This is a genomic window from Archangium sp., from assembly GCF_045802675.1.
Lineage (GTDB): Bacteria > Myxococcota > Myxococcia > Myxococcales > Myxococcaceae > Archangium.
This window is the reverse complement of record NZ_JBJMQO010000080.1, coordinates 112,547-209,100: the sequence shown is the minus strand read 5'-3', so window position 1 is coordinate 209,100 and position 96,554 is coordinate 112,547. Positions and strand designations below refer to the sequence as shown.

Here is a 96,554-nt window from a genome sequence, read left to right as displayed (position 1 = left end):
GCTTCTCCACTGCCGCCGCTACCAGTCGCACCGGGTGCTCGGCCCCTACCAATCCCTCCGGCGTCTGCCGAAACAGCCACCCCTGCGCCCTCTGCGGCTCTCGCGTCCTCACCAGCTTCTGGCCGATGCGCTTTTCGTTTTCCACCCCTCCGCCCTACCTCAACCCTCTCTCCTTTTCCCGGACCGCACAGGTGGGCTCACCCTCGGCCCACCTGCTCTCCATCCCACTGCCGATTTATCGAACGCTCTTGAGCCGGGGGCCCCGGGACGACCGCTCCCCCGCGGGTTGCGACCGCTCGGCCGCCCGGCTGCCCATGTCAGGGGCGGACGAGACACTCTCCGGATGACCTCCCCCACCCCGGAGCAACCCATGGCCTCGCCCCGCCGTGCCCTGCTCGTCCCCCTGGCCGTCCTCCTCTTCCCCTTCGTCCTGCTGGGCGCGCTGGTGCTCGGCATGACGCGGGGCCGGGAAGCCCACCCGTGAGCCCCACCGCCTGGGCCCGGCCCGGGTGGTATGCTCGCCCCCGGTCCGCCATGAACGAAGGTTCCATCGTCCGCGCCACCCTCAAGGCGCTCTTCGTGCCCAGGCGGCTGCTCCCCATCCTCCTCGTCAGCCTCCCGCTGGTGGCCGCGCAGACGCGCTTCAGCCCCTACGAGCCGATGGCCGCGCCCCTGGGCATCCTCCTGTGCGCCCTGTGCGTGGCCGTGGCCCCGGTGTCCTACCGCGTCATCTTCCCCGAGGGCCTCGACCTCAGCCACGGCGGCATCCGCCTGCTCCTCTACGGCACCGTGGGCGTGGGCGTGGTGCTCTCCGCGGGCCTCGTGCTGCCCAAGCTGCTCTACCTGGGCCCCACCTTCCTCACCGACCGCTACACCCTCGCGGTGTGCGCCGCCCTCTTCCTCGTGGGCGGCTGGGGCCTCGGGCGGGACATCGGCTTCGAGGAGAGCCTCGCGCTCGAGCGCGCCCGCGGCGCCCGTCTGGCCCTGGAGGCAGAACAGGCGCAACTGCTCGCCCTGCGCAGCCACCTGGACCCGCACTTCCTCTTCAACACGCTCAACGCCATCGCCGAGTGGTGCCAGACGGACGGCGCCGTGGCCGAGGCCGCCGTGCTGCGGCTGTCCGCCATGCTGCGCAGCGTGCTCGCCGGCGTGCGCGCCGCCACCTGGCCCCTGGAGCGCGAGCTGGAATTGGTGCGCACCCTCTTCGAGCTGCACCTGCTCCGCGACCCGGAGCTCTTCCAGCTCTCCGTGCAGGTGGACCCGGGCCTGGAGGCCTTCCCCGTGCCGCCGCTCGTGCTGCTGCCGCTGGCGGAGAACGCGGTGAAGCACGGGCCCGCCTCCGGCCACCGCGGCCCCATCTCCCTGTCCGTCCAGTCCCGGGGCGGCGCGCTCGTCTTCACCCTGGAGAACCCCGGCGCTTCCAAGGGCCCTCGCGAGGGCAGCAGCGGCCTGCCCACCGTGGAGCGCCGGCTCGCCCTGGCCTACGCCGGTGGCGCCAGCCTCGCCCTGAGCACCCAGGACGCTCGCACCCGCGTCACCGTCTCCCTGCCCCGCGGCGGCCCCGTCCCCGGCGTCATCACCTGAAGTCCCCGCCATCGGGCGTCATGTCATAGGCCGTCCCTTGTCTCTACGCCGCCCGGGGAAGGGACGACAAGACGGAGTTGCCTTTCAGGTGCGTTCCAACTGCTGCAGCTCGTTCAGCTGGCGCTGGTAGCCGCTCTGGAGCTGCACGAGCTTTCCAATGTTGGTGGCGAAGAGGAACGCCGACAGCAGGGCGATGACCACGAACATCAGCGTGCGCAGCCAGCGCATCGCCGTGTCCGAGTGCTCGCGCGACAGCTGGCCGAGGATGGGCTCCAGGTCTCCCGTGCGCTCCCCCGTGGCGAGGCGCTGGAGCGACTCCCCATCGAACACGCCGAGCCACTCCACCACGTCCGTCAACGTGGCGCCGGAGCGCAGGCGATGCTCGGCCAGGTTGGCGCGCCCGCGCAGCAGCACGCTGCCGGTGGCCTCGAGCGCCATGCGCAGGCTCGCGCCCGCCTCCAGCCCCGCGCCCAGTGCCGCGCCGAGCACGAGGCTGAAGCGGCTCGCCTGGAGCTCGCGGTGGACGCGGCCCAGCAGGGGCACGCGCATGCGCAGCTCCGCCCAGAGGGGGGCAATCGCGGGCACCGCCAGCACCAGCGGCAGCAGGAAGAGCGCGAGCGCGGCCGAGGACACCTGCAACACGTTGTGCCCGAAGTGCGAGAGGAACACCCCGAGGATGTCATCCGTGCGCCCCGAGGCCATCAGGCTGGCCGCGGTCTGCAGCAGGGCGCCACCGAAGACGAACGCGGCGAGCAGGTAGCCGGGGTAGGCGCACAGCATGACGACGCGCCAGCGCATGCGCTGCGCCTCCTCCAGCTGCTCGACGATGCGCGCCAGGGCCGACTCCATCGTCCCCGAGGCCTCCGCCGCGCCCAGCAGTTCCACCGTCTGCGACTCGAACCAGCGCGGGTGCCGCCGCATCGCCTCGGCGAGACCCGAGCCCCCGGCCACGGCCTCGCCCACCTGGGCCACGGCGCGGCGGAAAGCATCCTTCGCCGCTCCCCGCGACAGCTCCGAGAAGGCGATGGGCAGCGCCAGCCCCGCGCGAATCATGCTGTGCAGCCCCTGGAAGAACGTGAGGCGCGGCCGGTGCCGGGCCATCGCCACGAGCGGATGCCGGGCCCACGCCCGGGCCAGCCACTCATTGCCCTCGGAGACCGGGACGGGACGCCGCGCCGGGCGCACGGCGTTGCGAACCGCAGCGCCGGACTGGAGCCCATCCGAGGAGGGAGCAGGCACCGTCCGAGGGGGCTGGGGCTTATTCATGGGATTGCCTTCTCTCTCAGACACCCCATCAGGTTAGCCCAACACGGGCCGACCGGGTCGTGCGGTGCCGAAGTGGCCAAGAAGCCCCCTCCCGTCCCTCGGGCGCGGGACTTGTCCGCTCGCATACGGCGGCGGGAGGGAGCCGTTGCCGCACAGGCGGCGCTCCCTACACTGGCGCTCCACTGCTGGAGGAACGATGTCACCCGCCGCCGCCCCCAAGCCGTCGCCGCGAAAGAAGACGCCCCGGGAGGCCGCCGCCCCCGGTCCCCGTACGTTGGCCATCGACATCGGAGGCACGGGCCTCAAGGCGCTCATCCTCGGGCCGGATGGAAAGGCCCTCACCGAGCGCAAGCGCGTGCCCACCCCCAAGCCCGCTACCCACCAGGCGGTGATGCGCGAGCTGAAGAAGCTCATCAAGGCCCTCGGCGACTTCGACCGGGTGTCCGTGGGCTTTCCCGGCGTGGTCGATGAGGGGGTGACGAAGACGGCCCACAACCTCCACGAGAGCTGGGAGGGCTTCCACTTCGCCGACGCTCTCTCCAAGGCCACGGGCCGCCCGGTGCGCGTGCTCAACGACGCGGGCGTGCAGGGCTTCGGCGTCATCGAGGGGCGCGGGGTGGAGATGGTCCTCACCCTGGGCACCGGCATGGGCTGCGCGCTGTACGTGGACGGCAAGTACGTGCCCAACCTGGAGCTGGCCCACCACCCCTTCCGGAACGGGAAGACCTATGAGGAATACGTGGGCGAGGCCGCGCTACAGCGCGTGGGCAAGAAGAAGTGGAACAAGCACGTGCAGCGCGTGCTCGAGCAGGTCCAACCCATCTGGAACCCGCACAAGCTCTACCTCGGCGGCGGCAACGCCCGGCTCATCGACTTCCCGCTGCCCAAGAACGTGATCATCACCGAGAACATCGCCGGACTGCTCGGCGGGTTCGCGCTCTGGAAGGAAGAGCCGCTCCCCCAGTAACTCAGCTCCCGGTGGACATGGAGCGGGCCTCGCAGAGCACACGTGCCCGCACGAGCGTCTCCTCGACCGCGTGGATCCACGAGGTGGGAAAGCGCGAGGGCTCGCACACCCACGCGACGAGGCTTGGGACGGCCTGGGCGAGGCCCGCGCACTCGTCCGCCACGGAGGCCCCCAGCAGCTCGCCCGTCCCCCGCAGCCGGCGGCTCCACTCCGGCCCCACGCGCGCATCGAAGTCCACCCCGAGCGCGCGCAACTCCGCGTCCTCGAGGTGACGGCGCCGCTCCCCGGCCATGCGCTCGGCCACCCGCAGCAGCACGCCCGGATCCTCCGGGTGCGCGGGCCTCGCACGGACGAGCTCCTGGTGCAGCACGCGCAGATGACGCTCGAGCATGAGACGCGGCATGCCCCGAGCGGCCAGCAGCCGGCCCAGCCAGGAGACATGCCGCCACACCTCCTCCTCGGCCTGCGCGCCCAACGTCACCAGCCACGCGCTGTCGCTCCAGGAGAAATGACGGCCGTGCTCGCCAAAGCGCCACGCGTAGTAGGGGAACTCCTCCCACGAGGCCTCGGCGGCGCGCAGGGCGGCCCGCAGCGCGTCCGGGTCCGTGGTGATGGGGTGGCCTCCGGCATCCCGGTTGAGCCAGTGGGCCGCGGGAAGCTCGCGCGGAGGATGGAGCGCATCGAGGAGGCGCTGGAGCTCGGAGAAGGTCTCGGAGGCCGCGCGAACGAGCTCCTCTTCCCGCTCGGCCTCGAGGGCCACGCCGTCGAGCAGGCGCGCGAAGCCGTCCCAGGGTGATGTGCCCGGAAGAGGAAACAGGGCCAGGCGCAGCGCGTAGTGGTAACCGAAGAGGGACAGCGGCTCCCGGTGGGCCGCCGAGCGCATCCGCTCCCCGAGCGCGATGGCGCCAATGAGGACAGGGCTCTCGAGCGTGCCCGGGCCCGGCTCTCGGACGAGGCCGGGCGCGAGGAACGCGGGGAGGGGCGGGGACTCGGCCCGGGCCGCGGCGAGCACGGGAGGAGACGCGGCGGCGAGCGCCCCCTCCAGGTCCCGGTACAGCGAGCCGAGCAGCTGGCCCAGGGCCCGGAGGCGCTCGGGGGGAAGGGTCCCCGACGCGAGGGCCTGGAAACAGGGAAGCGTCTCGAGGCGGGCGTGGTGCGCGAGCGTCTCGTCCCGCAGGCGTTCAGCGAGTGGCATTCGTATCTCCCCTCCAGAGAGCGAAGGCTCGCCTCCATGCCCGCCCACCGTCCATCCCCCGGAGCCCCGGATGTCGCGATGCACACGATGAAGGGACAACACGCGCCCCTCCCGGCACGCGTCACGCAGGCACTCACGGATGGAGCGACACCATGGACGAGAAGGAATATCTGCGGAAACCCATGGGCATCCCCCTGGATCCCGAGAAGCAGAAGGACCCCGACGACGCCGGTGAGCACGTCCCCGCCGAGGGCCGCGCCGACTTCCTCAACGACGTGACCGAGCAGAACGGGGGCCAGCGCTCCGAGGTCGGCGTGCCCTATAACGACAGGAGCCTGGAGCGGGGCATGTCCGGCGAATACGACAAGCACGGCGGCCGCGGCGTACCGAAGCGGAAAGAGACGAAGGACAAATAACCCCGGCCCCCCAGCAGGCAGGAGAGGAGGCACTGGCCGTCGGGCCCGGCCCGTAGCCGCGCCGTCCCATGGCCGTTATCCCAGAGGGCCGGATGAACGTCTCCGCCTCGCCCGAAAGACAGCCGCTCGTGACGGTGACTCCCGATGGGCTCTACTGCCCGGCGGGGGGCTTCCACATCGACCCCTGGCGGCCCGTGGCCCGCGCCCTCATCACCCATGCGCATGGCGACCACGCCCGCTGGGGCAGCCAGCACTATCTCGGCGCGAGCCCCTCCGTGGGCCTGCTGCGCAAGCGCCTGGGCGCGGACGCGAACATCGCCACGCTCCACTATGGCGAGCGTCTGTCATTGGGCGACGTGACGGTCAGCTTCCACCCCGCGGGCCACATCCTGGGCAGCGCTCAAATCCGCATCGAGCACCGCGGCGAGGTGTGGGTCGTCTCCGGCGACTACAAGCGGGACCCGGATCCCACCTGCGAGCCCTTCGAGCCCGTCCGCTGCGACACCTTCATCACCGAGGCCACCTTCGGCCTGCCCATCTACCGCTGGGACGACACGCGGCTCGTCGCCCAGGACGTGCTGCGCTGGTGGGACGGCAACCGCGAGGCGGGCCGGGCCTCGGTGCTCTTCTGCTATGCGCTGGGCAAGGCGCAGCGGCTGCTCGCGGAGCTGGCCCGGCTCACGGACCGCGAGGTACTCGTGCACGGCGCCACGCACGCGCTCGTGGAGGCCTACCGCGAGGCCGGCGTCCCCATGCTCCCCACGCGCCCCGTGGCCGAAATGGAGAAGGGCACCTCCTACGCCGGAGCGCTCGTGCTGGCCCCACCCAGCGCCGCCGGCTCCACGTGGATGCGCCGCTTCGGCGTGTACGAGACGGGCTTCGCCTCGGGGTGGATGCGCGTGCGCGGCAACCGGCGCCGCCGCGGCTATGACCGGGGCTTCGTCCTCTCCGACCACGCGGACTGGCCGGGACTCTTGCGCACCGCGAAGGAGACGGGCGCCTCGCGCATCCTCGTCACCCATGGCTCCAGCGACACGCTCGCGCGCTACCTGCGCGAGAACCTGGGCCTCGACGCCGCCCCCCTCTCCACCCCCTTCGAGGGCGAGACGGAGGACTGACCCGTGCGACGGCTCGCCGACCTCTACGACACGCTCGACGCCACCACCTCCACCAACGCCAAGGTGGAGGCGCTCGTGCGCTACTTCCGCGACACGCCTCCCGAGGACTCCGCGTGGGGGCTCTTCTTCCTCACCGGCCGCCGCCTCAAGCGGCTCGTGGCCCCCAAGGCCCTGCGCCAGTGGATTCGCGAGCTGACCGCTACCCCCGAGTGGCTCTTCGACGAGACGTACGCCGTCGTGGGCGACCTCGCCGAGGTCATCGCCCTGCTGCTCGACCAGAACGAGCGGCCCCCCGAGACCGAGGAGCTGCCGCTGTCCCGCTGGTTGGAGGAGCGTCTGCTGCCGCTCGCCGGGCTCTCGCTCCCCGAGCAGCGCGAGCGCGTCACCGGCTGGTGGCACGTGCTCCCCCGCCGCGAGCTGTTCCTCTTCAACAAGATGCTCACCGGAGAGCTGCGCGTCGGCGTTTCGGACACGCTCGTGGTGCGCGCGCTCGCGCAGTACGCGGGGCTGCCTCCGGCCTCCGTGTCCCACCGCCTCATGGGCACCTGGGCTCCGTCGCGCGCCTTCTTCGAGCAGCTCATCGCCCCCGACGTCTCCGATGGCGACCGCTCGCGCCCGTATCCGTTCTACCTGGCCAGCCCGCTGGAGCAGCCCCCGGAGCAGCTCGGCGAGCGCGAGGACTGGCTCGTCGAGTGGAAGTGGGATGGCATCCGCGGCCAGCTCATCCGCCGCCAAGGCGGCGTCTTCCTGTGGAGCCGCGGCGAGGAGCTCATCACCGAGCGCTTCCCCGAAATCGCCGAGGCCGCCGCCAGCCTCCCCGATGGCACCGTGCTCGATGGCGAGGTGCTCGCCTACGCCGAGGGACAGCCCCTCCCCTTCGCCCTGCTCCAGCGCCGCATCGGACGGCAGAAGCTCACCGCCAAGGTGCTCGCCGAGGCCCCCGCCGCCTTCATGGTGTACGACCTGCTCGAGCAGGACGGGCAGGACTTGCGAGGGATTCCGCTCCGCGAGCGCAGGGCCCGGTTGGAGGCATTGCTTCGCGACCAGCCGATGTTCCCCGTGTCTCCCGCCATTGACGCTCCTTCCTGGGAGGCCCTCGCCGAGGTCCGTCATGAGTCGCGCTCGCGCAATGTCGAGGGCTTCATGATCAAGCGCCTCGAGTCCGTGTATCAGCACGGCCGCAAGCGCGGGGATTGGTGGAAGTGGAAGATCGATCCCTTCACCGTCGATGCCATTCTGCTCTACGCGCACCCCGGACATGGGCGCCGCGCCTCGCTGTACACGGACTACACCTTCGCTGTCTGGAATGGCGAGGAGCTGCTGCCCATCGCGAAGGCGTACTCGGGGCTTACCGACGAGGAGATCGCGAAGCTCGACCGGTGGATTCGCGCGCATACCAAGGAGAAGTTCGGGCCGGTGCGCTCCGTGGACCCCGTTCAGGTCTTCGAGCTTCATTTCGAGGGCATTGCTTCGTCCCCCCGGCACAAGTCGGGGATTGCCCTGCGGTTTCCTCGCATCGCGCGGTGGCGCTCGGACAAGACGCCTCGTGACGCGGATTCGCTCGAGCGGTTGAAGGAGCTGCTGCATGCCCCCGCGTAAGCGCCCTTCCGCGGTGCATTCGTGGTTCCGCTCCCAAGGGTGGGAACCGTTTCCCTTTCAAGTGCGGGCCTGGGAGGCGTACTCGCGCGGCGAGAGTGGACTGCTTCATGTCCCCACCGGCGCCGGGAAGACCTATGCCGCCTATATGGAGCCCCTCGCCGAGGTCGCCCTTCATCGTCAGAAGGGGCTGCAAGTCCTCTACATCACCCCTCTGCGTGCGGTGTCTCGTGACATCGAGCTCGCGCTGAACGCTCCCCTGGCCGCGTTCGATGCCGATATCACCGTGGAGAGCCGCACCGGGGATACGTCCTCCTCCGTGCGCCGCAAGCAGCGGGAGCGGCTCCCCGAGGTCCTCATCACCACCCCCGAGTCCCTGTCGCTGCTGCTCTGCAACGAGCGCGCACAGGAGCTCTTCTCCTCTCTGCGCTGCGTCATCGTCGACGAGTGGCACGAGCTGCTCGGCTCCAAGCGCGGTACCCAGGTGGAGCTCGCGCTCGCCCGGCTGCGCCGCTTCGCCCCCGGCGTGCGCACCTGGGCCCTCTCCGCCACCCTCGGCAACCTCGACGAGGCCGCTCGCGCCGCCGTGGGCCCCCGCTCCACCCCCACCTTCATCCGCGCCGAGCTCGCGCGGCCCGTCCGCATCGAGACGCTCCTGCCAGACGCCGTGGATGCCTTTCCGTGGGCCGGGCACCTCGGCTTCTCCATGCTGCGCAAGGTGGCCGGCTGGCTCGACCCCGCGCGCTCCACCCTCCTCTTCACCAACACCCGCTCCCAGGCCGAGCGCTGGTACGAGGGCCTCCGCTTCCTCCACCCCGAGTGGGAAGACGTCCTCGCCCTCCACCACGGCTCCATCGACCGCGCGGCCCGGGAGCGCGTGGAAGGCGGCCTCAAGGACGGCAGCGTGCGGCTCGTCGTCTGCACCTCGTCGCTGGACCTCGGGGTGGACTTCGGCCCCGTGGAGCGCGTGGTGCAGGTGGGCAGCCCCAAGGGCATTGCCCGGACGCTCCAGCGCGCCGGACGCAGCGCCCACCGCCCCGGCGCCACCGCGCACCTCCTCTTCGTCCCCACCCACGCCCTCGAGCTGGTGGAGATGACCGCCGCCCGCGAGGCGCTCGCCCACGGAGAGGTGGAGCCCCGCGCGCCCCTGCGCCAACCGCTCGACGTGCTCGCCCAGCACCTCGTCACCTGCGCGCTCGGCGGCGGCTTCACCCGCGAGGCCCTGCTCGCCGAGGTCCGAGACACGCTCGCCTACAGTGCGCTCTCCGAGGAGGACTTCGACCGCACCCTCGTGCTCGTGACGGAGGGCGGCCCCACCCTGCGCGCCTATCCGCAGTTCCGCCGCGTCCAGCGGCTCGAGGACCGGTACGTGGTGGCGGATGCGCGCGTGGCCCGGCTCCACCGCCTCAACGTGGGCACCATCGCCTCGGACGCCAGCGTGGAGCTGCGCTTCCTCAAGGGCGGCCGGCTCGGCACCGTGGAGGAGTCCTTCGTGAGCCGCCTGCGCCCCGGCGACACCTTCCTCTTCGCGGGCAAGCGGCTCGAGTTCCGCCTCATGAAGGACCTCACGGCCTACGTGAAGCTCGCGAAGGAGCGCGCCTCGGCCACGCCCCGCTGGAGCGGTGGACGTCTGCCTTTGTCCGGCTCGCTCGCCGCCGCCGTGCGCCGCGCCTTCCACGCCGTGCGCGAGGGACACCTGGACACCGCGGAGCTCACGGCGGCCCGCCCCGTGTTGGAGGCCCAGGCCCGCCTGTCCCGGCTGCCCTCGCGCGACGCGTGCCTCGCCGAGCTGTGCGACACCCGAGAGGGCCACCACCTCTTCCTCTACCCCTTCGAGGGCCGGCTGGTGCACGAGGGCCTCGCCGCGCTGCTCGCCCTGCGCCTCACTCGGCTGCGGAAGGCCACCTTCAGCCTCGCGGTGAATGACTACGGGCTGGAGCTGCTCACGGCCTCGCCCTTCCCCTTCGAGGAGGCGCTGCGCCCCGCGCTCTTCACCCGCGAGCGGCTGGTGGAGGACATCCTCGAGAGCGTCAACCTCGGCGAATTGGCCCGGCGCCAGTTCCGAGACGTGGCGCGCGTGGCGGGGCTGGTGCTGCCGGGGCTGCCCGGGGCGCGCAAGTCCACGCGTCAGGTGCAGGCCAGCGCGGGGCTCCTCTATGACGTCTTCGCCCGCTACGAGCCGGACCACCTGCTGCTCGCCCAGGCGCGGCGCGAGGTGCTGGAGCAACACTTCGAGCAGGTGCGGCTCGTGAGCACGCTGGAGCGCCTGGAGCGCTCGCCGCTGGAGCTCATCCACGTCCCACGGCCCACGCCGCTGGGCTTTCCGCTCGTCGTCGAGCGCATTGGCGCCACCCTCTCCAACGAATCCCTGGCGGACCGGGTGGAGCGCATGAAGGAGAAATGGCTGCGCGAGGACTCCCTGTCCGCCTAGGCGGCACCGAGCTGGAATTGCGTCCCGAGCGCGCCCTCCACTGGCCGGGAGGTGGCGTGCTCGCGGTGGCGGATCTGCACTGGGGCAAGCCGGAGAGCTTCCACCAGCACGGCATTCCCCTGCCGCCCGAGGTACTGGAAGACGACCTCGCCCGCCTCTCCGAGGCCCTGCGCGCCACTGGGGCTCGGCGCCTGCTGCTGGTGGGGGACCTGGTGCACTCGCGACGGGGACTCACGCGGGAGGTGGTGGAGCGCGTGGCCGCCTGGCGCACGGGCCATGACGTGGAGATGGTGCTGGTGCGCGGCAACCACGACCGGCACCTGGACGCGCTGCCCGCCGCGTGGCGCATGTCCCTGGTGGAGCCGAACCTCGACGAGGGCCCCTTCCGCTTCTCCCACCACCCGGAGCCCGCCGAGGGCCACTACGTCTGGGCCGGCCACCTGCACCCCACGGTGCGGCTGAGCGACGGAGCGGACCGGCTGCGCCTGCCTTGCTTCCACCTGGGCACGGCCGTGGGCGTGCTGCCCGCCTTCAGCGCCTTCACCGGAGGCATGGACCTCCGCCCGCGCCCGGGCGAGCGCCTCTTCGCTGTCGCCGGAGACTCCGTCATCGAAGTGCCCGCTCCGCGCTCGTCCCGCGGCGCACGGAATCGCTGAGCTTCCCTGACGTACTCCCACCGCTGCTCACGCTAAGCCAGATTGGGTAAGTCCTGTCAGGGGGGAGGCTCCGGGCGCGTTTTCCCGCAACTGGTCCGATGGTCGTACCAGTCGGGACGAAACGCGACCGGAAGGTGCCTCGTTCTTTGCGCCGAGAGCACCCTGACAGGACTTTCCCCACTTGGCTTAGCGTGGGCCCTCCAGTTCCTGCCTCGAGGGGCGGAAGGGAGAGAGCCATGCGAGTCGTGGAGGTGCGGGCCTTGGGTGGCGTGGAGCGCCTGGAGGATGCGGAGCGGCCGCTGCCTGTCCCCGGACAGGGCGAGGTGCGCATCCGCATCCGGGCGGCGGGCTTCAACCCGGTGGACTACAAGTGGCGCCAGGGGCACGGCGGCCCGCCGCTGCCCGTGGTGCTGGGGCGCGAGGTGTCGGGGGTGGTGGACGCGGTAGGCGAAGGAGTCACCGCGTTCCGCGAGGGCGACGCCGTCTTCGCGTACCTGGGCGCCCAGGCGAGCAACGGCGGCTATGCCGAGGCCCTGTGCGTGCGGGAGGTGATGGTGGCGCACAAGCCCGCGAGTCTGTCCTTCGCCGAGGCCGCCGCGATTCCCGTCGCGAGCCTCACGGCCTACGAGTCGGTGGTGGAGAAGGCGCGGGTGGAGCGGGGAGAGGCAGTGCTCGTCGCGGGCGCGGCGGGGGGCGTCGGGAGCTCGGCCGTCGGGCTGCTGCGCCATCTGGGCGCCACTCCGCTCCTGGTGACCGCGGGCAGCGACGCGAGCGCCGCGTACCTGGTGAAGGAGCTGGGAGTACGGCCCGAGGACGTGGTGCGCTACGCGGGACGGGACGCGGGGGCGCTCGCCGCCGAGGTACGCGAACGCACCGGGGGCTGGGGAGTGGCGGCGGCCTTCGACTTCGTGGGAGGGGCCATGAAGCGGCTGTGCTTCGACACGGTCGCGGCGGACGGCCGGGTGGTGTCCATCGTGGAGGAGCCCGCCGACTATCCCCTCAACCTGTGGGACGAGAACACCAGCCCACTGATGGTCCGCTCGGTGTCCTTCCACTTCGTCCAGCTGGGCGCGCGTGCCCGTCTGGGTCCTCCATCGGGCTGGGCCGCCTACGGGCAGCGGCTGACGAAGCTCGCCGCCCTGTACGAGACGGGGGCCCTGCCGCGCCCGCGTGTGGAGCGAGTGGGCTCCTTGTCCGCGGCCACCGCGCGGCGGGCCCATACGCTGCTCGAGGAGGGGCACGTGCGCGGCAAGCTGGTCATGGAGGGAGATGCCTGAGACGACCCATGGATGTCCCCCGCTTGGAGGAGGACCGGGCGGTCAGGTGCCCGGGCCTCTCGAGCGCGCGAGTCTAACGTGCCACGCGCCCCCATGGAGCATGACGCCGCCCTCGCCTAGACTGCGCCCCGTGAACCCTTCCCTGCGCGTCCTCATCGCCGATGACGAGCTCGTCGCCCGCAAGCGCCTCACGCGCCTGCTGGCGGCCTTCCCCGATGTCACCGTGTGCGGCGAGGCCGCGGATGGCGAGGCCGTGCTCAACGCGGTGCGCGCCGGCGGCGTGGACGTGGTGCTGCTCGACATCCACATGCCCGGGCTCAGTGGCATGGACGCGCTCGCGCTGCTGCCCGCCGGTGGCCCCCACGTCATCTTCGCCACCGCCCACGCGGACCATGCGGTGGAGGCCTTCGAGCACGGCGCCGTGGACTATGTCCTCAAGCCCGTGGAGGCCTCGCGCCTGCAGAAGGCGCTGGAGCGGGTGCGCGCCCGCGTCGCGGCCAGGGCCCCGGAGCCGGGGAAGGTCTCGGCCGTCGAGCAGCTCGCGCGTCCGCTGGCCCGGCTCCCCATCCCCACGCGGCAGGGCATCGTCCTGGTGGACCCGGGCACCATCTCCCACGCCACGCTCGAGGACGAGCTCGTCACCGTCTTCACCTCGCAGGGCGACTACCTCACCGACTTCACGCTGCAGGAGCTGGTGGACCGGCTGCCTCCCGAGGGCTTCTACCGGGTGCACCGGCGCGCCCTGCTCAACCTCGCCCACGTCACGCGGTTGGAGCCGCTGGAGACGGGCGGCTACCTGGCGCGCACCGCTCGCGGACACACGGTGGAGGTGAGCCGCCAGTCCGCCCGGGAGCTGCGCCGGATGCTCGGCCTGCGCCGGGGCACCGAGGACGAGTCCGGGGCGTGAGCCCTTGAGGACCTGGGGGCCGGGCTGCCAACATGGGGCCATGTACCAGACGGATCCCAATCCCACCCGCAGCGGGGGCGCCTTCTGCGCCGACCACGTCGAGCGCGCCGCCGTCACCATCTGCAACCGGTGCGGCGGCTACGCCTGTGACGCGTGCCTCCGGGTGGGGCTCGATCGCCTGGACTACTGCTTTCACTGCGTGCCCCTGACGCAGCAACTGGCGGAGCCGGGCACCCGCTTCCTGGCCGTCCTCATGGACCTGTTCGCGCCCCTGGTGCCCTTGTTCATCGGGGCCGTCCTCGGCGGCCTGCTCGAGAAGACCGTGGGTGCCGCCGCCGGCACTGTCTTCGCGATGCTCGGGGTGCTGGGCGTGCTCGGGGTGTTCGGCTACCAGCTCTACCTGCTCGCGACGACGGGCCAGAGCCTCGGCAAGCGCACCCTGGGCATCAAGGTGGTCCGCGCCGATGGGAGCCCGGTCGACCTCGGACGGCTCATCTTCCTGCGCAACATCGTGCCGGCCGTCATCGGGATGGTCACCTGCAACCTCTTCTCCCTCGCCGACCCGCTCTTCATCTTCAGCAATGACCACCGGTGCCTCCACGATCACCTCGCGGACACCAAGGTCATCAAGGTGGACCCGCCCAGGCGCTGAAGGGGAGGAAGAGCCCGGGCCCACCCCTCCATGGAGGGGCCAGGGAGGGGACCGGCGCACCGCCGCTCCACCGTTTCCCCTGTCCGCCCGGAGGCCACCGGGCGGGAAGCGACGCCCTACCGGGTGGCGAGCACCACGCGGTTGGGGCCGCCCGCCTTGGAGGTGCGCAGCGCCTTCTCCGCGGTGGAGATGAGCTCCTGCTCGTTGCGGGCCTGATCCGGGAAGACGGCCACCGACACGGTCACCGTCACCTCGCCCGCCATGCCGTCCTCTTCCGGGAAGGCCATCTCCTCCACGGCCTTACGGACCTTGTCCGCGTAGGTGCGCGCGCGCTCCACGTCGGCGTTGCACAGCACGACGCCGAACACGTCCCAGTCGTACCGGGCGGCGATCTCCGAGGAGTTGTCGCTCCGGGTGTGGGTGACGGGGTCCTCCATCATCTCCGTCACCACCTGGGACACGCGGCGCAGCAGCTTGTCGCCCTCGGCGTAGCCGCGCGAGAGGTTGAAGCGGCGGAAGCCGTCGATGTCCACCAGCACCAGGGCCAGCTTCTGCTCGCGGCGCCGGGCGCTCAGCAGGCCCGCGCTCAGGGCCTCCTGGAAGTAGCGGTGGTTGTAGAGGCCCGTGAGGCCATCGCGGAACGCCAGCCGCTCGCTCTCGGGGATGAGCGACGGGGTGGCGGCGCCCTTGGACTCGGGCTTCTGCGGCTCCACCGTCTTGACGCGCGTGCTCGGCGGAGAGCCCGCCTTGGCGCCAGGGACAGCGCCCGCCGCCGGCTTGGCCGCGGGACGCAGTCCGAGCTGATCCTTGAGCTCCTGCACCATCTTGTCGCGGATGGCGACAAGGGCGGCATTGTGGACCGCCTGGCCCACGGTGTTCTTCAACTCCTGCTCGGTGAACGGCTTCGTGAGGAAGTGGTTCACCCGCGCTTCATTGATGGCCTTCTGGGCGTCCTCCAGCTTCTGGGAGGCCGTCACCAGGATGCGCGCGGCATGGGGTTGGAGCTCGGCGACGCGCTTGAGGAGATCCACCCCCATGAGCCCGTCCCCGAGGTTTTGATCCGATACGACCGCGTGCAGTTGTTCCCGCTGAAGCACTTCGAGCGCTTCTTCAGCGGACCGGGCAAGGAAGACCGTGAAGTCCTTGCTCAGGTAGTACTGCATCAAGGCCAGCATCGTCCGGTTGTCCTCGACGACGAGGACCTTCGCAGCAACAGGCTCACTCACCAGGGCAGACCAACGCAACGAGGGGGCATGAAGATGGATGAAGCGTCGCGCAGGTGAGGCCCCGGGGGCAAGTCCTCGCCGCACGTTCCCGTTGGGTTCAGTCCAGTGGCCACTCGTGGACCGGCCTGCCAGACGCCGCATGCGTCATGTACCGCTCCAACAGAGCGGCCAGTGCATCCGGCCGGGGCATGTGGGCTTCCAACCGGGCCAACATCTTCCGCTGCCACCGTGCCCCCGTACACCCCGCCCGCAATCGTGCCTCGATAACGGAGAGGAGCGCGTCCGCCTCCTCGGCGACCACGCCAGCGCCGACGAGGCCCTCCCGGGCCACGGGCAGCAGCCGCTCCACCAGGGCGGTGGCGGGCACGGCGCGGGGCGAGGGAGCGGTGCGCTCGGGCCACAGCAGCATGGCGTCCAGGCCCTCCTTGGCGGCACGCAGGAAGTTGCCCTGGGCACAGGCGAAGGGCAGCCCCGGCAGCAGCGCCTCCATCTCGCCGGCCAGCCCCAGCGTGAGGCCCAGCAGCAGCGCGCCGTTGGCCAGCATGTCCACCACCGTGGGGCCCGCGGGCAGCGCGCGCAGCTCGATGCGCACGTGGCCCTCGCCACTGGGATCATAGATGGCGCGGTTCCAGCTCCACACGGTGCCCTGGTGCAGCCGCAGCTCGTCGAGGCGGGGCAGGCCGCCCGCGGCCAGACGCTCCAGCGGCGCCTCCGGCCCGAGCACCGGCAGCAGCGGCGGGTAGAGCGCCACCGACTCGGCGAACAGCTCCAGCGGGCCCTGACGCGCCCAGCCATGGCCGAAGGTGACGCGCCCGTGCTGGGGCGCCTCCGTCTGGGCCTCGCCCCGGTCGTCCACCGCCTGACGGAAGAGCGCCACGCGCGTCTCGTCCCACAGCCGCTTGCCCAGCAGGAAGGGCGAGTTGCTGCTCACCGCCAGCACGGGTGCCGTGGCCAGCTGCGCCGCGTTGTACATGCGCGCGAAGTCCGCCGGGTCCACGCGCAGGTGGTACTGCAGCGAGGTGTTGGCGCCCTCCAGGGTCACGTCGTCCCACGTCAGCGTGAGCGAGTCCTCTCCGCCGATGACGACGCGCAGCGGCTCCTCCTGGCGCCGGCGGCGGATGGCGGCCGAGAGCGCCCGGTAGCGAGGCAGCGCCGTCAGCGCCCCGCTGCCCAGGTCCGCCACGCGCAGCGTGGGGAGGATGCCCGTCACCGCCACGCGCGCCCCCTGCGTGGCCGCCGCGCGCCGCACCTCCGCCAGCGCGCTCTCGAACTCGGCGCGCATCGCCGTGAAGGGACGCCCCTCCAGGGGCGCCGGCCGCAGGTTCACCTCGAGGTTGAAGCGGTCGATCTCCACCGTCACCCGCGGGTCCACCGTCTGGCCCAGCACCTGCCGGTTCACCGGCAGCGGGAAGCCCGCGGCGTCCACGAGGAACATCTCCAGCTCGGCGCCGATGGTGCGCGGGCCCACCCCGAAGCCCGGCCGCTCCAGCACCGTGCGCAGCGCCTCCAGGCTCTCGGCGAGCCGCCGGGCGAACCCGTCGTACTCCTCGACCTCGAACAACTCTTTCTGGATTTGAAGTCCCATGGGCCTCGAGCGGTACGCCCCTCTAAGGAAGGGGCGGCGGAGGAGAAACGGTGGACTCGGGCGCGGGGGGGCGGGAGGCGAGCTGCGCCAACAGCCGCCGCGACAGGGCGAGCGCCTGGCCGCGGATCTCCGGAATGGCCGTGCTCTCCCACAGGTCGCCCCGGCGCAGGGGCCCCAGGGTGAAGAGCACCTCCGAGGCCCGGCCCTGCGCGTCGAGCAGCGCGCCCTCGGCGTCCGTGGCCAGGCCGAGCGCGAGCGCATCCGACTGGACGAGCCCGGACTCCAGCAGCCCGCGCAGCAGCGGGTGCCCCCGGCCGATGCAGGCGTCCGGGCCGGTGCAGTTGATGACGTGTTTGACGCGGAAGGTGGCCTCGCGCGAGGTGCCCCGGGGACGCACGCGCGCCATCACCCACCCCTCGTCCGTCACCTGGAAGCCGCGCACGCGCGCCGCATGGACGCGCAGCACGCCGATGCCCTGGAGCTGCTGGAGGACGTCGTGCACCCCGGGCGCCATCCGGTGGCGGTGCACGTCCCAGAAGGCGCGCAGGTGCCGGAGGAAGCGGCGGCGCTCGGACAGCGGCAGGCCGTGCCACAGGGAGACCGTCTGGGGCCGCAGGGCGTCCATCACCCCGCGCCAGTCCGCGCCCTCGCGCAAGCTCCGGGCCTCGTGGCGCAGCGCCCGCAGGACGGAGCGGACCCGGTGCGGCTCGGGGATGTGCACGCGCGGGCCCACCGCCACGCCGGGGCGGTGCACGTGCGGCAGCAGCCCGTGCCGGGAGATGGCGTGGATGCGCCCCTCGTGGTTGCGCTCGGCCAGGGAGAGCACCGTGTCCACCATCGTCAGGCCCGTGCCGATGAGCAGCACCGGGTGGTGGGGCTGGACGCGGTGCAGCGCGCCCTCCATCCATGGAGAGCGGATGTAGCGGGGGCTCGCGTACAGGCCCCCATCCTCCACGGCGATGTCGGCGGGGAGCGCGTTGCCCACCGCCAACGCCACCGTCCACGCCTCGAGCACCGCGCCGTCGGCGAGCACCACCCGGGCGCCCTCCCCCACCCGGGACAGGGACACGGCCTCGCCCGGGATGATGTCCAGGCCCACGCCCGGTGCCGCGGCGGCGCGGGCCTCGCGCAGCACCGCCTCCAGGTACTGGCCATAGCGCTGGCGCTGGACGAAGTCGCCCGGCTGGGTGCCCGGCTCGAGGCGGTGGAGCCACCGCAGGAAGTGCTCGGGGTCGTCCGGGAAGGCGCTCATCCGCCCGGCGGGGACGTTGAGCAGGTGGCTCTCATTCTGGGTGGAGTAGGCCAGGCCAGGGCCCACCCGCTCCGAGCGCTCCAGCAGGGCCACGCGCAGGGGGGAGGGGGCGTTCCGAAGGAGCTGGGCCGCCAGCAACGTTCCACTGGCCCCACCCCCCACCACCAGTACGTCCCACCGCTGCTCGTGTCTCACGCTGGCACTCTAATTCTTCAGGGCGGGTCCTACATCCCCCCTTGACTGTCCAGTCTCCAGGCGGGCGTGTACGAATCCCGAGAGTACCTCTGGCAGGCGGCCGGGCGAGCCCTCCCCGGGGCTCCTGGGCCTCCAGTCCCTCGGGAAAGCCTTCCAGCACGGAGGGGTCCGCCGCGACGGAAGCGGCCCCTGGCCCGTCCGCCCGCCGGCATCCCATGAGTCGGGCGCCGGGGTGTGTTATCGCTCGATGACGATGGAGCCCACGCCCGCCACTCCCCTGGTCAACCTGTACGACCTGCCGCGAGCCGCCCTCGGCGAGCTGCTCGCCGGTTGGGGCTACAGCGCCTACTACCGAGACCTCCTCTGGGAGGCGCTCTACCGCCAGCAGGTGGAGTCCTTCGACGCCATCTCCGGGCTGCGGCCAGACCTCGTCCAGGCGCTGCGCGAGCGCACCCGGCTGGAGCGGCCCGCCCCCCACCACGAGGCCCACAGCACCGACGGCTTCACCCGCAAGCTGCTGCTGCGGCTGCGCGATGGGCAGACGGTGGAGACGGTCCTCATGCGTTTCAAGGGCCGGGCCACGGTGTGCCTGAGCACGCAGGCCGGGTGCGCCATGGGGTGCGTCTTCTGCGCCACCGGGCAGATGGGCTTCGTGCGCCACCTGACGCCCGGGGAAATCATCGGCCAGGTGCTGCACGTCACCCGCCTCCTGCGCGAGACGGGCGAGTCGCTGCGCAACGTGGTGCTGATGGGCATGGGCGAGCCCCTGCACAACTACGACGCCACGCTGGCGGCGGTGGACACGATGGTGGACGCGCGGGGGCTGGCGCTGGGGCCGCGCTTCATCACCCTGAGCACCGTGGGCGTGGTGCCCGGCATCCGGCGGCTCGCGGACGAGGACCGGCCGGTGCAGCTCGCCGTCAGCCTGCACGGGGCCACGGACGCCGAGCGTGGCGCGCTGGTGCCCGCGGCGCGCAAGTGGCCGCTCGCCGAGTTGATGGAGGCCTGCCGCTACTACGTGGAGAAGCGCAAGCGGCACATCTTCTATGAGTGGGCGCTCATCTCCGGGCAGAACGACACGCCCGGGCAGGCACACGCCCTGGGCCAGCTGCTGAAGGGAATGGAGGCGCACGTCAACCTCATCCCCCTCAACCCCACGGTGGGCTATGGCGAGCGCCCCAGCGGCCCGGACGCCGTGCGCGCCTTCCAGGACATCCTCGCCGGCTACGGCCTGCCGAGCACCGTGCGTCAGCGCCGCGGCATCGACATCGACGCCGGCTGCGGCCAGCTCAAGGCCGCGGTGGAGCGGCAGCGGCCCTCGCGCCAGCCCACGGCCTCCTGAGGCACCCCGCCCCGGCACGAGCTTCCATGCGGGACACCGCTTCCCGAGGCGCCCGCTCAGGGTGCCTTGCGGCGGCCCGTCCGCGTCCCAAGGGTTTCCACGAGCCACCAGAGGACGTGGAACCGTGCGAAGCCGCGTGGGGATGTTCGGTCTGCTGCTGTTCCTGCTCGTGTCGGCCTGTGCCGCCCGCGAGCACGAGCAGCCCCTGCGCCTCGGCACCCAGCTCTGGCCGGGGACCGAGCCCCTCTTCCTCGCGCGGGAGCTCGGCTACCTCGACGAAGGCTCGGTGCGGCTGGTCGAGTACTCCTCCCTGTCCGAGGCCAACCGCGACTTCCGCAACGGAATGATTGACGCGGCGAACGTCACGCTCGACATGGCGCTGCTGCTCCAGCAACAGGGCTATGAGCCCCGGGTGGTGCTCGTCGTGGACGCCTCGAATGGGGCGGATGCCATCCTCGCCCGGCCCGGAGTGCGGCGGCTCCAGGAGCTCCGGGGCAAGCGGATAGCGGTGGAGGACCTGGCGGTGAGCACGTACCTGCTCAGCCGGGCCCTGGAGCAGGCGGGGCTCCAGCCCTCGGACGTGCGCATCATCCGGCTCCCCGCCGACCAGCACTTCCGGGCCTACGCGTCGGGACAGGTGGATGCCGCGGTCTCCTACCAGCCCTTCGCGGAGCAGCTGCTGTCCGCCGGCGCCCACGAGCTCTTCAACAGCAGTCAAATCCCCGGGGAAATCATCGACGTGGTGGTGGTGCGCGCGGAGGTGCTCGACCGGCACCCCGAGCAGGTGCGACACCTGCTCCAGGGGTGGTTCCAGGCCCTGGGCTACCTGGAGACGCATCCCGAGGACGCCGCGGCCCGGATGAGCCCCCGCCTCGACACGAGCCCCACCGGCTTCACCGCCCTCCTGAAGGGCCTGCGGCTGTACTCCCGCGAGGAGAACCTCTTCCTGCTGCGCGCGCCCGACTCGCCCCTCGTCGCGATGGCGCTGGAGCTGCGGCGCTTCTTGGTGGAGGAGGGGCTGATGCACGAGACGGTGGGGCCCGAGCGCATGTTGGACGCGCGGCCCCTCGAGTCCCTCCGGGAGGGCGGGCCGTGAAACGGCTGCCCCCGCTGCCTCCGCTGCGCATCACCATTCCCCTGGTGCTGCTCGTCTTCGCCATCACGCTGGGCCTGCACGACCTGCAGCAGAACTCGCGCCTCGCCGCGCTCCGGGTGGAGGCGTACACCCTCCAGGAGCTCAGCCAGCGCCTGGGCGAGCAGCAGGACCACCTGGAGCTCCTGCTGCGGTTGCAGGAGCTCGAGCGGGTCCGGGAGGAGGTGGCCGGCCTCGCCACGGATCCGCACGTGAAGGCCGCGCTGCTCGTCGACGACACCGGCCAGGTGGTCGCCTCGACCCGGCGCGTGGAGATTGGCCAGCGGGCCCGGGCGCTCCATCCCGAGCTGTTCGACGCGGCGTCGGAGCCCGGGATGCGGCGGGTCCGGGAGAACCTCGGCTCGACGCTCCAGGTCACCCCGGATCGCCAGGCCCTCGTGGCCGTCTATGCCGTGCTGGCGCCCTCGAGCCCCTCGGAGTTCACCCCCAAGACGGTCTGGCTGCTCGTCGTCGAGAGGGACCTCTCGGCCCTCAAGGCCGAGGCCCGCCACCAGGTGTGGAAGAGCGTGGTGCAGCGCAGTGCCCTGCTCGGCGTGCTCGCGGGGCTGCTCTGGCTCTTCTTCCACTTCGTGATCACCCGGCGGGTGGACCGGCTCGTCACCACGGCCCACCGCTTCGCCGCGCGCGACTGGGACGCCCGCAGCGGGCTCTCGGGGAGCGACGAGCTGGCCGTGGTGGGGCGCGCCTTCGACGAGATGGCCGAGCACCTGCGCGACACCCAGTCCCAGCTCGAGCGCAGCGAGTCGCAGATCCGGCTGCTGCTCGACTCGGCGGCGGAGGGCATCTTCGGGTTGGACCTCGAGGGGCGCAGCATCTTCGTCAACCGCTCCGCGGCCCGGATGCTCGGCTATTCGGACGCGGCCGAGCTGCTGGGCCGGGACGCGCACGCGCTGTGGCATCACTCGCGCGAGGATGGCACGGCCTATCCCCGGAGCGAGTGCCCCATCCTCCAGGCGATGGACACCGGCACCGAGAACCACATCGAGGGGGACGTCCTCTGGCGCAAGGACGGCACGGGCCTCCCGGTGGAGCGCTGGTCCTACCCCATGTGGCAGGGGGGCAAGATGGTGGGGGCCGTGTCGACGTTCGTGGACATCACCGCGCGCAAGCGCGCCGAGGAGACCCAGCGCTTCCTCATCGAGGCCAGCACGCAGCTGGCGGAGCTGCTCGACGAGAAGGGCACACTGGAGCGCGTGGCGCGGCTGGCGGTGCCCCAACTGGGCCAGTGGTGCATCGTCGACCGGGTGGACGACGCGGGCCAGCCGCACCGCGCGGCCGAGGTGCACCAGGACCCGGCCCGGCAGCAGGTGCTGCGCGAGCTGGCGGAGCACCTGCCCCCGGACCTGGACACGCCCCAGCCCACCGTGCACGTGCTGCGCACCGGCAGGCCGCTGCTCGCGCACGAGGCCACCCCGGCCCTGCTGCACGCGGGCGACCCGGACGCGGCCTGGCCGGAGCTGCTGCGGCGGCTCGGGACGCGGACGGCCATCGCCCTGCCCCTGTCGGTGCGGGGACAGACGCTGGCGGCCATGCTGCTGGGGACGGAGGCACCGGGCTTCCAGTACGGCCCGCATGAGCTGGCACTCGCCGAGGAGCTCGCCCGGCGCGCCTCGGTCGCCATGGACAACGCCCGGCTCTACCGCCAGTCCCAGGAGGCGGTGCGCCTGCGCGAGGACTTCCTGTCCGTGGCCTCGCACGAGCTGCACACGCCCCTCACGCCCCTGCGCCTGCACCTGCAGACGCTCCAACGTACGTTGGCCGCCAGCGCGGACGGTGTGGCCACGAACCTGCTGCCCAAGGTGGACAAGGCGCTGCGGCAGGTGAAGCGCCTGTCCCAGCTCGTCGATGACTTGCTGGATGTCTCGCGCCTCACCTCGGGCCGGCTCCGCCTGCAACTGGAGGACGTGGACCTGCTGGAGCTGACGCGGGACCTGGCCGAGCGCTTCGCCGAGCAGGCCCGTGCCGCGGACTGCCCGCTGCGCATCACCACCGAGGGCGCCCCCATCGGCCACTGGGACCGGATGCGCCTGGAGCAGGTGCTCACCAACCTCATCACCAACGCGCTCAAATACGGCGTGGGCCAACCGGTGGAGCTCCACGTCGCCGCCGCGGGAGGACGGGCGTACTGGAGCATCCGGGACCACGGCATCGGCATCGCGGCACAGGACTTCGACCGCATCTTCGGGCGCTTCGAGCGGGCGGTCTCCACCCGGCAGTACGGAGGGCTGGGACTGGGCCTCTACATCTCGCGGGAGATCGTCCGCACGCTCGGTGGAGACATCCAGGTGGAGAGCCAACCGGGGACAGGGTCCCGCTTCACGGTGGAGCTGCCGCTCGAGCCCGCCCTGGACGCCCGGGAGCCGCCGCCCTCCGCGCGGGACACGCTGGGAGGACAGGGCCCGTCGCCCCCCGGCCCCTGAGAGGGGCACGTGGCCTCGACGATGCGCGGTTCCCTCGCCTCCCCCCACGTTCCTGTTCGCTTTCCGCGCCGGTGCCGTGGCTCGGAGGCTTCTTCGTCACTGACAGCGCGAATCAGCGTAGAAGGGGCCCATCGTGAGCACCGCCACGCGCGCCAGTTCTCGTCCCGCCTCCTCCCTCCACGTCGCCATCGTCGGCGCCGGGCCCGCGGGCTCGTCCGCGGCCACGTTCCTCGCCCAGCAGGGCGCGCGGGTGACGCTGCTCGAGCGCAACCGCTTCCCCCGGGACAAAATCTGCGGGGACGGTTGCACGCCCCGCACGCTGTGGATGCTGGAGCGGTTGGGAGTCGGCGCCCTGCCCGGCAGCGAGGCCGCGCCGGTGGACGCCATCTACGCCATCTCCCCGGGCGGCGTGGAGTTGGACGTGCCCATCCCGCCCCGCCTCTTCGGCGGCAAGGCCTGCGTCATCCCCCGCCAGATGCTCGACGAGCGGCTCGTCCAGCGCGCCGTCCAGGCCGGTGCCGAGCTGCGCGAGGGCGTGCGGGTGGAAGGACTCGAGCGCGGCGCCCATGGCGTCATCCTGCGCTGCCGCGACGGCGAGTCCCTGCGCGCCGACCTCGTGCTGGGGTGTGATGGCTCGCCCTCGGTGGTGCGGCGCGCGCTCGGGGCCCCCGACTTCCCGGAGCACGAGGGTGCCTTCGCGGTCCGCGCCTACTACGAGGGCGTGCGCCTCTCGCGCCCCCGCAGCATGGCCTTCTACTGGGAGAAGGAGCTGCTGCCCGCCTACGGGTGGATCTTCCCCCTGCCGGATGGCCGGGCCAACGTGGGGCTCGGCCTGCGGGCGGACCAGCTCGCCGCGTCCAAGGCGAAGCTGCCCGAGTTGATGGAGCGCTTCTGCGCCAGCCCGCATGTGGCGGCGGAGCTGGCCGGAGCCCGGCGCGTGGGCAAGGTGAAGGGCCACCACCTGCCCTTCGGCTCCTTCGCCCAGCACACCATCTTCCCCCGGGCGCTGCTGCTCGGAGACGCGGCGGGCTTCGTCAACCCGCTCACCGGCGAGGGCATCGAGTTCGCCCTCGAGTCGGGTGCCTTCGCCGCCGAGGCGGTGGCCGAGGCCGTGGCCGCGGGAGACCTGTCCGAGCAGGGGCTCGCCGGCTACGCGCGGCGCTGGCAGGCGCGCTTCCGCACCGCCTTCCAGCTCAACCGCAAGCTGATGTTCGCCTTCGAGCGGCCCCGGTTGTTGGACCGCACCTTCCGCGCGGCGCTGCGCAACGAGCGCGTGCGCGAGGAGCTCTCCGACGTCATCGCGGGCGAGGCCTCGCGCATCTCCTGGCGCTTCCTCGCGGCGGTGGCGCTCGGACGCTGAGCGCGGGGAATGTTCACCAGCGGGCGCCCACCCCGCGCGACCGCGTACCACACCGCTCTGACGCGTGGAGGACGTCTCCCGGCAACCCCCCCACGCCCCCTTGCACGCTGTTGGCGCGTGGGCACATTCTTCCTCGCGGACGGCCACACAGGGAGCTGGGCATGCTTTCCATCCACGAGCACGCAACTCTGGAAGAAGCGAGCGCGGAGTTGCTCGAGTTCGCCCTCACGCCATCCAACTGGCTGTCGGCCCCGCCGGCCGAGCAGGCGCCCGCCTCGGTGCCCGGAGATGATGTGCAGTACCAGCGGCGCGTGGGCTCGCTGCGCATCTACACCGTCGTCGAGGTGGCCAGCTCGCTCGAGGTCTTCCTGCGCGTGGCCTTCCGCGCCCCGGGCCTCACGCCGGTGAAGGCCGCGGACCACCTGGAGTCCTTCCTCCAGCAGCGCCTGCCCCTCACGCCCAACAGCGAGTGGCAGGTGGAGGTGGACGAGCGCCGGTGGATCCACTTCGTGCGGCGCTACTCGGCCCCGCGCCTTCAGGCCTGAGCACGGGCGGGCGCGCGCTCCCCCCCGGGGACGTGCTTGTGCCCGCCCACCACCTGGCCGTCCTTCACCTCGATGAGCCAGTAGCCCTCGCGCCCCGCCTGGGTGGACGAGCCCGCGCTGAAGATGTGCGGGCGCTCGGCGGTGGCCGGGTGGTGGTAGCGGTGGTGGATGTGGCCGTGCAGCACCGCGTAGCGCGGCCCGGGAATCACCCGGAAGAGCGCCTCGGCGTCCCTCAAGCCGTGGAAGAAGTTGTCGGCCCGGCCGTGATGCGTGAGCGGCGCGTGGTGCACCGCCACCAGCACGGCCCGGCCCGAGAGCCGCGGATCCTTCACCAGCGCCGCGAGTCCCTCCAACTGCGCCGCGCCGATGTGGCCATGGGCGATGCCGGGCACCAAGGGCACGCGCGCGGAGAGCAGGCCCACCACCGCGGCCTCCGAGCCCACCAGCCGCACGAAGGGAAAGGCCCCCTCGCGCCGGTACTCGGGGAGGTCGCTCTCCAGCAGGTGGCCGAAGTAGCGCGCGAAGCGGCCCGCGCGGTGGCTGCCCGGGGTGAAGACGTCGTGGTTGCCGGGGATGACGGTGCATCGGCCCGGGTCCTCGCCCAGGGCCCCGAGCGCCGCGCGCGCGACCTGGAACTCCGGCTCCAGCGCGTACGCGGTGACGTCCCCGGAGAGGATGAAATGGTCCACCCCCTGCTGCTGTGCGTCACGGGCGATGGTGGCGAGCGTCTCGGGAGCGCGCGCGTAGGCCTTGGTGCGCCCGCCCATGGACAGCTCGGCCATGGCGATCCACCTGCGCCAGCCGAGCTTCAGGAGGGGCAACGAGAAGTAGTCGGCGGTGATGTGGACATCGGAGCAGTGGAGGAAGCGCATCGAGGTCATCCAGGGCACACCGGGCAGCGCGGGCACGTCCCCTCGCCTGGCCCCTCTCGAAGGAATCCCCGGTGGCCATGGAAAGCTTGCGCACGTCCGGCCCCGGGGCCAAGGAGGAAGCGGCGGGAGGGCCCCGGGCGGGTTAGTCTGCCGTCCACCCCATGAGCTTCCGCGGACGCTTCGCGCCCAGCCCCACCGGGCGCATCCACCTCGGCAATGCCCGCAGCGCGCTGCTCGGCTGGCTCCAGGCCCGCGCGGCCGGAGGCCAGTTCCTGCTGCGCATCGAGGACCTCGACCAGGCACGCTGCAAGCCGCGATTCCTCGAGGACCTGTACCGGGATTTGGAGTGGCTGGGCCTGGACTGGGACGAGCCGCCCCTGTTCCAGAGCCAGCGAGCTGACGTCTACCGGGAGGCGCTGGAGCAACTGGAGCGCGAGGGCCGTGTCTACGCCTGCTTCTGCACGCGCGCGGAGATTGCCCGGGCGGCGAGCGCGCCCCACGGCCTGAGCGACGAAGGGCCGCGCTACCCCGGCACGTGCTCACCCCTCACGAAGGAACTGCTCGCCGAGCGGGCCCGGGCACGAGTCCCCGCCCTGCGCTTCCGGGCGGCGCCGGGCGAGTGGTGCTTCGAGGATGGGCTGCATGGCCGCTACTGCCAGGACGTGGCCACGGTGGTGGGGGACTTCGTGGTGCGCCGCAACGACGGGGTGGCCAGCTACCAGCTCGCCGTGGTGGTGGACGACGCGGCCAGCGGCATCAGCGATGTGCTCCGGGGAGATGACCTGCTGTCCTCCACCCCGAGGCAGCTGCAAATCCACGAAGCGCTCGGCCGCACGCCCCCCCGCTTCTGGCATGTGCCCCTGGTGCTCGGGGAGGACGGCAAGCGGCTGGCCAAGCGAGAGGGTGCCTTCGCGGTGGCCGAGCTGCGCGAGCGGGGCATCATGGTCGAGCGGGTGCTCGGCCTGCTGGCGGCCTGGAGCGGACTGGGAGACGGGACCCCGGTGAAGCGGGAGGAGCTGGTGCGGCGCTTCCGTCCCGAGCTGCTTCCCCGCTCGCCCGTGGTCGCCCGGGAGGCGCTGTTGAAGGAGGCCCTGGGCCTCGACTGAGGGAACGAAGAGGCCCCGTGGGGACGCGCGCCGCCGGGGCCGGGGTTGAAGGTGGACATGTCGGGCCGAGCCGTCTTCCTCTGGGTGGTCATCCCCTTCGTGGCCCTGAGCGCGCTGGCGCTCTGGCTCACGAGGGACACGCCGGCGCATGCCGTGGCCCACGAGGCCCCCGCCATGGCCGTGCCCGCCCCGTCCGAGCCGTCCCGCGCCCCACCCGAGCCAACCCACGCGCCCGTGGAGCGCACGCCCCCCGCAGTACCGCCCCCCGAGGACGAGCCGCTGGAGGACCCGCCTCCGGGCACCTGGAGCAAGGAAGAGGTGCGCGTGGCGCTCCGGGCCGTCCAACCGCTGGTGCGCGAGTGCCTCGGCGATGCCTCGGTGCGCCACCCCGGTGCACAAGCAGTGAAGTTGCGCTTCACGCTCGAGGCGAACGGGGAGCGCGGCCATTTCGAGCGCGCCGAGGTGGTGGAGAGCACCCTGGGAGATCCCTTCGTGCACGCCTGCCTGCTCGATGCTCTCGCCGACACACAATTTTCCGCTCCGCCTGGGAAAGCGCCGCTCACGCTGACGCATCCGTTCCACTTCCGGCCCCGGAAGGGCGGAGGCCCTTGAAAGCCCTGGCGGGGGCTGTGGTGTACTCAGGCGCCCCCCATGCCGGTCACCGTCCAACAACTCACCACCCGGGACAGCGATGCGCTGAGGGCGCTGCTCGCCAAGGATCCGGCGCACAACCTCTATCTGCTGGGGCTGCTACAGGAGTTCGGCATCGCCTCGGCCGACAGCCGCAGCAGCATGGCCTATTGGGGGCGCTTCGACGGGAAGACGCTCACCGCGGCCGTGTTCGTGGGAGGCGGGGGCGGACTGGTGGTGCCCTCGGCGAGTGACGGCTCGGTGACGGGTGTCATCGCGGATGCGCTGGCCGAGCGCGTGAGGCTCAAGGCGAGCGTGGGCGAGAAGCCGGCGGTGGACGCGCTGGTCCGCAGCCTGTGCACGGGCAAGCCCCGGACGTCGAAGACGTACCGGCTCTTCTCGGTGTCGGCGGATGACCTGGGGCCCTTCACCAACCCGCTGCTGCGGCTGGCGCGCGAGGAGGACCTGCCGCGTCTGATGCCACTGGCGGCCGGAGCGGTGCGGGAGCTCTACGACAGGGATCCGCTGGCGGAGGATCCGCACTTCGAGGCGCGGGTGGCGCAGCGCGTGAGGGCGCAGCGCACCTACGTGCTGGAGGAGAACGGCGAGCTGGTGTTCAAGGTGGACATCGGCAGCCGCTCGCAATTCGGAGCGGAGCTGGAGGCGCTGTACACGGTGCCCTCGCAGCGGGGGAAGGGGCACGCCACGCTGTGCCTGGGACAGATTTCGCGCTTCCTGCTCTCCTCGCTGCCGAGGCTCACCCTGCGGGTGGAGGAGAAGCACGACTCGCTGGCGCGGATCGCTCGCAAGGTGGGCTACCTGGCCGGCCGCACCCAGCGCCTGGTGCTGGCGGAGTAGCACTTGGGAGCGGGGCGGTTACACTCCGCGCCCCCTCCGGAGTGCACCATGTCCCGTCCCACGCCTGAACGCCGTCCCCTCTCGGGAGAGGGCCCCGTCATCCTCCGCGCCCCCAGTGATCCACGCTGGCTGCCCCTCGCGCTCGAGCGCTTCGACGAGGTGCTCGTGGACCATGCCCACTGCGAGAAGAAGGCCGCGGCCAATGCCCTCTCGCTGCTCCAGGTCTACCCGGACCTGCCCGGCCTGCCGGCGCAGATGGCCCGGCTGGCGCGCGAGGAGAGCGCGCACCTGGCGCGCGTGCTCGACTTGATGGAGGCCCGGGGCCTCACACTGGGGCGCGACACGGGCGACCCGTACGCCCAGGGGCTGCAGAAGGCCGTCCGCACCTCCGCCGAGGGCCGCAAGGTGGACCGGTTGCTGGTGGCCGCCGTCATCGAGGCCCGCTCCTGCGAGCGCCTCTCGCTGCTGGCCGAGGGACTCCAGGAGCCCATGCTGCGCCGCTTCTACGGGGAGCTGGCCCAGTCCGAGGATGGCCACCAGGCGCTCTTCTTCCGGCTGGCCGTCACCGCGGCGAACGGCGACGAGGCCTCGGTGCGCGCCCGGTTGGACGAGCTGCTCGACCACGAGGCCGCGGTGCTCGAGCAGGTGGGCCTGCGCGCCGCCATCCACTGAGGGGCCCGCCTACGCCGCCGACCGCTCCGTGCGCAGCTCGGGGGCCAGCGGCAACTCCAGCGTGAAGGTGGCGCCCTTCCCCGGCCCGTCACTGTGCGCGACCAGCGAGCCGCCCAGCTCCTGGGCCGCCAGCGCGCTGGAGTGCAGGCCGAAGCCGTGCCCCTCCTCGCGGGTGGTGAACCCGTATTGGAAGATGCGCGTGCGCATCTCCGGCGCGATGCCCACGCCGTTGTCGCGCACCTCGAGGTGGATGAGGCCCGCGGAGGGCTGCCCCAGGCGCACGCTCAGGCGCCGCTCCTCCCGGGGCAACGCGTCCATGGCGTACTTCGCGTTGCTGATGAGGTTGACGAGGATCATCAGCACCTTGTGCTTCTCCGTCAGGACGGGAGGCACCTCCACCAGGTTGCGCTCCACCTGGACGGAGTGGCGGCCGAGCGCGGCCTGGTTGATGCGCAGGGCGTCCTCCAGCAACTCCCCCAGCTGCACCGGCTCGAGGAGCTGCTGGGGCGTGCGGGCGTAGCGCTGCTGCATCTTGACGATGGCGCCGATGTGATCGGTGTGCCGGCTCACGTCACCGAGCAGTGTCTGGAGCTCCTGACGCTCGCCCTGCATGTGCTTGCCCAGCTGGCGCAGGTAGGGGAGCACGTTGCGCCCGCGCCCATCCTCGAGGAGGAAGGGCCCGAGCTCCGCCCGGTGCTCCTCGAGCAGGTCCGCCAGGCGCTCCACGCTCTCGAGCTTCAGCGCGGCCAGCCGCTCCCGCGCCAGCAGCGCCGAGGTGAGCACGCTGTTGAGCACGTTGCCCACGTTGTGCAGCACGTTGGTGGCGATCTCCGCCCGGCCCACCTGCCGCGCCGTCTCCACGAGCTTCCGGTGCACGTCCGTGAGCTCCTGGGTGCGCTCGGCCACGCGATGCTCCAGCCCTTCGTTGGCCTGCCGCAGGGCCTCCTCGCGCCGCTGGACCTCGCGGGCCATGCGCTGGAAGGCGTGCGCCAGCTGGCCCAGCTCGTCCTCGCGCGAGGTCTCCAGCCCGACCTCGAAGTCCCCGGCCTCCAACCGGGTGGTGGCCTGGGTGAAGTCCCGCAGCGGGCGGGCGATCTGCTGCCGCAGCACCCAGTACATGATGCCCAGCTCCATCAGCAGCGACACCACGCCGAACACCAGCACGTAGCGCGCCGCCCGGAAGGCGGTCGCGGACACCCTGCTCTCGGGCAGCACCGTGACGAAGCTCCACTCCGGGCCCGCCAGCCGCTGCACGGCGAGGTACTCGTCATACTCCGGCAGCTCCAGCACGACCTGGCCGGGTGAGCGCGCCTCCACCCGCTCGAAGATGGCGCGCAGGTGGGCGCGCTGCGCCTCGGTGCTCGCCTGCTCGAAGATGGCCTCCGGCGGCCGCGAGTCCTTCAGGATGTTGTAGGCCTCCGCCCCGCTCTTCACCCGCAGCTCGGGGTGGGCGATGAGCAGGCCATCGTCGCGGAAGAGGAGGTTGTACCCCCCGGGCAGATGGTTGCCGAGCGTGCGGTCCATCAGCTCGTTGAGGAGCACGTCATGGGACATCGTCGCCACATGGCGGCCGTCCATGTCCAGCGGGGTGGTGGCTGTCACCATCCACGTCTTGCTGGGCGCGTCCTCGAAGACGCCGGTCCACGCCGTCTCCCGCCGCGGGTTGTTCTGGGGCAGGGCGAGGGTGGAGTACTCCAGCTCGAGGATGGAGAAGTCGGGCGCGAGGTCCTGGAAGTAGGTGGCCCCCTCGGGCCAGTACCCCACCACCACGCCCTCCGGCAGCATGACGCCGGTGTCCATGAAGCGGGCATGGAAGGCGGGCCCGTACTGGGCGACCACGTCGTACGCGGCCAGGAGCCGGCGGCGGAAGTCGTCATCCACCTTCACCCCTCGGGGCACGAAGACGCCCGGCATCCGCGTCCCATCGAAACCCTGGGGCTGGTTGCGAAGCGTCCCATCCGGCAGGGTCGCGAACACGCTGTCGAAGCGGCGCTGGAGCTCCTCGTCGCTCACGGCCCGGTACCGCTCCGCGAAGGCCTTACCCAGAAGCGCGTGGTTGTCCTCCGCCAGCAGGAAGATGGCCTGCTCGCGTGCACCGCGCTCCGAGACACTCTGCTCCATCCGCACGAGGGCCTCGTCGCGGAAGGAGTTGAAGATGTGCAGGTAGCTGAAGAAGGTGGTCAGGACGATGATTACCGCGATGCGCACGCCCATCTTGATGAGCGTCGAGCGGGCCAGGGAGGACGAAGCAGAGGTGGGGGTCGTGGCCTGCATGAGTCTGGCTCCGCGGGTGGGAGAATCGGCAGGAAGAGAGCTGCCACCGGGAAGCCGGGCCCGACCCTCGCGCGAAGGACCGGGCCGGCTCCCCAGGGTGGATCAGGGGGTGCTGTGCGGATCCGCCGGATTGCTCCCCGCGGCCCGCTCGTCACCGTCGGGGAAGCCATCGAGGTCGCGATCGATGCCGATGCGCTGGCCCGAGCCCGGAGGCGCGCAGGTATAGGTCAGCGTGCCCCCGTGCGTGGCGATGCGCTGGCGCAGGGCCGCGTCGGCGACGGGGAGCTGGGACTGCCGGTCGGCCTTGAACTGCCCGCCCTGGTAGACGAAGCCCACCTCGGTGAGGGCGATGCGTCCCTTGGCCACCAGGTCACACTCCCCGGCGTTCGCACGGGCCACCAGCAGGTTGATGCGCGGGCCGGCCATGGACGCGTTGCTCGGCGTGAGCGTCACCTGCTGTCCGACGATGGGCGCCAGGTTGCTGTCGAAGGCCAGCAGGTACTGCTCCATGTCCTTCTTGAGCTGCCGGCCCTCGGGCGAGTCCGGGATGCCCACCGAGTTGAAGATGGGATGGAAGTCGAAGCCGGCGTTGAAGCGCAGCAGCGTGTCGATGGAGCCGTCGCTGTTGAAGCCGAAGCCACGGACCTGGTCTCCGAGGAAGGAATCGGGCTCCTGGAAGCCGAAGGGGAAGGCCACGCCGAACATGCCCACCTTCTGGTACAGGTTCCGCAGGTGCGGCGTCTTGGGGAAGATGGCCGTGCCGACGAAGGCGGACTTGCTGTCCGTGCCGAAGAGGCCCTTGAAGGAGCCCGCACCCGGGTTGGCGTTGGGGTCCAGGCGGTGGCAGGAGTTGCAGGGCCCGTGGAAGAAGCTCACGGTGTTGAAGAAGAAGTCCTTGCCCGCCTGCTGCGCCGGAGTGAGCGAGTTGTCGAGGTTGCGCACCGGGTTGGGCGGGTAGACGACCTGGAGCATGAAGTCGGAGAACTGCTGCATCTCCGCGGGCGACAGCTGCGAGTTGCGCCCGAGCAGGTCCATGAACGCGGGGTTGAACTGCTTGAAGGCCGCGGACTCGTCGAAGGCGCCGCTGTCGGGCTGGGAGCTCGGGGCGTCGTTGCCGCCAGTGCGGTCTCCGCGCCAGTGCATGGGGCCGTGGTTCGCCATGCCGCGCAGGCTCTGCGTGGCCAGCGGGCCCTTCACCGGGTGGAAGTTGGGATCCTGGCCGAAGGTCGGATCATCCCCAAACTCGGGTGGCACCTGGGCGATGGGGTTCTTGTTCTGCTTGTAGGTGCCGTCCGGGTTGCCGAGGTTCCAATCCAGGCTGTCGAAGTCGCCGAAGATGTGGCAGCTCGCGCAGGACGAGTCACCGTGGCTCGAGCTCTTGCGCGCGTCGTAGAGCAACGGGCGCCCCGCCACCACGCTCGGCGGCTCGGGGTTGTACATGGGCACGTGGGCGAGCTCCTGGCGCGTGCCGGTGTGGATGACGGAGATGGCGTTGTCGAAGCGCGTCAGCACGTACAGGCGCCCGCGCAGCTCGTCCAGCACCAGCCCCGTGGGGCCGCCGCCGCTCACGGGAATCTGGTTCGACGTGCCCGGCACGAAGGTGTCGGACTCGAGCGCGGCGGTGGAGTAGACGCCCACCTTCGAGGAGCCGAACGCGGCCACGTACAGGGTGGCGCCGTTGGAGGTCACCGCCATGCCGAGCGGCTGCGCCAGGCTCTTCTCGTTCTCGGCGTTGGGGAGGGGGGCGCAGCAGGCCGCGTAGTTGATGTGCTTGTTGAGGTGCCGCGGCGCGACGCCCGAGGAGTCCAGCACGGTGATGCGGCTCTCGTGCAGGTGCCCGCGCAGACTGCTGCCGGCGAAGGTGCCCGGGCCCTCGAAGCGCAAGTCGTTCCGGGCCTCGGTGTTGCTGACGTACACCTTCCCGTTCACCGGGTTGACGGCCATGTTGAAGAGGATGGTGCCGACGCCCGAGTAGAAGCCGGCCGGGCCCGACAGCTGCGCGGGCGGATTGGCCGTGGCGTCGATGACGAACACGTCCTTGTCCGGCAGCGAGAAGCGCACCAGGTCATTCCACGGACGGCCCAGCGAGTCCACCCAGTCCTGGCCGTTGTACTTCACCAGCACGCCCGTCTCCGGCGCGGGAATGCCCTCGAAGTTGGTGTTCGGGCCCGGCACGCCTCCGGCCGCCTCGCCCCCGTTGGGAACGATCGACTCGGCGATGATGGTGGTGCGGTTGCCCGAGTGGAAACCGGCGGCGTAGACGCGCGAGCCATCCGGCGTCACCGCGAGCGAGCGCGGCGTGTCGCTGAAGAGGTTGACGAGGGTGAGCGGGTTGCCCGCCAGCGAGGTGCCCAGGTTGTCCGCGTCGAAGACCCAGACGTCGGCCCGGCCGATGCCCGGCGTGGTGAACTGCGGATCAAACGGCACGTTCTGCCCGCGGTGGGCGGCGGTGATGAAGGCGCGGCACCGGTCCGGCCCGGCGAAGACGATGTCCCGCGGCTCGTCACCCACCAGCAGCGTGCGCACCACCGCGCCAGCGCGGCCTCCCGGCGTGAGCCGCACCACGCTCACGCTGTCGGACAGGTGGTTGACGACCCAGACCTCCTCGTCGCTGCGTGCCGAGACCGCGACGGGCTCGAGCCCCACCGGCACCGAGGACACATGGGTGAGGCCGCCGGAGGTGACCTGGAAGACCTCCAACCGGTTGTCCGGCGTGTTGACGGCGTAGAGGAACGCGCCACTCGGAGAGAGCGCGAGCGGCCGCACCTGTCCGCTCTCGAAGAGGGTGAACGGCCCCGCGACGGCCTCCTGCCCCGCCACCAGCACCACGCACCACATCACCGCGAGCACTCCGCGCCAGAGCTCCCGGCGGAACGCCCTGCTCCTGGAAACCATGCACCCCTCCACGGCGCGAAAGTCGAAAGCCGCGCCGGTATTGAAAAAAGAGGATTCTACTGTATCGAACGCCCACACGCGGTGTGCCGCGTAGGCCCACAGCGGGCCACCCTCAGGCCGTCCCGCTTCGCCTCGGACGCAGCGACCCGACGAAGGCCAGCAGCTCGTCGAACTCGATGGGCTTCACGAAATGGCGGTGGAAGCCCGCGGCGGCACTGCGGGTGTGATCTCCGTCCTGGCTGAAGCCCGTGAGCGCGGCGAGGACGGGGCTCGACTCGCCCAGCCGTTCACGGAGGCGCGTGGCGACCTCGTACCCATCCATCCCTCCGGGCAGGCCGATGTCGAGCAGCACCACCTCCGGGCGGAACGACTCGACCCGGCTCAGTGCCTGCACACCATCGTGTGCCACGGCCACCTCGTACCCGCTCATGTCCAGCAGCTCGGCCAGGGTCTCGGCGGCATCGACGTTGTCGTCGACGACCAGCACACGCAGCGCCTGCGCCGGCCTGGCCTCGGCCTCGGCCTCGGCCTCGGAGGGAACAGGCTCCTCCCGCCGCGCCTCCAGCGACGGAGGGGCCTCGGCCTGGACGTGTGCGGGCAGCCAGACCGTGAAGGTGCTGCCGCGGCCGGGGCCCTCGCTGCGCGCCTCGACCCGGCCACCGTGCGCCTCGACGAGGCTGCGCACCAGCGCCAGACCGAGGCCCAGTCCCCCCACGCTCCGGTCGAGCGTGCGAGGCCCCTGCACGAAGGGCTCGAAGAGCCTGGGCACGAGGTCCGGCGGCAGGCCCTGGCCATCGTCCTCGACGGCGAGCGCGATGCCACCGTCGCGCTCCCGGGCGCGCAGCTGGATGTGGCCGCCGGGGGGCGTGTACTTCGCCGCGTTCGTGAGCAGGTTGGCGACCACCTGCGTGAGCCGATCCGCATCCGCCAGCACCGGGAGGCCCGAGGGGGGCACCTCGACCTCGAGCACGTGCCCACGCTGCCCGATGAGCGGGGCCGCCGCCTCCACGGCGTGGGCGACCACGGACGAGAGCTCCAGCGGCTCGCGGTGCAGCGACATCTGCCCGCGGGTGATGCGCGCCATGTCGAGCAGGTCATCCACGAGGCGCACGACGTGCCGCAGCTGCCGGGAGATGACCTCGTGCTCGGGCGTCCCCGCGAGGCCCCGCCGGCGCAGCAGCTCCATCGAGGTCACGATGGGGGCGAGCGGGTTGCGCAGCTCGTGTCCGAGCGTGGCGAGGAACAGGTCCTTGGCCCGGGTGGCCTCGACGGCTTCGGCGCGTGCCGTCTCGGCGGCGGCGAGGTGCGCGTCCCGCTCGCGCTCGCGCTCGCGCAGCAGTTGGCCGGAGCGCTCCAAGGCCTCGCCCAGCTGCGCCAGCTCGCGCACGCTCGAGGGCTCCATGAGGAGGGGCTTGCCCAGCGCGAGGGCCGCCGCGGCGTCCGAGGCCCGCGAGATGGAGCGCTCGATGCGCCGGGAGAGGACCCAGGCCCCGCCCGCGCTCGCGAGCAGCAGCACGAGCCCCAGCCCTCCGACGGCCAGCATCGAATCGCGCACGGGCGCATCCAGCAGCTGCCGGGGGCTGGCGACCACCGCGATCCACTCCGAGGGCTGCGAGCGGCTGAACGCCACGTAGGTCGGCTCGCCCTCCATGGACACGCTGGGGAACACGCCCTCGAGCGCGGCGCGGGTCTGCTCCAGGAACGCGGGCGTCGCCGGCTTCCCGACGAAGCGCTCGGGATCGCGGGTGCGGGCGGCCACCAGGCCCTGCGGGTCGACGAGCGCGCGCGTCCACTCCTCCGTCCCCGAGGCCGTGGCCACCACGTCGGTGAGCGCCTCCGGCGTGATGACGGCCGTGAGCACGTACCGCAGCTCGCCGCCGCGCAACACCGGCACCCGGACGGGAAAGGCGAGCACCCGCGACGGACCCCGGCCCACGGCGATGTCACCGACCACGGGCTGGTGCGTCTGGACGACGCGCGCGAAGCTCGCCGGCTCGGCGAGGGGCGGCAGCGGGGCCCCCATCGGGGAGGCCGTGCTCACCAGCGGCTGGCCGTCCGGCGAGAACAGGAGCACATGCTTCCAGGCCGGTTGCGTGTGGAGCACCCGCTCGCACTCGGTGCGGAAGGCCTCCAGCTCACCCGAGTCGAGACGATCGGACTCGGCCAGCACCCGGAGCGACCGGATGGAGCCGGACATCTCCCGCTCGAAGGCTCCCGCGAGCGCGCGCGCCGACTGGACCGCGCGCCGCTCGACGGCCTTGCGCTCCAATCGCGCCAGCTGGAACACCACGACCGCGGCGAAGACGACGGCGGGGAGGAGCGTTCCGACCGCGAGCCGGACGAGATGCCAGCGGAGTGGGAGGCAGGAGGCCTGGGGCGAGGACACGGGGGAGACTCGCGGGAACCGTAACGAAGCACCGCGAGCCGCGCAAACGGACCCGGGTCCAATGGGGCGGGAGCATCCAGCCGCGCTTCAAGGTTTCACGAGGCGCTCACTCACCGGCTCTCGCGTGCGGACGGGCTCGGGGCCGGCCTTCTGGAAGGGCCACACCAGGGGCACCACCGCCACGAGGAAGGCGAGCAGCAGGGCCGTCAGCGGGGTGCCGAGCCGGAAGAAGTCGGTGAAGCGGTAGTGGCCGGGGCCGTACACCAGCACGCAGCTCGGCTCGAGCGGGGTGATGAAGGAGCAGCTCGCCGCCAGCGTCACACCGATGGCGAAGGGCCGCGCGTCCACGCCCAGCTTCGCGGCGGCGCCGATGGCCACCGGCAGCATCACCAGGGCCGCGGCCTGGTTGCTCATGGGCGCCGACAGCAGGATGGTGAGCGTCATCATCACCAGCAGCACCATGCGCGGGCCTCCGTACTCGCCCAGCCGCGCCGCGAAGTCGCCCAGGAATTGGCCCGTCCCGCTCTCCTCCATGGCCACGCCGAGCGCCAGCATGGAGCCGATGAGCAGCACCACGCGCCAGTCCACGCGGAAGGCCCGCCGCGCGTCCACGCACCCGGTGGCGATCATCGCCAGCATGCCCGCCAGTCCCGCCACCGACAGCGGCACCACCTTGAAGGTGCCCAGCGCGAGCGCGCCCAGGAAGAGCACCACCGCCAGCAGCGACTTGCCGTAGCGCGGCGGCTGGTACTCCACGTCCCCCAGCACGAGCAGGTTGACGCCGTCCGACAGCTCCTGGACCTTCTCCCGGGGCCCGCGCAGCAGCAGCACGTCACCCACCGACAGCGGCAGCGCGGACAGGGACTGCCCGCCGAAGAGCCGCCCCAGCAGTTGCAACTTCGTGAGGCGTTGAATGGCGGGCTTGCGATGCAGCGCCAGCGCCACCAGGCCGTAGCGCTCCAGGAAGAGTGTCTCCTTGAGGCTGCGGCCGATGAGCGGGCTGCCCGTGGGCACCGTCGCCTCCACCAGCAGCGTGTCCTGGGGCCGCAGGTCCGTGTCCGACAGCCGCATGTCCGGACGGATTTCAATGCCCCTCAGGTCCTTCACCCGGAGGATGTCCTCGCGGTTGCCCTCGACGATGATGCGCTCGTCGCCCACCAGCCGGTACGTGGGCACCGCCGGCATCGACTGTCCCTCGCGCACCAGCCCGATGACGCGCAGCCCCAGGCCCTCGGTGATTTCCGCCAGCGCCTTGCCCACGTAGCGCGAGTCGGACGGCAGCATGGCCTCGGTGAGGTAGTCGCGCAGGGCCCAGTCCCCCACCGCGCCCTTGCCCACGCGCGCCGGCAGCAGCAGCGGGCCCAGGAACACCACGACGAGGATGCCCAGCACCGCCACCGGCAGGCCCACCGGCGACAGCTCCGTCACCCCGATGGGCGCCAGCCCGAAGCGCACGAAGGCCGCCGAGGCCACCAGGTTGGTGGAGGTACCGAACAGCAGCACCATGCCCCCCAGCATGGAGGCGTACGCCAGCGGCAGCAGCACCTTGCTCTTGGGCACCTTGGCGCGGTTCGCCGCTCCAATGGCCACCGGCAGGAAGGCCGCCGTCGTCACCGTGTTGGAGACGGCCGAGGAGAACACCGCCACCACCACCATCATCGCCAGCACGAACGTCTGGTGTCCGAAGCGCGCGAAGAAGGCGAGCCTCTGTCCGATCAGATGCACCACTCCGGTGCTGGCGAGCCCCTCCGTCATCGCCAGCAGGGTGAAGATGAAGATGACCGTGTCGTTGCTGAAGCCCTCGAAGGCCTGCTCCGGCGTGAGCACCCGGGTGACGGCCAGCAGACACACCACCACCAGCGAGCTCACCTCGATGGGCACCACGTCGATGGAGAAGAGCACCAGGGCAACGAGCACGATGCCCAGGACGATTGCGATGGCCATGAACGCCCCGAACCTGTGACCCGGTGCGCCAGAAGGTGAGACCCCCACCTCCAACGAACGTCGCCTTCTGGATAGTGACGGTTCAATAAGTGAAATTGAAGGGTGATGGGAGGTGCGGGACGGGGTCGACGGGGGGCCGGTGTTGCTTTTACAGGGGGCAGCCTGGAAGGTTGCCGCCCACCTTTTTTGAGGAGACTCGCGAATGGCCTCGACCCAATCCGCGGCGCTCCAGGGCAACGCTCCCACGAAGAACGCGGAGCTGCTGGCCTGGGTAGCCAAGATGGCGCAGATGACGCAGCCGGACAACATCGTCTGGTGTGACGGCTCCGAGGAGGAGAAGAAGCGCTTCACCGACCTGGCGGTGAAGGAGGGCATCCTCATCCCCCTCAACCAGCAGAAGCGCCCCGGCTGCTACCTGCACCGCTCCAATCCCAATGACGTGGCGCGCGTGGAGCACCTCACGTTCATCTGCACCACGAACAAGGAGGACGCCGGCCCCACCAACAACTGGATGGAGCCCGAGTCCGCCTACACCAAGCTCACCCACCTGTTCACCGGCTGCATGAAGGGCCGCACCCTGTACGTGGTGCCCTACGTCATGGGCCCGCTGGGCAGCCCCTACGCGAAGATTGGCGTGGAGCTCACCGACAGCGTCTACGTCGCCCTCAACATGCGGATCATGACCCGCATGGGGAAGGCCGCCCTGGACATGCTCGGCGACTCCAACGACTTCAACCGCGGCCTGCACAGCACGGGCGACCTCAACCCGGACCGCCGCTACATCTGCCACTTCCCCCAGGACAACACCATCTGGAGCTTCGGCAGCGGATATGGCGGCAACGTGCTGCTGGGCAAGAAATGCCTCGCGCTGCGCATCGGCAGCTTCCTCGGCCAGCACGAGGGTTGGCTCGCCGAGCACATGCTCATCCTCGGTGTCACCAGCCCCAAGGGTGAGACCACCTATGTGGCGGCCGCCTTCCCGTCCGCGTGCGGCAAGACGAACTTCGCCATGATGATCCCGCCCAAGGACTACGCGGGCTGGAAGATCGAGACCGTGGGCGACGACATCGCCTGGATGCGCGTGGGTCCGGACGGGCGTCTGTGGGCCATCAACCCCGAGGCCGGCTACTTCGGCGTGGCCCCCGGCACCAACCACAAGAGCAACCCCAACGCCATGGCCAGCGTGGCCAGGGACACCATCTTCACCAACGTGGCCATGACGGCCGACGGTGACGTGTGGTGGGAGGGCATGGACGGCGAGGTCCCCGACGAGCTCACCGACTGGCAGGGCCGTCCCTGGAAGAAGGGCAGCACCGAGAAGGCCGCGCACCCCAACAGCCGCTTCACCGCGCCGGCCTCCAACAACCCGGTCCTCAGCCCCAAGGCGAACGACCCCATGGGCGTGCCCATCTCCGCGCTCATCTTCGGCGGCCGCCGCTCCAACACCGTCCCGCTCGTCATCCAGGCCTTCAACTGGACCCACGGCGTGTTCCTGGGCGCCACCATGGGCAGCGAGACCACCGCCGCCGCCACCGGCAAGGTGGGCGTGGTGCGCCGCGACCCCATGGCCATGCTGCCCTTCTGCGGCTACCACATGGGGGACTACCTCCAGCACTGGCTGGACATGCAGAAGTCCATCGCCCACCCGCCCAAGATCTTCCAGGTCAACTGGTTCCGTCAGGACAAGAACGGCAAGTTCATCTGGCCGGGCTTCGGCGACAACATGCGCGTGCTCGAGTGGATCGTGAACCGCGTCCACGGCCGCGTCCCCACCGAGGAGACGCTGCTGGGCTGGGTGCCGCGCGCCGACCAGGGCCTCAACCTCAAGGGCCTGGATCTCTCCCCGGAGGCGGTGGCCGAGGTCACCTCCATCAAGGAGGACGAGTGGAAGGCCGAGCTCAAGAACCAGGAGCCCTTCTTCGAGTCGCTGGGCCTCAAGGCCCCCGAGGCGCTCACCCTGCAGCGCAAGCTGCTCATCTCGCGCCTGGGCACCTGAGGGATTCCCACGACCGTCCTCCAGGACGCGCCGTGAAGAGGTGACGAGGGGCCGTCCCACCGGCCGGTGGGAGGGCCCCTTCCCTTTGCGGGCCCCTTCGCCCGGCGGGGAATTCGGGAGTAGGCTCCGCCCCCATGCGATTGGTCCTGGTTTTGTTGGCGGCCCTGTTGCTCGCCCCCGGCCTGGCGAGCGCCCAGCGGGGTGGCCCCCGCACCGCGAAGGAGCTCACCAAGCAGGCCGAGAAGCTGTACGACCAGAAGAAGTACCTGGAGGCGGCCGAGCTGCTGGAGCAGGCGAACGAGCTCAAGCCCGACACGCGGCTCATCTACAACATCGCCCGCGCGTACGATCAGGCCGGCAAGGCGAAGGAGGCCGTCTCCTACTACGAGAAGTACCTCACGGACGGAGAGGACGCGCAGCTGCGCAAGCGCTCGCGGGTGTCCATCGACCGGCTGAGGCTGCAACAGGAGAAGGAGGAGAAGACGGCGGCGGCGGCGGAGACCGAGCGCCGGCGGCTGAAGGAGGAGGCGGACGCGACGCGGCGGCGCATGGAGGCCGAGCGGGAGTCGGCCCGGCGCTCCGAGGCGGCCAGCCAGCTGAACCTCAAGGCCGCGTATAACGACGCGCTGGTCTCGCGCAAGCGCATGCAGGTGACCTCCATCGCCCTGGGTGGCGTGGCCCTGGCGGGCGTGGGCATGGGCACCGTCTTCGGGCTGAAGGCCCGGAGCGCGCGCTCGGACTTCGACAGCGCCAGGGAGCTGGACACCAAGCTGGCGGCGAAGAAGCTCACCCGCGACAACTCGGCGCTGGCGGACATTGGCTTCGGGGTGGGACTGGTGAGCGCGGTGGCCGCCATCCTGCTCTACCCCAAGGAACCCGTGCCCCAGCCCGGCAAGGCCCGGTTGACCTCGGCACCCCAGGGCGCCGGGGCGGGCGTGGAGGTGAGCTTCTGATGCGCGCGCTGATCTGGACGGGAGTGTTCTGCGTGCTGGCCACCGGGTGCAGCCTCACCACGGCGGCCGGGCTCGACCAGTGCGAGACGAGCGCCGACTGCGACAGCGACCAGGTGTGTACCCAGGGCGTGTGCCTGCCGCTGCCCCTGGGCTGCGGCACGCTGTATGGCTCCACCGACCCGGGCGCCATCCAGATGGGCGCCCTGGTGCCCCTGCACACCAGCACCGACGCGGACGCGAGCGTGGACCAGTCCGATGAGCAGGCGCTCAACGCCGCGCTGCTCGCGCTGGACGAGGTCAACCAACGGGGCATCGGCGGCAAGCAGATCGCCCTGCACTTCTGCGACACCTCGAACGACGCGGAGCGCACCCGCAAGCAGGCCGAGTGGCTGGTGGGCGACAAGAAGGTGACGGCGGTGCTGACGGCCGGCAGCAGCCAGACGCTCGAGGCGGCGAAGGTGACCGTGCCCAGGGGCGTGCTCACCCTGTCCTATAGCGCCTCGTCGCCGGAGCTCACCTCGCTGCCGGACACCAACGGGGGCACCACGGGCCTGGTGTGGCGCACCTCGCCCTCGGACGCCATCCAGGGCAGCGTCATCGCCGACCTGCTGAAGGACACCACGCGCTTTGGCACCCTGTCGCGCGTGGGCATCCTCTACGTGGACGACCCGTACGGGCAGGGCCTCTACAACATCATCTCCGAGCGGCTCAACACCGGCTCCAACCGGATCGCCAACCGCGGCTTCTTCTATTCGCGGCATGGCGACGTGAAGGAGGCCCTGGCGCAGCTCAACATGTACGACCCGGACGTCACCGTGCTGATGGCCTTCGCCGACGACGCCACGCCCATCCTCGTCAACGCGGCCGGCCTGGAGAACCTCAAGCGCGCCAACGGCCACAAGTGGTTCTTCTCCGACAGCGTGAAGGACGCGGCCGTGCTCGCCAACCCGGACTCCGCGCGCGAGGCGCAGGGCTTCTATGGCACCGCCCCGGCGCAGGGCACCGGCCAGGCCTTCAACACCTTCAGCTCGCGCTTCAGCGACAAGTACAAGAAGAACCCGGGCGAGTACGCCTACACCTCCAACGCCTATGACGCCCTGTACCTGATGGCGCTGAGCGCGTCCTATTCCCAGGGCACGGCCAATAGCGTGACGGGCGTGAAGATGGCCGAGGGGCTGACGAAGGTGTCCAGCGGCACCAGCGGCACCAACACCCAGCTCACCAACTCCAACTTCACCTACCTGTCGGCGGAGCTCGCCGCGGGCCGGAGCGTCAACGTGGACGGCGCCAGCGGCGCGCTCGACTTCGATGCCACGGGCGAGGCGCCCGCGCCCGTGGAGCTGTGGCAGGTGCAGGACACCAACTTCGCCTACGTCTCCACCCTCAACCCGCCGCCCAATTGAGACGCGGACGCCCTCGCCCGCGTCTCGAGGGGAAGGCTTTCAGGGTCCGGGCGCCGGCTGCTCACCGCCGACGCTCGACTCCAGCAGGACCGAGGCCGGCAGGCCCGGCTGGCGCTCGAAGAAGATGAGCGTCTTGCCGTTGTCCCCGTCCTCGATGGCGATGCAGTCGATGTTCCCCGAGTCGTCCACGCTGAGGAACACGCGCGCCGGATCCTCGATGTGGTGCATGAAGTTCTGGCCGGCCTCGCCCACGGTGATTTCGAGGTCGCCGATCTCCGAGCCCTTCGTCTCCAGGTCGATGCCCACCAGGGGGAGCTTCCGGACCATCTCCTGGTCGCCGATGTCCCGGTTCTCCACCTCGATGCGCACCGGATAGGTCTGCGCCTGCCTGCCCAGACGCTCGAAGCAGACGGACCAGTTGTCTCGTGGAATCTCGATCGTGTTCGCCATGGCCACCTCCGCAAAGGAAGGTAGGTCCGAGCGCGGACGCGCGGCGCCCTCGCCCGCCCCCGAGGGCGAGAGCGTCTCCCTTCCGGCCGGAATCCAACCAGGGTGCCTTCCGGTGCGCCCCCTTCCCTGACCGACCCGGCGGGACGAGGCGGCCGGCTTCCTTTATCGGCGCCAACGGCACGTTCGGGCCCAGAAGACCCTCCTGCCATGGTTGCCGTTCTGATGGGCTGGCTGGGGCTGGAGACGGTGTACGGGCTGATGGATGGCTGGGCCCGCATGGCGAACGCGGCCCACGAGGCCACCACCTTCGAGGAGTTACGCGCGGCGGGCGAGGAGTTCGGCAAGGCGCTGGGCGAGGACGCGGCACGGGCGCTGATTCTGGCGGTGTCCACGCTGGCCGGGCGCACGCTGGGCGAGGTGGCGGCGAAGGTGAAGTCACTGCCGGGCTACAGCCTGGCCGGAATGCAGTGGGAGGCCCAGGGCGGGGCCGCTGCCCTGGCCCCCGAAATGGTGGAGGAGACGGCCCTGGCGCAGGAGACAGCTCTGGCCCGGGCGGTGGCGGCGGCGGAGACGGTAGCAACGTCTCCCCAGGGCCCCCTGGCCGTGGTGATGCTCAAGAAGCGGCCGGGCAGTGCTGCGCAGGCCCCGGGAGGCCGCTCCGCCCGGACCGTCCTCCGCCACCGGGGCGGCAACCAGCAGGTGGAGCTCAGCGATGGTCAGCGCTGGCACCTGCGCCGGGGCCAATCGCTGGCGGACATCCCCGCCGAGGATAAGGTCGGCGACATGCTGCAAGAGGCGGTGACCCAGGCCGCCCAGGAATGGGGGCCCGACAAGCTTTCCTTCGCGGAAGAGGACGCCATCAACAAGGCCCTGAAGAAGGGCGAGTACTGGCTGGCGCGACTGTTGGAGCGCGAGGCCCGGGGGCGTTACGTACAACTGAAGGTGAAAGCGCAGTTCGAGCACCTCTACGACTTCAGCCTGAGCAAGGGCGTCGACGTGGTTGACCCTGCGAACGGCCGCAAGTACGAGATTCTCTCCGGAACGGCGTCGAATCTGGCGCGGCATGGCAGGCGCATGGCGGGCGAGTTCTTCCGGATGCTCACCTTCTGAAAGGGGCGGCGATGGATTGGCTCGGGAACATCGTCTTCGCGGACCGGGAAATCGAAAACGAGCGGCTGGAGCTGACGGACACGAAGGCCAACTACATCCTCGGCCCCAACCTGACGCTGAAGAACTGTACCCTTGTGCTGAAGGTGCCCGCCCGGCGCCTGAGCCTCAAGCAGCCCCGCTTCATCGACTGCACCTTCGAGGTGAAGCAGGAACTCAAGAACCATCAGAGCTGGGTGGCCGCGTCCCTGAAGGGCTGCCGCTTCAAGGGGCGCCTGTCGGGGTGCGACTTCGGGTACTGGCCTGAATACATGAGCCTGCCGTGGTATGAGTCCGGCTCCATCGAGGACTGCGACTTCTCCGAGGCCCGCCTGGACGGCTGCCGCATCATGGGGTGCGACCCCGCCACCCTGCGCTTTCCCAAGTGGCCCTGCTTCACCATCCTGGACCCCATCCGCCGAGCCCCCGAGTTGCGACGCGTCAAGTGGCCGGGCAGTTTTGGTGATGTCACGGTGGAAAACCTCCACAAGCAACCGTCCCGCGCCACGGCCTTGACGTTGTTCGCCCCCGCCATGGCCATGCGCCATGAGACCACCGAGGATGAACTGCGAGCCGTCATCGAGCAATTCGACTTCATCCTCTACTAAGAGAGGCGAGCTTCCCTCCGGCACGCCGCTCAGCGGGAACCCTTCTCGAGTGAAAAAGGGTTCATGCGCAGCTCGAGCCCGTGCCGGAGGACGATCGCGTCCAGGGCACGCCCCCGTACCCGCTTCGTGCGCAGGAGGAGGAGGTCGCGCCCTTGCAGCGGACCCTGCTCCAAGGCCTTCAGCAGGGCCGGCTTCCGGCTACCGGTTCGCCACCTTCTCCTTCTGGAGATCGCGCGAGGAGATGTCCGCGTCGATGCCCTCGCCGCCGGGCGCTCCATCCCCCCCGTAGCTGGTGACGACGGGCTTGCCGCTCTCGTACATGTACACGTACTCGTTGCCCCACGGGTCCTTGGGCATCGTCTCCAGGGCCTGCGTCTCCACCAGTGCGCGCAGGCCGCTGGCCGTGTCCGGGTAGTGCCCCGCGCCTGCCCACGAAAGGCGCACGACTCCAAGGGGAAAGGGGCGCTGAGGCGTGCGTCCGCCGGTGCCACCGCGCCAGCCTGTCCTCGCGCCGCCGGGCGGGCGTGACAGCCCGTCACAGACGGCTGCACTCCCCGGGGCTCCATGCCAGTACGCGCTCGGGTGATCGTCCACCAGACAGGCAGCCAACAGGTCCGCCCACCCTGGGAACACCCCCCTCACGCAACCTCCGCCCCCCCGCGACTCCCGTGGTAGGCTCCAACCGCCCTCCGAGCTCTTTGCCTACATCTCCCTCCCCTGGGTTCGACCCGGCCAACAGAGAGACCCTGAATGGATGCCATCGCCGTGGTGGGACTCGGTTGCGTCCTGCCCAATGCCCTCCGCGTCACCGACTTCTGGGCCAGCATCTCGACCGGCAAGGTTTCCCTCTCGAAGGTTCCCGCCCGTGCCTGGGAGCACTCGCTGTACTACCACCCGGATCGCACCATGCCGGACCGGGCGCACGCGGAGCTGGGCGGCTTCATCCACGACTTCGTCTTCGACTGGCGCAAGTACAAGGTCACGCCCGCTGACGCCCAGCAGGTCAACCCCTTCCAGTGGATGATTCTGGAGGCGGGTGACCAGGCGCTCTCCGGGGTGCGCGTGCTGCCCCGGGACACCACGGGCATCATCCTCGGGGCCACGAGCCTGGGCTGGCAGCGCGACAGCGGGCTGCACATCCGCCTGGAGGACATGCTGGACGCGGTGCGCACCACGGACGAGTTCCGCGCGCTGCCCGTCACCCGGCAGCAGGAGGTGCTCGAGGCCACCGCCCAGCGGCTGCGCACGCGCCTCAAGGAGTGCAGTGACGACAACGTGGTGGGCTCCTCGGCCAGCGTGGCCGCGGGGCGCATCAACATGCACTTCGACCTCAAGGGGCTGCACTACTCGGTGGACGCGGGGTACGCGTCCTCGCTGGCGGCCCTGGACCTCGCGGTGCGCGGGCTGCGCGACGGGGAGTTCGACCTGGCGGTGGCCGGCGGCGTGAGCGAGATGCTCACGCCCCTGGAGTTCATCGCCTTCTCCAAGCTGGGCGGGCTGTCGGTGAAGGGGGCCGTGCGGCCCTTCTCGGACGAGTGCGACGGCACCCTCCTGGGCGAGGGCGTGACGCTCTTCGCCCTCAAGCGGCTGGAGGACGCGGAGCGCGACCGAGAAACCATCTACGCGGTGCTGCGCGGGGTGGGAGGCTCGTCGGACGGCCGGGGCAAGTCGCTGGTGGCGCCGCGGCGCGAGGGCCAGGCGCTCGCCATGAGCCGCGCGCTCGAGGACGCGGGCGTGGCGGCGGACTCGGTGCAGTACGTGGAGTGCCATGCCACGGGCACCCCGGTGGGCGACGTGAGCGAGGTGCAGGCGCTGGCCAGCGTGTACAGCGGGGCGCCGGGCTCCATCGCGCTCGGCTCGGTGAAGGCCAACCTCGGCCACCTGCGCGCGGGCGCCGGAGGGGCGGGCCTGCTCAAGGCCGTGCTCTCGCTGCACCACGGGCAGATTCCCCCGCAGCCGGGCGTGGAGCGCATCAACCCCAAGCTGGAGCTGGAGCGCACGCCCTTCTACGTGCCGCGCGCGGCGCAGCCCTTCCGCCCCGGCACCACGCCCCGCGCGGCCGTCAGCGCCTTCAGCTTCGCCGGCAACAACTACCACGCGGTGCTCGAGGCGTACCGGCCCGCCAGTGAGCCGCGCAAGGCCGCCCCCCGCCGCCGCGAGCACGAGCCGCTGGCCATCATCGGCATGGGCGGCATGTTCCCCGGCGCCACCAACGTCGAGGCGCTCTGGAAGAAGCTGCTCGCGGGCCACGACGCCACCGCCGAGGTGCCCCGCGACCGCTGGAAGGCCGACCGCTACTTCCACCCGGAGCGCAAGGACAAGACGTACACGAGGATTGGCTGCTGGCTGGACTCGCTCCCCTCTCCGACGATGGAGATGCGCATTCCTCCGGCGGCCTGGGCGTCCCTGGACCCTTCGCACGTGGTGACGTTGTTGAGCGCGGAGCAGGCCCTCAAGGACGCGGGCTACGTGCCCGACAAGTGGAACCGGGACCGGGTGGCGCTGGCGCTCGGCTTCCTGCCGTACCAGGGCATCAAGTTCCTCGCGGACTCGCGCGTGCGCTGGGCCGAGTTCTCCAAGGAGCTGCGCGAGACGCTGGAGAAGTCCGGACTGCCGGAGGGGCCGCGCACCGCCATCCTCGACAACGCCGAGGAGCGCTACAAGTCGGGCCTGCCCCCCATCAGCGAGGACAGCCTCACCGGCTACCTGGGCAGCCTCAACGCCGGCCGCATCTGCTCGCTCTACGACTTCCACGGGCCGCACATGGTGATGGACTCGGCCTGCGCCAGCTCGCACGCCGCGCTCCACGCCTCCTGGAAGCTGCTGCAGCACCGCGAGGCCGACGTCGTCCTCACCGGCGGCGTGTGGGCCGACATGTCGCCCGAGTTCTTCATCGCCGGCTGCCGCTTCAACGCGCTGTCCGCCAAGGGCAGCAGGCCCTTCTCCGCCGGCGCCGATGGCTTCGTCCCCGGCGAGGGCTGCGGCATCCTCGTGCTCAAGCGGCTCTCCGACGCCGAGCGGGATGGAGACCGCATCCACTCCGTCATCCGCTCCATCGCCGGCTCCAGCGACGGCAAGGGCCGCTCCGTGCTGCCCCCGAGCGAGCTGGGCGAGACGCTCGCCATGCGCCGCGCCCTCACCGCCGCCAACGTGCACCCCACCAGCGTGGACTACGTGGAGTGCCACGGCACCGGCACCGCCCTGGGCGACGTGGTGGAGACGAAGTCCACCCACAACACCTACTGCGTCGAGGGCCGCCACCGCCCCATCCTCATCGGCTCGGTGAAGTCCAACATCGGCCACCTCAACGCCGCGGCCGGTGTGGCCGGGATGATCAAGGTGACGCGGGCGATGCAGGAGGGCCTCCTGCCCCGCTCGCTCAAGAGCGAGCCGCGCAACCCGAAGATTCCCGACGGCGTCGAGGTGGTGACGGACAACCGCCCGTGGCCCGCTCCCGCCAGTGGGGCCCCGCGCCGCGCGGGCGTGAGCTCCTTTGGCGTCGGTGGCTCCAACTTCCACGCCATCCTCGAGGAGTACAAGGGGCCGTCCTCCTCGCCTCCGGAGAAGAAGGAGCGGGAGAACGAGCCGGCGGACGGGGACCCGAAGCTCGTCGCCGTGGCCGGGGCGGATGCGCGCGCGTGCCTGGCGCGGCTCGACGCCCTGTGCGAGCAGCCGGGGCCGCTCGAGGACACGCTGCGCACGCCCGAGGGCCCCTGGCGCGTGGCCATGACGGCGCGCACCCGCGAGGAGCTGCGCAAGAAGCGCGACTTCCTGCGCAAGGGGGTGGAGGCGGGCGGAGACCTGGAGCCGCTCGGCCAGTCCGGCATCTTCGCGGCGGGCCCGGACGCGCCCCTGCGCGGCGCCCCGGTGGCCATCACCTTCCCCGGCCAGGGCGGCCAGTACGCCAACATGCTGCGCCCGCTCGCCCGCGCCTACCCGGTGGTGGCGCGCACGCTCGAGGAAGCGGACCACCTCTACCTGCGCCTCACCGGCCGCACGCTGACGGGCAGCTTCTACACCGAGGACCCCAAGGGCTACCGGCAGAACGACGAGGACATCCACGCCGCCGTCCTGCTCGTCAACGTGGCGCTCTACCGCCTGCTGGTGGCCCACGGCATCCGCGCGGACGTGCTCATCGGCCAGAGCGCGGGCGAGCTCGCGGCGCTGGTGGCCGCGGGCAGCCTCACCCTGGAAGAGGGCCTGCGCGCCATCCACTCGCGCACCGTGGCCGTGCTGGAGATGCCCACCGAGGATCCCGGCCACATGGTGGCGCTCGCGTGCCCCTCCGAGCGGGTGTCGAACCTCCTCGAGGGCCTGCCCGGCTACGCCACGCTCGCCGCCGACAACGGGCCGCGCGCCTGCATCGTGTCCGCGGACCAGCACGCCCTGCACGGCCTGGTGGCGCGCTGCGAGGCCCAGGGGATTGAAGCCACCGTGCTCGCCGTCTCGCACGGCTACCACTCGCAGCTCATCGGCGCGGCGCGTCCCGCCTACCAGCGCGTGTTGGAGGGGCTGACGTTCCGCGCGCCCACCGTGCGGCTCATCTCCACCATCGACGGGGCGGACTACGGCGCCCGGCCGCCGCGCGAGTACCCCGCCTTCCTCACCCGCCAGTTCGTCGAGCCCGTCCTGCTGCGGCAGGCCATCGCCGAGGCGCACCGGCGGGGCGCCCGTATCTTCATCGAGGCCGGACCCAAGTGGTCCCTCACCCAGTTCACCCGGGAAATCCTCAAGGGGCAGCCGCACGGAGCCATCGCCTCGATTCATCCCAAGGTAGGAGACATGGAACAATTCAAGCGCGTGCTGGGACATTCATTCGTGAATGGCGTGGGCCAGCTCTCGGCGGATGCGGCCAGCGCGGAGGACGTGGTGGAGCAGGTGCTGCTCCAGCTACCGCTCGATGGGGTGCTCGAGCCGGCCACCGCCTTGAAGGTGGCCATCTCCCTGGGACGCGAGTTCGGCGTGGACGCCTCCATGGCGCAGCCGGAGAACCTGCGGACGTTCGACGCCATCATCGCCCTGGTGGAGCAGCTGCGCACGGGCGAGGCCGCCACCGTCACCGCTCCCGCCCCCGCGAAGGCGGCCCCCGTCGAGCCTCCCAGGCCTCCGCCGAGAGTTCCCGAGCCGCCGCCGCCAGCACCGGCCCCGCTGCCCGCGCACGTCGCGCAGGCCGAGACGATGGTGCAGAAGAGCATCGCGCTGCACGAGGAGGTCCGGCGCGTGCTGATGGACACCGTGGTGGCCAAGACGGGCTACCCGGAGGACATGCTGGCGCTGGACCTCGATCTCGAGGCGGACCTCGGCATCGACACCGTCAAGCAGGTGGACATCTTCGCGCGCACCCGCGAGGCCTTCGGCGTCACGCGAGACCCCAACCGCGCCCTGCGCGACTTCAACACCCTGCGCAAGGTCATCGACCACATCGTCGAGCGCGTACTCGCCCTCAATGGTGCCTCGGCTCCGGCGCAGGCTCCCGCTCCGGCCCCCGCGTCCCGGCCCGCTCCGGCGGCTCCGGCCCCCGCCCCCGCCGTCGCGCAGGCTCCGGTGGTGCCCGCCGCGCCGGTGTTCCCCGTCACCTCGTCCCCCGGGGTGCCCTCCGCCATCGCCGCCTCGCTGAACCTCACGGCCCAGGTGCGCGAGGTCCTCATGCGCACCGTGGTGGAGAAGACGGGCTACCCGGAGGACATGCTGCAGCTGGACCTCGATCTCGAGGCGGACCTCGGCATCGACACCGTCAAGCAGGTGGACATCTTCGCGCGCACCCGCGAGGCCTTCGGCGTCACGCGAGACCCCAACCGCGCCCTGCGTGACTTCAACACCCTGCGCAAGGTCATCGACCACATCGTCGAGCGCATCCAGCAGGCCGGGGCCGCGGCTGCCTCACCCGCCGCCGCCGCGCTGGCCTCCGCCGCCGCCACCGTGGCGCCCACCGCGCCCCTGCCCCCCGCCGCCGAGGAGGCCGTCCAGCGCTCCGCGGGTGGCGGCCCGCGCTCCGTGCGGGAGGCCCTGCTCGCGATGGACCTGCGGCAGGTGGGCGCCAGGGGCGAGGAGCTGCGCAAGCTGGGCGAGGCACTGGCCTCGAGCGTGGGAGTCGCCGCGCCCGACACGGGGAAGGTCCGCACGCTGGGCGAGCTCGTCCAGCAGCTCCTCAAGGAGCGCTAGGCCGTGCAGCCCGACACCTCGCAATACCCCCTGCTGGAGGACGTGGCCGAGGTCTTCCGCGGGGAGAGCGCCGTCGCCAAGCGCGACGTGCACCTCCCCACGGAGCTCGACACCGAGACCCGGCCGCTGTCCGCGTCGCTGGAGCTGGAGTTCCTGGCCGAGGTGGGCGCGCTGGTGTACCCGGACCGGGTGCTGGTGGGGATGCGGGATGTGCGCTGGTTCCTGCGGGCCTCGGAGCCCTCGGCCACCGCGAGGTTGGTGGGGCGCGCCCGCCGCGAGGGCGACGGCGCGGTGTCCGTCTTCCTGTCGGTGGAGGCCACCTCCAGCACGGGGCTCGAGGAGGGCACCGAGGAGCCCATTCCCGTCTGCCGCGCCGTGCTCCAGTTCGGCCAGATGTACGGGCCCGCGCCCTGGACGCAGCCGCAGCAGTTGCTGGCGCCCAAAGCGGAGAACCCGCAGAACGGCCGGCTGCTCTACACCTCCGTGGGAGGCCAGGGCGACCGCGTCCCCGAGTCGCTCCAGGTCGTCTCCTGGGCCCGGCTGTGCGAGCTGGGCCGCATCCAGGGCGGGCTCCTCCACCCCCGCGCGCTCTCCAAGGTGCTGCCCGCCAGCCGCATCCAGGTGGCTCCCGCCGCGCTCGAGGGCGCGCTGCATCTGGTGAAGTGGCTCTGGTACGCCTTCTCCGGCGAGGGCTCGCGCGAGATGGCCATCTCCGAGGTCACCTGGTTCCGCATGCCCCGGCGCGACGAGCGCCTCATCTGTGATGCCCGCCTGTGCGGCGCCAGCGGCGGGCTGGCCTCCTTCGACGCCCAGCTCCTCGGCCAGGACGGCATTCCCGTCCTCGAATTGCGCGGCATCGGCATGGCCTCCCTGCCCTCCGAGGAGCTCGTCCCCTCCCTGCCCCGTCTGGCCTGGCAATCGTTCGTCAAGAGTCTCTCACCACGATGACCTCTTCCACGCACATCCCCCTCGCCATCATCGGGCTCGGGTGCCGCCTGCCCGGAGCCGACTCGCCGTCGCGCTTCATGAACCAGTCCCTGGAGGGGGTGCGTGCCCTGACGCGGGCCCCCGAGGACTGGCGGGCCGGGCTCAACGTGAGCCACCCGCTCCTGGGCGGCTTCGTCCCCGAGGAGGGCAAGGACTGGAAGCAGTTCCGCCTGCCGCCCGCGCACGTGGAGAAGATGCACCGCATGGAGCGGGTGCTCCACCTCACGCTGCTGCAGGCGGCGCTGGATGCCGGCTATGGCCCCGAGAAGAGCCCGGGCGGCCGGTGCGCCATCTACCTGGGTGCCACCGGCCTGGGCGTGGACGTGAAGGTCGACCACACCCTGCGCGTGCGCACGCCGGAGTTCCGCGAGCACCTGGCGGCCATCCTCGAGGGACACGCCGACGGTCCCCGGCTGCTGGAGTCGGTGGACCAGCTCGTCAACGAGCTGGCCCCGCCCATCATCACCGAGTCGGTGCCCATGACGGCCACCATGGTGGCCAACCGCCTCTCGAGCCTGCTGGACACGCGCGGCGGGCACCTGGCGGTGGACGCGGGCACGGCCTCGTCGATGGCGGCGCTCCGGCTGGCCTCGCTCTCGCTGCAGCTGGGCAACTGTGACGTGGCGGTGGTGGGCGCGCTGGCGCCCCTGGTGAGCTCCTCCTCCTTCGGACTGCTGGCGGCGCGCGGCTGGCTGGCCGCGGAGGAGCTGCTCTCGTTGGATGGACGCTCCTCGGGCACGCTGCCCGGCGAGGGCGCCGTGGCGCTCGTGCTGTGCCGGCTGGATGACGCGCTCGCGGACAAGCAGCGCATCTACGCCGTGCTCCACGGCGTCTCCGCGGAGGTGAACCTCAAGCAGGGCATCTCGCGGCTGTCGCGCATGGTGGACAGGGCCGCGCGCACCTGTCTGGACATGGCCGGCGTGGAGGCCGAGCAGGTGCGGCACGTGGAGCTGCAGGCCTGCGGCGTCCCGAGCCTGGAGGACCAGGAAATCATCGGCCTGAAGGCCGCGTTCGCCGCCTCGCGCGCCGAGCCCCTCACCTTCTCCACCGCGACGCCCCAGGTGGGCTTCCAGCAGGCGGCCAGCGGGCTGGTGTCGCTGATGCGCGCGGCGCTGTCGCTGCATGGCGGCGTGCGCGCGCCCGTCGCCGGCCTCACCTCGCCGCGGCACGGGGCCGTGGGGGTGATGGAGTGCCTCACCCGCCCGGAGAAGCTGCCGCCGCGCAGCTACGTGGGCGTCAGCTCGCTGGGCTGGAACAACATCGCCTACCACGCGCTGCTCGGCCCGGCGCCCGCTCGCGAGGCCTGGGCGGACATCCGCCCGGTGCGCCCGCCCACCCAGAAGTTCGCCATCATCGGCATGGGCGCCATCGCCCCGGAAGCGCCGGACGCACAGGCGCTCTGGACGAACATCACCTCCAAAGCGGACGCCATCGGCGACCTGCCGCCCTCGCGCTTCGACGTCAACCGCACCATGGGCGCGTTGATGGCCAAGAACGAGGTGGTGCCCCGGCTGGCCGGCACGGTGAAACTGCCGACGCCGGACGCGCGCTGGCTCAAGCTGCCGCCCGCCCAGGCCATGGCGCTCGACTCGTCCGTGCCCCTCTTCGTCAAGGCGGCCGAGGAGGCGCTCGGGCATGCGGGCTACGAGCCCGGCATGTGGAACGGGCGGCGCGTGCAGGTGGTGGTGGGCCAACTGCCCGTGCGCGCCAAGGAGTTCGAGACCGAGCTGCGCTTCGTCTGCGAGCGCTACCTGAAGCTGGCGTCGCAGGCGATGCAGGCGAAGGGACTGACGGCCGCGCAGGTGGAGCCGCTGCTCGACGCGGTCCGCCAGCGCATCCTCGTCACCGTGCCCCCGCTGGACGAGAACTCCTTCCAGTACTACTCCGGCCTGTCGTGCGCGTCGCGGCTGGCCGCCCTGCATGACTTCACCGGCGGCGTGATGGCCATCGACGCGGCCTGCGCCAGCTCCCTGGCGGCGGTGCACGCCGGCATGCTCGCGCTGGCCAACCGCGACGCCGACGTGGTGGTGGCCGGAGGCGTGGCCTTCAACCTCGTGCCCGAGTACGCCGCCGCCCTGGCCGTGCTCGGCATCCTCTCCCCGCGAGGGACCTTCCCCTTCGATGACCGTGCGGACGGCTTCGTCCCCGCCGAGGGCGCGGGCGCCGTCGTCATCAAGCGGCTGGAGGACGCGGAGGCGCAGAAGGATCGCATCATCGCCGTCATCTCCGGCATCGGCTTCTCCAGCGACGGGCGGGGCACCTCGATGTTCGCCCCCAACCCCAAGGGCCAGGCCCGCGCGGTGGAGCGCGCGCTGGAGGACGCGAAGATCAGCGCGGGCCAACTGGGCCTGCTCGAGGCGCACGGCACGGGCACGCGCCTGGGCGACAAGGTGGAGGCGGATGCCTACGGCGAGGCCTTCCAATCGCGCGGCCGCGACAACCCGGTGCCCATGGGCACGCTCAAGTCGCAGATCGGCCACACCTCGGCGGCCTCGGGCGCGCTGGGCCTCATCAAGACGGCCTTCGCGGTGAGCGAGGCCATCCTGCCGCCCATGAATGGCGGTGAGTTCCCCAAGGCGGAGATTCCCTTCGACCGGCTGCCCATCGCCCTGTCGATGGAGAGCCGCCCGTGGCCCGCGCCCCGCGAGGGACGGCGCTGCGCCGGGGTGAGCTCGTTCGGCATCGGCGGCACCAACTACCACCTCATCCTGGAGGAGCACGACAACGCCCACCGCAAGCAGCAGCAGCAGGGAGATCCGCTGAGCTCCACCTCCAGCTACCCCATCCCCAGCCGCGGGCTCACCGCACAGCGCTGGCGCGTGGACCTGGTGCCGCTGTCGCTGTCCTCGGAGAAGCGCTACCCGCTGCCGGGCAAGAAGCTGCTGCTGGTGGGAGACGAGCCGGGCCTGGTGGCCGCCTTCAGCCGCCTGCTGGTGGGCAAGGGCGTACGCATCGCCACGGTGCCGGTGGCGGGCCTCACCGACGCCCTGGAGGTGGAGAAGCGGGTGCGCCGCGCCAGCGAGGAGCTGGGAGGCGCGGATGGCGTCATCGACCTGGGTGCCTTCGGCCCGGTCGAGTATTTCCTCACCCTGGGCAGTGCCCGCTTCGCGCGCCGCATGGCGGAGACCACCGCGCGCTGGCATGGCACCGGGCGCGCCATGTACGAGCGCATGCGGGACGCCCGGGGGCGCTCGGCCTGCTACGTGGCCGTCACCTCCATGGGCGGCGACTTCGGCTTCGTGGGCGATGGCGGCAACGTCATGGGCGGCTCCATCACCGGCTTCCTCAAGAGCCTGAAGCAGGAGCTGCCGGGCGTCGTGGTCAAGACGATCGACTTCGAGCCGCGCGCCTCGCACTGGGTGGTGGCGGAGACAGTGGCCCGGGAAATCGAGGAGGGCAGCGACCGGACGGAGATTGGCTACATGGCCAACCGCCGCTTCGTGGTGGGCCTGCGCCGGGCGGACTTCCCCAAGGAGGGCAGCCAGGTGCTGCGCCGGGTGGACCCGAGCTGGGTGCTGCTCTTCTCCGGCGGCGGGCGCGGCGCCGTCTTCGAGGTGGCCAAGACCGTGGCGCGGCTGGGCCCCAAGGTCATCGTCACCGGGCGCACCCCCGCGCCCACCGGCGACGAGTCCTACCTCGCGTTGGATGACGAGGACTTCAGGGCCTTCGAGAAGGAGGAGATGGTCCGCCGCAAGAAGGCGGACCCGACCCTCACGCCGGTGAGGTTCAAGGAGGCCTTCGAGCCCTACGAGCGCACGCGCGAGCTGTGGCGCAACCTCCAGGAGGTCTACGCCCAGGGCCTGTCCATCGAGTACGAGACGTGCGACTTCCGCAACGCCGCGGACGTGCGCTCCATGGTGGACCGGGTGCGCGAGTACCACGGCCACATCGACGGCATCGTCCACGGGGCGATGATCGAGGCCTCCAAGAGCCTGCCGGACAAGACGCCGGGCATCGTCGCCGCCACCATGGAAGTGAAGGTGCTCGGGCTGATGAACCTGCTGGAGGCCACGCGGCGCGATGATCTCAAGCTGATGATGTGCTTCGGCTCGGGCGCGGGCCGCTTCGGCAACAAGGGCCAGACGGACTACAGCGCCGCCAATGACCTGATGAGCAAGTGCGCCATGGCGTACGCGCACCGGGCGCGGCCCCACATGCGCTGCGTCACCATCGACTGGACGGCCTGGGACAGCGTGGGGGCCGCGGCGCGCAACAAGGAAGTGGTCCAGAACACCGGCGTCTCGTACATCACCCCGGCCGAGGGCGCGTACTGGTTCATCAACGAGCTGCTGCTCGGCCGCACCGAGCGCGAGGTGGCCATCTTCGAGGAGCGGCTCTTCCGCGAGTGGCCCTTCCTGGGTGCCTCCGCCGACGGCCCGGATGCCCGCACCGTCTACGATGACCGCGGCTTCATGCTCGTGCCCTCGGACTACCCGATGGTGGACTGCGTGGAGCGGCACGACGAGGAGGGCCTGGTCGCCACGCGCACCTTCGACGTGAAGACGGACCCGTTCGTGCTCCAGCACAAGCTGGACTCGGTGCCCATCATGCCGGGCACCTTTGGCTTCGAGATGCTGGGCGAGGCCGCGGCCATCTTCCGTCCGGACCTCGCCGTGCTGCGCGCGGAGAACCTGCGGATCGAAACCCCGCTCAAGTTCTTCGAGGCCCCCAAGGGCGCCAAGGACAAGCCCGTCCACGTCACCCTCACCGCCAAGGTCGTCAAACAGGAGGGCGACGAGGTCACGCTCCACATCGAGTCCAGCAGCGACCTGGTGCTCGGGGGCCGCACCGACCAGACGCAGCGGCGCATCCACCAGCACGGCTACTACGTGCTCGGGCCGGCGCCTGTCGTGGAGCCGGGGACGGGCAAGCTGCCGGATGCCCTGCCGGGCTCGCGCGCGCGCTCCTTCTTCCACCTGGCCAAGGAGCCGCTGTACCTCGGCCCGCTCTTCTGCCGCGCCGAATGGGTCTACGTGGGCGAGACCGAGGTGGAGGGCATCATCCGCGCCCCGCGCCAGCGTGAAATCTTCACCCACGTGGCGCGGCCGCACTTCCAGTTGGATCCGCTCCTGCTCGACGCGGCCTTCCAGGTGGCGGCCAACTGGGACGGCCACCACAACAACCTGGTGTCGGTGCCCATGGGCGTGGAGCAGCTCATCCGCGGGCGGCAGCGGCGCCTGGGCGAGTCGGGACACGTGAAGGCGAGGATGACGAAGGTGGAGGGCGACGACGTCCTCTACGACTTCGAGGTCCGCGGCGAGGACGGAGCGCTGCTGCTGGGAGGCACGGGGCTGTGGTTCCGGAGGTTGCGCCGGGGTGAGCGCCGAAGCGTGGATGTCTGAGCGGCTGCACCTGCCCGGCGGGCGCGAGGTGGTGCTCGGCTGGGCCGAGGTGCGGCCGGAGCCGGTGGAGGACTCCTCCTTCTCGGCGCTGGAGAGAGAGGGGCTCGCCCGGTGCCGCACGGACAAGCGGCGGCGGGAGTTCGTGGCGGGCCGGCTCGCCGCGCACCGGGCCCTGGCGCTGCTGGAGCCGGGGCTGCGCGCGGAGGTGACGGCGCGCCAGGACGGGCCGGACGCCGGGCGTCCCCTCTTCTGCCCCGAGCGGGGGCTCGCGCTCTCCATCTCGCACTCCGCGGGGCTGGCGGTGGCGGGCGTGGCGCGCGGCGGGGCGCTGGGCGTGGACCTGGAGCAGCGGGTGGAGGCCAGCGCGGCCTTCCTGGAAGAGGCCTTCGCTCCGGGCGAGCACGAGGGCTACCTCGCCGTGTGCGAGGGGCGGATGGACGCGGTCACCGCCGCCTGGACCCTGAAGGAAGCGGTGCTCAAGGTGTGGGGCGTGGGGCTGCGCGCGCCCCTGCAGAAGGTGGCGGTGCGGCCGGTGCTGCTCCACGCGGACGGGGGACGGCTGTCGCTGCGGGTGACGCTGGAAACGGCGGAGGGGCTCCCCCCGGGACTGGGAGAGCCCCCCTCGATGCTGGCCGCGCTCCTGGTGGCGGGGCCCGGGCGGGTGCTGGCGATCGCGGGTCAGGCGCCGCCCTAAGCCAAGTGGGGAAAGTCCTGGCAGGGTGCTCTCGGCGCAAAGAACGAGGCACCTTCCGGTCGCGTTTCGTCCCGACTGGTACGACCATCGGACCAGTTGCGGGAAAACGCGCCCGGAGCCTCCCCCCTGACAGGACTTACCCCATCTGGCTTAGGTGCCGCTCTTCTTCTCCTGCTGCGTCTGCCAGTCGTACTCGCTCACGAAGACGCTCACGCGCTCGGCCACCGCGCGCATCTGCTCGGCGGCCTCGTCGTTGGTGTGCAGGCTGGCCATCGTCTGGTCCATGTTCTTCGTCAGGTCGTTCACCGCCCCGAAGATCTGCCCGATGCCCTGGTTCTGCTGGGTGACGGCGGCGGAGATCTGCCGCACCGCGTTCACGTTGTCGCGCACGATGCTGGAGAGCTGCTTGATGGTGTCTCCGAAGGACTGTAGCTCCTGCACGCTGCCCTGCACCTTCGCGGTGCCGCTCTCGCTCATCTCGGCCGTGTTGCGGATGGCCTCGCTCAGCTCCTGGAGGATGTTCTGCACGTTGAAGGTGGCCTTGATGGACTGGTCCGCCAGGCTGCGGATTTCGCGGGCCACCACGCCGAAGCCCTTGCCATGCTCGCCCGAGCGCACCGCCTCGATGGCGGCGTTGAGCGCCAGCATGGTGGAGCGGTCCGCCAGGCCCTTCACCGTGGTGGTGATGTGGGCGATCTGCTTCGCGCGCTCGTCCAGGGCGCGGATGCTCTCCGCCATGTCGCGCACCTGCCGCTGGATGCCGTGCATGCCCTGCACGCTCTTCTCGAGCGCGACCTCACCGGCGCGGCCAATCTGATCGGCGCGCTCGGCCTGCTGCAGCACGTCCTCCGCCTTCTGGGCGGCCACCATGGAGGTCTGCTTGATTTCCTGGGCGGTGACCTGCGTCTCCTGGAGCGCCGCGGCCTGGACGGAGAGCGACTCCGTCTGCTGCCGGTGGGAGCTGCCGAGCCGCTCGGCGGACTGGCCCAGCATCTGCGCCGAGTCCCCCAGCGAGGAGGAGAACGTGCGCAGCCGCTCGAAGGCCGCCGCGGTGGAGAAGGACAGGTCCCCCACCTCGTCCGTGGCCACCCAGGCCGGCAGGGAGGGCTTGCCCGAGGCGATGGACTCGATGGACTTCTGCACGGCGCCCGCGCCCTGGCTCTGGTGCCGGGCGATCTCCCAGGCGCACCAGGCGGCCGCGAGGATCATGAAGCCACCGATGCAGACCACCGGCAGCACGATGGTGCCCAGGATGCTGGAGACCTCCGTGCGCAGCTGCTCCAGCACCGGGGCGGGGATCAGCGCCGCCACCCGCTCGAACAGGCCGCCGAAGCCCGTCTGCGTCTTCTTGAACACGATGGTGCCCGTCACCGTCAGCGTGGCGAGCACGACGAGGGCGAAGCAGTAGGGCAGGTACCAGCGCTGCTTGGGCCAGGTGTACCCGCTGTCCTCGACCCGCAGCTGCGGGTACTTGTGGAACTCCTCGAGCGCGTAGGGGCGCAGCATCCGCTCCAGCCGCAGCACCAGCCGGATGCCCACCACCGCCGCCAGCAGGCAGAACGAGGCCACCGTCAGCGGGATGTTCCAGGGATTCAGGCCGTAGACCACCGTGGGCCAGCCGGCCCACAAGGTGCACGACACGAAGTAGCCCAGCTCGAAGAAGGCCTCGAGCCGCCGCGGGGCCTTGAGGATGCGCTTGAGCTTGTCCCCGGGAACGTCCTCCGGCCGGTCCCTGAGGGCGTCCTCGAGCACGAAGCGGATCGCCGTCAGCGGCAGGATGACCCCGAACACCGGGACCAGCGTCATGAAGTCGATCAGCGTGGTGCGCCAGGCGAGCTCCGGGGGCAGACCCATGATCAACGTGATCATGTAGGCCACGGGACCCAGAGCGGTGAGCATCGCCACCTGCTGCTCGAGGAAACTCTTGAGGACGAGCCGGTTCACTTCGCCATTTCTCATGAGTGGGTGCCATCCTAGCGGCGGTCGTCTGTCTCATGGTTCGCGGCCCGCGACGCGCACCCACACCCGCGGCGTGAGGGCGCCCCGTCCGCCGTGCCTCGGGACATATCCGTTGCCCCGAGGCTCACATATCCTCCGGGGCCCCGGGGAAGAGCGACTCGGCCCAACACCAGGAGGTTGTCGTGCAGCCCACAGAGCGCGGACTCGGACACGCCATTGTCATTGGAAGCAGCATCGCGGGACTGTTGAGCGCTCGGGTGCTCGCGCCCCACTTCGACAAGGTGCTCGTCCTCGAGCGGGAGCAGCTCCCCGAGGGCCCGGAGGCGCGCAAGAGCGTGCCCCAGGGGCAGCACGTCCACGCGCTGCTCGAGGCCGGGATGCGGACGCTGGAAGGCCTGTTCCCCGGGCTGGTGCAGGAGCTGGTGGCCGGGGGAGCGGACCTCGTCGACCTGGCGCGCGACGCGGCCTGGCTCCAGTCCGGGAGCTGGAAGGTGCGCTACGAGAGCGGCCTCCAATCCATCCTCGCCTCCCGCCCCTTCCTGGAGTGGAAGGTGCGCAACCGGGTGGCAACCCTGCCCAACGTGGAGGTGCGGCAGGGCTACGGCGTGGTGGAGCTCGTGACGGACGCCTCGCGCCAGCGCGTCACCGGGGTGAAGGTGCAGGGCCCGGACGGCGAGCAGGTGCTGGAAGGCGCCCTGGTGGTGGACGCCAGCGGAAGGGGCTCGCGGGCGCCGCAGTGGCTGGAGGTGCTGGGCTACGGCCGTCCGGAAGAGGAGCAGATGGGCATCGACCTGGGCTACACCAGCCGCTTCTACGAGCGCCCCGCCGGCTTCGATGACTGGAAGATATTGGTCCTCAACGGCCGCGCGCCCGAGGCGAAGCGCTCCGGCTTCATCTCCAACGTGGAGGGCGGACGGTGGATCGTCAGCCTCAACGGGTACTTCGGCGACCACCCGCCCACGGACGAGGCGGGTTTCCTGGAGTTCGCGCGCGGGCTGCCCAGGCCAGACATCTACGAGTACATCCGGAACGCGAAGCCGCTGACGCAGCCCGTCACGCACAAGATTCCGTCGAGCCGGTGGCTGCACTACGAGAAGCTGGCGCGAATGCCCGAGGGCTTCGTGCTGCTGGGGGACTCGGTGTGCGCCCTCAATCCGGTGTTCGGCCAGGGCCTGACCGTGGTGAGCCTGGCGGCGAAGCTGCTCGGGGAGGCGGTGGCCCGGGCGCGCACCTCGCCGGGCGGGCTGCACCGGGGCCTGGCGCACGGCTACCAGAAGGAGCTGAGCAAGCTGGTGGGGCTGTGCTGGAGCCTGACGACGACCATGGACCTGGCGCACCCGGAGACGCGGGGCAAGCGGCCGCCCGGGTTGAAGGCCGTGCTGTGGACCCTGCAGAACATGGTGGACCTGACCTCACTGGACGCGAGGTCCTGCCATGCCTTCTACGAGGTGCTGCACATGCGCAAGGGGGCCGAGGGGCTGCTGCAACCGGCCTTCGCCGCGTCGCTGCTGCGCTACAGCCTCAAGAGCCTCTTCGTCCCGCGCGAGCAGCGGGCGAACCTGACCACCCTGCCGCGGGCGCCGGGCCAGGGGCGCTCCCCAGGGGGGGCCGGGCCGGTGGTGGACGCCGCATAGCGTCACGCCCGCCTGCCCGCTCACCGGCTCCCGGGGAGCCCATTTGGCGGAGCGCGGAGGGAGTTGTACAACTCCCCCCGACACGGCCGTCCCCCAAATTCCGGGAGCCCCCACACAATGCCCGAAGCAGCCAAGACCGAGGCGGCTCGGAACGATTCCGTTCCGACCGGCACCGCCCCGAGCGAAGTCTCCAAGCCAGCCACCGCCGAGTTCCAGCCGTATATCCCCGCCGAGCGCACGGACGTGGCCGAGTTCACGCCCAAGGCCATCAGCATCGGGGTGCTCTTCGGCATCATCTTCGGCGCCGCGACGGTGTACCTGGCCCTGAAGGCGGGCCTGACCGTTTCGGCCTCCATCCCCATCGCGGTGCTCGCCATCTCGCTGCTCAAGAAGCTGGGTGGCTCGACGATTCTCGAGAACAACGTGGTGCAGACCATCGGCTCGGCGGGCGAGTCGATCGCCGCGGGCGTGGTGTTCACCCTGCCGGGCTTCCTCTTCCTGAGCACCGACAGCAAGGGCTCGAGCTTCTTCGAGTACTGGACCATCTTCACGCTGGCGCTGCTGGGCGGCGTGCTGGGCACGCTGATGATGGTGCCGCTGCGCCGCTCGCTCATCGTGAAGGAGCACGGCAACCTGCCCTACCCCGAGGGCGCGGCGTGCGCCTCGGTGCTCATCGCCGGTGAGAAGGGCGGAGACCTGGCGAAGATCGCCTTCCAGGGCGTGGGCTTCGCCTTCGTGTACGCGCTGCTGCAGAAGATTGTCCGGCTCATCGCCGAGACGCCGGCGCTGGTGACGAAGCAGGCCAACAAGTTCTTCCCGTCGGCCACGCTCAACGGCGACATCACCCCCGAGTACCTGGGCGTGGGCTACATCGTGGGCCCGCGGATTGCCGGCGTGCTGGTGGCCGGTGGCGTGCTGGCATGGCTGGGGCTCATCCCGCTGCTGGCCTCGCTGGTGCCGGCGGACACCATCGCCTCGCAGCTGGTGAAGCTGGGCTACCTGGAGAGCCTGACGAAGGCCGGTGGCCCGGGCGGGTGGGATCCGGTGGCGCACACCTTCCGGGACACGGCGACGGCCATCTACCGCGCGTACGTGCGGCAGATTGGCGCGGGCGCGGTGGCGGCGGGCGGCTTCATCACGCTGCTCAAGACGCTGCCCACCATCGTGTCGGCGTTCCAGGAGAGCCTGGCGTCCTTCCGCGAGGGCGTGGGCGCGGCGGCGCAGAAGCGCACCGAGCGCGACCTGCCCATCACCTTCGTGCTGTTTGGCAGCGTGGGTCTCATCCTGGTGATGGCGGCCCTGCCCTTCCTGCCGGGCAGCGTGCTCGGCCGGCTGATGCTGGGCGTGCTCATCGTGGTGTTCGGGTTCTTCTTCGTGACGGTGGCCTCGCGCATCGTGGGCATCATCGGCTCGTCGTCCAACCCCATCTCGGGCATGACGATCGCCACGCTGATGGCCACCTGCCTCATCTTCATCGGCATTGGCTGGACGGGTGACATGTACCAGCCGATGGCGCTGTGCGTGGGCGGCATGGTGTGCATCGCCGCGGCGAACGCGGGCGCCACGTCGCAGGACCTGAAGACGGGCTACCTGGTGGGCGCCACCCCGCGCGCGCAGCAGATTGGCCTGATGATTGGCGCGGTGGCGGCGGCGATCGTCATCGGCCTGACCATGAAGCTGCTGGACACGCCGACGGCGGAGCTGCAGGCGCAGGGCGTGCAGCACATGATCGGCACGGACAAGTTCCCCGCGCCGCAGGGCACGCTGATGGCCACGCTCATCAAGGGCCTGCTGTCGGGCAACCTGGACTGGCAGTTCGTGCTGGTGGGCGCCTTCCTGGCGGTGACGATGGAGCTGTGCGGCATCAAGTCGCTGTCCTTCGCGGTGGGCGCCTACCTGCCGCTGTCCACCACCGCCCCCATCTTCGTGGGCGGCGCCATCAAGGGCCTGACGGAGTACATGGCGAAGCGCAAGGGTGAGCACGTGGAGGACTCGGAGCTCGGGCCCGGAAACCTCTTCTCCACGGGCCTGGTGGCCGGCGGCGCGCTGGCGGGCGTCGTGGTGGCCATGCTGTCGGTGAACGAGGGCGTCAACGCGGCCATCTCCAAGTTGTCCGTGGAGCAGGCCCTGCATCACGCGGTGGGCGAGAACGGCTACCAGCTCATCGGCGTGCTGGCCTTCGCCTTCATGGGCTTCGTGCTGTACCGCATCTCGCGCAGGCCCACGCAGGCGTAGCAACCCGCGGGCGTCATCGCTCGCGAACGCAGTCCCAGGAGCGCCCGGCGTGGATCTTCCGCCGGGCGCTTCCTTTTTCCGGCACGCCCGAAGCTGGAGCCTGAAGCCATTGCCCGGCTCGCACGGGGAGAGGAGACTGAGGGCCATGGGTCATTGGTTCCGGGTGCTCACCCTGATGGCACTGAGCCTCGTGCTCGGCGGCAGCCGGTGCGGTGAGGACGAGGACGTTGCCCTCGAGTTGGTGCGCCGGGACGTGGCGCCGCCCTTCGACTACGCCCTGTACTGCGATGCCCGGGGGGGGCTGACGGGCAGGTATTCCGATCTGCTGCTGGTGCACCGCTCCGAGCACCTGGAGCGCGTGTACGCGGACGCACAGCGGGGAGACGCTCGGGCCCGCGTGCTCTTGGGCCAATTGGAGACCCAGGTCGAGGCCACTGGTCACGTGCTGGCGGACCAGGCCCTGGGCATGGTGTGCACCGCGCTCCCCGCGTGCACGGTGCGCTGGCAATTCCTCGACGAGCTGATGCCCTCGCGCGGGGCGGGGGGCCTGCGGCTGCGGCACGTGCTCGCGACGAGCTTCGAACGGAGCGCCCGGCTCAAGGGCGTGGAGAACGCCGTCATCACCGCTGTGCTCAGCGTGTTGATGGTGGGCGCGGTGGTGGAGACGGCGGAGATGCGCGCGGCCGCGGTGGAAGCTCGCACGTTGACCCTGGGGGCGGGGTTGACGGAAGGGCTGTCCTTGGAGGAAGCAGCGGCGCTGGAAACCCATCTGGCCGAGGCCGAGGCCCTGGAGACGGGGGCCCGCCACCCGGCACAGCTGGAGTCACTGGCCCGCTACCGGCCCTCGCTGCACGAGCCGCCTCCCGGTGTGGCCGCCGACAACAGCAGGTGGGTGGACTACGTGGCGTACTGGGAGCAACGCTACGAGGAGCTCACGGGCACCCGGCAGCGGCCTCCTGGCGCGCCCCCCGCGAAGCCGCCGCTGGCATGGGACAGCTACAGGACGTTCCTCGGCCGCTTCCAGCGGGCCATGGAGTTCCAACGCGAGGTCGCGCGGGTGCTTCGGGAGCAGGCGAAGCTGGCGGAGACCCAGAGGCATTGGCTGCGCGGCCTGGAGAATCCCATCGTGACGGAGAACGTGGGACTGGTGCACGAGGGCAGGGCCACGCTCACCTACGTGGACCAGCTCGTCGTGGACGAGGCCTCCCTACGCCCGGGCCGCACGCCCACCGTCCACTGCTTCAGCAACAAGCAGCGCAGCTTCCAGTCCATGAGCCTGCAGGAGCTCCGCAGCCAGCTCAGGGCCGATGCGCGAGAAGCATTGACGAAGTATGGAGGTACGGTGGAGATACGCAGGCCCGGCCACCCCCTCTTTGGCCGCAAGGTCGAAGTCTCCCGCGTCCACCTCGTCTATGACGAAAAGGAATTGACGGTTGATGCCAAGAAGCTCCTCGTCACTGAAGCAAAAGACCTCGGCATCGAATTACATTTCCATGTCCAGAGATGAGTGGAACGCGAAGGACAGTCTCACCCTACACCTCTACAGCTCTGTCAATCCGCTAACCCGAGGTCCTGAAGGGGTCGATGAAGTCCTGGGCGTCATCGAGGCCATGGACGGGGAGCTGCGACCGGACCGCGTGTACCTCTCACGCAGTCGGAAATACTCTCGCGAACTGGTGCACGAGCGGTTTCAAGAATTCAGGTATGGCATCAAGTACGGCATCAATCTTCATCGTTCCCTGCCGCCAGAGGTGGACTGGTGGCTCGGACTTTACGACCAGAGCGCCGAGGATACCTTTTCCACCCTCGAGCTGACGCTCAAGCCCTTCGCCGTCGTCCGTGAGGAGGGCAGGACCGAGGAGCGTGCCAAACAACTCCTCGCGTTGGTGCGCTCCTTCGCCCAACGTTTTCCCCTCTCCTACGGTCTGGCCCACAGCTCCCTCGACTTCCACCTGGGAAGCGATCCGCACACGACCGACTCCCGCGCGCCCAAGGGCGTCCATGAGGCCTACTGGCTCAACGTGTACGGCCCTCGCCTCGTGGAGCAGCTCGGCCGCCAGCGCGTGCTGTCCACGCCCTGCACCCACCTGGAGGAATTGCCCGGCGGCGCCATCCTGTGGCTCACCCGCCCCACCCCCTCCGACTTCGACTCCGAGGAGGCCCGCCTCGCCCAGGCCCGCGCCCTCGTGCACCTGCGCCCCGAGCTGAACCTGGAGGACACCCTCGCCGCCCTCCGTCAGCGCTCGCTCGTCTTCACCCCCCTCCCCCTCCAGTTCGACGAGGACGTGGCCGACATCCTGCGCTGGGAGGTGGAAGACAGGGGACTCGACCGCAAGCGCCAGTTGGTGGAGCGCTTCAACGCCTATCACCCTCCTCCCGTCTCCGAGTGGCTCCCCTCCTCCCGGGCCCCGGCTCCCGACGTCGAGGACGTGCGGCGCGCCATCGACACCTACGAGGGGCACTTCGCCGAGCAGCTCATCGCCTTGCTGAACAAGGACATCCCCGACCTCATGAGCGGCTCGCGGGAAGCACTCCCGCGCGTGGACCACCACCTGTGGCACCACGGCTGGGGCAAGCGGCTACCAGACGAGGAAAAGGAGCTGCTCATCCCCGCCCTGGGTGCCTGGCTGGGCATGTTCCTCGTGCACTCGCTGGGGGGCCGCTGGGTGCCTCGCCGCAAGTTGGACGAAGCCGCGGTGGTGGTGGGCGACAGGGCCTGGCTCCCCTTCCTCCGCGCCCGCCATGCCCTCCAGGGCCCCGAAGCCCCTCTCGACTTCTCTTGCAGCCAGCTCTTCCGGGTCGCCTCGCGCCTCGCCCAGAGCCCCTCCGCTTGAGGCGGGGCAGCGCGGTCCTCTCCGGGCATGCCTACACGGGTGCACTTCACGGTCGGTGTGCGCTGCCCGTCACTCTCCGGCATTCCGGGCGAGCCATTGCGGGCTGGAGAACGCTCGCCTGCCCGCCAGCATGAAGATGGAGCGAGCCGTTCTTATTTCCCGTCAGGCGCATCACGAAGCTGCGTCAGGCGTCTCCAAATAATGGATGGAGACCGGGTCCATTTCGGGCCCCTGGGGAGGAGCCACATGAGCACAGCCCTGGCGAAACGAGCGTCGGTGCGCGCCGAGGAGGCGCGTGTCCTCGAAGCGCGGGAGCACCGTAACAAGGTGCGTCAAGAGCTCGCTCGGAACACGTCCGGCCGCTCGCTGGTGGAGCTCTCCCTGGACGTAGCCCGGGGCGCCGCCTCCAACGAGGACGCCGGGCACCTCTTCCTGGCCGGGCTGCAGCAGGTGGAGACGGAGCTGGGCGTGGCGCCCTCCGAGATGCTCGAGGACGCGGCCGGCTTCTACGGCCTCTTCGTCACCGAGCTGCCCGCCCTGCTCGCGCGCCGCCGGGCCAGCCGCATCGAGGGCCAGGCGGCGTGGGACCGCCACCTCGTCCTCGAGTGCTACGGCCTCGCCGGCACCCTCGGCACCACGGGCAAGGTGCCCCGCGAGGCGGTGGGCGCCTCCCGGTAGCGCGGGCCCCGCCCCTACCCGCTCGTGGCCAGCACGCGCACGAGCGGCTCCAGCGCGGCGGCGAAGACGTCCGGCGGTGGCAGCAGCGACAGCACCAGGAAGGCCCCGCCGATCAGATCGTAGAAGTACCCCGGTTGCACCACCACCCCCGCGTCCAGCAGCTCCAGGCACATGGCCTCCTCGCCGGGCTCCAGGGGGATGCGCAGCACGGTGCTCCACCCGCCATGCGCCGGGACCATGTCCCAGGGGGCGTTCCTCGGGCGGGCCTCACGCAGCAGCCGCCGGTTCTCCTTCACCCGTGCGAGCAGCGCCGCCTGGAAACGGCGGGTGTGGGCCAGCAGCCCGGGCAGGGCGAGCTGCACGGGCGTGTTCACCGACAGGTACGTGTCCGCCACCAGCTCCAACCGGGCCAGGGCCTCGTCCCGGAGCGCCTCGGGCCCGCCCACGTGCGTCCACCCCAGCTTGAGGCCGGGCAGCCCCACCACCTTCGACAGGCCCGACAGGGAGAACGTCAGCATGGGCGGCGCACGCCCGGCCACCGTCGCCACCCGGCCCGGCTCCTCGTCCCAGGCGAAGTCGGAGAACACCTCGTCCGAGACGAGCGCCAGCCCCTCCTGTGCGCACAGCGTGCTCAGCGCCTCCAGCTCGCCCTGGTGCAGATAGTGCCCGGTGGGGTTGCCGGGATTCACCACGAGCACCGCGCGGGTGCGCTCGTTCTTCGCGGCGGCCACCGCCTCCACGTCCAGGCCGAAGCCGTGCGCGCGCGGCAGCCGGTAGGGGCGCGTCTCCACGCCCTCCAGCCGCGTGAGGTACTCGAAGAGCGGGTAGCTGGGCGCGGGGACGAGCACGTTGTCCCCGGGCTCGCACAGCAGCTTGAAGAGCCAGCCGTAGGACTCGCTGGTGCTCGCCGAGAGGACGAGGTGCTCGGGCGAGACGCGGGCACCCCGGGTGGACAGGTGCGCGGCCACGGCCTCGCGGGCGGACAACATCCCCTGGGGCTCGGGCGCGTAGTCGAGGGCCCCCGGGTGCGCCAGCAGCTCCGGCCTGGGCGCGGGCAGGCCCACGCGGGTGGGGTTCGTCTCGGTGAGGTCCAGGACGGGGAGCCCACGCGCCCGGCGCTCGGCGAGAGCCCGCGCCAGGGGGTTCCACGTCCGGGGGAAGTCGGTGCGGGCGGAGAAGCGGCTCACAGTCCCGTCTGTAGCATCGCCGAGGCAACGAGGCGGATCAGCTCGCGGCGGATCTCCTTGCGGCAGTGATCCACGGCCTTGGGGTGGGGAGCGGGCAGCTCGTCGGGGCGCGAGCGGATGGCGGTACGGACCACGAGCTCGACCTTGGCCGGCTCGATGTGGAAGAGCCGGTGACCGTCCTTCTGCAGGAAGTAGGAGAGACCGCGCGCATCGTAGAGCTTGGAGAAGTAGCGCCTGGCATCGGCGAGGAGCGAGAGGTCGATGATGTCCGCCATTCGTGCCCGGCGTTCTCGCGCAGATCGAAACATGCGTCCATTTTCACGGCCGAGTGACACGAAAACTTGCACTCCCGTGCGCGGGACGATCGCGGCGGAGGCCGATTTATCGGCCTCGCGCGCGACTGGAGCGGCCTGTAGCGAGCCATGGCGCCACCAGCGGAGCGAGTGCCTTTCGGAATGCCGCGTGACGTCGGCGAGGGTCCTCCAGGTAGGGCACGGGACCGAGGACCGGGACGCGGTGGCGCTCGGAGATGAGGGCGGGGTTGTCGCGCTCGGAGGGATCGCGCGAGGGAGTGCCGCGGGAGAGGAGCACGGCGGCGACGGGGAGGTTGCGCGCGGCGAGGGCCTCGAGGGACAGGGCGGTGTGGTTGAGCGTGCCCAGGCCCGCGCGGGCGACGAGCAGCACGGGCAGGCCGAGGGTGGAGATGAGATCGATGACGTCGTGGGAGGAGTCGAGGGGGACGAAGAGGCCGCCGGCGCCCTCGACGACGACGGAGCCGTGCCGCAAACGCTCCCAGGCGGCGAGGGTGACGCGCCAGTCGGGCTCGCGGCCGAGGCGGCGGGCGGCGATGCCGGGAGCGAGCGGAGCGCGGAAGCGGTGGGGACAGACGAGCTCGAGGGGCAGCTCACTCCGGGCGGCCTCGCGCAGGGAGAGCGCATCGGCGGGGGCGGAGAGAGACGAGCACCCGCTCTCATAGGGCTTGAAGCCCTGGGGAGAGAGCCCCGCGTCGGCGAGCAGGGACAACAGGGCGCGGGAGACCTGCGTCTTGCCCACGCCGGTATCCGTACCCGTGACGAAGAACCGTGGCCATTTCCTGGTTGCCAAGGAGACCTCCCACTCGGGGCCCTGGGAGGACCCCATCAGTCACAGATTCAGCGAGCGCAGCCCCTGGAGGGCCAGGTCGACATGGCCCTCGGTGTGCGCGGCGGAGAGACAGAAGCGAAGCCGGCTGGTGCCCTCGGGGACGGTCGGAGGGCGAATGGCCTTCACGAGCAATCCACGGGCACGCAGCGCACGGGACGCGGCGACGGCACGCTCGGGCTCCCCCACGATGACGGGGAAGACAGCACTGCGGGGCTCGGCGAGGAAACCGAGCGAGCGCAGGCCCTCGGAGAAGCGCCGGATGTTGCGCCACAGGCGGGCGCGCAGGGCGTCATCGAGCTCGACCAGGTCCACGGCGGCCTCGGCGGCGGCGCACAGGGCGGCCGGGAGCGCGGTGGAGAACACGAGGGGCCGCGCACGATTGAGCACCAGCTCCACCACGGGGCGGGAGGCGCAGATGTACGCGCCCAGCCCGCCGAGCGCCTTGCTCAAGGTGCCCATGCGCACGTCGACGGCGTCACCCAGCCCCAGCTCCTCGCACAGCCCGGAGCCGCGAGCGCCGAGCACGCCAGTGGCATGGGCCTCGTCCACGAGGAGCGCGGCACCATGGGCCTGGCAGACGCGGACAATCTCCCGGAGGGGCGCGAGGTCCCCATCCATGGAGAACACGGTGTCGGTGACGACGAGCCGGCGGCGCGCGGGAGTGGAGGCCAGCGCCTGCTCGAGCGCCTCGACGTCGGCGTGCGGATAGACGACGACGCGGGCGCGCGACAGCCGGCAGCCGTCGATGAGGGAGGCGTGGTTGAGGGCGTCGGAGAAGACGGCGTCCTCGGGGCCGACGAGGGACTGGATGGTGCCGACGTTGGCGGCGTAGCCCGAGTTGAACAGGAGGGCGGCCTCGGAGCGCTCGAAGGAGGCGAGGCGGGCCTCCAGCCGGTGGTGGGCGGTGGTGTCCCCCACCACGAGCCGGCTGGCCCCGGAGCCCACGCCATGGGCCTCCAGGGCGGCGGCGGCGGCGGCGCGCACGGTGGGCGAGGCAGCGAGGCCCAGGTAGTCGTTGGAGGCGAAGTTGACGAGCGTCTCGCCCCCCACGCGGACGAGGGGACCCTGGGGAGAGTCGAGCGGCTCGAGGAAGCGCTTCAGCCCCCGGGCGGACAGCGCGTCCAGCTCCGCCCGGGCCCACTGCGTGGCCACGCTCACCGGGACGTGTCCGGCTCCAGGGGGCGGATGCCGGCCTTCTCGAGGAGGGCCATGTCCTGGGTGTACTCGGGGTTGCCGGTGGTGAGCAGCTTCTCGCCGAAGAAGAGCGAGTTGGCGCCCGCCATCATGCACAGCAGCTGGGCCTCCTCGTTCATCTGCATGCGGCCGGCGGACAGGCGCACCATGGCCAGGGGCATGAGGATGCGGGCGGTGGCGATGGTGCGCACCATGTCGATGCTCTGCACGGGCTTCTGGTCCTGCAGCGGCGTGCCCTTGACGGGGACGAGCGCGTTGATGGGCACCGACTCGGGATGGACCTCCTGGTTGGCGAGCGTGAGCAGGAGCTTGCAGCGGTCCTCGATGCTCTCCCCCATGCCGATGATGCCGCCGGAGCACACGGAGATGCCGGCCTGGCGCACGCGCTCGAGCGTGTCGAGCCGGTCCTGGTACGTGCGGGTGGAGATGATGTCGCCGTACTTCTCCTCGGAGGTGTCGAGGTTGTGGTTGTAGGCGGAGAGGCCGGCCTCGCGCAGGCGCTTCGCCTGGCCCTCGGTGAGCATGCCGAGCGTGGCGCAGGCCTCCATGCCGAGCGACTTCACCCCGCGCACCATCTCCAGGACGCTGTCGAACTGGGGACCGTCCTTCACCTCGCGCCAGGCGGCGCCCATGCAGAAGCGGGTGGCCCCGGCGGCGCGGGCCTTGGAGGCGGCGTCGAGCACCGAGGAGACGGCCATGAGCTTCTCGGCCTGCAGGCCCGTGTCCTTGTGGTAGCGCGCCGCCTGGGGGCAGTAGCCGCAGTCCTCGGGGCAGCCGCCCGTCTTGATGGACAGCAGCGAGCACAGCTGCACCTTGTTGTCCTGGAAGACGGCCCGGTGGACGGTCTGCGCCTTGTGGATGAGCTCCAGCAGGGGCAGCTCATAGAGGGCTCGCACCTCGGCGAGCGACCAGTCGTGGCGGACGGCGACGCCCGGAGGCGGAGCGGCGAAGTGGGCGTGACCGTGGAAGTCGTGGGCGGCGGAGTCGGACATGGGCTCCTCGAGCAGTTGGGAGCGCGCACGGTGCGTGGACGCAACGCCCTTGTCAACCACGCAGCGAGGCCGGGTTGACGACCCCCGGCCCCCGCAAACGACAGCGGGGCCCGGGGGCCGGAGCGCCACGCGGGCGCCCCTGCCCTACCGGGCCCCGGACATCAGGCGTGGATGCGACGGCCTCGGCCCGCCCAGCCCACCAGGAGTAGGACCACGATGGAGCCGACCACGGACATGATGATGCCCGAGGGATTCAGGTCGAAAACTCGGCGGTTGGGCGAGAAGAGAGCGCCGATGAAGCCACCGACGAACGAGCCCACGATACCCAGCAGCATCGTCGCCACCAGACCCATGGACTGACGGCCCGGCATGAGCGCACGCGCCAGCAGACCGGCGACCAGACCCACCACGATGAACCAGATGATGCTCATCTCCGTCTCCCTTTCATGGGTACCGCGACGCGCGGTCCCGTTTGCGACCAAACTGGGGAGCCGACCCGCTGGACACAACTTGGCGGGGACCATGGGTGAGAACCCCCGTTTGGCCGCTCGCCCTCCGGACGGGCACGGACGGGCGGGTGAGCAAAGGCGCGGGAAAGCGAGGGAAACGTGGGCCCCCTGAGCTAGACACCACCCTCTATGGCGAAGGCGAAGACGCACTACACGTGTCAGGCGTGCGGGTACCAGTCGGCGAAGTGGTTGGGGAAGTGCCCCGACTGCGGCGCGTGGAGCTCGCTGGTGGAGGAGACCGAGGCGAAGGTGGACGAGAAGCGCCCGGCGTGGGGGGCCTCGGGAGGAGCGTCCAAGCCGGTGCGGCTGCGCGAGGTGAGCGGCGAGCAGGAGCAGCGCCGGCGCACGGTCATCGCCGAGTTCGACCGGGTGCTGGGAGGCGGCGTGGTGGACGGCTCGCTGGTGCTGCTGGGAGGAGACCCGGGCATCGGCAAGTCCACGCTGCTCTTGGCGGCGCTGGACAGGCTGGGGCACGGGGGCCCGGTGCTCTATGTGTCGGGCGAGGAGTCGCTGCGGCAGACGAAGATGCGCGCCGAGCGGCTGCGGGTGGAGGGCGAGTCCATCCACCTCTTCGCGGAGACGGACGCGGACCGGGTGCTGACGGTGGCCGAGGGCCTCAAGCCGCGGGCGCTGGTGGTGGACTCGATTCAGACGATGTACCTGCCGGAGCTGGGCAGCGCGCCGGGGAGCATCTCGCAGGTGCGCGAGGTGGCGGGGCGCTTCATGGCGTTCGCCAAGCGCAGCGGGGTGCCCACGTTCCTGGTGGGGCACGTGACGAAGGAGGGCTCCATCGCGGGCCCGCGCGTGCTCGAGCACATGGTGGACACGGTGCTCTACTTCGAGGGCGAGCGCGGCCACCCGTTCCGGATTCTGCGGGCGCACAAGAACCGCTTCGGCTCGACGAACGAGATTGGCGTCTTCGAGATGAAGGGGGCGGGACTGGTGGAGGTGCCGGACCCCTCGGCGCTCTTCCTGGCCGAGCGCCCCGCGGGCAAGGCGGGCAGCGTGGTGACGTGCACGTTGAATGGAACGCGGCCGCTGCTGGTGGAGGTGCAGGCGCTGGTGGCGCCCACGGGCTACGGCACGGCAAGGCGCACGGCGATCGGCGTGGACGGCAACCGCGTGGCGCTGCTGGCTGCGGTGCTGGAGAAGAAGGAGGACATTCCGCTGGTGGGGTGCGACCTGTTCGTGAACGTGGCCGGAGGCATGCAGCTGTCCGAGCCGGCGTGCGACCTGGCGGTATGCGCGGCGCTGGTGAGCAGCCTGCAGAACCGGCCGCTGGAGGCGCACACGCTGATACTGGGCGAGGTGGGCCTGGCGGGCGAGGTGCGCGCGGTGGGCCAGGTGGAGCCGCGGCTGGCCGAGGCGGCGAAGATGGGCTTCCAGCGGGCCATCATCCCGAAGGGGAGCGCGCGGCGGCTGGAGGGCTCGAAGCTCGAGGTGGTGGGCGTCGAGACGCTCACCGAGGCGCTGGGAGCGATGTTCGATTGAGCGGGCCGCCTACTGCAACCCGAGCTCGTGGTCCCAGAGAGTGAGCAACCAGCTCAGATACCCCGGACACGCACCTGACACCCGGTCGAAGTCCAGGAGTCCAGCGTAGCGAAGCGCTCGCGCAGGTACGAGGGGTCGGCCAACACCTCGCGGTGCTTCCCGGGTGTCATGCTCATAGGTCCGCACCGGACCATGGAACTCCGATGTCTATGTCTACTGCAGCCCGAGTTCATGGTCCCAATTGACCAATAGCCAGATCAGCTCCGACGTACACGCACCGGACACCCGCTCGAAAAACCATGGATCCAGCGTGGCGAGGCGCTCGCGCTGGTAGGAGGGATCTGCCAACACCTGCCGGTGCTTCAACTTGCCCGCGTGCACGAGAGCCCGGGGCATCTGTCGGAAGATGGCCTCGATGCAGTCCTCCCGCGTCGCCCTCGCCATGCGCTCCGCCGCCACCTCCAGGCGCGAGCGCACCGAAGCCTCGCCCTCCGGGCACCACGCCTCCATGGCCCAGCCACAGGAGGCGACCAACACCTCCTCCAACGTCTGCGCCCCCCCCCAACTTCGTGAAGAGATAGCGCGCGGACTGGAGCGGCTCCCAGAAGCGCAGCACCGCTTGCAGGCGCCACGCCGTACGCTCCGCGCTCACCGGGGCCATGTACGTCGTCGTGAAGAAGAGCGCACCCCAGGCCGTCTCGCGGAAGAACGCCTCGTAGTCATCCCTTACGGGAAACGACTTCTGCCCTTCCAATGCCAAGTCAATCATGACATGCGACACCATATACAGCCGCCAGGCCGGACGCTCACACTGGAAGTCCACCACCTCGTGCGCAACCACTACCTCGCCCGGAGGCACCTCCACCATCTGACGGGGCGCGGGAAAGGTACCGTCCTTGCGGTACTGTTCACCACAACGCAAGCCCTCCCGCTTCGTCTTCTGCTGCACCGAGCGGAAGTTGCCATGCAGAAAGGACGGCAGTTGCAGCGCAGCAGAGTGTCCAGGTGCCATGCTCATGGGTCACCAACGAACCATTGAACTCCCATGCCTATTGCAGCCCGAGTTCGTGGTCCCAATCATATAACAGGCTGATGAGTTCCCCCGTGAGCGCGCCAGACACCCGCTCGAAAGAACGCGGATCGAGCGTGGCGAGGCGCTCGCGCTGGAAGGCGGGATCCGCCACCACCTCGCGGTGCTTCAATTTGCGCGCATACGCAAGAGCTCGCGGCATCTCCCGGAAGATGGCCTCGATGCAATCCTCCCGCGTCGCCTTCGCCATGCGCTCCGCCGCCACTTCCAGGCGCGAGCGCACCGAGTCCTCTCCCTCCGGGCACCATGCATCCATGGCCCAGTCACAGGAGGCCACCATCACCTCCTGCAGCGTCTGAGGCACCCCCAGTTTCTTGAAGAGGTAGCGCGCGGACTGGAGCGGATCCCAGAAGCGCAGCACCGCCTGGAGGCGCTTGGCCGTACGCTCCGCGCTCACCGCGCCCATGTGAGTCGTCGCGAAGAACAACGCCCCCCAGGCTGTCTCGCGGAAGAACGCCTCATAGTCATGCCTCACGGGGAACGATTTCTGTCCTTCCAGAGCCAGATCGCCCATGACATACGACACCATGTACAACCGCCAGGCCGGGCGCTCGCGCTGGAAGTCCACCACCTCATGCGCCACCACCACCTCGCCTGGGGGCAGTTCCACCATTTGCCGGGGGGCGGGAAAGGTGCCGTCCTTCCGGTACTGCTCGCCACACCGCAGGCTCTCTCGGTGCGTCTTCTGCTGCACTGAGCGTAAGGTGCCATGCAGGAAGGACGGCAGTTGCAGCGACGTGGACTGTCCAGGTGTCATGAAGTGCGTCCTAACAAAGCAGCCCCTCAACGAGGAAGGGACATGCCCGCAGCAGCCGGCACCTGCGCCGGGGGCACAGTGGGAGAGAGCCGCGCCGGGAAGGGAACGACCTGACCACCTCCCTGTGCTGGTGGCTGCCGCGCCCCAGGGCCCGTCCCCATCTGTCCCAGGATGGAACCCCACAAGACCGTCGCCGCAACCCCGCCGACGAGGTCGATGACCATTCCCACGGTCCCACTGATGGTGGTGAGGTTCTCACGCCGGTTCACCATTCCCTCCACAGCCTGACCTACCCAACCACCATACTGCCGCAACTCCTCCACGGTGAGGTCCACCCACTGGGCGGCCTCGTACGCCGCCGCCTCGGACTCGAAACGTTGCTGGCTGCGCGTCCACTTGTACTGGACAACTCCCGGCTCGGGGTTCTTCCATTCCAGGCGCCAAATGTATTGACCTCCCGCGAAGCGAACGAGGATTTCGCCCCGAAAGTCCGAGCCACCCGTGAACCGTCTGCCAGACAAGATGGTCCGATTGAGTGCTGCAAGGTATTTGCGAGCTTCCTCACGGCCTTCTCGCAGGGCCTGCTCATCCCAGGGTTTGATTTCGAAGAGTTCCCTGGAGGTGACATCGGTGATGTCCGGACGTAGCTCGCGCTCGTTCGGCAACAGAAGGGACGCGTCTCCAATTTCCGTGTCATCAACAATGAATTTGATCGATTTGGTATTGTAATAGGCTCTGCTGCCCGGGTGATTGACACCGTACATGAGAGCGATGAGCCGGTGTGAGGCATTGCCCATGAAGAGCTCCCAGCGCATCTGCGAATCCGGCTTGCGGCCGGGAACGTTGTAGCCCTGGAGGCCCGGACCGGTAGGCCCGCCTCCCACCGGCGGCCCATCGCTCATGGCCAACAGAGCTCCTGGCGATGGAACGGAACCCGGCGAACCGTACCGTGGCACCTCCTGGCGCCAGGCAGAGGAAGTCCCCCCACCAGAGGCCGTGGCGCAGGCGGCGAGCACCGGCACGAGAAATAGGGCCACGCACCGCGCGACCCGGAACGGGGATGGACAGCCGACGACGGCACTCACGTGGACCTCCCGCTCCGCTCACGCCCAAGGGCGCGGAGTCAGCCGGCAGTAGACGTGGGGAGCCGGGGGAAACCCAGGTCCTGCGCGGTCGAGTCAGTCGGGAAATCCCGCCCGCCACGGTCACTGTTACGAGGCAAGAGGCACCCAACCCACACGGGACTGGCCGCCCATCACCCGTTCTGTTAGGTTAAGTCTCATCATGCGCCACTTCCTACTTCCGCGGTTCACCCTCTTGCTGCTGCTCATGGCCTCCGTGGCCGTGGCCAGCGAGCCCGAGAAGCACGCGCCCAATGAAAGGACCCTCATCCTCTCGGAGCACCCGAGAACCGAAGCTTCCAAGCTGTACGTCGGCGGCGGCATCTCCACCGTGCTGCGCCTGGAGAGTTCCTGCGATCCCGAGCGGACGCGGCTGCTGGGGTGGGAAGGCCACTTCGAGCCCCTGGTCTGTGCCGGCAAGTCGGTGCTGCTGTATCCCCTCCGCGACCTCACGCCCGAAGACCGCTTCCTGCTGATGGTGACGCTCACGGATGGGACGGAAATCCCTTTCATCGTGACGGCACATCAGCAGACCTATTACGACCGGGAGATAGACCAACAGGTGAACGTGTTCGCGGACCGCGAGGGCTACAACGCGGTGCTCGCCTCCCTGTACCGCTCGCTCAAGACCGAGCGGGAACTGCGCGAGGAGAACGAGCGCTACCGCAAGGAAGAGAACTCGGTTGACCACGCCTACGCCACGCTCCTGGCCAATGGGGCCGAGAAGCAGGCGCCCTTCAAGTTGAAAAACACCATCGTCCTCAAGGACGGAGACGTGAAGATGGTCGTCAAAATCTTCTCTGGGAAAGGAAAGGCAGCGGTTGAAGTTCAGCTCACCAACAATGATCCCCAAACGCCTTGGGTATTCGGAGAGGCGCGCCTGACCTCCGACCCGACCTCCGGCACGGCAAAACCGTTCGCGTCTCGCATGAACCGGGCCGACATCGTCCCCGGCGCGTCAGGAACTCTCGCAGTCGTGGCGGACAAGAGCGCCTTTGTCTCGGAGCAGGGTCTTGTTGATTTGACCTTGGAGGTGTTCCGAAGCGATGGGCATCAGCAATTGATGGTTCTGCTAGATCACCGTCTCATTCGTGAGTAGGAGCGACGATCATGCCCATCACGAAGGCACTCTTCTTGTCCTCCGCAGCGCTATTGCTCACGTCCTTGGGATGCACCACGACCAGTGCAGGCGCGGTAGCACTGCGTCCAGATGGAACCCCCGGCCCCCAGGAATGCCCGGAAGAAGCACGCAAGGCCATGCGGTATGTCCGGCTGCACGTCGGGGATGCGGCACTGGTGGAACTCGATGCCAATCAGGTGGGAGCACAGCCCATCACGCTCTATGACGGGCCCGTGGAGAGCATGTTGACGGACGATCTCGGCATGCTTGAATCTCCAACCCGTTTGTACGGTTGGGTCTGGACGAGTGGCCCGCAGGTCGTCGTCCGGTATTACGAAGCCCATCCACCGGATGGAGACAAAATCCCCATCTGTGCGGTGGCCCGGCTCGGCAACGGCCAGCTCCGCAAGCGGCCCGAATCGAAGCCGGGGACCGCCATCCTCGACTTCTCCGTCGCCTCCGCGTTCATCGTCGATTCGTTCCGGTGATTCACCGGTTAGGGTGAGCATCCGTCTTCCATGTCCACCCCGCCTCCCCCCACCTCCCGCTTGAAGGACGCGCTGGGCTCGCTCCCGGCGCGTCTGCTGGTGGCGTTCCTGCTGCCCATGCTGCTCTTCCTCGCGCTCACGGGCACCGCCGTCTACGCCCTCGCGCGCTCCATCCTCGAGGACGAGCTGGGCAACAGCCTCTCCGCCATCGCCGCGGCCACCGCGAGCCAGGTCAACGGCGAGCGCATGCTCACCGTCGAGCCGGGAGACGACACCTCGGGCACGCGCACGTGGCGCAACCTCGTGCGCCTGCTCACCGAGTTGCGCGACGCCAGCGGCGTGCGGCGCGTCTACGTGGTGGACACGCAGGGCCGGGTGCGCGTGGACGTCGGCGGCGGCCTCCCGGTGGGCACCGAAGTGCCCGAGCTCGCGCGCGACAGGCTCGAGCTCTCCCGCGTCTTCTCCGGCCAGCGCGCCGCCAGCCAGGTGCTCTTCACCGGCTCGGACGGGCGCCTCTACAAGACGGGCTACGCCCCCGTGCGCCGCGACACCGAGGTGGTGGGCGCGGTGGCCGTCGAGGGCAGTGCCGCCTTCTTCGGTCCCCTCTCCCGTCTGTCCCGGAGCTTCGCGGCCGCGAGCGTGGTGGCGCTCGGGGTGCTCGGGTTGGTGGCCGTCCTCACCGCGCGGGGACTCGCGCGTCCGCTGCGGCGGCTGATGGACTCGGCGCTGCGCATCGGCCGCGGCGACCTCACGACGCCCGTGCCCCCCGAGCCCACGCGTGAAATCGGCGTGCTGGCGCGCGAGCTGGAGGTCATGCGCGGGGCGCTCGAGAGCCGGGACCGGCAGCTCAAGTTGATGCTGGCCGGCGTGGCCCACGAGGTGCGCAACCCCATCGGCGGCATCTCCCTCTTCTCGGGCCTGCTCGCCGAGGACCTCAACGCAGGAGCCCACCAGGACGCCGCCGGACACGTGGCGCGCATCCAGCGCGAGGTGGAGTACCTCCAGCGCATCGTCGAGGACTTCCTCGCCTTCGCCCGGGAGCAACCCCTCTCACGCGAGCCCGTGGCGGCGCCGGATCTCCTCCAGGAGGCCAGTGGCCTGCTCGCGGCGGACGCGGCGGCGCGCGAGGTGACGGTGGAGGTGGAGGCCGAGCCCGCGGTGCTGGAGGCCGACGGCAGCCTGCTCACGGCCGCGCTGGTGAACCTGGTGAAGAACGCGGTGCAGGCCTCGCCCCCGGGCGGCCGCGTGCGCGTGACGGGCCGGGGTGAGGGCCTGGGCTACACCATCCGCGTCCAGGACAGCGGCCCCGGCGTGCCCGAGGCCGAGCGCGAGCGCATCTTCGAGCCCTTCTTCACCACCCGCGAAAAGGGCACCGGCCTGGGCTTGCCGCTGTCGCGAAAAATTGCACGCGCCCACGGCGGAGAATTGCGGCTCGTCCCCTCCTCTCCGGGAGCCACCACGTTCGAGCTCACCCTCCCCCGGGGTACGACACCCGCCTCCTCCTGAACCAGCCCGCCAGACAGGCCCCGGGACGGCTTGCGGCGGCGAGGGGAAATGCACACCCTGCGATGACCTGTTGCGCGGACGACAGCCTGTCCGCTGTGCCGGACACGCGGTCGGGGGACGCAGTAAGAGGTGAGGGTGGGGGGTCCGGACAGGTCGCAGCACGGTGGTTGGCCAGCAGGTTCTTCCTCCTCTTCCCACGGAGGGTCACTCGACGTGTCCCGCCAGTCCGACGGCGATCTCACCGCGTACGAGAACCTGCCCTCCCTCTTCGGGAGCACGGGCTCGGAGCAGCGCGTCGACACCGAGCGCGAGCAGTTCCGCCTGCTCGCCGAGGCCCTGCCGCAGATCGTCTGGACGTCGCGGCCCGATGGCATCCAGGACTACCTCAACCGCCGCTGGTACGAGTTCACCGGGCTGAGCTACGAGCAGTCGCGGGGCGAGGGGTGGAAGCAGTCCTTCCACCCGGAAGACCTCCCCGAGGCCGAGAAGCGCTGGCGCCACAGCCTCACCACTGGCGAGCCCTTCGAGGTGGAGTACCGCTGCCGCCGGCTCGACGGGGTGTGGCGCTGGTTCCTCGGCCGCGCCATCCCGGTGCACGAGTCCCAGGGCCGCATCGTCCGCTGGTTCGGCACCTGCACGGACATCGACGACCAGAAGCGCACCTCGGACGTGCACAGCTTCCTCGCCGAGGCGAGCTCCCTGCTCGCGCTCACGTTGGATCCCGAGGAGACGGTGCGCAACTTCACCCGCCTGGCCGTGCCGCGGCTGGCGGACTGGTGCGCGGTGGACCTGGTGCGGCCGGATGAAACCGTCGAGCGCGTCTCGGTGAGCCACTGCGACCCGGCCCGGGAGACGCTCGCCTGGGAGCTGGCGCGGCACGAGCCGGTGGACCTCCATACGGACGCCCACGGCCCCGGCTACGTCATCCGCACCGGCCAGTCGGAGCTGCTGGAGGTCATCTCGGAGTCGACGCTGGAGACCCTCGCTCGGGACGCCGAGGGGCTGCGGCTGTGGCGGGAGCTGGCCCCGCGCTCCTCGCTCGTCGCGCCGCTGGTGGTGCACGGGCGGACGCTGGGCGCCATCACCCTCGCGCAGGCCGGGAGCACCCGGAGCTTCTCCGCCGCGGACCTCCCGCTCGTCGAGGAGCTCGCACGCCGCGCCGCGCTCGCCCTGGACAACGCGCGCCTGTACCGCGAGAGCCAGAACGCCGTGAGCCGGGCCCAGCACGAGCGCCACCTCGCCGAGCAGGCACGCGCCATGTTGGACACGCTCCTGGACGCGGCACCCGCGGGCATCGCCCTCTTCGACCGGACGCTGTGCTTCGTGCGCGTCAACCGCACCCTGGAAACCATCAACCGCATGCCCGCCGAGGACCACCTGGGCCACACCATGCCCGAGGTGCTCGCCACGCAGTCGCCCGGGGTGGACATCGTGGTGAAGTCCCTGCGGCGGGCGCTGGAGACGGGCGAGACGCAGACGGTGGAATCCACCACCCGGCTGCCCAACGGCGAGGAGCGGGCGTGGCTGGCGCGCTATGCGCCCGTGCGCTCGGCCGAGGGCGCCACCCTGGGCGTGGCCACGGTGGTGCTGGACATCACCGAGCGCAAGCGCGCCGAGGCCGAGCGCGAGCGCCTCATCGCCGCGCTGGAGCGCAGCAACCAGGACCTGGACCAGTTCGCCTACGTGGCCAGCCACGACTTGAAGGCCCCGCTGCGCGGCATCGCCAACCTGTCGCAGTGGATCGAGGACGACCTCCAGGACGTGATGACGGAGGAGACGCGCGAGCAGATGCGGCTGCTGCGCGGGCGCGTCCAGCGCATGGAGGCGCTCATCAACGGCATCCTCGACTACAGCCGCGCGGGGCGGATGCGCAGCCGGCCGGAGCGGGTGGACGTGGGCCGGCTGCTCACCGAGTGCGTGGAGCTGCTCGCCCCGCCGCCCGAGACGGTGGTGGAGGTGGAGCCGGGCATGCCCGTGCTGCGCACCGAGCGGGTGCCCCTGCAGCAGGTGTTCCTCAACCTGCTGGGCAACGCCTTCAAGCACGCGCGCAGCTCGGACATGCGGGTGAAGGTGGGCGTGCGGGCGGTGGACACCTTCTGGGAGTTCTCCGTGTCCGACAACGGCCCGGGCATCGCCCCCGAGTACCATGAGCGCATCTGGGGCATCTTCCAGACGCTCCGGGCGCGCGACGAGTTGGAGAGCACGGGCATCGGCCTGTCGGTGGTGAAGAAGAGCGTGGAGGCACGCGGGGGGCGTGCCTGGCTGGAGTCCTCCCCGGGCCAGGGGGCCACCTTCCGTTTCACCTGGCTGAAGCATGCCCCGGAAGAGGGGCGCTGAGTGTGTCCGTGAAGATGCTCAACATCCTCCTGGTGGATGACGACGCGGTGGACGTGATGAACGTGCAGCGCGCCTTCAAGAAGAGCAACGTCCACAACGCCCTCTACATCGCCAGCGACGGGCAGCGGGCGCTGGACATGCTGCGCGACGGCAGCGTGCCCTCGCTCAACCGGCTCATCCTGCTGGACCTGAACATGCCCCGGATGAATGGCCACGAGTTCCTGCGGGCCCTGCGCTCCGACCCGGAGCTGAGCACCACCCCCGTCGTGGTGCTCACCACGTCCAACGACGACCGGGACCGGGGGCAGAGTTACGCCCAGCACGTGGCCGGCTATCTCGTCAAGCCCGTGACTTCGCCCGCATTCGTGGAGTTGATGGCCGCACTCAACGCATACTGGACGCGAGTGGAGCTGCCGTGAGGGCCGAGGAGCACATGGGGGACCAACCGCTGCGCCTGCTGGTGGCGGATGATGATGAAGTGGACCGGCTCGCCGTGCGGCGCGCCCTGCTCAAGGCGGGGGTGAACGCACAGCTCGTCGAGGTGGGGGATGGAGCGTCCGCGCTCGCCGCCCTGCTGGAGCAGACGTTCGACTGCGCCCTGCTCGACTTCCAGATGCCGGGCCGGGACGGGCTCCAGGTGCTGCGCGAGGCGCGTGCCGCCCTGGTGGAGACGCCCATCATCATGCTCACCGGCCAGGGCGACGAGCACATCGCCGTGGAGCTGATGAAGGCGGGCGCCACCGACTACCTGGGCAAGGCGGCGCTCACCCCGGAGCGGCTGGAGCACCTGCTGCGGCAGACGTTGCGCCTGCACGAGGTGCAGCAGCAGTACCGCACGCTGGCCGAGGTGCTGCCGCACACCATCTGGACGAGCCGGCCCGACGGGGCGTTGGACTACATCAGCCGCCGCGGCTACCAGGACACGGGCATCACCCCGGGAGACCCCACGCAGTGGACCCGGGCCGTGCACCCGGAGGATCTGCCGCGGTTGATGGAGCGCTGGCAGCACAGCCTGCGCACCGGCGAGCCCTACGAGGTGGAGGCCCGTCTGTGGCGCGTGGGCGGCACCTGGCGCTGGCACCTCATGCGGGCCCTGCCCATGCGGGACGCGAGCGGCCGCGTCGTGCGCTGGTTCGGCACCAACGCGGACATCGACGATCAGCGGCGGGCCCAGGAGCGGATTTCACGCCTGCAGGCCGTCACCGCCGCGCTCTCCGAGGCCCCCACGCCCCGGCAGGTGATGGACGTCATCGTCACCCAGGGGGTGAGCGCACTGGATGGGCAGGCGGGAACGCTGTGGCTGGTGTCCGAGGACGGCCAGGCCCTGGAGCTGGCGGGCAGCACCTCGCAGCTGCGGGAGCTGATGCGGGGCCTCGAGCGGATTCCACTCGACGCGCCCCTGCCGATGGTGGAGGCGGTGCGCCACGACCGGCTCGTCACCTGTGACAACTTCCAGGAGAGCGCCCGGCGCTACCCCGCGCTCGCCGCGCTGAAGCTGCCCTTCGAGGCCTCGGCGGTGATGCCCCTGCGTGGCAGCCGGAGCGTGATGGGGGCCCTGGTGGTGCACTTCTCGGGGCCGCGCACCCTGCAGCCCGACGAGCAGGAGTTCTTCCTCGCCCTGGCCCGGCAGGGAGCACAGGCGCTCGAGCGCGCCCGGCTCTACGAGTCCGCGCAGCAGGCGCGCGCCGCCGCCGAGGAGAGCGAGACGCAGCTGCGCGACTTGCTGGTGGACCGCGAGCGGATGGAGGCCACGCTGCAGGAGCGCGACGAGCGGTTGCGCGCGGCCCTGTGGGCGAGCGGTACCGGCACCTTCCGGTGGGACCTGCGCACCGGCTCGCTGGAGTGGGACGAGAACCTGGACCAGCTCTACGGGCTGCCACCGGGGCGCACGGTGCAGACGATGGAGGACGTGCTGCCGCTGGTGCACCCGGAGGACCGGGCCGAGGTGGAGCGCCGCAACGAGGCCTGCGCGCGCGAGGGCGCGGACTTCGAGATGGACTTCCGGGTGGTGTGGCCGGACGGGCGCGTGCACTGGCTGAGCACCAAGGGCAAGACGTTCGTGGACGCGAACGGACGGCCGCTCTACATGACGGGCGCCTGCGTGGACATCACCGCGCAGAAGCAGCAGGAGGCCGAGGCGCGCCAGCTCGCCGACTTCGAGCGGCAGATCCTGGGCATCGTCAGCCACGATCTGCGCAACCCGCTGAGCGTCATCCGCATCTCGGCTTCCATGTTGCTGGCGCGCGAGGGCTTGGACGAGCGGCAGAGCAAGAGCCTCACGCGCATCATCTCCGCGGCGGACCGGGCCACGCGCCTCATCCGCGACCTGCTGGACTTCAGCCAGGCGCGGCTGGGCGGAGGCATCCCGGTGGACCGCAAGAAGATGGACCTCTTCGAGCTGGCGCGGGGCGTGGTGGAAGAGGTGGCCGCGAGCCACCCGGAGCGCGAGCTGACGATGACGCTGGAGGGCGAGGGCGGAGGCGAGTGGGATGGAGACCGGCTCGCACAGGTGCTCGGCAACCTGGTGGGCAACGCGCTCCAGCACAGCCCGCCGGACACGCAGGTGAGGGTGAGCTGCCGGGGCGAGGCGGGAGAGGTGTTGTTCGAGGTGCACAACGAGGGAGAGGCCATCGAGAACGCGGTGCTGCCCGGCCTCTTCGAGCCCTTCCGGCGAGGCCGGCACGCGGGGAGCGGAGCGGGCAGCGTGGGACTGGGGCTCTACATCACGAGGCAGCTGGTGCTGGCGCACGGAGGCGGCATCACGGTGTCGTCGCGAGCGGGAGAAGGCACGCGCTTCACGGTGCGGCTGCCGCGCCGGGCCCCTACCCCGCCCCCCCTCCCCAGCGCCTGAACCCGGGAAACACCGCCAGGCGAAGACACCTCCAAGCGGAGACAAATCCCCTCGCCCTCCGGGAGAGGGTCGGGGTGAGGGGACCGGAGCCAACAGGTTCTCCCCTGTGCCGTCCGGGAGAACTAGGGTGCTGGACATGACCACCCCTGCTCCCTTTCTCGGACTGCGCACCGCCCTCTACCCCGTCACGGACCTGGCGAAGGCCAAGGCCTGGTACACCCAGGTACTCGGCGTCGCGCCGTACTTCGACGAGCCCTTCTACGTGGGCTTCAACGTGGGGGGCTTCGAGCTGGGGCTCGATCCGGACACCTCGTCGGCGAAGCCGGGCGCGGGAGGCCCGGTGGCCTACTGGGGCGTGGAGAACGCGGACAAGGCCTGGGAGCGCCTGATGAAGCTGGGCGCCGAGCCCGCGAGCCCCGTGCACGACGTGGGCGGGGGCATCCGGGTGGCCGCCGTGAAGGATCCGTTCGGCAACGTGTTCGGGCTCATCGAGAACCCGCACTTCCCCAACACGGCGGCCTGAGAAACCACCTCGGAGGACCCAGCTCAGCGGTGGATGGCCTTCATGCCGGCCTCGGGGTAGCGGGTGCCGGCGGCCACGCCCTTGGGAGCGATGGCGTCGATCTCCTTCAAGTCCTCGGGGGAGAGGCGGACGTTGGCCGCGGCGATGTTCTCCTCGAGGTACTTCTGGTGCTTGGTGCCGGGGATGGGAACGATGTCCTGTCCGCGGGCCATGACCCAGGCGAGCGCGAGCTGCGAGGCCTTCACCTTCTTGCGGGCGGCCAGCTCGTTGATCTTCTCCACGAGCTGGAGGTTCTTGGTGAAGTTCTCGCCCTGGAAGCGCGGGTTGTTGCGGCGGTAGTCATTGGCCTCGAAGTCCTCGAAGCGGCGGTAGCGGCCGGTGAGGAAGCCGCGGCCCAGCGGGCTGTAGGCGACGAAGCCGATGCCCAGCTCGCGCACGGTGGGGAGCACGTCGTCCTCGGGATCCCTGCTCCAGAGCGAGTACTCGGACTGGAGGGCGGAGATGGGGTGCACCTCGTGGGCGCGGCGGATGGTGTCGGGGGCGGCCTCGGACAGGCCGAGGTAGCGGACCTTGCCCTGCTTGACGAGCTCGGCCATGGCGCCGACGGTGTCCTCGATGGGGACGGTGGTGTCCACGCGGTGCTGGTAATACAGGTCGATGTGCTCGACGCCGAGCCGCTTGAGCGAGGCCTCACACGCCTTGCGCACGTAGTCGGGCTTGCCGCTGATGCCGAGGAAGGAGCCGTCCTCGCCGCGCACGTTGCCGAACTTGGTGGCGAGGACGACCTTGTCGCGCCGGTCGGCGATGGCCTTGCCCACAAGCTTCTCGTTGGTGAAGGGCCCGTACATGTCCGCGGTGTCGAGGAAGTTCACCCCCAGCTCCAGCGCGCGGTGGATGACGGAGATGGACTCCTTCTCGTCACCGGCGCCGTAGAACTCGCTCATTCCCATGCAGCCCAGGCCCTGGGCGGAGACCTTCAGCCCCTGCTTTCCGAGTGACCTCTGCTCCATGACAGTCCTCCTGTGAATACGGACGCCGGATGGACCGGACGCCCGTGTGGCGCCGCCTTGTTAGCGGCCAGGACGAGCCGGGGCCAGGAGAAGAAGGGCCAGAGCGTGACTCTCGTCCCTCGGGGCAGGACGCGCCGTCCACATTCCGACGCGCTGGGGGCCCGTTTCCATCCACAGGGGAAGTCCGCTACACCGCTGGAATGCCGTCCCCGCCGTCCGGAGTCCTGTCGAGCCTGCCCGTCCTGGTGCTCGTGCTCGCCCTGACGGCACCGGCGTGGGCGGAGGCTCCGCGCGGTGAGGAGCCCACGGCACTGGAGCCGCTCGTCGAGCGCCTGGTTACCCGGCAGCTCGCGGAGCACCGGATTCCCGGAGCGACGGTGGCGGTGGTGCGGGACGGGCGCGTGGTGCTGGCCCGGGGCTACGGCGAGGCGGACGCGGAGCACTCCACGCCCGTGGTGGCGGACCAGACGCTGTTCCGCGTGGCCTCCGTGGGCAAGCTGTTCGTCTGGACGGCGGTGATGCAGCTCGCCGAGCGCGGACGGCTCGATCTGGACGCGGACGTCAACACGTACCTCGGGGACGAGCGAATCCCCATGACGCATACGAAGCCCCTCACGCTCGCGCACCTGATGGCACACGCGGGAGGCTTCGAGGTGCCCGAGCGCCTCTGGCCCGAGGGCCCACCGCCCGGCACACTGGCCGCGTACGTGAAGGAGCGCAGGCCCGTGCAGGTGCGGCCACCGGGCGAGCTCTCGGCGTACTCCGACTACGGGACGAGCCTCGCCGAGCACATCGTCGAGCGGGTCTCGGGCCGACCCTTCGAGCAGTACCTCCGGGAGAACGTGCTCGGGCCGCTGGGGATGAGCCGCAGCCTCTTCCGCAGGACGGTGCCGCCGGAGCTCGCGGCCGACGTGGCGCTCGGGCACTCGCTGGAGAACGGGAGCCCGCGCGCGAGGCCCCTGGCGCAGGTGATGGTGGCCTCCAGCGGCTCGATGCTCACGACGGCCACGGACGTGGCGAGGTTCATGCTCGCGCACCTCGAGGGCGGGCAGTACGAGGGCCACCGCATCCTGCGAGAGGAGACAGTGCGGCGGATGCATCGCCAGCACTTCACGCATGACGCCCGGCTGAGCGGGTGGGCCCACGGCTTCATGGAGCTCCACCTCAATGGCCAGCGGCTCATCGGGCACACGGGGGACGCGTATCTCTTCCACTCGCTGCTGGTGCTGCTGCCCGAGCGGGGACTGGGGCTGTTCGTCTCGTACAACGGCCCCGGGGAAAAGGACGGTGCGCAGCGGGCGCGGATGGAGCTGCTGCGCGCCGTGCTCGACCAGGTCTCCCCTGCCCCGCCGTCCAGCGTGCCCGCGCCCACGAAGGACTTCGCCGAAAGGGCGGCACGATTCGTGGGCGGCTACCAGACGACGTGGAGGGCCTACACCACGGCGGAGGCCTCGCTGGGTTGGCGACAGGAAGTCCGCGTGCGTGACGGACGAGATGGCACCCTGCTCATCCAGGAGCCCGGGAGTGCACCGCGGCACTGGGTGGAAGTGGAGCCGCTGCTGTTCCGTCCCGCCGAGGACCCGGCCTCACCGGAGCGCGTGGCCTTCCGCGAGGACGCACGGGGAAACATCACGCACCTGTTCCTCGAGAACAGGCCCACGGCGGCGTACGAGCGGGTGTCCTGGGACGAGACGTCTGTCTTTACCTACGGGCTGCTCGCCGTGTGCGCCGCGCTCTTCGCGCTGGCCGTGCTGGGAGGACTCGTCCATCGGAGCCCGGCCACGGGGTTGCTGGCGGTCATCGGCCTGCTGCACCTGCTCTTCCTCACCGGCTTCACCCTGCTGGTGCGCCACCGCGTCGAGCTCGACTACGGCGACACGCCCTGGCTGCTGAGGGCCTCGCTGGCGTGCGCGCTCGGAGCCTCGGTGCTCACCCCGGTGGCGTTCCTCGGAAGCGTGCGAGCGTGGTGGCAGGGCTCCGGAACACGCGCTCTACGCATGTTCCTCACCGGAATCACACTGGCCGCGGCACTCTTCGCCGCCTGGCTCCACCACTGGCACCTGCTCGGACTCGACCCCTGAGGCTCAGCCCGCGCGCGCCACGGCCCGGGCCTTCTGCAGCAGTCGGTACAGCGCCTTCTCGTCCGCCGCCTGTGCCAGCGCCTCGTCCCACGTCAGCCACCGCGCGCCCAGGGACTCGCCCGGGTCGTGCGCCAGCGCCTCCGGGTTCTCGGCCACCACCAGGTAGCGCACGTCCAGGTGCAGGTGCTCCCGGTCGCCCGCCTTGCGCGCTGGAATCGTGTGGACGTCCACGTCCAACGGCCTCGGCGCGCGCGCGTGCAGCCGCACCCGGCACCCCGTCTCCTCACGGGCCTCGCGCAGCGCCGTGGCCTCCATGCTGCCCGCGTCCGCCTCCTCCGCGTGCCCTCCCGGCTGCAACCACCGCCGCACCTTCGCGTGGTGCACCATCGCCACGCGCTCGCCTGACGGGTCCACCACCACCGCACTGCCGGTGAAGTGCGCCCGCTCCTGATTCCGGGAGAAGGGCTGCTCGAGCTCCGAGGCGAAGACCCGCATCCTCGCCACATCCTCGCGCTCCTTGTCGTCGGTGGGAACGTAGTGGGCCAGCAGCTCGTGCAGGGAGGTCGGGGAGGTGCTCATGGGCGCGCCATTGTGCCCACTTCGACGCGAGGTGCCAGGACGATATAGGGTGCGCCTCCATGGCCCGCATCCTCGTCATCGACGACCACGACACGCTCCGCGAGGGCATGGCTGTCACCCTCACGCGCTCCGGCCACACCGTCACCGCCGCGCGCTCCGGGACCGATGGCGTCGCCGCCTACAAGAAGACGCCCTTCGATCTCGTCGTCACCGACCTGAAGATGGACAACATGGACGGCCTGGCCGTCACGCGGACGCTCAAGTCCGTGGACCCGGCCGCCGTCGTCATGGTGGTGACGGCCTTCGGCACCATCGAGACGGCCGTGCAGGCCATGCAGCAGGGCGCCTACGACTTCATCACCAAGCCCTTCACCCCGGACGTGCTGCGCGCCAAGGTGGAGAAGGGCCTGGAGCTGTCCTCCACGCGCCGCCAGGTGGAGCGCCTGTCCGCCCGCACCGAGGCGCTCGAGTCCGATGCAGCCTCCGCGCACGGCAACCTGCTGGTGGGCGACAGCGAGCCCATGCAGAAGCTCGTCTCCATGGTGCGCAAGGCCGCCGCCAGCGACGCCACCGTCTTCGTGCGCGGCGAGTCCGGCACCGGCAAGGAGCTCGTGGCGCGCATGCTCCACCAGCTCTCCCCGCGCAAGGACGGGCCCTTCATCGTCGTGCACTGCGCGGCGCTCGCCGAGACGCTCCTGGAGAGCGAGCTCTTCGGCCACGAGCGCGGCGCCTTCACCGGGGCCATCAAGCGCAAGCTCGGCCGCTTCGAGCTCGCCGACGGGGGCACGCTCTTCCTCGACGAGATTGGGGAAATCCCCTCCTCCGTGCAGACGAAGCTGCTGCGCGTGCTGCAGGAGAAGGAGATTCAGCGCGTGGGCGGCGAGGAGACGCTCAAGGTGGACGTGCGCGTGGTGAGCGCCACCCACCGCGACCTCCAGGCCGAGGTGAAGGCCGGCCGCTTCCGCGAGGACCTCTACTACCGGCTGCACATCGTCCCCCTGCAGATTCCGCCCCTGCGCGAGCGCCCCGAGGACATCACCGCGCTGGCCCGTCACTTCGTGGCCAAGCACGCCCCGCGGGTGAACAAGCGCGTGAAGGGCATGGAGGAGGACACCCTGCGCGCGCTCGCCCGCTACGCGTGGCCCGGCAACGTGCGCGAGCTGGAGAACGTCATCGAGCAGTCGCTCGTCTTCGCCGAGGGCGAGACGCTCACCGCGACGGACCTGCCCGCGCACCTCACCGGCACCACGCCCCGCACCGACGCGGGCCTGCCCGTGCCCATGGGCGACAGGCCCCTGCCCGACATCCTCGAGGACCTCGAGCGCCAGCTCATCGCCCGCTCCTACGAAAAGGCCGGCGGGGTGAAGACGGAGACGGCACGGCTGCTCGGCATCAAGACGTCCGCGCTCTACTACAAGCTGGAGAAGTACGGCTTCATCTCCAAGGGCGAGCGTCCCGAGGACTCCTGAGCACAGCGGGCGCCGGGAGTTTCGCGGCCGACAACCCGCGCCGCTCCCACCCGCCACGCGTTTGACCCTCCCAGTCCGGGTCCTTCACAGTGTCTGGGAAGCCTGGACACAGGGGGAGCCCATGAATCGCAAGAGGAAGATGCTGTTCCACTGGCTGCTGGCCGCCGGGGTCGCGGGAGCCCTCGTCGGTGGGATTGCCTCCGCGCAGAGACCCGAGTGCTACAAGCTCTATCCCTGCGGCTGCGCTTCGGATGGCGGATACATGTACTGCGTCGCGGAAACCCCCTGTCAGTGACCCCGGCGTCGAGGAGGGCGCATGCGACGTCACGAGACACCCCGGGGATGGATGATGCTGGCCGCGTCCGGGGCAGCACTCGTTCTGCTCCTCTGGGGGCTCGCCCTCGTCGCGCAAGCGCCGAACGCTGACAGACCCCCTGCTCCCCGTGAGCATCCGGCGCCTTCGAGAAGTCCCGACCCCGCCTCCCTCTCCCACGACAGCCCTCCCCGCGATGAAGCCGGTGCTGGCACGGAGGATTCATCCCCAGCGGGTGCGACCCCATCACGAGCCCTGGTTCCTGACACCAGGCTTCAATCCCTTTCACAGCCAGACACGGTTCCCGCCAGCTTCTCCACCACCGCCAGGACTTCCCTGCCAGCCGCTCGCGACGACGTCGGCCCGGACGGGCTTCCCGCCTCTGCCCTGCGCTGCACCCGGGACGGTGGGGTCCTGAAATGCGGAAGCTGCTGGACCGACAGCGACTGCCCACGGGGACAGGGGTGCGTGCCCGATTGGAAGACGCGCCGCTTCGAGTGCATGGCCTCCGAGTGCGACGAAGACGTGCACTGCTTCCCCGGCTTCATCTGCCGCACCGTCTCCACCGGAATCACCGACACCGTCATCCGCCGCTGCGTGCCCGAGGGCGTGCAGCAAGAGGGAGAGGCGTGCACCGCGGTCACCAGTTCCCGTCGCGCCACCTGCCGCGAGGGCCTGCGGTGCGTGGACCAGACGTGTACCGCGCCCTGCCAGCTCGATGACCCCATGAGCTGTCCGAGTGGCTACACCTGCACGGAGGGCCATGACGGTCCGGGCTGCCTCGCGGATTGCCAGAAGCTCGGGTGCCCCCAGGGCCAGCAATGCAAGCGCCTCAATGATTCCAGTTACAAATGCCTGCGGCAGGTCTCCGGAACCTGTCCTCAAACCCCGTGCGCCGAAGGTGAGCGCTGCAACATGAACCTGTTCGGAGACCGCGCCACCTCCTGGTGTGCCCGGGTCTGCAACCCGCTTCGGCCGGACAGCTGTCCCTCCGGCCAGGTCTGCGGCAAGGCAAGCGGCACCGCCAGCACCTGCTACCGCCAATGCGACCCCAGGGACCTCGACTTCTGCGGTCCGGGATGGATGTGCGCCACCGTGACCGAGGATTTCTCGCAGTGGGGCTGCAGTCCGTCCGCTGTCCCCTAGCCAGTGGTGGCGAGCCGTTCCGCCCGGCTGTAAAAAGAAGCGGCAGTCTCGAAAATCCACCGCCCCCCCGCCCCCCTCGTGGTTTTCCGTCATCCCTCCCCTCCCCCCACTCGGCCCACGCACGGCCGAACCCCCCGGAACCGCTCGGGTTTTGCCGGCCACGGCGACGCCCGCCGTCACGCGGCCCTGGCATCCGGCTTGCTGCTGGGAGGGGATTCATGAAGCGCGTCCTGCTCGCCCTCCTGCTGTGCTTCGCCCTGGCCAGGCCCGCGTGGTCCGCCTCGGGGCTGGACGCGCTGCGGATCGAGGCCCAGGCGGGACGGGCCCAGGTGCGTGAGTTGCGCGAGCACCAGCAGTCGCTGCGCTCGGAGCTGAACACGCTGGCCGGCCGCATCGAGCAGCTCAAGTCCGAGCAGCAGGGCCGGCTGGTGGCGGGCCCGGAATTGGAGTCGGCGCTGCGGCGCTCGCAGGAGCTGTCCGGCCAGCTCACCGGGCTGGCGCAGTCGCTCGCCGTAGCCGAGACCGAGGTGGAGCGGCGCAACCTCGCGCTGCACGCGGCGCTCTCGGAAGAGCTGGCCCGGGTGCGCGCGGCCTGGGACGCCACGGGGGAGCGCGAGGCCCGCGCGCAGCTGATTGCCCGCATGCGCGACCTGCGCACCGAGCGCGACGCGGTGCGGGCCGCGCTGCCGCCCTCGCGGGTGCCGGCGTTGAATCCGGCTCGGGCGAGCGACGACCCGGAGGATTTGCTGGAGCAGGCGGACGCGCTGCGCGACTCCGAGGACAAGGTGCGCCAGCGCCTGCTGGCCCTGCGCGCCCGCATCACCGAGGTGCGCGAGGAGCGCGAGCTGGACCGGCGGATGAGCGACTTCCTCGGCGAGGAGTCCATGTTCGACGAGCAGGACCGGCACCTGCGCCTGCGCGTCGACTCCACCACGAAGTCCATCTCGGTGGACCCCGCCCCGCGCCGCGGCAGCCTGTTCCCCGCTCCGCAGGAGTCCTTCTCGAGTGCGGGGGACTCCGTGTCGCCGCCTCCCGCGTCCGGTGGCACGCCGGGAGGAGGCGGCGAGCCCCCGGCGCCCACGCCCGCGCCGGTTCCCGGGGACACCAAGGACTCCTCCTCCACCACCTACCGCGCCTCGGACAGCCGGCCGCAGGTGGGCACGGTGCGCGCGCAGGCGCTCGCCAGCGGGGACCCGGAGGACCTGCGGGGCCTGGAGCAGGAGGCGAAGCAGCTCGAGGCGCTCGCGCGCGAGCTGGACTCCCGTGCGGGCTCGCTGGAGCGCCGCGCGAAGGCGCTGCGCTAGTTCAGCCCCACCCGCACGTCCAGCTTCACGTCGGCCTGCAGGCGCACCTCCTTGGAAGGCAGGCGGCCCTTGCCGCGCACGGAGATGCTCATGGAGGGCGCGGTGAGGAAGGGCTGCAGCTCCACGTCCTCCAGCTCCATGTCCAGCACGGGGTTGGGCGCCTTGAGGCCCAGCGAGGAGATGTTGTGCTTGGAGGCCACCAGCACCTCGCGGTCCCCCGTCTTGGCGTAGAACTCGACGGTGTCCAGGAAGGAGAAGTCCTGGTCGGCCGGCGACAGGATTTTCAGCTGGAGGGAGTGGAGCTTCGCGGAGGACACCTGGTCCTTGCTGACGCCCTGGTTCTGGAAGTCCTGGTTCTGGTCGAAGTCCAGACTGGAGAAGCTGCCGATGGCGGGGAAGGCCTCGAGCAGGGTGAAGACGCCGGAGGGGGCGGCCTGGATGGTGGTCTCGCCCTTCACCTCGGCGAGGAAGGTGGGGGGAGCGCAGGCCACGAGTGACAGCAGGGCACACACGGGGAGCAGGGAGGGGGGACGCATGAGAGGGAATCTACCGGCCGCCCGGGCGCGCAGCCACCGCCCCGCCCGGCTGGCTGCCCTCTCGTGGACAGGGCATGCGGCCAGGGTAGGGAGTATGGTGCGCCCGTTGAAACGGCTCCTCTCCGCGCTCGTGGTGTCCAGCCTGGCGCTCGCCGGTGGCGCGCATGCCGCCGACGTGGAGGGACAGCTGCGCGTGACGGGCCGGATGATGGTGGACGGCAACGCCCCGCGCGACTTCACCAAGGGCAGCGCGGGCACGAACACCTCGGACCTCGTGTTCGGCCTGCTCGCGGCGGGCGAGGCGCGCTACACGGCGGACCGGTGGCAGCTGGTGGGCCGCTACGACGGAGGCGGCCGCAAGTACGTGGGCTTCACCGACGAGGACGTGCTGGTGCAGGCCGCGGCGCTGGAGGGCTCGCTGGCGCTGGGGGAGTCGCTGGGGGTGGGCGTGGAGGGGCGGGCCAAGGACAGGCGGGGCGGCACCCGCGCGTACACGGACCTGGCGGCCTCGGCCTTCGTCGAGTACGCCCCGGACGCGCGGCTGTCGCTGCGCGTGCGCGCCGGAGCGCACCGCTTCCTCTACCGCCGGGACTTCTCCGCCAGCTTCGGCAGCCCCGAGCTGGGCTTCCTCGCGCGCTACCGCCTCGAGCGCCGGCATGCCCTCAGCGTGTCGGGCGAGTACGGCTCGCGCCGCTACCCCGCGTCGGTGCGCTACCCGCCGGACACCGCGCCCGCGTGGACGGGGCGGCGCGAGGACGGCGCCCTCCTGGCGAGCGTGGGCTACAGCTACAAGGGCCCGCTGACGCTGGGGGTGGCGTACACGTACCAGGAGACGAGCTCCAACAGCTTCGGCGAGTCGGTGCAGCGCCACCGGCTGAGCGCCACCGCGGGGGTGCGCCTGCCGTGGAAGCTGACGCTGCTGGCGCAGGGGACGTTGGGGCTCAACCGCTACCCGGACGGCGTCTACCTCTCGCCGGAAATCATCCTGCTCGAGGACGACGAGGCGCAGAACACGCTGTCGCTGCGGCTGGCCCGTCCCGTGAGTGAGAAGGTGGACCTGGAGCTGTCGTACGCGATGTACGGCACCCGGCTGCCGAACAACGCGCTGTTCTACTTCCGCCAGGTGGCGGGCGTGGGCCTCACCTGGCGGCCGTAGCGGGGACACGGCCACGAGCGCACTTCATGTGCCCAGGGGCTCGGCTTTCGGGCGCGCGATGAGGCCCGCGCGGTCGAGCAGCTCGCGCACGCGCACGGTGAAGGCCACATGCTCGGGGTTGCTCGCCGTCATGGGCTCGGGGGAGAGAGTGAGGAGCCAGCCCAGTGCGCCCACGGGCTCGATGCGCACGGGCGCGGGCAGCGGCGGCAGCGTGCCCAGGCGGCGTGAGAGGTACGTCAACCAGCCCACCCGCACCTCGCCGCCCTCCTTCTCCACCTGGTCCACCATCTCCGAGGAGCTGGCCATGGCGTAGTCGGGGTCCCACGCGGTGGCCATGCTGGTGAGCACTTCGGTGAGCACCGGCTCGCACAGGAGTCGCTCCCTCACCGCGCCCTGCCTGGGCGGTTTGAGCAGGCAATAGTTGGGACTACTCCAGGGAGAGTAGGCACCGCAGAAAAGGTCGAGGTTGGTGGCCTCTTCCTTCGCATTCCACATCATCCGGCCGAAGCCCATGTCCTCGATGACCTTCTTGCCAACGTCCGTGCGGTGCCTGCCCTTCAGGAGGAGCTTCTCCAGTTCCGCCACCTCCGGGTGGACAGGCCAACCCGGCAGCTCGCGGGGGAAGCCACGACCCGCGTGGTACCACTGGGTGAAGGACGGGTCACACCGCGTCAGCATGTGGAGGAACAGCTCCGTGCGCCGGGCACACTCCAGTGCCGTCTCCTTCCGCGGGCCCCAGTACGCCCCCACGTAATAGTCCTCGGGCTCTTCCTGCATGCGTGCTCCTCCT

The 96,554-nt window shown here is 70.7% G+C and carries 73 protein-coding genes and 1 pseudogene; 48 read left to right on the top strand and 26 right to left on the bottom strand.

Annotated features, from left to right (window positions below; genetic code table 11):
• The first annotated feature begins 343 nt into the window (after positions 1–343).
• Together ACJ8AN_RS23395 and ACJ8AN_RS23390 are read left to right on the top strand one after the other, a co-directional pair.
• On the top strand, positions 344–484 hold the full coding sequence (locus ACJ8AN_RS23395; protein ID WP_407757660.1) for a hypothetical protein: 141 nt from the start codon (positions 344–346) through the stop codon (positions 482–484).
• A gap of 50 nt (positions 485–534) precedes the next feature.
• On the top strand, positions 535–1,584 hold the full coding sequence (locus ACJ8AN_RS23390) for a sensor histidine kinase (RefSeq protein ID WP_407757659.1): 1,050 nt from the start codon (positions 535–537) through the stop codon (positions 1,582–1,584).
• An 84-nt stretch (positions 1,585–1,668) separates the two neighbouring features.
• Here ACJ8AN_RS23390 and ACJ8AN_RS23385 read toward each other — a convergent pair whose 3' ends face one another.
• On the bottom strand, positions 1,669–2,850 hold the full coding sequence (locus tag ACJ8AN_RS23385; RefSeq protein WP_407757658.1) for a type II secretion system F family protein: 1,182 nt from the start codon (positions 2,848–2,850) through the stop codon (positions 1,669–1,671).
• Between the two features lie 196 nt (positions 2,851–3,046).
• Here ACJ8AN_RS23385 and ACJ8AN_RS23380 point away from each other — a divergent pair, with 196 nt between their 5' ends.
• Positions 3,047–3,817, top strand: a complete 771-nt coding sequence (locus ACJ8AN_RS23380) for an ROK family protein (RefSeq protein WP_407757657.1) — start codon at positions 3,047–3,049, stop codon at positions 3,815–3,817.
• Position 3,818: 1 nt separating this feature from the next.
• On the opposite strand, the gene ACJ8AN_RS23375 is transcribed toward ACJ8AN_RS23380, so the two are convergent.
• Positions 3,819–5,012 carry a hypothetical protein gene (locus ACJ8AN_RS23375; protein WP_407757656.1) on the bottom strand — a complete coding sequence of 398 codons (1,194 nt, stop codon included), beginning with the start codon at positions 5,010–5,012 and terminating at the stop codon, positions 3,819–3,821.
• 152 nt (positions 5,013–5,164) lie between these two features.
• Here ACJ8AN_RS23375 and ACJ8AN_RS23370 point away from each other — a divergent pair, with 152 nt between their 5' ends.
• The 8 genes from ACJ8AN_RS23370 (at position 5,165) to ACJ8AN_RS23335 (ending at position 14,065) form a co-directional block, all read left to right on the top strand.
• Positions 5,165–5,428: a hypothetical protein gene (locus tag ACJ8AN_RS23370; protein ID WP_407757655.1), complete on the top strand. Its 264-nt coding sequence runs from the start codon at positions 5,165–5,167 to the stop codon at positions 5,426–5,428.
• A 92-nt stretch (positions 5,429–5,520) separates the two neighbouring features.
• Positions 5,521–6,546 (top strand): ligase-associated DNA damage response exonuclease, encoded by a 1,026-nt coding sequence (locus ACJ8AN_RS23365; RefSeq protein WP_407757654.1) that lies wholly within the window; start codon positions 5,521–5,523, stop codon positions 6,544–6,546.
• A 3-nt stretch (positions 6,547–6,549) separates the two neighbouring features.
• Entirely contained in the window at positions 6,550–8,145 is a 1,596-nt protein-coding gene (locus ACJ8AN_RS23360; RefSeq protein WP_407757653.1) for an ATP-dependent DNA ligase, read from the top strand.
• Positions 8,132–10,573, top strand: coding sequence for a ligase-associated DNA damage response DEXH box helicase (locus ACJ8AN_RS23355; protein WP_407757652.1), 2,442 nt, complete (start codon positions 8,132–8,134; stop codon positions 10,571–10,573). The genes ACJ8AN_RS23360 and ACJ8AN_RS23355 overlap by 14 nt, the downstream gene beginning before the upstream one ends.
• Positions 10,543–11,229 (top strand): ligase-associated DNA damage response endonuclease PdeM, encoded by a 687-nt coding sequence (gene pdeM / locus ACJ8AN_RS23350; RefSeq protein ID WP_407757651.1) that lies wholly within the window; start codon positions 10,543–10,545, stop codon positions 11,227–11,229. Before ACJ8AN_RS23355 ends, pdeM begins: the two co-directional genes overlap by 31 nt.
• A gap of 236 nt (positions 11,230–11,465) precedes the next feature.
• Entirely contained in the window at positions 11,466–12,506 is a 1,041-nt protein-coding gene (locus ACJ8AN_RS23345) for a zinc-binding alcohol dehydrogenase family protein (protein ID WP_407757650.1), read from the top strand.
• A 130-nt stretch (positions 12,507–12,636) separates the two neighbouring features.
• On the top strand, positions 12,637–13,413 hold the full coding sequence (locus ACJ8AN_RS23340) for a LytR/AlgR family response regulator transcription factor (protein WP_407757649.1): 777 nt from the start codon (positions 12,637–12,639) through the stop codon (positions 13,411–13,413).
• Between the two features lie 40 nt (positions 13,414–13,453).
• Positions 13,454–14,065, top strand: a complete 612-nt coding sequence (locus ACJ8AN_RS23335) for an RDD family protein (RefSeq protein ID WP_407757648.1) — start codon at positions 13,454–13,456, stop codon at positions 14,063–14,065.
• 116 nt (positions 14,066–14,181) lie between these two features.
• On the opposite strand, the gene ACJ8AN_RS23330 is transcribed toward ACJ8AN_RS23335, so the two are convergent.
• From ACJ8AN_RS23330 to ACJ8AN_RS23320, 3 genes are all read right to left on the bottom strand, one after another.
• Positions 14,182–15,291, bottom strand: coding sequence for a diguanylate cyclase domain-containing protein (locus ACJ8AN_RS23330; RefSeq protein WP_407757647.1), 1,110 nt, complete (start codon positions 15,289–15,291; stop codon positions 14,182–14,184).
• A 97-nt stretch (positions 15,292–15,388) separates the two neighbouring features.
• On the bottom strand, positions 15,389–16,876 hold the full coding sequence (locus tag ACJ8AN_RS23325; protein WP_407757646.1) for a glutamate--cysteine ligase: 1,488 nt from the start codon (positions 16,874–16,876) through the stop codon (positions 15,389–15,391).
• A 22-nt stretch (positions 16,877–16,898) separates the two neighbouring features.
• Positions 16,899–18,323 carry an FAD/NAD(P)-binding protein gene (locus ACJ8AN_RS23320; RefSeq protein ID WP_407757645.1) on the bottom strand — a complete coding sequence of 475 codons (1,425 nt, stop codon included), beginning with the start codon at positions 18,321–18,323 and terminating at the stop codon, positions 16,899–16,901.
• A gap of 253 nt (positions 18,324–18,576) precedes the next feature.
• Between ACJ8AN_RS23320 and rlmN the strand changes: the two genes are divergently transcribed.
• From rlmN to ACJ8AN_RS23295, 5 genes are all read left to right on the top strand, one after another.
• A complete protein-coding gene (gene rlmN, locus ACJ8AN_RS23315; RefSeq protein WP_407757665.1) occupies positions 18,577–19,665 on the top strand; it encodes a 23S rRNA (adenine(2503)-C(2))-methyltransferase RlmN in 1,089 nt (362 codons plus the stop codon).
• Between the two features lie 124 nt (positions 19,666–19,789).
• Positions 19,790–20,761 carry an ABC transporter substrate-binding protein gene (locus ACJ8AN_RS23310; RefSeq protein ID WP_407757644.1) on the top strand — a complete coding sequence of 324 codons (972 nt, stop codon included), beginning with the start codon at positions 19,790–19,792 and terminating at the stop codon, positions 20,759–20,761.
• Positions 20,758–23,238: an ATP-binding protein gene (locus tag ACJ8AN_RS23305; RefSeq protein WP_407757643.1), complete on the top strand. Its 2,481-nt coding sequence runs from the start codon at positions 20,758–20,760 to the stop codon at positions 23,236–23,238. The genes ACJ8AN_RS23310 and ACJ8AN_RS23305 overlap by 4 nt, the downstream gene beginning before the upstream one ends.
• Before the next feature lie 133 nt (positions 23,239–23,371).
• Positions 23,372–24,598 (top strand): NAD(P)/FAD-dependent oxidoreductase, encoded by a 1,227-nt coding sequence (locus ACJ8AN_RS23300; RefSeq protein ID WP_407757642.1) that lies wholly within the window; start codon positions 23,372–23,374, stop codon positions 24,596–24,598.
• Between the two features lie 161 nt (positions 24,599–24,759).
• Positions 24,760–25,143 (top strand): hypothetical protein, encoded by a 384-nt coding sequence (locus tag ACJ8AN_RS23295; protein WP_407757641.1) that lies wholly within the window; start codon positions 24,760–24,762, stop codon positions 25,141–25,143.
• Here the strand turns inward: ACJ8AN_RS23295 and ACJ8AN_RS23290 are convergent.
• A complete protein-coding gene (locus ACJ8AN_RS23290; protein ID WP_407757664.1) occupies positions 25,134–26,015 on the bottom strand; it encodes a metallophosphoesterase family protein in 882 nt (293 codons plus the stop codon). The two genes, ACJ8AN_RS23295 and ACJ8AN_RS23290, sit on opposite strands and share 10 nt — an antisense overlap.
• A gap of 161 nt (positions 26,016–26,176) precedes the next feature.
• Between ACJ8AN_RS23290 and gluQRS the strand changes: the two genes are divergently transcribed.
• Genes gluQRS through ACJ8AN_RS23270 form a run of 4 tightly spaced genes read left to right on the top strand, consistent with a single transcriptional unit; the run spans position 26,177 to position 29,281 of the window.
• Positions 26,177–27,121 carry a tRNA glutamyl-Q(34) synthetase GluQRS gene (gene gluQRS, locus ACJ8AN_RS23285; RefSeq protein WP_407757640.1) on the top strand — a complete coding sequence of 315 codons (945 nt, stop codon included), beginning with the start codon at positions 26,177–26,179 and terminating at the stop codon, positions 27,119–27,121.
• Between the two features lie 57 nt (positions 27,122–27,178).
• Positions 27,179–27,733 carry an AgmX/PglI C-terminal domain-containing protein gene (locus ACJ8AN_RS23280; protein ID WP_407757639.1) on the top strand — a complete coding sequence of 185 codons (555 nt, stop codon included), beginning with the start codon at positions 27,179–27,181 and terminating at the stop codon, positions 27,731–27,733.
• A 39-nt stretch (positions 27,734–27,772) separates the two neighbouring features.
• Positions 27,773–28,609, top strand: coding sequence for a GNAT family N-acetyltransferase (locus ACJ8AN_RS23275; RefSeq protein ID WP_407757638.1), 837 nt, complete (start codon positions 27,773–27,775; stop codon positions 28,607–28,609).
• A gap of 48 nt (positions 28,610–28,657) precedes the next feature.
• Entirely contained in the window at positions 28,658–29,281 is a 624-nt protein-coding gene (locus ACJ8AN_RS23270; RefSeq protein WP_407757637.1) for a tRNA-(ms[2]io[6]A)-hydroxylase, read from the top strand.
• A 9-nt stretch (positions 29,282–29,290) separates the two neighbouring features.
• Here the strand turns inward: ACJ8AN_RS23270 and ACJ8AN_RS23265 are convergent, their stop codons facing one another.
• From ACJ8AN_RS23265 to ACJ8AN_RS23250, 4 genes are all read right to left on the bottom strand, one after another.
• Entirely contained in the window at positions 29,291–31,555 is a 2,265-nt protein-coding gene (locus ACJ8AN_RS23265; RefSeq protein ID WP_407757636.1) for an ATP-binding protein, read from the bottom strand.
• A gap of 102 nt (positions 31,556–31,657) precedes the next feature.
• Entirely contained in the window at positions 31,658–34,450 is a 2,793-nt protein-coding gene (locus ACJ8AN_RS23260) for a hypothetical protein (RefSeq protein WP_407757635.1), read from the bottom strand.
• Between the two features lie 112 nt (positions 34,451–34,562).
• Positions 34,563–36,836 (bottom strand): ATP-binding protein, encoded by a 2,274-nt coding sequence (locus tag ACJ8AN_RS23255; protein WP_407757634.1) that lies wholly within the window; start codon positions 36,834–36,836, stop codon positions 34,563–34,565.
• An 87-nt stretch (positions 36,837–36,923) separates the two neighbouring features.
• Positions 36,924–38,780, bottom strand: coding sequence for an SLC13 family permease (locus tag ACJ8AN_RS23250; protein WP_407757633.1), 1,857 nt, complete (start codon positions 38,778–38,780; stop codon positions 36,924–36,926).
• A gap of 202 nt (positions 38,781–38,982) precedes the next feature.
• On the opposite strand from ACJ8AN_RS23250, the gene ACJ8AN_RS23245 reads away from it, so the two are divergent.
• The 3 genes from ACJ8AN_RS23245 to ACJ8AN_RS23235 all read left to right on the top strand — a co-directional run bounded on the left by ACJ8AN_RS23245 (position 38,983) and on the right by ACJ8AN_RS23235 (position 43,132).
• Positions 38,983–40,776 (top strand): phosphoenolpyruvate carboxykinase (GTP), encoded by a 1,794-nt coding sequence (locus ACJ8AN_RS23245; RefSeq protein WP_407757632.1) that lies wholly within the window; start codon positions 38,983–38,985, stop codon positions 40,774–40,776.
• A 134-nt stretch (positions 40,777–40,910) separates the two neighbouring features.
• Entirely contained in the window at positions 40,911–41,729 is an 819-nt protein-coding gene (locus ACJ8AN_RS23240; protein WP_407757631.1) for a hypothetical protein, read from the top strand.
• Positions 41,729–43,132: an ABC transporter substrate-binding protein gene (locus ACJ8AN_RS23235; protein WP_407757630.1), complete on the top strand. Its 1,404-nt coding sequence runs from the start codon at positions 41,729–41,731 to the stop codon at positions 43,130–43,132. The genes ACJ8AN_RS23240 and ACJ8AN_RS23235 overlap by 1 nt, the downstream gene beginning before the upstream one ends.
• Before the next feature lie 39 nt (positions 43,133–43,171).
• On the opposite strand, the gene ACJ8AN_RS23230 is transcribed toward ACJ8AN_RS23235, so the two are convergent.
• Positions 43,172–43,582: a DUF5335 family protein gene (locus tag ACJ8AN_RS23230; protein ID WP_407757629.1), complete on the bottom strand. Its 411-nt coding sequence runs from the start codon at positions 43,580–43,582 to the stop codon at positions 43,172–43,174.
• Between the two features lie 207 nt (positions 43,583–43,789).
• Between ACJ8AN_RS23230 and ACJ8AN_RS23225 the strand changes: the two genes are divergently transcribed.
• Both ACJ8AN_RS23225 and ACJ8AN_RS23220 read left to right on the top strand, forming a co-directional pair.
• Entirely contained in the window at positions 43,790–44,692 is a 903-nt protein-coding gene (locus tag ACJ8AN_RS23225) for a hypothetical protein (protein WP_407757628.1), read from the top strand.
• Between the two features lie 11 nt (positions 44,693–44,703).
• Positions 44,704–45,336: a hypothetical protein gene (locus ACJ8AN_RS23220; RefSeq protein ID WP_407757627.1), complete on the top strand. Its 633-nt coding sequence runs from the start codon at positions 44,704–44,706 to the stop codon at positions 45,334–45,336.
• Between the two features lie 198 nt (positions 45,337–45,534).
• On the opposite strand, the pseudogene ACJ8AN_RS23215 reads toward ACJ8AN_RS23220, so the two are convergent.
• Positions 45,535–45,756, bottom strand: a pseudogene (locus ACJ8AN_RS23215) (type II secretion system protein GspG); the annotation flags it as partial.
• Positions 45,757–46,086: 330 nt separating this feature from the next.
• Here ACJ8AN_RS23215 and ACJ8AN_RS23210 point away from each other — a divergent pair.
• The 4 genes from ACJ8AN_RS23210 to ACJ8AN_RS23195 are packed head-to-tail and all read left to right on the top strand — an operon-like array spanning position 46,087 to position 58,521.
• Positions 46,087–51,498, top strand: coding sequence for a beta-ketoacyl synthase N-terminal-like domain-containing protein (locus ACJ8AN_RS23210; protein WP_407757626.1), 5,412 nt, complete (start codon positions 46,087–46,089; stop codon positions 51,496–51,498).
• Between the two features lie 3 nt (positions 51,499–51,501).
• Positions 51,502–52,446 carry a hypothetical protein gene (locus ACJ8AN_RS23205; protein ID WP_407757625.1) on the top strand — a complete coding sequence of 315 codons (945 nt, stop codon included), beginning with the start codon at positions 51,502–51,504 and terminating at the stop codon, positions 52,444–52,446.
• Positions 52,443–57,827, top strand: a complete 5,385-nt coding sequence (locus ACJ8AN_RS23200; protein ID WP_407757624.1) for an SDR family NAD(P)-dependent oxidoreductase — start codon at positions 52,443–52,445, stop codon at positions 57,825–57,827. Before ACJ8AN_RS23205 ends, ACJ8AN_RS23200 begins: the two co-directional genes overlap by 4 nt.
• Positions 57,820–58,521, top strand: a complete 702-nt coding sequence (locus ACJ8AN_RS23195; RefSeq protein WP_407757623.1) for a 4'-phosphopantetheinyl transferase family protein — start codon at positions 57,820–57,822, stop codon at positions 58,519–58,521. Before ACJ8AN_RS23200 ends, ACJ8AN_RS23195 begins: the two co-directional genes overlap by 8 nt.
• A gap of 150 nt (positions 58,522–58,671) precedes the next feature.
• Here ACJ8AN_RS23195 and ACJ8AN_RS23190 read toward each other — a convergent pair whose 3' ends face one another.
• Positions 58,672–60,480: a methyl-accepting chemotaxis protein gene (locus ACJ8AN_RS23190; RefSeq protein WP_407757622.1), complete on the bottom strand. Its 1,809-nt coding sequence runs from the start codon at positions 60,478–60,480 to the stop codon at positions 58,672–58,674.
• Between the two features lie 182 nt (positions 60,481–60,662).
• Here ACJ8AN_RS23190 and ACJ8AN_RS23185 point away from each other — a divergent pair, with 182 nt between their 5' ends.
• The 5 genes from ACJ8AN_RS23185 to ACJ8AN_RS23165 all read left to right on the top strand — a co-directional run bounded on the left by ACJ8AN_RS23185 (position 60,663) and on the right by ACJ8AN_RS23165 (position 67,861).
• Positions 60,663–62,114: an NAD(P)/FAD-dependent oxidoreductase gene (locus tag ACJ8AN_RS23185; protein ID WP_407757621.1), complete on the top strand. Its 1,452-nt coding sequence runs from the start codon at positions 60,663–60,665 to the stop codon at positions 62,112–62,114.
• Between the two features lie 117 nt (positions 62,115–62,231).
• The gene (locus ACJ8AN_RS23180) at positions 62,232–64,349 is read left to right on the top strand and encodes an OPT family oligopeptide transporter (protein WP_407757620.1); all 2,118 of its coding nucleotides are present in this window, start codon (positions 62,232–62,234) and stop codon (positions 64,347–64,349) included.
• 145 nt (positions 64,350–64,494) lie between these two features.
• The gene (locus tag ACJ8AN_RS23175) at positions 64,495–65,856 is read left to right on the top strand and encodes a hypothetical protein (protein ID WP_407757619.1); all 1,362 of its coding nucleotides are present in this window, start codon (positions 64,495–64,497) and stop codon (positions 65,854–65,856) included.
• Positions 65,857–66,025: 169 nt separating this feature from the next.
• Positions 66,026–67,183, top strand: coding sequence for a hypothetical protein (locus ACJ8AN_RS23170; protein WP_407757618.1), 1,158 nt, complete (start codon positions 66,026–66,028; stop codon positions 67,181–67,183).
• A gap of 246 nt (positions 67,184–67,429) precedes the next feature.
• Positions 67,430–67,861 (top strand): citrate lyase holo-[acyl-carrier protein] synthase, encoded by a 432-nt coding sequence (locus ACJ8AN_RS23165; RefSeq protein WP_407757617.1) that lies wholly within the window; start codon positions 67,430–67,432, stop codon positions 67,859–67,861.
• Between the two features lie 14 nt (positions 67,862–67,875).
• On the opposite strand, the gene ACJ8AN_RS23160 is transcribed toward ACJ8AN_RS23165, so the two are convergent.
• From ACJ8AN_RS23160 to ACJ8AN_RS23135, 6 genes are all read right to left on the bottom strand, one after another.
• A complete protein-coding gene (locus tag ACJ8AN_RS23160; RefSeq protein WP_407757616.1) occupies positions 67,876–69,048 on the bottom strand; it encodes a pyridoxal phosphate-dependent aminotransferase in 1,173 nt (390 codons plus the stop codon).
• Positions 69,045–69,323: a hypothetical protein gene (locus ACJ8AN_RS23155; RefSeq protein WP_407757615.1), complete on the bottom strand. Its 279-nt coding sequence runs from the start codon at positions 69,321–69,323 to the stop codon at positions 69,045–69,047. The genes ACJ8AN_RS23160 and ACJ8AN_RS23155 overlap by 4 nt, the downstream gene beginning before the upstream one ends.
• A 106-nt stretch (positions 69,324–69,429) precedes the next feature.
• Complete coding sequence (gene bioD / locus ACJ8AN_RS23150; protein WP_407757614.1) at positions 69,430–70,152, bottom strand: dethiobiotin synthase; 723 nt, start codon at positions 70,150–70,152, stop codon at positions 69,430–69,432.
• Between the two features lie 39 nt (positions 70,153–70,191).
• Positions 70,192–71,349, bottom strand: a complete 1,158-nt coding sequence (bioF, locus tag ACJ8AN_RS23145; RefSeq protein WP_407757613.1) for an 8-amino-7-oxononanoate synthase — start codon at positions 71,347–71,349, stop codon at positions 70,192–70,194.
• Positions 71,346–72,377, bottom strand: a complete 1,032-nt coding sequence (bioB, locus tag ACJ8AN_RS23140; RefSeq protein ID WP_407757612.1) for a biotin synthase BioB — start codon at positions 72,375–72,377, stop codon at positions 71,346–71,348. Before bioB ends, bioF begins: the two co-directional genes overlap by 4 nt.
• Positions 72,378–72,538: 161 nt before the next feature.
• Positions 72,539–72,808 (bottom strand): GlsB/YeaQ/YmgE family stress response membrane protein, encoded by a 270-nt coding sequence (locus tag ACJ8AN_RS23135; protein WP_407757611.1) that lies wholly within the window; start codon positions 72,806–72,808, stop codon positions 72,539–72,541.
• A gap of 207 nt (positions 72,809–73,015) precedes the next feature.
• On the opposite strand from ACJ8AN_RS23135, the gene radA reads away from it, so the two are divergent.
• Positions 73,016–74,377 carry a DNA repair protein RadA gene (gene radA, locus ACJ8AN_RS23130; RefSeq protein ID WP_407757610.1) on the top strand — a complete coding sequence of 454 codons (1,362 nt, stop codon included), beginning with the start codon at positions 73,016–73,018 and terminating at the stop codon, positions 74,375–74,377.
• Between the two features lie 213 nt (positions 74,378–74,590).
• On the opposite strand, the gene ACJ8AN_RS23125 is transcribed toward radA, so the two are convergent.
• The 3 genes from ACJ8AN_RS23125 to ACJ8AN_RS23115 all read right to left on the bottom strand — a co-directional run bounded on the left by ACJ8AN_RS23125 (position 74,591) and on the right by ACJ8AN_RS23115 (position 77,126).
• Complete coding sequence (locus ACJ8AN_RS23125; RefSeq protein WP_407757609.1) at positions 74,591–74,911, bottom strand: hypothetical protein; 321 nt, start codon at positions 74,909–74,911, stop codon at positions 74,591–74,593.
• A gap of 515 nt (positions 74,912–75,426) precedes the next feature.
• On the bottom strand, positions 75,427–76,224 hold the full coding sequence (locus ACJ8AN_RS23120; protein ID WP_407757608.1) for a hypothetical protein: 798 nt from the start codon (positions 76,222–76,224) through the stop codon (positions 75,427–75,429).
• Between the two features lie 26 nt (positions 76,225–76,250).
• Complete coding sequence (locus ACJ8AN_RS23115; RefSeq protein ID WP_407757607.1) at positions 76,251–77,126, bottom strand: hypothetical protein; 876 nt, start codon at positions 77,124–77,126, stop codon at positions 76,251–76,253.
• A gap of 382 nt (positions 77,127–77,508) precedes the next feature.
• Here ACJ8AN_RS23115 and ACJ8AN_RS23110 point away from each other — a divergent pair, with 382 nt between their 5' ends.
• The 7 genes from ACJ8AN_RS23110 to ACJ8AN_RS23080 all read left to right on the top strand — a co-directional run bounded on the left by ACJ8AN_RS23110 (position 77,509) and on the right by ACJ8AN_RS23080 (position 86,170).
• A complete protein-coding gene (locus ACJ8AN_RS23110) occupies positions 77,509–78,444 on the top strand; it encodes a DUF2381 family protein (protein WP_407757606.1) in 936 nt (311 codons plus the stop codon).
• A gap of 11 nt (positions 78,445–78,455) precedes the next feature.
• Positions 78,456–78,953, top strand: a complete 498-nt coding sequence (locus ACJ8AN_RS23105; protein WP_407757605.1) for a serine/threonine protein kinase — start codon at positions 78,456–78,458, stop codon at positions 78,951–78,953.
• A gap of 30 nt (positions 78,954–78,983) precedes the next feature.
• Positions 78,984–80,459: an ATP-binding protein gene (locus ACJ8AN_RS23100; RefSeq protein WP_407757604.1), complete on the top strand. Its 1,476-nt coding sequence runs from the start codon at positions 78,984–78,986 to the stop codon at positions 80,457–80,459.
• Positions 80,460–80,672: 213 nt separating this feature from the next.
• Positions 80,673–82,796, top strand: a complete 2,124-nt coding sequence (locus ACJ8AN_RS23095) for a PAS domain-containing protein (RefSeq protein WP_407757603.1) — start codon at positions 80,673–80,675, stop codon at positions 82,794–82,796.
• A gap of 2 nt (positions 82,797–82,798) precedes the next feature.
• Complete coding sequence (locus tag ACJ8AN_RS23090) at positions 82,799–83,215, top strand: response regulator (RefSeq protein ID WP_407757602.1); 417 nt, start codon at positions 82,799–82,801, stop codon at positions 83,213–83,215.
• 14 nt (positions 83,216–83,229) lie between these two features.
• Positions 83,230–85,647, top strand: a complete 2,418-nt coding sequence (locus ACJ8AN_RS23085) for a PAS domain-containing protein (protein WP_407757601.1) — start codon at positions 83,230–83,232, stop codon at positions 85,645–85,647.
• Between the two features lie 136 nt (positions 85,648–85,783).
• The gene (locus ACJ8AN_RS23080) at positions 85,784–86,170 is read left to right on the top strand and encodes a VOC family protein (RefSeq protein WP_407757600.1); all 387 of its coding nucleotides are present in this window, start codon (positions 85,784–85,786) and stop codon (positions 86,168–86,170) included.
• A gap of 23 nt (positions 86,171–86,193) precedes the next feature.
• Here ACJ8AN_RS23080 and ACJ8AN_RS23075 read toward each other — a convergent pair whose 3' ends face one another.
• The gene (locus ACJ8AN_RS23075) at positions 86,194–87,180 is read right to left on the bottom strand and encodes an aldo/keto reductase (RefSeq protein WP_407757599.1); all 987 of its coding nucleotides are present in this window, start codon (positions 87,178–87,180) and stop codon (positions 86,194–86,196) included.
• Between the two features lie 200 nt (positions 87,181–87,380).
• Here ACJ8AN_RS23075 and ACJ8AN_RS23070 point away from each other — a divergent pair, with 200 nt between their 5' ends.
• Complete coding sequence (locus ACJ8AN_RS23070) at positions 87,381–89,261, top strand: serine hydrolase domain-containing protein (protein ID WP_407757598.1); 1,881 nt, start codon at positions 87,381–87,383, stop codon at positions 89,259–89,261.
• A gap of 3 nt (positions 89,262–89,264) precedes the next feature.
• On the opposite strand, the gene ACJ8AN_RS23065 is transcribed toward ACJ8AN_RS23070, so the two are convergent.
• On the bottom strand, positions 89,265–89,840 hold the full coding sequence (locus ACJ8AN_RS23065; RefSeq protein WP_407757597.1) for an NUDIX hydrolase: 576 nt from the start codon (positions 89,838–89,840) through the stop codon (positions 89,265–89,267).
• Positions 89,841–89,899: 59 nt separating this feature from the next.
• Here ACJ8AN_RS23065 and ACJ8AN_RS23060 point away from each other — a divergent pair, with 59 nt between their 5' ends.
• From ACJ8AN_RS23060 to ACJ8AN_RS23045, 4 genes are all read left to right on the top strand, one after another.
• Positions 89,900–91,309, top strand: a complete 1,410-nt coding sequence (locus ACJ8AN_RS23060) for a sigma-54-dependent transcriptional regulator (RefSeq protein ID WP_407757596.1) — start codon at positions 89,900–89,902, stop codon at positions 91,307–91,309.
• 121 nt (positions 91,310–91,430) lie between these two features.
• Positions 91,431–91,604: a hypothetical protein gene (locus tag ACJ8AN_RS23055; protein ID WP_407757595.1), complete on the top strand. Its 174-nt coding sequence runs from the start codon at positions 91,431–91,433 to the stop codon at positions 91,602–91,604.
• A 486-nt stretch (positions 91,605–92,090) separates the two neighbouring features.
• Complete coding sequence (locus ACJ8AN_RS23050) at positions 92,091–92,768, top strand: hypothetical protein (protein ID WP_407757594.1); 678 nt, start codon at positions 92,091–92,093, stop codon at positions 92,766–92,768.
• Between the two features lie 218 nt (positions 92,769–92,986).
• Complete coding sequence (locus ACJ8AN_RS23045; RefSeq protein ID WP_407757593.1) at positions 92,987–94,072, top strand: TetR family transcriptional regulator; 1,086 nt, start codon at positions 92,987–92,989, stop codon at positions 94,070–94,072.
• Here the strand turns inward: ACJ8AN_RS23045 and ACJ8AN_RS23040 are convergent.
• Positions 94,069–94,608: a hypothetical protein gene (locus ACJ8AN_RS23040; protein ID WP_407757592.1), complete on the bottom strand. Its 540-nt coding sequence runs from the start codon at positions 94,606–94,608 to the stop codon at positions 94,069–94,071. The two genes, ACJ8AN_RS23045 and ACJ8AN_RS23040, sit on opposite strands and share 4 nt — an antisense overlap.
• A gap of 97 nt (positions 94,609–94,705) precedes the next feature.
• On the opposite strand from ACJ8AN_RS23040, the gene ACJ8AN_RS23035 reads away from it, so the two are divergent.
• On the top strand, positions 94,706–95,764 hold the full coding sequence (locus tag ACJ8AN_RS23035; protein ID WP_407757663.1) for a hypothetical protein: 1,059 nt from the start codon (positions 94,706–94,708) through the stop codon (positions 95,762–95,764).
• A 24-nt stretch (positions 95,765–95,788) separates the two neighbouring features.
• On the opposite strand, the gene ACJ8AN_RS23030 is transcribed toward ACJ8AN_RS23035, so the two are convergent.
• Positions 95,789–96,541 (bottom strand): Imm52 family immunity protein, encoded by a 753-nt coding sequence (locus ACJ8AN_RS23030; protein ID WP_407757591.1) that lies wholly within the window; start codon positions 96,539–96,541, stop codon positions 95,789–95,791.
• Positions 96,542–96,554 lie beyond the last annotated feature (13 nt).

What these genes read in the sequence shown, in the direction of transcription:
- ACJ8AN_RS23395 (WP_407757660.1), top strand. Translation starts at nt 344, where the DNA reads ATGACCTCCCCCACCCCGGAGCAACCCATGGCCTCGCCCCGCCGTGCC.
- ACJ8AN_RS23390 (WP_407757659.1), top strand. Translation starts at nt 535, where the DNA reads ATGAACGAAGGTTCCATCGTCCGCGCCACCCTCAAGGCGCTCTTCGTG.
- ACJ8AN_RS23385 (WP_407757658.1), bottom strand. Translation starts at nt 2,850, where the DNA reads ATGAATAAGCCCCAGCCCCCTCGGACGGTGCCTGCTCCCTCCTCGGAT.
- ACJ8AN_RS23380 (WP_407757657.1), top strand. Translation starts at nt 3,047, where the DNA reads ATGTCACCCGCCGCCGCCCCCAAGCCGTCGCCGCGAAAGAAGACGCCC.
- ACJ8AN_RS23375 (WP_407757656.1), bottom strand. Translation starts at nt 5,012, where the DNA reads ATGCCACTCGCTGAACGCCTGCGGGACGAGACGCTCGCGCACCACGCC.
- ACJ8AN_RS23370 (WP_407757655.1), top strand. Translation starts at nt 5,165, where the DNA reads ATGGACGAGAAGGAATATCTGCGGAAACCCATGGGCATCCCCCTGGAT.
- ACJ8AN_RS23365 (WP_407757654.1), top strand. Translation starts at nt 5,521, where the DNA reads ATGAACGTCTCCGCCTCGCCCGAAAGACAGCCGCTCGTGACGGTGACT.
- ACJ8AN_RS23355 (WP_407757652.1), top strand. Translation starts at nt 8,132, where the DNA reads ATGCCCCCGCGTAAGCGCCCTTCCGCGGTGCATTCGTGGTTCCGCTCC.
- pdeM (WP_407757651.1), top strand. Translation starts at nt 10,543, where the DNA reads ATGGCTGCGCGAGGACTCCCTGTCCGCCTAGGCGGCACCGAGCTGGAA.
- ACJ8AN_RS23345 (WP_407757650.1), top strand. Translation starts at nt 11,466, where the DNA reads ATGCGAGTCGTGGAGGTGCGGGCCTTGGGTGGCGTGGAGCGCCTGGAG.
- ACJ8AN_RS23335 (WP_407757648.1), top strand. Translation starts at nt 13,454, where the DNA reads ATGTACCAGACGGATCCCAATCCCACCCGCAGCGGGGGCGCCTTCTGC.
- ACJ8AN_RS23325 (WP_407757646.1), bottom strand. Translation starts at nt 16,876, where the DNA reads ATGGGACTTCAAATCCAGAAAGAGTTGTTCGAGGTCGAGGAGTACGAC.
- rlmN (WP_407757665.1), top strand. Translation starts at nt 18,577, where the DNA reads ATGGAGCCCACGCCCGCCACTCCCCTGGTCAACCTGTACGACCTGCCG.
- ACJ8AN_RS23295 (WP_407757641.1), top strand. Translation starts at nt 24,760, where the DNA reads ATGCTTTCCATCCACGAGCACGCAACTCTGGAAGAAGCGAGCGCGGAG.
- ACJ8AN_RS23290 (WP_407757664.1), bottom strand. Translation starts at nt 26,015, where the DNA reads ATGCGCTTCCTCCACTGCTCCGATGTCCACATCACCGCCGACTACTTC.
- gluQRS (WP_407757640.1), top strand. Translation starts at nt 26,177, where the DNA reads ATGAGCTTCCGCGGACGCTTCGCGCCCAGCCCCACCGGGCGCATCCAC.
- ACJ8AN_RS23280 (WP_407757639.1), top strand. Translation starts at nt 27,179, where the DNA reads ATGTCGGGCCGAGCCGTCTTCCTCTGGGTGGTCATCCCCTTCGTGGCC.
- ACJ8AN_RS23275 (WP_407757638.1), top strand. Translation starts at nt 27,773, where the DNA reads ATGCCGGTCACCGTCCAACAACTCACCACCCGGGACAGCGATGCGCTG.
- ACJ8AN_RS23270 (WP_407757637.1), top strand. Translation starts at nt 28,658, where the DNA reads ATGTCCCGTCCCACGCCTGAACGCCGTCCCCTCTCGGGAGAGGGCCCC.
- ACJ8AN_RS23265 (WP_407757636.1), bottom strand. Translation starts at nt 31,555, where the DNA reads ATGCAGGCCACGACCCCCACCTCTGCTTCGTCCTCCCTGGCCCGCTCG.
- ACJ8AN_RS23260 (WP_407757635.1), bottom strand. Translation starts at nt 34,450, where the DNA reads ATGGTTTCCAGGAGCAGGGCGTTCCGCCGGGAGCTCTGGCGCGGAGTG.
- ACJ8AN_RS23250 (WP_407757633.1), bottom strand. Translation starts at nt 38,780, where the DNA reads ATGGCCATCGCAATCGTCCTGGGCATCGTGCTCGTTGCCCTGGTGCTC.
- ACJ8AN_RS23245 (WP_407757632.1), top strand. Translation starts at nt 38,983, where the DNA reads ATGGCCTCGACCCAATCCGCGGCGCTCCAGGGCAACGCTCCCACGAAG.
- ACJ8AN_RS23240 (WP_407757631.1), top strand. Translation starts at nt 40,911, where the DNA reads ATGCGATTGGTCCTGGTTTTGTTGGCGGCCCTGTTGCTCGCCCCCGGC.
- ACJ8AN_RS23235 (WP_407757630.1), top strand. Translation starts at nt 41,729, where the DNA reads ATGCGCGCGCTGATCTGGACGGGAGTGTTCTGCGTGCTGGCCACCGGG.
- ACJ8AN_RS23230 (WP_407757629.1), bottom strand. Translation starts at nt 43,582, where the DNA reads ATGGCGAACACGATCGAGATTCCACGAGACAACTGGTCCGTCTGCTTC.
- ACJ8AN_RS23225 (WP_407757628.1), top strand. Translation starts at nt 43,790, where the DNA reads ATGGTTGCCGTTCTGATGGGCTGGCTGGGGCTGGAGACGGTGTACGGG.
- ACJ8AN_RS23220 (WP_407757627.1), top strand. Translation starts at nt 44,704, where the DNA reads ATGGATTGGCTCGGGAACATCGTCTTCGCGGACCGGGAAATCGAAAAC.
- ACJ8AN_RS23210 (WP_407757626.1), top strand. Translation starts at nt 46,087, where the DNA reads ATGGATGCCATCGCCGTGGTGGGACTCGGTTGCGTCCTGCCCAATGCC.
- ACJ8AN_RS23200 (WP_407757624.1), top strand. Translation starts at nt 52,443, where the DNA reads ATGACCTCTTCCACGCACATCCCCCTCGCCATCATCGGGCTCGGGTGC.
- ACJ8AN_RS23195 (WP_407757623.1), top strand. Translation starts at nt 57,820, where the DNA reads ATGTCTGAGCGGCTGCACCTGCCCGGCGGGCGCGAGGTGGTGCTCGGC.
- ACJ8AN_RS23190 (WP_407757622.1), bottom strand. Translation starts at nt 60,480, where the DNA reads ATGAGAAATGGCGAAGTGAACCGGCTCGTCCTCAAGAGTTTCCTCGAG.
- ACJ8AN_RS23180 (WP_407757620.1), top strand. Translation starts at nt 62,232, where the DNA reads ATGCCCGAAGCAGCCAAGACCGAGGCGGCTCGGAACGATTCCGTTCCG.
- ACJ8AN_RS23175 (WP_407757619.1), top strand. Translation starts at nt 64,495, where the DNA reads ATGGGTCATTGGTTCCGGGTGCTCACCCTGATGGCACTGAGCCTCGTG.
- ACJ8AN_RS23165 (WP_407757617.1), top strand. Translation starts at nt 67,430, where the DNA reads ATGAGCACAGCCCTGGCGAAACGAGCGTCGGTGCGCGCCGAGGAGGCG.
- ACJ8AN_RS23155 (WP_407757615.1), bottom strand. Translation starts at nt 69,323, where the DNA reads ATGGCGGACATCATCGACCTCTCGCTCCTCGCCGATGCCAGGCGCTAC.
- bioB (WP_407757612.1), bottom strand. Translation starts at nt 72,377, where the DNA reads ATGTCCGACTCCGCCGCCCACGACTTCCACGGTCACGCCCACTTCGCC.
- ACJ8AN_RS23135 (WP_407757611.1), bottom strand. Translation starts at nt 72,808, where the DNA reads ATGAGCATCATCTGGTTCATCGTGGTGGGTCTGGTCGCCGGTCTGCTG.
- radA (WP_407757610.1), top strand. Translation starts at nt 73,016, where the DNA reads ATGGCGAAGGCGAAGACGCACTACACGTGTCAGGCGTGCGGGTACCAG.
- ACJ8AN_RS23120 (WP_407757608.1), bottom strand. Translation starts at nt 76,224, where the DNA reads ATGACACCTGGACAGTCCACGTCGCTGCAACTGCCGTCCTTCCTGCAT.
- ACJ8AN_RS23115 (WP_407757607.1), bottom strand. Translation starts at nt 77,126, where the DNA reads ATGAGCGATGGGCCGCCGGTGGGAGGCGGGCCTACCGGTCCGGGCCTC.
- ACJ8AN_RS23110 (WP_407757606.1), top strand. Translation starts at nt 77,509, where the DNA reads ATGCGCCACTTCCTACTTCCGCGGTTCACCCTCTTGCTGCTGCTCATG.
- ACJ8AN_RS23105 (WP_407757605.1), top strand. Translation starts at nt 78,456, where the DNA reads ATGCCCATCACGAAGGCACTCTTCTTGTCCTCCGCAGCGCTATTGCTC.
- ACJ8AN_RS23100 (WP_407757604.1), top strand. Translation starts at nt 78,984, where the DNA reads ATGTCCACCCCGCCTCCCCCCACCTCCCGCTTGAAGGACGCGCTGGGC.
- ACJ8AN_RS23085 (WP_407757601.1), top strand. Translation starts at nt 83,230, where the DNA reads ATGGGGGACCAACCGCTGCGCCTGCTGGTGGCGGATGATGATGAAGTG.
- ACJ8AN_RS23080 (WP_407757600.1), top strand. Translation starts at nt 85,784, where the DNA reads ATGACCACCCCTGCTCCCTTTCTCGGACTGCGCACCGCCCTCTACCCC.
- ACJ8AN_RS23075 (WP_407757599.1), bottom strand. Translation starts at nt 87,180, where the DNA reads ATGGAGCAGAGGTCACTCGGAAAGCAGGGGCTGAAGGTCTCCGCCCAG.
- ACJ8AN_RS23070 (WP_407757598.1), top strand. Translation starts at nt 87,381, where the DNA reads ATGCCGTCCCCGCCGTCCGGAGTCCTGTCGAGCCTGCCCGTCCTGGTG.
- ACJ8AN_RS23065 (WP_407757597.1), bottom strand. Translation starts at nt 89,840, where the DNA reads ATGAGCACCTCCCCGACCTCCCTGCACGAGCTGCTGGCCCACTACGTT.
- ACJ8AN_RS23060 (WP_407757596.1), top strand. Translation starts at nt 89,900, where the DNA reads ATGGCCCGCATCCTCGTCATCGACGACCACGACACGCTCCGCGAGGGC.
- ACJ8AN_RS23055 (WP_407757595.1), top strand. Translation starts at nt 91,431, where the DNA reads ATGAATCGCAAGAGGAAGATGCTGTTCCACTGGCTGCTGGCCGCCGGG.
- ACJ8AN_RS23045 (WP_407757593.1), top strand. Translation starts at nt 92,987, where the DNA reads ATGAAGCGCGTCCTGCTCGCCCTCCTGCTGTGCTTCGCCCTGGCCAGG.
- ACJ8AN_RS23040 (WP_407757592.1), bottom strand. Translation starts at nt 94,608, where the DNA reads ATGCGTCCCCCCTCCCTGCTCCCCGTGTGTGCCCTGCTGTCACTCGTG.
- ACJ8AN_RS23030 (WP_407757591.1), bottom strand. Translation starts at nt 96,541, where the DNA reads ATGCAGGAAGAGCCCGAGGACTATTACGTGGGGGCGTACTGGGGCCCG.